The 109262-nt window shown below is 64.1% G+C and carries 114 protein-coding genes, 4 tRNA genes and 1 pseudogene; 49 read left to right on the top strand and 70 right to left on the bottom strand.

The window, feature by feature from the left end; genetic code table 11:
- Positions 1-229: 229 nt before the first annotated feature.
- The 6 genes from OH705_RS04045 to sctU are packed head-to-tail and all read left to right on the top strand — an operon-like array spanning position 230 to position 4456.
- The gene (locus OH705_RS04045) at positions 230-784 is read left to right on the top strand and encodes a type III secretion system needle length determinant (protein ID WP_052062220.1); all 555 of its coding nucleotides are present in this window, start codon (positions 230-232) and stop codon (positions 782-784) included.
- A complete protein-coding gene (sctQ, locus tag OH705_RS04040; protein ID WP_110604560.1) occupies positions 781-1704 on the top strand; it encodes a type III secretion system cytoplasmic ring protein SctQ in 924 nt (307 codons plus the stop codon). The genes OH705_RS04045 and sctQ overlap by 4 nt, the downstream gene beginning before the upstream one ends.
- Entirely contained in the window at positions 1701-2354 is a 654-nt protein-coding gene (sctR, locus tag OH705_RS04035) for a type III secretion system export apparatus subunit SctR (protein WP_160290575.1), read from the top strand. The genes sctQ and sctR overlap by 4 nt, the downstream gene beginning before the upstream one ends.
- Position 2355: 1 nt before the next feature.
- Positions 2356-2622, top strand: a complete 267-nt coding sequence (gene sctS / locus OH705_RS04030; RefSeq protein WP_023629663.1) for a type III secretion system export apparatus subunit SctS — start codon at positions 2356-2358, stop codon at positions 2620-2622.
- Complete coding sequence (sctT, locus tag OH705_RS04025; RefSeq protein WP_267301089.1) at positions 2619-3407, top strand: type III secretion system export apparatus subunit SctT; 789 nt, start codon at positions 2619-2621, stop codon at positions 3405-3407. The genes sctS and sctT overlap by 4 nt, the downstream gene beginning before the upstream one ends.
- The gene (gene sctU / locus OH705_RS04020; RefSeq protein WP_023629661.1) at positions 3404-4456 is read left to right on the top strand and encodes a type III secretion system export apparatus subunit SctU; all 1053 of its coding nucleotides are present in this window, start codon (positions 3404-3406) and stop codon (positions 4454-4456) included. The genes sctT and sctU overlap by 4 nt, the downstream gene beginning before the upstream one ends.
- Before the next feature lie 40 nt (positions 4457-4496).
- Here the strand turns inward: sctU and OH705_RS04015 are convergent, their stop codons facing one another.
- Genes OH705_RS04015 through OH705_RS03955 form a run of 13 tightly spaced genes read right to left on the bottom strand, consistent with a single transcriptional unit; the run spans position 4497 to position 11669 of the window.
- Positions 4497-4685 carry a hypothetical protein gene (locus tag OH705_RS04015; RefSeq protein WP_023629660.1) on the bottom strand — a complete coding sequence of 63 codons (189 nt, stop codon included), beginning with the start codon at positions 4683-4685 and terminating at the stop codon, positions 4497-4499.
- Complete coding sequence (locus OH705_RS04010; RefSeq protein ID WP_023629659.1) at positions 4682-5317, bottom strand: HrpE/YscL family type III secretion apparatus protein; 636 nt, start codon at positions 5315-5317, stop codon at positions 4682-4684. Before OH705_RS04010 ends, OH705_RS04015 begins: the two co-directional genes overlap by 4 nt.
- Positions 5296-5910 (bottom strand): SctK family type III secretion system sorting platform protein, encoded by a 615-nt coding sequence (locus tag OH705_RS04005; protein ID WP_267301088.1) that lies wholly within the window; start codon positions 5908-5910, stop codon positions 5296-5298. The genes OH705_RS04010 and OH705_RS04005 overlap by 22 nt, the downstream gene beginning before the upstream one ends.
- A complete protein-coding gene (gene sctJ, locus OH705_RS04000) occupies positions 5907-6641 on the bottom strand; it encodes a type III secretion system inner membrane ring lipoprotein SctJ (RefSeq protein WP_094011321.1) in 735 nt (244 codons plus the stop codon). The genes OH705_RS04005 and sctJ overlap by 4 nt, the downstream gene beginning before the upstream one ends.
- Positions 6642-6648: 7 nt before the next feature.
- The gene (gene sctI / locus OH705_RS03995; protein WP_023630367.1) at positions 6649-6987 is read right to left on the bottom strand and encodes a type III secretion system inner rod subunit SctI; all 339 of its coding nucleotides are present in this window, start codon (positions 6985-6987) and stop codon (positions 6649-6651) included.
- The gene (locus OH705_RS03990; protein WP_023630366.1) at positions 6984-7214 is read right to left on the bottom strand and encodes a hypothetical protein; all 231 of its coding nucleotides are present in this window, start codon (positions 7212-7214) and stop codon (positions 6984-6986) included. The genes sctI and OH705_RS03990 overlap by 4 nt, the downstream gene beginning before the upstream one ends.
- A complete protein-coding gene (locus tag OH705_RS03985; RefSeq protein ID WP_023630365.1) occupies positions 7211-7561 on the bottom strand; it encodes a YscG family type III secretion system chaperone in 351 nt (116 codons plus the stop codon). The genes OH705_RS03990 and OH705_RS03985 overlap by 4 nt, the downstream gene beginning before the upstream one ends.
- Positions 7562-7563: 2 nt before the next feature.
- Entirely contained in the window at positions 7564-7824 is a 261-nt protein-coding gene (locus tag OH705_RS03980) for an EscF/YscF/HrpA family type III secretion system needle major subunit (protein WP_023630364.1), read from the bottom strand.
- Between the two features lies 1 nt (position 7825).
- Positions 7826-8023 carry an EscE/YscE/SsaE family type III secretion system needle protein co-chaperone gene (locus tag OH705_RS03975; protein WP_267301086.1) on the bottom strand — a complete coding sequence of 66 codons (198 nt, stop codon included), beginning with the start codon at positions 8021-8023 and terminating at the stop codon, positions 7826-7828.
- Positions 8013-8921 (bottom strand): FHA domain-containing protein, encoded by a 909-nt coding sequence (locus OH705_RS03970; protein ID WP_263157873.1) that lies wholly within the window; start codon positions 8919-8921, stop codon positions 8013-8015. Before OH705_RS03970 ends, OH705_RS03975 begins: the two co-directional genes overlap by 11 nt.
- Position 8922: 1 nt before the next feature.
- Positions 8923-10488, bottom strand: a complete 1566-nt coding sequence (gene sctC, locus OH705_RS03965; RefSeq protein WP_323873485.1) for a type III secretion system outer membrane ring subunit SctC — start codon at positions 10486-10488, stop codon at positions 8923-8925.
- The gene (locus OH705_RS03960; protein ID WP_023630360.1) at positions 10476-10898 is read right to left on the bottom strand and encodes a CesT family type III secretion system chaperone; all 423 of its coding nucleotides are present in this window, start codon (positions 10896-10898) and stop codon (positions 10476-10478) included. Before OH705_RS03960 ends, sctC begins: the two co-directional genes overlap by 13 nt.
- A 39-nt stretch (positions 10899-10937) precedes the next feature.
- The gene (locus tag OH705_RS03955) at positions 10938-11669 is read right to left on the bottom strand and encodes a helix-turn-helix transcriptional regulator (protein WP_094011316.1); all 732 of its coding nucleotides are present in this window, start codon (positions 11667-11669) and stop codon (positions 10938-10940) included.
- Positions 11670-12078: 409 nt separating this feature from the next.
- Here OH705_RS03955 and OH705_RS03950 point away from each other — a divergent pair, with 409 nt between their 5' ends.
- Entirely contained in the window at positions 12079-12447 is a 369-nt protein-coding gene (locus OH705_RS03950) for a CesT family type III secretion system chaperone (protein ID WP_023630358.1), read from the top strand.
- Positions 12448-12454: 7 nt separating this feature from the next.
- Here the strand turns inward: OH705_RS03950 and OH705_RS03945 are convergent, their stop codons facing one another.
- The 6 genes from OH705_RS03945 to OH705_RS03920 form a co-directional block, all read right to left on the bottom strand.
- Positions 12455-13039 carry a DinB family protein gene (locus OH705_RS03945; protein WP_023630357.1) on the bottom strand — a complete coding sequence of 195 codons (585 nt, stop codon included), beginning with the start codon at positions 13037-13039 and terminating at the stop codon, positions 12455-12457.
- A gap of 11 nt (positions 13040-13050) precedes the next feature.
- Positions 13051-14151: a cell division protein ZapE gene (gene zapE / locus OH705_RS03940; RefSeq protein ID WP_267301084.1), complete on the bottom strand. Its 1101-nt coding sequence runs from the start codon at positions 14149-14151 to the stop codon at positions 13051-13053.
- A gap of 95 nt (positions 14152-14246) precedes the next feature.
- The gene (locus OH705_RS03935) at positions 14247-15395 is read right to left on the bottom strand and encodes a PQQ-dependent sugar dehydrogenase (RefSeq protein ID WP_267301083.1); all 1149 of its coding nucleotides are present in this window, start codon (positions 15393-15395) and stop codon (positions 14247-14249) included.
- A 21-nt stretch (positions 15396-15416) separates the two neighbouring features.
- A complete protein-coding gene (locus OH705_RS03930) occupies positions 15417-15737 on the bottom strand; it encodes a hypothetical protein (RefSeq protein ID WP_094011313.1) in 321 nt (106 codons plus the stop codon).
- Positions 15738-15868: 131 nt separating this feature from the next.
- Positions 15869-16834 (bottom strand): agmatinase, encoded by a 966-nt coding sequence (gene speB / locus OH705_RS03925; protein ID WP_094011312.1) that lies wholly within the window; start codon positions 16832-16834, stop codon positions 15869-15871.
- Between the two features lie 23 nt (positions 16835-16857).
- Positions 16858-17937 (bottom strand): extracellular solute-binding protein, encoded by a 1080-nt coding sequence (locus OH705_RS03920; protein WP_110604567.1) that lies wholly within the window; start codon positions 17935-17937, stop codon positions 16858-16860.
- A gap of 102 nt (positions 17938-18039) precedes the next feature.
- On the opposite strand from OH705_RS03920, the gene OH705_RS03915 reads away from it, so the two are divergent.
- Entirely contained in the window at positions 18040-18936 is an 897-nt protein-coding gene (locus tag OH705_RS03915) for a LysR family transcriptional regulator (protein WP_267301079.1), read from the top strand.
- Positions 18937-19022: 86 nt separating this feature from the next.
- Positions 19023-19493 carry an LEA type 2 family protein gene (locus tag OH705_RS03910; RefSeq protein ID WP_023630895.1) on the top strand — a complete coding sequence of 157 codons (471 nt, stop codon included), beginning with the start codon at positions 19023-19025 and terminating at the stop codon, positions 19491-19493.
- Between the two features lie 25 nt (positions 19494-19518).
- Here OH705_RS03910 and OH705_RS03905 read toward each other — a convergent pair whose 3' ends face one another.
- Together OH705_RS03905 and OH705_RS03900 are read right to left on the bottom strand one after the other, a co-directional pair.
- Positions 19519-20460, bottom strand: a complete 942-nt coding sequence (locus OH705_RS03905; protein ID WP_110604568.1) for a carbon-nitrogen hydrolase family protein — start codon at positions 20458-20460, stop codon at positions 19519-19521.
- Positions 20461-20527: 67 nt separating this feature from the next.
- Positions 20528-20791: a hypothetical protein gene (locus OH705_RS03900; RefSeq protein WP_023630897.1), complete on the bottom strand. Its 264-nt coding sequence runs from the start codon at positions 20789-20791 to the stop codon at positions 20528-20530.
- Between the two features lie 131 nt (positions 20792-20922).
- Between OH705_RS03900 and OH705_RS03895 the strand changes: the two genes are divergently transcribed.
- Positions 20923-21243, top strand: coding sequence for a DUF883 family protein (locus tag OH705_RS03895; RefSeq protein ID WP_031315252.1), 321 nt, complete (start codon positions 20923-20925; stop codon positions 21241-21243).
- Between the two features lies 1 nt (position 21244).
- On the opposite strand, the gene OH705_RS03890 is transcribed toward OH705_RS03895, so the two are convergent.
- Positions 21245-21862 carry a tRNA-(ms[2]io[6]A)-hydroxylase gene (locus OH705_RS03890; protein ID WP_267301078.1) on the bottom strand — a complete coding sequence of 206 codons (618 nt, stop codon included), beginning with the start codon at positions 21860-21862 and terminating at the stop codon, positions 21245-21247.
- Positions 21863-22019: 157 nt separating this feature from the next.
- Between OH705_RS03890 and OH705_RS03885 the strand changes: the two genes are divergently transcribed.
- Together OH705_RS03885 and OH705_RS03880 are read left to right on the top strand one after the other, a co-directional pair.
- Positions 22020-22883, top strand: a complete 864-nt coding sequence (locus OH705_RS03885) for a universal stress protein (protein ID WP_267301077.1) — start codon at positions 22020-22022, stop codon at positions 22881-22883.
- 81 nt (positions 22884-22964) lie between these two features.
- Positions 22965-23831: a LysR family transcriptional regulator gene (locus OH705_RS03880; RefSeq protein WP_267301076.1), complete on the top strand. Its 867-nt coding sequence runs from the start codon at positions 22965-22967 to the stop codon at positions 23829-23831.
- Here OH705_RS03880 and OH705_RS03875 read toward each other — a convergent pair.
- The 5 genes from OH705_RS03875 to OH705_RS03855 form a co-directional block, all read right to left on the bottom strand.
- Positions 23805-24962 (bottom strand): HPP family protein, encoded by a 1158-nt coding sequence (locus OH705_RS03875; RefSeq protein ID WP_267301075.1) that lies wholly within the window; start codon positions 24960-24962, stop codon positions 23805-23807. The two genes, OH705_RS03880 and OH705_RS03875, sit on opposite strands and share 27 nt — an antisense overlap.
- A gap of 239 nt (positions 24963-25201) precedes the next feature.
- Complete coding sequence (locus OH705_RS03870) at positions 25202-26521, bottom strand: sensor histidine kinase (RefSeq protein WP_094011303.1); 1320 nt, start codon at positions 26519-26521, stop codon at positions 25202-25204.
- Entirely contained in the window at positions 26518-27186 is a 669-nt protein-coding gene (locus OH705_RS03865) for a response regulator transcription factor (protein WP_023632693.1), read from the bottom strand. The genes OH705_RS03870 and OH705_RS03865 overlap by 4 nt, the downstream gene beginning before the upstream one ends.
- On the bottom strand, positions 27187-27501 hold the full coding sequence (locus OH705_RS03860; protein WP_023632694.1) for a PepSY domain-containing protein: 315 nt from the start codon (positions 27499-27501) through the stop codon (positions 27187-27189).
- Positions 27501-27809 (bottom strand): PepSY domain-containing protein, encoded by a 309-nt coding sequence (locus OH705_RS03855; RefSeq protein ID WP_023632695.1) that lies wholly within the window; start codon positions 27807-27809, stop codon positions 27501-27503. Before OH705_RS03855 ends, OH705_RS03860 begins: the two co-directional genes overlap by 1 nt.
- 194 nt (positions 27810-28003) lie before the next feature.
- On the opposite strand from OH705_RS03855, the gene OH705_RS03850 reads away from it, so the two are divergent.
- Positions 28004-29083, top strand: a complete 1080-nt coding sequence (locus OH705_RS03850; RefSeq protein ID WP_094011301.1) for a patatin-like phospholipase family protein — start codon at positions 28004-28006, stop codon at positions 29081-29083.
- A 53-nt stretch (positions 29084-29136) separates the two neighbouring features.
- On the top strand, positions 29137-29493 hold the full coding sequence (queD, locus tag OH705_RS03845; protein ID WP_023630589.1) for a 6-carboxytetrahydropterin synthase QueD: 357 nt from the start codon (positions 29137-29139) through the stop codon (positions 29491-29493).
- 8 nt (positions 29494-29501) lie between these two features.
- Here the strand turns inward: queD and OH705_RS03840 are convergent, their stop codons facing one another.
- Both OH705_RS03840 and OH705_RS03835 read right to left on the bottom strand, forming a co-directional pair.
- Positions 29502-30107, bottom strand: coding sequence for a hypothetical protein (locus OH705_RS03840; protein WP_031315091.1), 606 nt, complete (start codon positions 30105-30107; stop codon positions 29502-29504).
- Between the two features lie 71 nt (positions 30108-30178).
- The gene (locus OH705_RS03835) at positions 30179-30646 is read right to left on the bottom strand and encodes a DUF1289 domain-containing protein (protein WP_023630591.1); all 468 of its coding nucleotides are present in this window, start codon (positions 30644-30646) and stop codon (positions 30179-30181) included.
- Positions 30647-31053: 407 nt separating this feature from the next.
- On the opposite strand from OH705_RS03835, the gene acnB reads away from it, so the two are divergent.
- Positions 31054-33663: a bifunctional aconitate hydratase 2/2-methylisocitrate dehydratase gene (gene acnB, locus OH705_RS03830; RefSeq protein WP_267301240.1), complete on the top strand. Its 2610-nt coding sequence runs from the start codon at positions 31054-31056 to the stop codon at positions 33661-33663.
- Positions 33664-33785: 122 nt separating this feature from the next.
- Here the strand turns inward: acnB and prpD are convergent, their stop codons facing one another.
- From prpD to OH705_RS03800, 6 genes are all read right to left on the bottom strand, one after another.
- Positions 33786-35270 carry a 2-methylcitrate dehydratase gene (prpD, locus tag OH705_RS03825; protein WP_267301073.1) on the bottom strand — a complete coding sequence of 495 codons (1485 nt, stop codon included), beginning with the start codon at positions 35268-35270 and terminating at the stop codon, positions 33786-33788.
- A gap of 68 nt (positions 35271-35338) precedes the next feature.
- On the bottom strand, positions 35339-36529 hold the full coding sequence (gene prpF, locus OH705_RS03820; protein WP_023630594.1) for a 2-methylaconitate cis-trans isomerase PrpF: 1191 nt from the start codon (positions 36527-36529) through the stop codon (positions 35339-35341).
- A gap of 107 nt (positions 36530-36636) precedes the next feature.
- Positions 36637-39225, bottom strand: coding sequence for a Fe/S-dependent 2-methylisocitrate dehydratase AcnD (gene acnD / locus OH705_RS03815; protein WP_104445119.1), 2589 nt, complete (start codon positions 39223-39225; stop codon positions 36637-36639).
- A gap of 156 nt (positions 39226-39381) precedes the next feature.
- On the bottom strand, positions 39382-40509 hold the full coding sequence (prpC, locus tag OH705_RS03810) for a bifunctional 2-methylcitrate synthase/citrate synthase (RefSeq protein WP_038706440.1): 1128 nt from the start codon (positions 40507-40509) through the stop codon (positions 39382-39384).
- 95 nt (positions 40510-40604) lie between these two features.
- The gene (gene prpB, locus OH705_RS03805; protein WP_038706441.1) at positions 40605-41495 is read right to left on the bottom strand and encodes a methylisocitrate lyase; all 891 of its coding nucleotides are present in this window, start codon (positions 41493-41495) and stop codon (positions 40605-40607) included.
- Positions 41492-42208 (bottom strand): GntR family transcriptional regulator, encoded by a 717-nt coding sequence (locus OH705_RS03800; RefSeq protein WP_023629917.1) that lies wholly within the window; start codon positions 42206-42208, stop codon positions 41492-41494. The genes prpB and OH705_RS03800 overlap by 4 nt, the downstream gene beginning before the upstream one ends.
- Positions 42209-42493: 285 nt before the next feature.
- Between OH705_RS03800 and OH705_RS03795 the strand changes: the two genes are divergently transcribed.
- The 5 genes from OH705_RS03795 to OH705_RS03775 all read left to right on the top strand — a co-directional run bounded on the left by OH705_RS03795 (position 42494) and on the right by OH705_RS03775 (position 47977).
- Positions 42494-43030, top strand: a complete 537-nt coding sequence (locus tag OH705_RS03795) for an ATP-dependent zinc protease (RefSeq protein WP_023629916.1) — start codon at positions 42494-42496, stop codon at positions 43028-43030.
- A gap of 5 nt (positions 43031-43035) precedes the next feature.
- Entirely contained in the window at positions 43036-44571 is a 1536-nt protein-coding gene (locus tag OH705_RS03790) for an inactive transglutaminase family protein (protein ID WP_046854910.1), read from the top strand.
- A complete protein-coding gene (locus OH705_RS03785) occupies positions 44571-45551 on the top strand; it encodes an alpha-L-glutamate ligase-like protein (protein WP_038706442.1) in 981 nt (326 codons plus the stop codon). The genes OH705_RS03790 and OH705_RS03785 overlap by 1 nt, the downstream gene beginning before the upstream one ends.
- 234 nt (positions 45552-45785) lie before the next feature.
- Complete coding sequence (pabB, locus tag OH705_RS03780; protein WP_267301065.1) at positions 45786-47129, top strand: aminodeoxychorismate synthase component I; 1344 nt, start codon at positions 45786-45788, stop codon at positions 47127-47129.
- A 113-nt stretch (positions 47130-47242) separates the two neighbouring features.
- Positions 47243-47977: a phosphoadenylyl-sulfate reductase gene (locus OH705_RS03775; protein ID WP_023630446.1), complete on the top strand. Its 735-nt coding sequence runs from the start codon at positions 47243-47245 to the stop codon at positions 47975-47977.
- A gap of 37 nt (positions 47978-48014) precedes the next feature.
- Here OH705_RS03775 and cysB read toward each other — a convergent pair whose 3' ends face one another.
- The 3 genes from cysB to OH705_RS03760 form a co-directional block, all read right to left on the bottom strand.
- Positions 48015-48989, bottom strand: a complete 975-nt coding sequence (gene cysB, locus OH705_RS03770; RefSeq protein ID WP_038706444.1) for an HTH-type transcriptional regulator CysB — start codon at positions 48987-48989, stop codon at positions 48015-48017.
- Between the two features lie 127 nt (positions 48990-49116).
- Entirely contained in the window at positions 49117-49614 is a 498-nt protein-coding gene (locus tag OH705_RS03765) for a universal stress protein (RefSeq protein WP_023630447.1), read from the bottom strand.
- 95 nt (positions 49615-49709) lie between these two features.
- Positions 49710-50672: a putative 2-dehydropantoate 2-reductase gene (locus tag OH705_RS03760; protein WP_267301061.1), complete on the bottom strand. Its 963-nt coding sequence runs from the start codon at positions 50670-50672 to the stop codon at positions 49710-49712.
- A 259-nt stretch (positions 50673-50931) separates the two neighbouring features.
- Here OH705_RS03760 and OH705_RS03755 point away from each other — a divergent pair, with 259 nt between their 5' ends.
- Entirely contained in the window at positions 50932-52008 is a 1077-nt protein-coding gene (locus OH705_RS03755) for a 3-deoxy-7-phosphoheptulonate synthase (protein WP_031315035.1), read from the top strand.
- Positions 52009-52069: 61 nt separating this feature from the next.
- Here the strand turns inward: OH705_RS03755 and OH705_RS03750 are convergent, their stop codons facing one another.
- Positions 52070-52351 carry a GNAT family N-acetyltransferase gene (locus OH705_RS03750; protein ID WP_031315036.1) on the bottom strand — a complete coding sequence of 94 codons (282 nt, stop codon included), beginning with the start codon at positions 52349-52351 and terminating at the stop codon, positions 52070-52072.
- 663 nt (positions 52352-53014) lie between these two features.
- Between OH705_RS03750 and oprI the strand changes: the two genes are divergently transcribed.
- Entirely contained in the window at positions 53015-53266 is a 252-nt protein-coding gene (gene oprI, locus OH705_RS03745) for an outer membrane lipoprotei OprI (RefSeq protein WP_003259780.1), read from the top strand.
- A gap of 234 nt (positions 53267-53500) precedes the next feature.
- On the opposite strand, the gene OH705_RS03740 is transcribed toward oprI, so the two are convergent.
- The 3 genes from OH705_RS03740 to OH705_RS03730 all read right to left on the bottom strand — a co-directional run bounded on the left by OH705_RS03740 (position 53501) and on the right by OH705_RS03730 (position 55516).
- Positions 53501-54475, bottom strand: coding sequence for a L,D-transpeptidase family protein (locus tag OH705_RS03740; RefSeq protein ID WP_046854905.1), 975 nt, complete (start codon positions 54473-54475; stop codon positions 53501-53503).
- 95 nt (positions 54476-54570) lie between these two features.
- Positions 54571-54852, bottom strand: a complete 282-nt coding sequence (locus OH705_RS03735; protein ID WP_023630452.1) for a hypothetical protein — start codon at positions 54850-54852, stop codon at positions 54571-54573.
- A 58-nt stretch (positions 54853-54910) separates the two neighbouring features.
- Entirely contained in the window at positions 54911-55516 is a 606-nt protein-coding gene (locus tag OH705_RS03730) for an arylesterase (RefSeq protein ID WP_177182908.1), read from the bottom strand.
- A gap of 10 nt (positions 55517-55526) precedes the next feature.
- Between OH705_RS03730 and OH705_RS03725 the strand changes: the two genes are divergently transcribed.
- Together OH705_RS03725 and OH705_RS03720 are read left to right on the top strand one after the other, a co-directional pair.
- Entirely contained in the window at positions 55527-56210 is a 684-nt protein-coding gene (locus OH705_RS03725; protein WP_038706445.1) for an ABC transporter ATP-binding protein, read from the top strand.
- The gene (locus OH705_RS03720; RefSeq protein ID WP_267301056.1) at positions 56210-58717 is read left to right on the top strand and encodes an ABC transporter permease; all 2508 of its coding nucleotides are present in this window, start codon (positions 56210-56212) and stop codon (positions 58715-58717) included. The genes OH705_RS03725 and OH705_RS03720 overlap by 1 nt, the downstream gene beginning before the upstream one ends.
- 24 nt (positions 58718-58741) lie before the next feature.
- On the opposite strand, the gene greB is transcribed toward OH705_RS03720, so the two are convergent.
- The 4 genes from greB to OH705_RS03700 all read right to left on the bottom strand — a co-directional run bounded on the left by greB (position 58742) and on the right by OH705_RS03700 (position 61792).
- Positions 58742-59215 carry a transcription elongation factor GreB gene (gene greB, locus OH705_RS03715; protein WP_023631683.1) on the bottom strand — a complete coding sequence of 158 codons (474 nt, stop codon included), beginning with the start codon at positions 59213-59215 and terminating at the stop codon, positions 58742-58744.
- A gap of 89 nt (positions 59216-59304) precedes the next feature.
- Entirely contained in the window at positions 59305-59613 is a 309-nt protein-coding gene (locus tag OH705_RS03710) for a hypothetical protein (protein ID WP_023631682.1), read from the bottom strand.
- Positions 59614-59840: 227 nt separating this feature from the next.
- A complete protein-coding gene (locus OH705_RS03705; RefSeq protein ID WP_023631681.1) occupies positions 59841-60275 on the bottom strand; it encodes a DoxX family protein in 435 nt (144 codons plus the stop codon).
- A 110-nt stretch (positions 60276-60385) separates the two neighbouring features.
- Complete coding sequence (locus OH705_RS03700) at positions 60386-61792, bottom strand: transglycosylase SLT domain-containing protein (RefSeq protein ID WP_038707578.1); 1407 nt, start codon at positions 61790-61792, stop codon at positions 60386-60388.
- Positions 61793-61950: 158 nt separating this feature from the next.
- Between OH705_RS03700 and OH705_RS03695 the strand changes: the two genes are divergently transcribed.
- From OH705_RS03695 to OH705_RS03685, 3 genes are all read left to right on the top strand, one after another.
- Positions 61951-62757: a TatD family hydrolase gene (locus tag OH705_RS03695; RefSeq protein ID WP_023632969.1), complete on the top strand. Its 807-nt coding sequence runs from the start codon at positions 61951-61953 to the stop codon at positions 62755-62757.
- A gap of 86 nt (positions 62758-62843) precedes the next feature.
- Positions 62844-64322: a methyl-accepting chemotaxis protein gene (locus OH705_RS03690; RefSeq protein ID WP_038706447.1), complete on the top strand. Its 1479-nt coding sequence runs from the start codon at positions 62844-62846 to the stop codon at positions 64320-64322.
- Between the two features lie 91 nt (positions 64323-64413).
- A complete protein-coding gene (locus OH705_RS03685; RefSeq protein ID WP_023629735.1) occupies positions 64414-64782 on the top strand; it encodes an Mpo1-like protein in 369 nt (122 codons plus the stop codon).
- A gap of 85 nt (positions 64783-64867) precedes the next feature.
- On the opposite strand, the gene OH705_RS03680 is transcribed toward OH705_RS03685, so the two are convergent.
- From OH705_RS03680 to OH705_RS03670, 3 genes are all read right to left on the bottom strand, one after another.
- On the bottom strand, positions 64868-65665 hold the full coding sequence (locus OH705_RS03680; RefSeq protein WP_094011288.1) for an acyl-CoA thioesterase: 798 nt from the start codon (positions 65663-65665) through the stop codon (positions 64868-64870).
- Between the two features lie 83 nt (positions 65666-65748).
- A complete protein-coding gene (locus tag OH705_RS03675; RefSeq protein WP_094011287.1) occupies positions 65749-66516 on the bottom strand; it encodes a CHAD domain-containing protein in 768 nt (255 codons plus the stop codon).
- A 14-nt stretch (positions 66517-66530) separates the two neighbouring features.
- The gene (locus OH705_RS03670; RefSeq protein WP_046854892.1) at positions 66531-66809 is read right to left on the bottom strand and encodes a hypothetical protein; all 279 of its coding nucleotides are present in this window, start codon (positions 66807-66809) and stop codon (positions 66531-66533) included.
- Positions 66810-66967: 158 nt separating this feature from the next.
- Between OH705_RS03670 and OH705_RS03665 the strand changes: the two genes are divergently transcribed.
- Positions 66968-68011: a patatin-like phospholipase family protein gene (locus OH705_RS03665; RefSeq protein ID WP_046854891.1), complete on the top strand. Its 1044-nt coding sequence runs from the start codon at positions 66968-66970 to the stop codon at positions 68009-68011.
- A gap of 78 nt (positions 68012-68089) precedes the next feature.
- On the opposite strand, the gene OH705_RS03660 is transcribed toward OH705_RS03665, so the two are convergent.
- From OH705_RS03660 to OH705_RS03610, 11 genes are all read right to left on the bottom strand, one after another.
- A complete protein-coding gene (locus tag OH705_RS03660) occupies positions 68090-69949 on the bottom strand; it encodes a SurA N-terminal domain-containing protein (RefSeq protein ID WP_094011286.1) in 1860 nt (619 codons plus the stop codon).
- A gap of 180 nt (positions 69950-70129) precedes the next feature.
- Positions 70130-70402 (bottom strand): HU family DNA-binding protein, encoded by a 273-nt coding sequence (locus OH705_RS03655; protein WP_094011285.1) that lies wholly within the window; start codon positions 70400-70402, stop codon positions 70130-70132.
- A 153-nt stretch (positions 70403-70555) separates the two neighbouring features.
- Complete coding sequence (gene lon, locus OH705_RS03650; protein WP_046854889.1) at positions 70556-72952, bottom strand: endopeptidase La; 2397 nt, start codon at positions 72950-72952, stop codon at positions 70556-70558.
- A 153-nt stretch (positions 72953-73105) separates the two neighbouring features.
- Positions 73106-74389, bottom strand: a complete 1284-nt coding sequence (gene clpX, locus OH705_RS03645; RefSeq protein ID WP_031314790.1) for an ATP-dependent Clp protease ATP-binding subunit ClpX — start codon at positions 74387-74389, stop codon at positions 73106-73108.
- 108 nt (positions 74390-74497) lie between these two features.
- A complete protein-coding gene (gene clpP, locus OH705_RS03640; RefSeq protein WP_023629742.1) occupies positions 74498-75139 on the bottom strand; it encodes an ATP-dependent Clp endopeptidase proteolytic subunit ClpP in 642 nt (213 codons plus the stop codon).
- A 91-nt stretch (positions 75140-75230) separates the two neighbouring features.
- Entirely contained in the window at positions 75231-76544 is a 1314-nt protein-coding gene (gene tig / locus OH705_RS03635; protein WP_094011284.1) for a trigger factor, read from the bottom strand.
- A 248-nt stretch (positions 76545-76792) separates the two neighbouring features.
- A complete protein-coding gene (locus OH705_RS03630) occupies positions 76793-77092 on the bottom strand; it encodes a DUF6388 family protein (protein ID WP_267301048.1) in 300 nt (99 codons plus the stop codon).
- Positions 77093-77243: 151 nt separating this feature from the next.
- Positions 77244-77319: transfer RNA gene (locus OH705_RS03625), tRNA-His, on the bottom strand.
- 36 nt (positions 77320-77355) lie between these two features.
- A tRNA-Leu gene (locus OH705_RS03620) sits at positions 77356-77440 on the bottom strand.
- A 57-nt stretch (positions 77441-77497) separates the two neighbouring features.
- Positions 77498-77573, bottom strand: a tRNA-His gene (locus tag OH705_RS03615).
- A 34-nt stretch (positions 77574-77607) separates the two neighbouring features.
- Positions 77608-77684: transfer RNA gene (locus tag OH705_RS03610), tRNA-Arg, on the bottom strand.
- 255 nt (positions 77685-77939) lie between these two features.
- Here OH705_RS03610 and folD point away from each other — a divergent pair.
- The 8 genes from folD to OH705_RS03570 all read left to right on the top strand — a co-directional run bounded on the left by folD (position 77940) and on the right by OH705_RS03570 (position 84871).
- Positions 77940-78794 carry a bifunctional methylenetetrahydrofolate dehydrogenase/methenyltetrahydrofolate cyclohydrolase FolD gene (gene folD / locus OH705_RS03605; RefSeq protein ID WP_160290970.1) on the top strand — a complete coding sequence of 285 codons (855 nt, stop codon included), beginning with the start codon at positions 77940-77942 and terminating at the stop codon, positions 78792-78794.
- A gap of 204 nt (positions 78795-78998) precedes the next feature.
- A complete protein-coding gene (ctlX, locus tag OH705_RS03600) occupies positions 78999-79916 on the top strand; it encodes a citrulline utilization hydrolase CtlX (RefSeq protein ID WP_031314792.1) in 918 nt (305 codons plus the stop codon).
- A gap of 19 nt (positions 79917-79935) precedes the next feature.
- Positions 79936-80982, top strand: a complete 1047-nt coding sequence (locus OH705_RS03595; protein ID WP_094011283.1) for an ornithine cyclodeaminase — start codon at positions 79936-79938, stop codon at positions 80980-80982.
- Positions 80983-81231: 249 nt separating this feature from the next.
- On the top strand, positions 81232-82014 hold the full coding sequence (locus OH705_RS03590) for an ABC transporter substrate-binding protein (RefSeq protein WP_038706451.1): 783 nt from the start codon (positions 81232-81234) through the stop codon (positions 82012-82014).
- A gap of 111 nt (positions 82015-82125) precedes the next feature.
- Positions 82126-82833, top strand: coding sequence for an ABC transporter permease (locus OH705_RS03585; protein WP_267301043.1), 708 nt, complete (start codon positions 82126-82128; stop codon positions 82831-82833).
- Positions 82830-83543, top strand: a complete 714-nt coding sequence (locus tag OH705_RS03580; protein WP_023629748.1) for an ABC transporter permease — start codon at positions 82830-82832, stop codon at positions 83541-83543. The genes OH705_RS03585 and OH705_RS03580 overlap by 4 nt, the downstream gene beginning before the upstream one ends.
- A 4-nt stretch (positions 83544-83547) precedes the next feature.
- Positions 83548-84366: an ABC transporter ATP-binding protein gene (locus tag OH705_RS03575; protein ID WP_244891319.1), complete on the top strand. Its 819-nt coding sequence runs from the start codon at positions 83548-83550 to the stop codon at positions 84364-84366.
- Between the two features lie 13 nt (positions 84367-84379).
- Complete coding sequence (locus OH705_RS03570) at positions 84380-84871, top strand: Lrp/AsnC family transcriptional regulator (RefSeq protein ID WP_267301040.1); 492 nt, start codon at positions 84380-84382, stop codon at positions 84869-84871.
- A 282-nt stretch (positions 84872-85153) separates the two neighbouring features.
- Here OH705_RS03570 and OH705_RS03565 read toward each other — a convergent pair whose 3' ends face one another.
- The 3 genes and pseudogenes from OH705_RS03565 to OH705_RS29195 form a co-directional block, all read right to left on the bottom strand.
- Entirely contained in the window at positions 85154-86845 is a 1692-nt protein-coding gene (locus tag OH705_RS03565; protein ID WP_094011280.1) for a putative bifunctional diguanylate cyclase/phosphodiesterase, read from the bottom strand.
- A gap of 12 nt (positions 86846-86857) precedes the next feature.
- Positions 86858-87967 (bottom strand): methyl-accepting chemotaxis protein, encoded by a 1110-nt coding sequence (locus OH705_RS03560; protein ID WP_416383566.1) that lies wholly within the window; start codon positions 87965-87967, stop codon positions 86858-86860.
- A 126-nt stretch (positions 87968-88093) separates the two neighbouring features.
- Positions 88094-88405: pseudogene (locus OH705_RS29195) on the bottom strand (PAS domain-containing protein); the annotation flags it as partial.
- 294 nt (positions 88406-88699) lie between these two features.
- On the opposite strand from OH705_RS29195, the gene OH705_RS03555 reads away from it, so the two are divergent.
- The 4 genes from OH705_RS03555 (at position 88700) to OH705_RS03540 (ending at position 92015) form a co-directional block, all read left to right on the top strand.
- Entirely contained in the window at positions 88700-89014 is a 315-nt protein-coding gene (locus OH705_RS03555) for a helix-turn-helix domain-containing protein (protein ID WP_023631149.1), read from the top strand.
- Between the two features lie 209 nt (positions 89015-89223).
- Positions 89224-90534, top strand: a complete 1311-nt coding sequence (locus tag OH705_RS03550) for a C4-dicarboxylate transporter DctA (protein WP_023631150.1) — start codon at positions 89224-89226, stop codon at positions 90532-90534.
- A gap of 70 nt (positions 90535-90604) precedes the next feature.
- Positions 90605-91306, top strand: coding sequence for a FadR/GntR family transcriptional regulator (locus OH705_RS03545; protein ID WP_023631151.1), 702 nt, complete (start codon positions 90605-90607; stop codon positions 91304-91306).
- Positions 91307-91325: 19 nt separating this feature from the next.
- On the top strand, positions 91326-92015 hold the full coding sequence (locus tag OH705_RS03540) for a GntR family transcriptional regulator (RefSeq protein WP_094011277.1): 690 nt from the start codon (positions 91326-91328) through the stop codon (positions 92013-92015).
- A gap of 1 nt (position 92016) precedes the next feature.
- Here the strand turns inward: OH705_RS03540 and OH705_RS03535 are convergent, their stop codons facing one another.
- Complete coding sequence (locus OH705_RS03535) at positions 92017-92568, bottom strand: isochorismatase family protein (RefSeq protein WP_267301031.1); 552 nt, start codon at positions 92566-92568, stop codon at positions 92017-92019.
- 87 nt (positions 92569-92655) lie between these two features.
- On the opposite strand from OH705_RS03535, the gene OH705_RS03530 reads away from it, so the two are divergent.
- Positions 92656-93099: a GNAT family N-acetyltransferase gene (locus OH705_RS03530; protein WP_267301029.1), complete on the top strand. Its 444-nt coding sequence runs from the start codon at positions 92656-92658 to the stop codon at positions 93097-93099.
- Positions 93100-93209: 110 nt separating this feature from the next.
- Positions 93210-94214, top strand: coding sequence for a hypothetical protein (locus tag OH705_RS03525; RefSeq protein WP_267301238.1), 1005 nt, complete (start codon positions 93210-93212; stop codon positions 94212-94214).
- A gap of 19 nt (positions 94215-94233) precedes the next feature.
- Here the strand turns inward: OH705_RS03525 and OH705_RS03520 are convergent, their stop codons facing one another.
- On the bottom strand, positions 94234-94662 hold the full coding sequence (locus OH705_RS03520) for a PACE efflux transporter (protein WP_110605812.1): 429 nt from the start codon (positions 94660-94662) through the stop codon (positions 94234-94236).
- A 100-nt stretch (positions 94663-94762) separates the two neighbouring features.
- Between OH705_RS03520 and OH705_RS03515 the strand changes: the two genes are divergently transcribed.
- Complete coding sequence (locus OH705_RS03515) at positions 94763-95641, top strand: LysR family transcriptional regulator (RefSeq protein ID WP_267301026.1); 879 nt, start codon at positions 94763-94765, stop codon at positions 95639-95641.
- Positions 95642-95791: 150 nt separating this feature from the next.
- On the top strand, positions 95792-97678 hold the full coding sequence (mcpA, locus tag OH705_RS03510) for a methyl-accepting chemotaxis protein McpA (protein WP_038706459.1): 1887 nt from the start codon (positions 95792-95794) through the stop codon (positions 97676-97678).
- Positions 97679-97776: 98 nt separating this feature from the next.
- Here the strand turns inward: mcpA and OH705_RS03505 are convergent, their stop codons facing one another.
- Entirely contained in the window at positions 97777-98151 is a 375-nt protein-coding gene (locus OH705_RS03505; RefSeq protein WP_023630743.1) for a RidA family protein, read from the bottom strand.
- A gap of 209 nt (positions 98152-98360) precedes the next feature.
- Between OH705_RS03505 and OH705_RS03500 the strand changes: the two genes are divergently transcribed.
- Entirely contained in the window at positions 98361-99146 is a 786-nt protein-coding gene (locus OH705_RS03500) for a sulfite exporter TauE/SafE family protein (protein WP_023630744.1), read from the top strand.
- Between the two features lie 105 nt (positions 99147-99251).
- On the opposite strand, the gene OH705_RS03495 is transcribed toward OH705_RS03500, so the two are convergent.
- Positions 99252-100304 carry a DUF1176 domain-containing protein gene (locus tag OH705_RS03495; RefSeq protein ID WP_267301021.1) on the bottom strand — a complete coding sequence of 351 codons (1053 nt, stop codon included), beginning with the start codon at positions 100302-100304 and terminating at the stop codon, positions 99252-99254.
- 30 nt (positions 100305-100334) lie between these two features.
- On the bottom strand, positions 100335-101375 hold the full coding sequence (locus OH705_RS03490) for a DUF1176 domain-containing protein (protein WP_267301019.1): 1041 nt from the start codon (positions 101373-101375) through the stop codon (positions 100335-100337).
- A gap of 150 nt (positions 101376-101525) precedes the next feature.
- Here OH705_RS03490 and OH705_RS03485 point away from each other — a divergent pair, with 150 nt between their 5' ends.
- Positions 101526-102098, top strand: coding sequence for a biliverdin-producing heme oxygenase (locus OH705_RS03485; RefSeq protein ID WP_094011268.1), 573 nt, complete (start codon positions 101526-101528; stop codon positions 102096-102098).
- A gap of 6 nt (positions 102099-102104) precedes the next feature.
- On the opposite strand, the gene OH705_RS03480 is transcribed toward OH705_RS03485, so the two are convergent.
- Positions 102105-102476 (bottom strand): hypothetical protein, encoded by a 372-nt coding sequence (locus OH705_RS03480; RefSeq protein ID WP_094011267.1) that lies wholly within the window; start codon positions 102474-102476, stop codon positions 102105-102107.
- A gap of 295 nt (positions 102477-102771) precedes the next feature.
- Here OH705_RS03480 and OH705_RS03475 point away from each other — a divergent pair, with 295 nt between their 5' ends.
- Both OH705_RS03475 and OH705_RS03470 read left to right on the top strand, forming a co-directional pair.
- Positions 102772-103221 (top strand): GNAT family N-acetyltransferase, encoded by a 450-nt coding sequence (locus OH705_RS03475; protein ID WP_110605807.1) that lies wholly within the window; start codon positions 102772-102774, stop codon positions 103219-103221.
- Between the two features lie 502 nt (positions 103222-103723).
- Positions 103724-105664 carry a methyl-accepting chemotaxis protein gene (locus OH705_RS03470; protein WP_267301012.1) on the top strand — a complete coding sequence of 647 codons (1941 nt, stop codon included), beginning with the start codon at positions 103724-103726 and terminating at the stop codon, positions 105662-105664.
- Positions 105665-105756: 92 nt separating this feature from the next.
- On the opposite strand, the gene OH705_RS03465 is transcribed toward OH705_RS03470, so the two are convergent.
- The gene (locus tag OH705_RS03465) at positions 105757-107646 is read right to left on the bottom strand and encodes a propionyl-CoA synthetase (RefSeq protein ID WP_267301010.1); all 1890 of its coding nucleotides are present in this window, start codon (positions 107644-107646) and stop codon (positions 105757-105759) included.
- A gap of 153 nt (positions 107647-107799) precedes the next feature.
- Between OH705_RS03465 and OH705_RS03460 the strand changes: the two genes are divergently transcribed.
- Positions 107800-109095 carry a leucine-rich repeat-containing protein kinase family protein gene (locus OH705_RS03460; protein ID WP_267301008.1) on the top strand — a complete coding sequence of 432 codons (1296 nt, stop codon included), beginning with the start codon at positions 107800-107802 and terminating at the stop codon, positions 109093-109095.
- The last annotated feature ends 167 nt before the right edge of the window (positions 109096-109262 follow it).

Below are 109262 nucleotides of genomic sequence, written 5' to 3'. Positions count from 1 at the left end.
GACCCTGCCCGTGCCTGCCTTACCAATCCCGCCGAATGACACGCCTCGCTTGCCTCCCCTGAACAGCCAGCGGCTGTTGTTCGAACAGCTGCTAGCACCACCGGAAAGGCAGGGCATGCCTCGAGAGGCTGGCCATCTGCGCCTCGGCTACCCTTTGGCGCCCGCCATGCGCAGGACGGAGCACTATCCACCTGTGCCTGCCCCACCGACGCTAACCGAGGATGTTGTCATGCATCCCTTCACCGCGACGGCGCCCGAAGAACTCGAGGCGCCCGGGTCGACGGTCCAGAGCGTACCCGAGACCGTTCAGCGAGACATTCGCGATCACGCCGACACCCTGCCCAGTCGCCTGCTACCCCAGGAAAGCGCCATACCGGCCCCGGTTCATGCCCTGACCTGTGAACGTGCAGTGGTCGACAGGGTACTGCCCTGCCCGGGCGTCACCTTCAATGAAGACCTGCAGATACTGGTGGATCGCCTGCACCTGCAAGTGCTCGGTTGCAAGGCCGACAAGCGCGAACTGACCCTGCTGCGTGCTCGGTTGCCGCAGTTGGGAGCTGTCGAGGTGCACATGCGCCATGGAGGCGCAGGTTTGCAGGTGGAGATCCAGGCCGCGCCAGCGAGTCTGCGGCAATTGCAGGTGGCTTGCGCAGACCTGCTCGAACGCCTGCAACGGCTTGATCCAGCGCAGCCGGTCAGCCTCGGCTTTTCCGCAAACGGCGACGGCGAGCAAGGTTCACGCAACCGGCGCCACGTGCTCGACGAGTGGTGGCCCGAACCATGAGCCCAGCGAGCTTCCCATCCGCTAACGAACAGGAGCTGCGCCTGCAGCGACTGCTGAGCCATCGCCAACGTAGCTATGTCGATGCCGAGCGCCAGGCCTTGCTGGACATCGTCGCTTGCGAGGGGGACACCGACCTGGTCGTGCTGGTCGATTGGCAAGGCGTGCCGGCGCGCCTGCTGTGCCGTCGGCAGCATCTGGCGCAATGGTTGGCGCCACATTTGCAGGAAGCCGACTTCGCCAGCCTGCCGGCACCGTTGCAAATGGCGTTGCTGCAACGGGACAGCCCTTGGCTTCCTGGCCTGCAATGCCTGGGTATCGAACCGGCAGGTGTCTGCCAGCGCACGGCGTGCCTGCAAGTATCGCTGAAGCATGCCACACGCGCGCTGACCTGCTGGGTGCAAGGCGATTGCGAGCGCCTGCTCGCCAGCTTGCCGCGACGCCCGCTGCGTGAACGCCTGAACATCGCGCTGAACCTCTCACTGCAATGGCCCCCCCACGACCTGTCGCTGCACGAGCTGCGTGAACTCGGCATGGGCGACATCCTGCTGCTGCCCGCCGCCACGCCAATGCCACCCCGGTTACTCGGTGTGCTCGACGGCCATCCCTGGGCAGAACTGCTGCTCAACGACACACACCTGGAGCTAGTCCGCATGCACGAATCATTACCGCCGCCCGATACCGCGCTGGGGGAACTGGAGCAATTGCCGATCGCGGTCAGTTTCGAGGTCGGTCGCCAGACCCTTGACCTGCACACGCTGTCGACCCTGGGGCCAGGCGCCCTGATAGAGCTGCACAGCCCGCTGGCGGCCGAGGTGCGCATTCTTGCCAATCAGCGCTATATTGGCAGCGGCTTGCTGGTGCGCATCGACGGTCGCCTCGGGGTGCGGGTGACGCGGCTGCTGGAAAACGACCCGACATGATCCAGTTGCCTGACGAACTGAGCCTGATCCTTGGCCTGGCGCTGCTGTCGATGGCCCCTTTCATTGCGGTCATGGCCACCTCGTTCCTGAAGATGACCGTGGTCTTCTCGCTGCTGCGCAACGCCCTGGGAGTACAGCAGATCCCACCCAACATGGCCCTGTATGGCCTGGCGATCATCCTCAGCATCTACGTCATGGCGCCGGTGGGCATGGCCACCTACGACTACCTGAATACCCATGAGACAGTCCTCGGTGATGCTCACTCGATCGAACATTTTCTCGCCGAAGGCCTGGAACCGTTTCGCACGTTCCTCGACAAACAGGTCAACGAACGCGAGCGCGCCTTCTTCCTCGACAGCACGCGCCAGTTGTGGCCCAGCCACTATGCCGAACAGGTCGACGGTAACAGCCTGCTCGTCCTGCTGCCCGCGTTCACCATCAGCGAACTGACCCGGGCCTTCGAGATCGGCTTCCTGATCTACCTGCCATTCATCGCCATCGACCTGATCATCTCCAACATCCTGCTGGCCATGGGGATGATGATGGTGTCGCCAGTGACCATCTCGCTACCCTTCAAGCTGTTGCTGTTCGTCCTGCTCGATGGCTGGGGGCGCCTCTCCCATGGCCTGGTGCTGAGCTACGGGGGCTGAGATGAGCAGTACCGAAGTCCTGCACTTCGCCAGCCAGGCGCTGTGGTTGATACTGATCCTGTCACTGCCGACGGTGCTGATGGCCGCGCTGGTGGGTACGCTGGTGTCGCTGGTCCAGGCGCTGACCCAGGTGCAGGAACAGACCCTGGGCTTCGTCGCCAAGCTGGTCGCGGTGGTCGTTACCCTGTTCGTCACGGCCGACTGGATGGGCAGCGAGCTCTACCGCTACACCGATCTGGTGCTCGAGCGTGTCCTGTGGGTGCGATGACTGTCCATGCGCTTGAACAGGCCCTGCTGAACTTCAGCCTGATCCTGCCCAGGCTGTTCAGTTGCTTCATCGTGCTGCCGATCCTCGGCAAGCAGGTACTGGGCGGCGCGCTGGTACGCAATGGCGTGGCGTGCTCGGTGGCGCTGTTCATCTACCCCAGCGTGGCGGGCACCGTGCCGCCAGGCCTGGATGGGCTGCAACTGGGGCTGCTGATCGGCAAGGAAGTGCTGCTCGGCTTGCTGCTCGGGTCCATCGCGTGCATCCCGTTCTGGGCGCTGGAGGCCTGCGGCTTTCTCATCGACAACCAGCGCGGAGCGACCCTGGCGTCCACCCTCAACCCGTTGCTGGGCAGCCAGGCCAGCCCCACCGGAGCGCTGCTGCTGCAGACCCTGGTCACCCTGTTCTTCACCGGTGGCGCCTTCCTGGGACTGCTTGGCGCCTTGCTGGGCAGCTACGCCAGCTGGCCCGTGGCCAGCTATTACCCACAGATCAGCGACCAGTGGAGCGTGTTCTTCCTGGCCCAGTTCGACTACCTGATGACCCTGTGCCTACTGTTCGCCGCGCCCCTGCTGATCGCCATGTTCCTCGCCGAGTTCGGCCTGGCACTCATCAGCCGTTCCGCCCCGACGCTGAACGTATTCATCCTGTCCATGCCGATCAAGAGCCTGGTCTGCAGCGCGTTGCTGGTGCCCTATCTGTACCTGTTGATGGCGCAGGCCCAGGATCAGGTGTTCAGCGCGCTGCACGCGGTGCGCCTGCTCGGCCCCTTGCTGGAGCAGCCATGAGCACGGAAAAGACCGAGTATCCTACTCGGGCCAAATTGCGCGATGCACGACGTAACGGCCAGGTGGTCAAGAGCAAGGAACTGGTATCCAGCGTGCTGATCCTGAGCCTCGCCACGTTGCCCCTGGGCTTTCCCGACTACTTCCTCGGACACCTGCGAGCGCTGATGCTGCTTCCCGAGCCCCTGCTCCACCTGCCTTTTCGCCAGGCATTGGAGCTGATGCTGCAACAGTTGCTGCACGAACTGCTGTGGCTCACCCTGCCGTTCCTGCTGACCACGTTGATTGCCGCCAGCGCGGGCAACCTGCTGCAAACCGGCTTGCTATTCAACACGCAGTCGCTCTCACCCGACCTCAAGAAGGTCAGTCCCGTGGAGGGGATGAAACGAATCTTCTCGCTCAGGAACCTGCTCGACTTTCTCAAATCCTTGCTCAAGGTGCTGCTGCTCGGCGCATTGGTGCTCGGTCTGCTCAGCGATAACCTGCCCGCGTTGCTGCGGGTTCCACTGTGCGGCATCGGCTGCATCCTGCCTGTTCTGGGCAACCTGCTGGGCCAGCTGATCGGCGTCTGCGCCGTTGGTTTCATGGCGATTTCAGCGGCCGACTACGGCCTGGAGCGCAGGCAGCATCACCAGCAGTTGCGCATGAGCAAAGATGAGGTCAAGCGTGAGCGCAAGGAGCAGGAAGGCGCGCCGGAGCTCAAGCGCGAGCGCCGCAAACGCCACCGTGAACTGCAGCACGGGACGTTGCGTGCAGACGTCAGGCGTTCGTCGGTCATCGTCACCAACCCGACCCACATCGCAGTCGGCCTGCGCTACGAGGCCGGGGAAACCCCGTTGCCGCTGGTCACCCTGAAGTACACCGACGAGCAGGCCCTGCGGGTACGCCGAATCGCCGAGGAAGAAGGCGTGCCGGTGCTGGAGCGCATACCCCTGGCACGGGCGCTGTTCGCGGACAGCCTGGAGGAACAATACATCCCCGGCGAGTTGATCCAGCCGGTGGCCGAGGTGATTCGCTGGTTGCAGGCGCAAGAGAAGACGCCGCCGGTCTGAGCAGGTTGCGCCCGTTCCTCAATGGCTGAGCGGCCAGTTGCTATACCACGATACCGCGCTGCGGCAATGGCCGGCGCACGGGCAAGATATCCTGCCGCACAGGCGGTCGAACAGGCTGACGAAGCTGCGCCCAAAATACCTGGAGCAACCCATCGCGCTCCTGGTCATCGCGGATGGCTCGCGCCGCGGCGGCCAGCACCGCCTCATGGCCATGTTCGAGCGGGCTCATGGCGATCCAGCCTCGTTATCAGCAACCCCTTGCACCAACACTCGCTGCAAGGCGCTCAACTGCCCTTCGATGCTGGCGTCGATGACGCAGCCCGCGGTTTCCAGTCGACAACCGCCGCGTGCGAGCCGAGCATCACCACAGATTTCCAGGGGGCCCGTGTCGGGAAACTGCTCGAGAATTGCATCGATACGCAGGCGGACCTCGCGCACCTGTTCGGGGCACACGTGCAGAACCAACGCCTCGCATGGCTGGACCTGCGCCAACGCTTGGCGCGTGGCGGCCAGCGTCAGCTCGATGTCCGGGTAGGCCCCCAGCACCTTGCCCACCGCCTGGTACACCACCTCACTCAGTTGCCGGTCTGCCTGGCGATAGAGCTCTGCACAGCGCAAACGCACGCTGTGCAGCATCGCCGCCTGCTCGATCGCGGCCATTTCCAGCCCGACCTCGTGCCCAAGCCGATGCTGCGCCTCAAGTACCGCATCGGCCTGGGCATCGAGTTCGCTTGCACGCTGACGAGCGCTTTCGATCAAGGCACCGGCCTCGAGAAAGCGCTGGTAATCGGCGCTGCGCAACACGGTACAACCTGGTTCGACCATCGGCCGGCAATCATTCAGTTCAATAAATGGCAACATTCCAGGCTCCTGTCTCGGGCCACTTTCAGGCAAAGGATACGCGCCAGGGCGCGCTGATCGTCGCTCAACGGCCAGGTCGGCAACGCACCGGCGCCAGGCAGGCGCAGGGCCAGGCGCCGGGCAAAACCGGGATCGGTACAACCACAGGCCTGCAGCCAGAACGACAGCCCCTGCAAGGGCAGGTCCACCTCCAGCGCGCCGCTTGGCAGCGCCCGCTGCCAACCTGGTGGCCATGGACCGATGATCAGCCGCCATTTCTCCAGGCAATAGCGCAGGCCCTGATCGCCAAGGGCGTGGCGCAAGCGCGTCTGGTCGGCTCGGGCGAGCAGTCGCATGATGGCCTGGCCATGCAACAAGCCGCCCACAGTGGCCAGAACACGTTCGAATGCTGGCTGCGGATAGAGGGCCAGCCCACCCAGCCGTTCTGGTATTTCAAAGGGTTCGGCCAGGTCCAGCGCCGACAGCAACCAACCATTGATCGCGCTGTCCCGACGCCAATTCGGCAAGGCCTGAACTACCTGCAGCAACGGCTCAGGACATTGAGCCTGGTGCAAGTAACTCGCAGGGCAATAGCGAAGCTGAAACGGGGTCATGCTCGCTGGCGCCACCACAGGTACTGTGCAAGATTGCTTAGTAACAGCATCCCCAACAATGCCCCGACCAGCGCAAGCAGACGCAGGCGCGAACCCTCCATCACCTGAATCGACAGCAGCGTCGCATGCCGCGCCCCTGGCCGCAGCTGACGAGCCTGGGTGGAAGGCACCAGCACCACACTGATGCGTTCGTAGTCCAGGCCTTCGATGCTGTTGCTCAACAGCTGTTTCATCTGCCCGATGTACAGGTCCAGCGGCGCGTCCGCCGCATGCTTGATGAAGATCGACGCCGAAGCCGCACGGGCCGGCGCGCGCAGGGCGTCACGCGGCTCAGGCAAGACCACATGCACCCGCGCCACCAGCACGCCATCGATTTCCGACAGGGTGCGCGACAGTTCCTGGGACTTCACATAGGTCAGCCGCGCGTGCTCCTCCAGTGGCGACGAGATCAGGCTGTCCCGGGGGAATACATCACTCACCGTGGAGAACATCTCTCGTGGATAGCCCTGGCGCTTGAGCGCGGCTACCGCATGGCCGATGTCGGCCTCGCCGATCAGGATCTTCACCTTGCCGTCCTTGTCTTGCGCCTTCACCGCCTCGATGCCCTCGGCATCCAGCACCGCGAGCATTTCGTTGGCTTCGCGCTGGCCGAGGCCCAGGTACAACTCGACCTTGCAACCGCCCATTACCATTACCGTCAAAAGCAGCAAGCACTGCCATGGTCTCTTCACAGGGCACCTACTGGGCTTTCATGAGGGTTTCGATATTCTGCGTGGTACGTCCCACACCCTTGGCAATCAGCTCGACCTGCAGGTTGGTGCGCATCAGGGCCCAGTGGGCATCCATCAATGCCACCGGATCGCCCACGCCTGAAACCAGGCTGGCATGCGCGCCCTGCCTGGCTTCGGCATGTTGCTGGCCGAGCTGTGCGATTTTGTGCAGCACTCCCTCTTCAAGGCTGCCGGCACTATTGGATAGCGCCTGCTCGAACTCGGCCACCTGGCGCAAGTCGACGTCCGGTGCCGCCAGGGACTGCAGGTCTGTGACCACACGTGCCACCTCGGCAATGCCACTCATGTGTCGCTCTCCACTGTGAAGGAGTCGTTGAGCAAGTCCATCGCCATGGCGAGCACTTGCAGACGCTGTTGCTCTGCCACTGCCGGCCTCCGCCACTGCTCGGGGGCGCCTGGGGCCTGCTCGATCAGGCATGCCTGAAATGCAGCAGCGTCCCGATCCGCAGGAGCGAGCCGCGGAATCGAAGCTGTTTGCGCACTCGTCAACAGCGACATGGTCAACCCGTTCATGCCACCACCTGCGCACGCATCCCCTCGGCAAACCGGATCAGATCGCAATCCTCGCTTTGCGCCATGCGTTCGAGCCGCCGTTCCAGCGCCGCCATGTAGCCAAGCTGGCGCTCGCACAGTGCCAGCCACGGGCCAAGGGATGGCCAGGGCGCCTGGTCGCCTTCTGCCAGGGCCTCCTCGCAGCGTCCCGCCCCCATCAGGGCGGCGATGCGTATCGCACAGGCGGCTTCCATGGTTTGCGGCTGCCGGGCAAGCCAACGCGCAATCGCCATCGCTTCGTCATGGTGACGGTGTTCGACACCCAGCAAGCCCAGGCGCGCCATCAAATTATTCACCGAGTACTCCATGCTCAGAACTTCTGCAGGATGCTACTGATGGTGTTCTTGAAGGTCTGGCCCAAGGTCGCATCGACCTGGAACACGTTGGACCAGATGTTCGAGCGGTGGCGCATGTCGGCCAACAACGCGGGGTCGTCGCTTTTCTCGTTGAGCTTGCTGAGCGATTCGAGGACAGCCTTGTTGGCCTCTCGCGCCTGCCTGACCATGCCCTCGTGGACCATGTCCATTGTGTTGCTGGTGCCGTCGTGGAATCCGCTGCTGATGCCTGTCATTTCAATGTTCCTTCAGTTTTTCCAGGATATACAAGGCCGCTTCAAGGGCCGTTCGCTCATCGCGCAACGCCTGGAATGCCGTGGGCGGCAAGGGGCGTGACATTTGCTCGGCGAGGGCCTGCCGCGTATGCTCCAGCGCACCGTACATCCGGGCGCGCATGTGTGGGTCGCGTGCTTCCTGCAATAGCTCATCCATCATCGATAGGGCGCTCCTTGAGATTGATCGAGTAATCCTGCCCGCCCTTGCGCAATGTGATCGCCTGGCCATCGATCGCCAGGATGCGGATACCAGAAGGCAGCAGCGCGCCTACCGGATAACGACGGTTGTCATTCAGCGTCACGTAGGGCACGCGCCCCAGTGACACCGCGCGCAGCGGGAAATCGAGTTTCCCGGGCACAGGTGCCCTGCCCTCAGCGACCAGCTTCAACAGCGGATGCTCGCCGAATGCCTCGCGGAACTGGTGCTGCAACTTCAGGAAGTCCTGCTGCTGGCCGCCCTGCAGAGTCCCACGCAGCACCAAGGTGTCACCGCGGTCCTCCAGGCTCAGGGCATCTTCCAGGCGCCATTCGCGCAGGAGTTGCGCCAGGCGCGTCCGGGCCTGTGGAACGGGCAGGCTGTGTGAGACGACGCCGGGATCGCCTGTGTCCCCTTTGCGCTGGGCTTCAGCCTCTGGAATCAGCAGTCGCGAGAGCAGCGCCAGCAACAGCAGCAAACCGCCCCCCGGTACCATGAACCAGCCAGCCCGCAATCGGGGTCGGGGTCCAGAGAGCGTTTCGGGAAGCCGCTCGGCAAAAACCTCGCCCTCTATACAGAATGCCCAGCACAACGGGCCACAACGCTGAATGGCCAGTGCCTGCAACTCGACACCTGCCACCACCGTCGCCCCGTCCTGTGTAGGCGGCTCGATGGTTCCCCACTCCAACAGGCGTACTCCGCCAGGCTCTACCATCAGCACCAGGTGAACGGCGGCGATTCCCGCGTCCACCAGCACCAGATCGGCTTGCGCCGGATCGGCGCCGATGACTACCCGGCCGGGCGCCAGGGACACTTCGGCCCCCGCATTCAGGCCACTGTAGACCCGCAGCTGGTAACTCATTTCAAGAGCGCTCATCACCGGCAGGGACTGCGTCCGAACCATTACCGACACTTGCAAGCCCGGAATCGATCAGCTTCGGCTCGATCAGGAACAGTCGAACCGATCGGCGCGTGCTGCTGGACTGATAGCGAAACAACGCCCCCAGGAACGGAATGTCTCCCAATAGCGGGACCTTGCGCAGGCTTACACTCGTCTCGTCGCGGTGGATACCACCGATCATCAGGCTCTGCCCCAGGTCGACCCGGGCCAGCGTGTCGATGACCGTGCGACTGATCGTGGGTATGCCATCGGGGCCCGTGCTGTTGGACTTCTGGCTACCGTCCTCGATATGCAGGCTCAGGCTGATTTCCGGCCGGTCCGCACTGCGGATCAGGCGTGGAGTCATTTTCAACAGGGTGCCGTAGGTGATCGCCTTGAGCTCGGCGACGCGTTCGCCCAGCACCCGGACATAATAGGTTTCGCTGTGGTCCAGCACCGCCAGGGTGTTTTCCTGGGTCAGCAAGGTCGGCCGCGACACAACCTGGGCGCGGCCTTCTCCCTGCATGAGCATCACCTTGGCCAGCAGCCGGTTCACCCCCCGGCCGTCGACCAGGCTGCCGGCCAGAGTTCCCTGCGCCTGGCCTGCGCTGGTGCGGATGTCGATCAGCTGGTGTTTGCCAGTGCCAATGCCGACCTGCCACTCCACCCCGAGCTCAGCCAGATGCTCGGCGTTGATGTCCAGGATCGTCAGCCCAACCTCGATGCGTGCCGCCGGCCGGTCCAGCGCCGCTACCAGGCGCCGGTACATGGGCATGCGCTCTGGATGGTCACGCACGATGATGGCATTGAGCGACGCTTCGGCCTGGACAACGGCTTGACCGCTGCGTACAGGCGCCCCCTTCGCCACCGCCTGACCTTCGACCACCCGCACATCGGCGTTCGTCAACACTCGAGAGAGGAGCGTGGCCACACCGGGTACCGCAATCTTCTGGTCGCGGTAATCAATTTCACGGTCTTCAGCTACCGCGTGCCTGAGCGCGATCACCTCGACACTCAGGCTGCCACCGAATTCGTCCTGCAATACCGCCTGTTGCTCCAGCGCCTTTACGGTCTGCTCGACACGGTCGAGGTAACGCGGTGGGCCCGAGGCATACACCAGCCGCCCATCCGCCGCAGCGCGCCAGGCGAAGCGCGACGTCCAGCCGCCACCCTCCTGCAGGGCAGTGCGAACTTGTGGCTCGCGCACGTTTTCCAGGTGGACAAGGCGTGTCTGCATTTCGCTGGACTTGTCGACATGGAGCACTGCGCCGTCGTAGTACCAGACCAGGTTGAACAGCACGGCGACCTGTTCGAGAAACGCCTCCGGGTCCGGCTGCTCGAACGTGGCGCTGACCTGGTCCCTGACCTTGTCGCTGACCACGACCGCCCCCTGGTAGTTGGCGGCGAAATTGCCCAGCAGGTCACGCAGGCTCTCGCCCTGGGCAACGTAGTGGAACGGCTCCTGGGGCCAATCCAGTGGCTCAGCCTGGACCGCAACGCTGGCCAGCAACGCAGTCAAACCGGCGGCGAGCGATTTCAAGGCAGCCATATCCGAGCTCCTCCGTGGGTCACAGGTGCTTGATCCGCAGGTTGCCCGCACAGAAGATCGATAAGGTCGACCTGAGCACCCAGCACATGATCGACGATGTCGAGATCGCCCTGCGCCAGGTCTACCTGCGCTTCAAGCAGCGGCTCTCCCGCAGGTGTCAGCGCCAGTCGCTGCGGACAATGCTGAGCCCACACCGTCAGCATGCCCATCATGCGGCGCAAGGCTTGCGGGTCGAGGCTGGCGCCTTGGCCGGCCAGCGACGACAGTGAACTGCGAATCAGCAGTCGCGTGCCTTGCGGCTCGAGCGACAGGGGATGCCCCTCGATGCACAGCTGGTAGTCACCGCGCTCACTGGCCAACCAGGGCGCCATGCCCAAGCGTCGGGCCATTTGCTGCAAAAGTGTGTTCATACACGCATCATCCGGGCAACGGAGGGAACAGAAGAGTTGTCAGCCACGGCGAGCATCGCTGGGGGTGCGGCCGAACCGCCGGCGGTAGCTCTGGCTGAAATACGACTGGCTGGAAAAGCCGCTTTCCATGGCGATGTCGACAATGCTCATGCGCGTGTTAAGCAGCAAATGGTGCGCATGGACGATCCTGCGCTCGGTGATCCAGGCTCGGGGCGGGCATTTGTAGAAGCTGGCGAACAAACACTTGAAGGCCGTCAGGCCCAGGCCGAAAGCCTCGGCATACTGGTCCAGTCGCCACTCGCGCAGGTAGTGTTGCTCCATGAAGGCATGCAGGCGATCGACATGGCGATTGCCCTGTTGCCGCAAAGCCGCCAGCAACGTCCGCCCCTGCGGACCGAAGACCAACAGCAACAGCAACTCCTCCAGGCGCAGCATCGCCAGCATTGAAGCTGCCCCTTCGCCACCAAGTGCCGCCAGTCTGGCCACGCATTCCTGCGCCATTGCGCAAGGCTGGAGCCGGAGGGTGTTCACGCACGCCTCCTCGTGACGTTCAAGCCGGGCGAGGTCAGTGCCATGCCTTTGCACAAAGGCTTGCACGAAGTTCACGTCCAGCGGCAGCCAAAGCACCTGACAGCCCTGCGCCTGGGTCGCAACCAGATAAGTGCCGCGTTTGACGAACAGCAGCTCACCAGCCCGTAGATGAATGATGTCGTCCTTTTCGCGCAGGGCCAACTCACCCGCCAGGATGGCGTAAAAACCTTCCTGCCCCAAGGACGTGAACCCCGCCCCGACAACATCCAACTGCCGCCCCTGCACACACCAGCCCTCAACTGGAGAAATCCCTCTCACACCAGGCCTTGCTTCCCGTAGACCTTTTGAACACCGAACGAATCGCAACGCCTACAGAACTGGAGCAGCCTCTGTGGACTTGACCGTATCGATGAAGACGAGGCGGTAGACTAAGGCGTGCCCGCTGAAATGAATGCAGGGATAGTTCGCAGGAGCAAGTGGCATTTCGCCACTTTCTGTAGGAAATAGATGGTCTGGCGAAGAATGAATGTGGCAGTCCCCACAACGCCTCTGCTGACAGCCAACAACTAAAAATTGGCGACAGCGACCGGTATCCACCAGGGCGTGCCCACACTACCGTGACGGCCCCCTTCATTATCGAGAACTCGCCATGTCAGGCACGAACTACGATTATGCATTGACCCAGCTGTATGCTGCCCTGAAGCTGGATCCACCCTTGACCTTCGACCCGGTGATCAGCCTGCAGGTGGGTTCTTTTGTGTGCAACGTCAGCGAGCACCCGGCGGATCACTTGCTGATGTTCATCGAACTGCCCGCAATCGACGACGTACGCTGGGGCGAGCAGAACCTGTTCTGTCAGGACACCTGCAAGCCTGTGATCGGTGTCGACCCACTCACCGGCATGCAAATACTGTGGAATCGCCAGGCCCTGGCGCAATTGGACCGTGCCATGGTGCATCACCAGCTGGAGCAGCTGGTGCAGGCCGCCCACGATCTGACAGGTGCCGAAACAGCCTGAGCGTCCCTTAGGGTTGCTCCCAGACCTGCGCCTCGCTCCAACCCAGCGCGGCAAAATCCCCGGAGCGCAGTGAGGCCTCTTCTTCGCAGAAGAATTCGTCCAACTGCGGTGGCCTGATCGCCGTGTCGCTGAGCATCGCGTGTACCTGGCCACGATGATGGATCTGATGCTCGAACAGGTGCGACAGCAGGCGCAAACGTTGCTCCTGTTGCACCCGGTCCGGTCGCACGATGCTCACGTAGCGCCGCAACTGGTCGTCGCGCAATTGCCGGCAATAGGCGATCAGCCGCTGGTCGGCCTGGGCCTGCTGGGCCTGCAGGTCGGTGCAGGTGGCGAAGGGCTGCTCGGGCTGGAAGAAGCGCTCGCCATCCGGGTCCGGCGTTTGGCCGCGCTGCTCGCACTCCAGCGCATCCAGGTAGAACCAGTCGACCGTCAACAGGTGGTTGAGGGTGGCCTTGATCGACGGGAAGAAACTGCAGCGGGGGGCGACGAACTCGTCCTGGGTCAGTTGCAGACAAGCCTTGTACAGGCGGTGGTTGGCCCAGCCATTGTTGTAGGCCTGGGTCAGCAGATGATGCGACAGCGGCTCCATGGTCGGCTCCTTCAGGCGAAGCGTTGCAGTTGCATCTCCCGTAGCCGGCTCAGGGTCCGTTGGTACGGGAACGCCAGATACCCTTGAGTGTAGAGCGCTTCCAGCGGCACCTCGGCCTCCAGGTACAACAACACCCGACGGTCGTAGCATTCGTCCACCAGGGCGATGAAGCGCCGCACGCTGTCATCCTTCGGCGCCAGCGTCGGCAACTGGCGATCCCCGGCCTCGACGCGGGCGGCCCCGTCCTCGGTGCCGCGGGCAATGCGCCCGGCCTGCTGGACGCCACCCAGGGCCGGAATAGCGCTGATCAGGATCGCCGGAAAGCGGTCGCACAATGCCATGAAGTCCATGGCGGCCAGGGGCTGCTCGCACAAGTCGGCGAAGCGGCACCAGATGGCGTGCGTGCTGCGGCGCAGCACGCCGATACGCCGGGAGCCGAGCTGCAACGGCTGATCACTGCCTGGATCGTTCGGGCTCAGCCGCTGGAACACCGCCTCGAGCGCGCTCGGCCACCCTGGCTTGCCGACCCAATAGCGTTGCTGTTGCACGCCGGGACGCAGTCGGTGGTCCTGCTCCCCCGCCACCGCCAGCACGCGCATGTGCTGCTCGATGGCGGCGATGGCCGGCAGGAACCGCTCGCGGTTGAAGCCATCGCGGTACAGCTGGTCAGGCGGCTGGTTGGAGGTGGCGACGATCACCACACCGTGATCGAACAACACCTGGAACAGACGGCCAAGGATGATCGCATCGCCGATATCGCTGACGAACAGCTCGTCGAAACACAACACCCGTATCTCTTCGGCCAGCGCCCGGGCCAGGGCCGCGAGCGGGTCGGCGGTACCATTGAGCTGGAACAGGCGCTGGTGGACCCAGGCCATGAAGTGGTGGAAATGCTGGCGCCGTGCCGGAAGTTCCAAGCTGCGATGGAACAGGTCCATCAACCAGGTCTTGCCCCGGCCGACCGGGCCCCAGAGATACAGGCCTTGCGTCGGCTGGCCCTGAAGCAGGGAGTCGAAGCAGGCCTGCAAGGCCGCCACAGCGGCTGCCTGGGCGGCATCGGGAACGTAACCGCGCTCGGCCAGCGCCTTGTGATAAAGGGATTCGGGAGTCATGCCGCGCATGGTACGCCATCGCGGGGCAAGCCCGCTCCCACAACATTGCCCCAGGGCAACTGCAATAGCTTGCACCAGGGCTTACGCCGGGACGATCAGCCCTCTGTCAGCCCCACCTTCAACAAGGCGCCATCCTTGGCATCGGTCAGCACGTACAGATAGCCATCCGGCCCTACCCGCACGTCACGAATCCTGGCTTTCAGGTCAGCCAACAGCCGCTCTTCATGCACGACCTTGTCGCCATCGAGTTTCAGCCGGATCAACTCCTGTGTCGCCAGCGCGCCGATGAACAGGTTGTGGTCCCAGGCCTTGAACGTGGGGCTGTCGTAGAACGCCATGCCGCTGATGCCCGGCGACTTTTCCCATACATGATGGGGGTCGACCATGCCGTCGACGTGCTTGCCCTTGGCCTCGGGGATCGGCAGCAACGAGTAGTTGATGCCGTGGGTGGCGATCGGCCAGCCATAGTTCTTGCCCGCCTTGGGGATGTTGATCTCGTCGCCGCCACGCGGGCCGTGCTCGTGGGTCCAGAGCATGCCGGTCCAGGGGTTGAGCGCCGCGCCCTGCTGGTTGCGGTGGCCGAACGACCAGATCTCCGGGCGTACGTTGTCGCGGCCGACGAAGGGGTTGTCCTTGGGTACCTCGCCGTCGGGCAGGATGCGCACGATCTTGCCCTGCAGCTTGTCCAGGTCCTGCGACGTGGCACGCTGGTTGTTCTCGCCCAAGGCGATGAACAGGTAGCCGTCACGGTCGAACACCAGCCGCGAGCCGAAGTGATTGCCTTCGGACAACTTGGGCTGCTGGCGGAAGATCACCGTGAAGTTCTCCAGGCGCGACTGGTCCTGGGTCAGCTGGCCACGACCGACGGCGGTACCCGCCTTGCCATCGCTGCCCTCTTCGGCATAGGACAGATAAACGGTTCGGTCCTTGGCAAACTCAGGCGAGAGCACCACGTCAAGCAGCCCACCCTGCCCTTCGGCCCACACCTTGGGCACGCCGGACAGCGGCGGCCCTACCTTGCCCTCAGCATTGACTATACGCAGATTGCCTGGACGTTCGGTGACCAACATGTCCTTTCCGCCGGGCAGGAAGGCCAGCGCCCAGGGATTGCGCAGACCATCGGCGACAGTGCTGACGGTTAGCGGGCCCGCCTCGCTGAAGTACTGCTGCTCAGCGGCGGCCTGCGCCAACAAGGGGAACAGGCTGGCTGCTGCCAGGGTGGTCAACCAGATGCGTGGCGTCATGCTCGCTTCCTTCGCAAGGGCTCACGGCGCGCGTGGTGAATCGCGTGGTGGCCGGGTGGGTTCCAGGTTCGGGGTCTGCTGCTCGCGGCGCAGGTTTTCACCGTTGCCGATACCGCGGTTGTCGAGGGTGGGGGGGCGCGGATTGGGTTGCGTGGACGGGCCGCGCACGGGCGGCATTGCCGGCACGCTGCCCTGCCGGCTGTTGGGGTTGGCGCGCATGATCGGGCTGTTGTAGGGATTGTTGCTGTCGTTGGCGGCAAGCAGTGGCGGCGCCAAGGACGCAGCCTGCAGTGGCAACGCCAGCACCAGGCCGAGGCCCAGGATTGGCAGTGTGGGATTCATGCTTCACCTCCGCTACGAAAAGGCGCGCTCGAAGGTTGGATAGCCTAAGGCGCGCAGGGTTCGACGCAAAAGAATGAATTTGGGTCCTGATGTTTCAGTATGTGCCCCTTGGGCTACCTTCAGCCCTGGTGTCAACCGACTGTATCTACCTTGTGCCGCGCGGCATACAGGCACAGCATCTCCATCGCCAGGGTCGCGCCGGCCAGCGCGGTGATATCGGCATGGTCATAGGCCGGCGCCACTTCCACCAGGTCCATCCCCACCAGGTTGATCCCGCGCAACCCGCCGAGGATCTCCAGCGCCTGCACCGTGCTCAGGCCGCCGCATACCGGCGTGCCGGTGCCGGGGGCGAAGGCTGGGTCCAGGCAGTCGATATCGAAGGTCAGGTACACCGGCCGGTCGCCCACCCGCTGGCGGATGGCAGTGACGATCGCCTCGGTGCCCTGGCGATGCACCTGGCGGGCGTCGAGAATGGCGAAGCCCTGGCTGTCGTCGTTGGTGGTGCGCAGGCCGATCTGCACCGAGCGCGCCGGGTCCACCAGCCCTTCCCGCGCCGCGTGCCAGAACATCGTGCCATGGTCGATGCGCTGGCCCTCCTCGTCCGGCCAGGTGTCGCTGTGCGCATCGAAGTGCACCAGCGCCAGCGGGCCATGCCGACGGGCATGGGCCTTGAGCAGCGGATAGCTGATGAAATGGTCTCCGCCCAAGGTGAGCATGGCGCAGCCGGCCTCAAGAATGTGCTCGGCATGCGCCTCGATGCTCTGCGGCACCGACTGCGGCGTACCGCTATCGAAGGCACAATCGCCGTAGTCGATCACCGCCAGGTGGTCGAACGGATCGAACGCCCAGGGCCAGTGCCGGGCCCAGGCCTGTTGCACCGAGGCGGCGCGGATCGCCCGCGGACCGAAGCGCGCGCCGGGACGATTGCTGGTGGCGGTGTCGAACGGCACGCCGCTTACCACCACGTCGACACCCCGCAGGTCGCGGCTGTAGCGGCGCCGTGAAAAGCTGGTGATGCCGGCATAGGTACTTTCGGCAGCGGTGCCATAGAGGCTGTCACGGGTGATGGCCTGGTCGTTGTTCTGGGCGAGGTCCACGGTGTGTCTCCTGTCGTTGTCGTTCACTGGCGGCTGCGGAAGGCGGTCCACAGGCGGTTGCGCTGGCGCAGGTCGGCCAGCGCCATGCTGCGGTCGGCGAACAGGCGCTGGCGCACCTCGGCCGACGGGTAGATGTCCGGATCGTTGCGGATCGCCGCGTCCACCAGCGGGGTGGCGGCCTGGTTGGCGTTGGCGAAGAACAGCGTGTTGGTCAGTGCCGCCACCGAGTCGGGGCGCAGCATGAAAGCGATGAAAGCGCGGGCCGCCTCGGGATGCGGTGCGTCCTTGGGGATCACCAGGTTGTCCTGCCACACCAGCGTGCCCTCGCGGGGGATGCGGTAGATCAGCTCGAAGGGCTTGCCAGCGCGACGCGCCTGGTCGGCGGCCATGGCGGCATCGCCGTTGTAGGTGAGCGCCAGGCACACGCTGCCGTTGGCCAGGTCGTTGATCTGGCGGCCATTGGCCACGTAGCTCATCGACGGTTGCAGTTGCTGCAACAGCGCCTGCGCCGCGTCCAGGTCAGCCTTGTCCTGGCTGTACGGGTCCTTGCCCAGGTAGTTGAGGGTCACGCCGATCACTTCCTGCGGTGAGTCGGGCATGGCGATGCCGCAGTCCTTCAAGCGGCTGGCGTACTCAGGCTTGAACAGCAGGTCGAGGCTGTCCAGGGGCACATCGCCCAGGCGCTGGCGTACGGCCTCGACGTTCACCCCCAGCCCCAGGGTGCCCCAGGTGTAAGGCACGGCATGGCGATTGCCAGGGTCGGCCTCGGCCAGCTTGGCCAGCAGGTCCGGGTCGAGGTTGGCATAGCCGGGCATCGCCTGCGCCTCGAGCGGCTGCAGGGCGCCGGCCTTGAGGGCCCGGGCCAGCACCGTGGCCGAAGGCACCACCACGTCGTAGCCGCTACCACCGGTGAGCAGCTTGGTCTCCAGCACCTCGGTGGTGTCGAAGGTGTCGTAGCGGACCTTGTAGCCGGTCTCCTTTTCGAAACGTTCCAGGGTCTGCGGGGCGACATAGTCGGCCCAGCTGTACAGGTTGACGACCTTCTCTTCGGCCTGCAGCGGCAGGGCGATCAGCAATGAAAGCAGGCACAACGTCGAACGCATGGCGGACACCTCGGCATAAGGGTGGATGCCGCCAGCATGCCTGCCGGGTTACATTGCAAAAATGGCAACTTTGCGAAGCTGACATTCACCAGGAGCAATGTGATGCTCGGACAATTGCACGACCCGGACCTGCACCTGCTGCGGCTGTTCGTCACTGTAGTCGAGGCCGGCGGCTTCAGCGCCGCCCAGGGTGTGCTCGGGCTAAGCCAGCCCAGCATCAGCCAACAGATGGCGAAACTGGAGACCCGCCTGGGTTATCGCCTGTGCAGCCGGGGCAAGGGCGGCTTCCGGCTGACCGAGAAAGGCGAGTTGCTGTTGCAGGCGACCCGCGGCCTGCTGCTGCAGATCGAGCAGTTCCGCCAACAGGCCAACGGTGTTGCCGGGCGCTTGCTGGGCAGCGTGCGCATAGGCCTGGCCGAGAACCAGGACCGTGACGTCAGCCTGCGCCTGGCCCAAGCCATCGCGCGGTTTCGCCAGCGTGACGAGAGCGTGCGCCTGGAACTGACCAGCGCGCCACCGGCCGAACTCGAACGCTTGCTGCTGGAGCAGCGCCTGGACTGCGCCATCAGCTACTTCTCCGGCAACCAGGCGGCGTTCGACTACCTGCCGCTGTTCGAGGAGCGCCAGAGGCTTTACTGCGGCAAGGGACACGTGTTGTTCAGCCAGGCCCAGGTAACCCGCGAGCAGTTGCTCGAGTCCGATCAGGTAAGCCACCCCTATCGTTTTCTCAAACAGGGCGAGCCGTTCCAGAGCCGCCACAGCATGGCGGTGGCAGAGCAGATCGACAGCGCGCTGACATTCATCCTGTCAGGACGACACATCGGCTTTCTGCCGTGTCACTGCGCCGCGCCCTGGGAAGCCCAGGGCCTGTTGCGGGCGCTGGATACCGCGCTGGATTTCGTGGTGCCGTTCACCCTGGCCAGGCATCGCGGGCAAACACCCGGTGAGGCGCAGCAAGCGTTCATGGAAGACCTGCGCATGACATTCGGCTCGCGTTAGGCCCGCAACGTCGGCATGCCCGGCTTTCATCGCCGCCACGCATTTGCGACACTGCCGACTCGCCCGTGCCACAAGGCCAGATACCCATGTATGCCCGCATCTGCCTGATCCTGCTGCTGACCCTTGGCCTGAACGCCTGCGCCCTGTTCCAGGGGCGCGATCCGCTGAACATCAGCGTGATCGGCATCGATCCTTTGCCAGGCCAGGATCTGGAACTGCGCATGGCGGTGAAGATCCGCGTGCAGAACCCGAACGAAACCCCGGTGGATTTCAACGGCATCGCCCTCAACCTGGAAGTCAACGACCAGCCCCTGGCGGCCGGGGTGAGCGACCAGCGCGGGCATATCGGCCGCTACGACGAAGCAGTGCTGGTGGTGCCGGTGAGCGTCACCGCCTTCGCCTTCCTGCGCCAGGCCTACGGCCTGAGCCAGGTGGACTCGCTGCAGGGCCTGCCCTATGTGTTGCGCGGCAAGCTGGCAGGAGGGCCACTCGGTACCGTGCGTTTTACCGACAAAGGCAAGCTCGACCTGCCAACGGCCGCAGGCCCCGCCTGGTAATCAGCTTTACCGGCAGGTTGGCAGATCACTCGCCTGCGCTGGATGAACCGACGAAACGGACTCCTGGCCGCGGACGCTCGTCCACGCTGAGTTCGAACACATCCGGCCGCGCATAATGGCCAACCACGTCGAAGTCGTAGCGCGCACGCACCAGTTCATCGGTATCGACTTCGGCGCAAAGCAGGCCGCGCTCGCCCACCAGCGGCCCGGCCAGCACCTCGCCGAGTGGGCCGACGATCACGCTGCCGCCGTTGATCAATGGTCGTTCGGCCGGCCAGTTGGCCACCTCCAGGCCCAGTGCGGCGGGCGAGTCCTGCACCTGGCAGGCGCTGATGACAAAGCAGCGCCCCTCGGCGGCGATATGGCGCATGCTCACCTGCCACAGCTCGCGCTCGTCCACCGTCGGCGCGCACCACAACTGCACCCCCTTGGCGTACATCGCGGTGCGCAGCAGCGGCATGTAGTTCTCCCAGCACACCGCCGCGCCGATGCGCCCGGCACGGCTTTCGATTACCGGCAGTGTGGAGCCGTCGCCCTTGCCCCAGATCAGCCGCTCGGTGCCGGTGGGCATGAGCTTGCGGTGCCTGGCCACCAGGCCGGAGTGCGGTTCGAAGAACAGCACCGTGCAATACAAGGTATTGCCGCTGCGCTCGATCACGCCGATCACCAGGCTCGCTCCGGTACGCGCCGACAAGCCGGCCAAGGTATCGGTCTCGGGCCCTGGCACATCGATGGCATTGGCGAAATAGCGGGCGAAGGCTTCACGTCCCTCAGGCAGGCGATAGCCGAGCTGGGTGCCGAACCCTTCGCCTTTCGGATAGCCACCGAGCAAGGCCTCGGGCATCACCACCAGGCTGGCACCGGCGTCGCGGATGGCCTGCTCGTAGTCGAGGATCTGCGCCAGGGTGGCGGCCTTGCCACCAGGCAGCGAACCGATCTGCAGGGCGGCGACGATGGACTTGGGCATCGAGGGAACTCCAGTCAGGAAGGTCTGTTGGATTCTCCAGCGCAGGCGTTCGGGGTGTTCGCCTGGCTCAGCGGTTGGCGCTGGCGGCGGCCATCATCTTGTTCACTTCGCTGCGCACCAGCTGGTTGAACTCCGGCGGCGACATGCCGTCGAGTTCGGCACGCACCCACTCGGCCCACTTGCCCTTGCGCCGTGGCTTCTCAGCAATCAGGCGCGCCGCCTCGCCCTTGGCCTTGCCCAGGTTGTTCTGCCAGTAGTCGAACAAGCGGGCCTTTTCTGCCTCGATCTGCGCCCGTTCCTGGAAGCTCATGTTGGCCAGATTGAAACTCATCGGGTATTACCTGCCGCTGGAAAATGGGCGCTATCTTACACTGCGACGACGCGCCACCGGTACGCCGCTGCAACTTTCCCGGCAGCGTGGCATCCATTGTTCAACGCCCAACCCTTCACGAGGATGTGTACATGGCCAGGAAAACCGCTGCGCAAGGCAACAACGACCAGATCAAGGATCAGGTGTTCAGCGAACTGCAGGCATTGATCGAGGAATCCGAGAAGCTGCTCAGCGACAGCGCGTCGCTGGTCGGCGAGGAAGCCGAAGGCATGCGCGCGCAGTTGGGGCTCAAGTTGCGCCAGGCGCGCGATGCCACCAGCCGCCTGGGCCAGAAGGCGCAGCCGGTGGTCGAGGCTACCCAGGAGTACATCGGTGGCCACCCTTGGCAGACCGTGGCGATTTCCGCGGGCTTCGGCCTGGTGGTCGGGTTGCTGCTCGGTCGCCGGCAATAACTCAGGCGGCTTGTGCCTGGGGAATACCGCTGTGGAAGCGCAGCTCCTGGTCGGGCGAGGTGATCAGCCCGGCCTCCGCTTCGCGCACCTGCTCCACGACCCGGGCAATGTCCGCTTCATCGCCGTACTGGTGGGCCAGTTTCAAGTAGCCTTGATAGTGCCGTGCCTCGCTCTTGAGCAGGCCGTGGTAGAAGGTGCCCAGTTCCTCGTCCAGGTGCGGCACCAGGGCGGCGAAACGCTCGCAGCTGCGCGCCTCGATAAAGGCCCCCACCACCAGGGTATCCACCAGTTTCACCGGCTCATGCGCCCGCACCAGCCGCCGCAGGCCCGAGGCATAGCGCCCGGCCGACACCGGCCGTAGCGGCACGCCGCGACGCTTCATCAGGCGCAGCACCTGCTCGTGGTGCACCAGCTCCTCGCGGGCCAGGCGCGACATCATGTTGATCAGGTCGAGGTGGGTGTTGTACTTGGCGATCAGGCTCAGCGCCGTGCTGGCGGCCTTGAACTCGCAATTCTTGTGATCGATCAGCAGGGTTTCCTGGTCGGCCAGTGCCGCCTCGATCCAGGCGTCAGGGGTGCGGCAACCCAGGAAGGCATCGATTTCAGGAATCAGGGACATGGTACTCACAATCGCAGCGGACATCGGCGGGACCGGCGATTATACCGGCGGCGCTGACGAGCGCCAGTGACTATGCTTGACTCAAGTCAACCGGTGGGAGCCGCCGCGCCGTCTATAGTCAGGCATTGGTCGCCATCCGCGAAAGGAGTTCACGCCCATGCAAGCCGTGCGCAGCATCCTCGTCGTCCTCGACCCCGAGCACGCCCATAGCCGGGCCCTGACCCGGGCCAAACTGATTGCCGGGGTGACCGGTGCGCGCCTGCACCTGCTGATGTGCGACAAGAAGCAGGACCACAGCGCGCTGTTGAGCCTGCTGAGCAGCCAGTTGCATGACGATGGCTACGACAATGTCACCCATGAACAGAAGTGGAAGGACAGCCTGCACCAGTCGATCATCCATGTGCAGCAAGCGGAAGGCTGTGAACTGGTGATCAAGGAGCACCGCCCGGACAATCCCTTGCGCAAGGCACTGCTGACCCCCAGTGACTGGAAGCTGCTGCGCGAGTGCCCCTGCGCGGTGCTGATGGTCAAGAGCGAATGCCCCTGGACCGGCGGCGTGATCCTGGCGGCGGTGGATGTGGGCAACCAGGACGAGGCCCATCGCCTGTTGCATGCCAGCATCATCGACCACGGCTACGACATCGCCAGCCTGGCCAAAGGCCAACTGCACGTGATCAGCGCCCATCCCTCGCCGATGCTGTCGGCTTCCGACCCGGTCTACCAGCTCACGGAGACCATCGAGAAACGCTATCGCGAGGCGTGCACGGCGTTCCAGGCCGAATTCGATATCACCGATGACAGGCTGCATATCGCCGAAGGGCCGGCCGACGTACTGATTCCCTATACCGAGAAAAAACTCGACGCGGTGGTGACCATCGTCGGTACCGTGGGCCGCACCGGTATCTCCGGGGCGTTGATCGGCAACACGGCGGAAGTGGTCCTGGATGCGCTGGAAGGTGATGTGCTGGTGCTCAAGAGCGAAGAGGCCACGGCACATCTGGCTGAGCTGGCGCGTGGCTGAACTGGCACGTGGCTGAACCAGCGCCCCAAACAGGTGCAATGGCTCTAGAATAGGCGCCTCTCCAGCCACAGAAGCAGCACCATGGACATCGATCAGGCCCGCACCTTCCTGGAAATCGTCCGCTGCGGCAGCCTGGTCGCCGCCGCCGAACGCCTGTTCGTCTCACAGACGGCGATTAGTGCCCGCGTGCAGCGCCTGGAGCAGCAACTGGGCTGCCAGCTGTTCGTGCGCAGCCGCAACGGCGCCAGCCTGACCACCGATGGCGAGGCGTTCGTCAGCTATGCCAACCAGCTGGTGCAGACCTGGGAAGCGGCGCGCCGTGACCTGCCGCTGCCCCAGGGCTGCCAGCAAGTGCTGCATGTGGGCGCCGAGGTGAGCCTGGGCAACCCGATGCTGCTCGATTGGGTCAGCGCCCTGCACCAGGAACTGCCCAGCCACGCCATCCGCAGCGAGGTCAGCGATGGCGAAGCGCTGCTGCGCAAGGTGGAGATGGGCTTGCTCGACGCCGCGCTGGTCTACCAGCCGACCTATGGCCCCGGCCTGCAGGTCGAACAGTTGATGGAAGAGAAGCTGATCCGCGTGCGCCGGGTCGATGCGCCCGATCCGTACATCTACATAGACTGGGGCGAAGCGTTCCGCCGCCAGCATGACGCCGCCCTGCCCGACCTGTCGCGCCCGGCCCTGAGCTTCAATCTCGGGCCCCTGGCCCTGCAGTTCATTCTCGAACACGGCGGCAGCGGCTATTTCCGCACCCGGGTGGTCCAGGCCTACCTGCAAAGCGCGGTGTTCGAGCGCGTGCCCCAGGCGCCGGAGTTCACCTACCCGACCTTCCTGGTGCATGCCCGCGAACGCGACAGCGACGCGTTGCAGCAGGCCTTCAGCGTGTTGCGCCGGCTGGTGACCGCAGGCGAAAGCGACTGGTCACAGCGCTGGGACCCGGTGATCTGAGCCCTGCGCCGCGGCAGTCAGCAGGTGCCGCTTGAGGCCGGCGATCAGGTCGGTCTGGGTGATCACCCCCACCAGCTTTTCGTCGTCGAGCACCGGCAGGCAGTGCAGCCCCTGTTCACTGAGCAACGGCAACAGGCGCTCCAGCGGATGCTGGCTGCCGACACTGACCACCCGCCGACTCATCACCTGCTCCAGGCGCACCACCTTGCGCCGGAGCAGGCCACGCCAGCTGAAACGCCCACGTTCCATGGCCGGTCCGACCAGATCGCTGAGGCTGACGATCCCCACCAGGCGTCCCTCTTCCAGCACCGGCAGGGTCTTGAGGTGATGGCCGGACAACAGCTTCCAAGCCTGCTCGAGGGTGGTGCGCGGCGTTGCCCATTGCACGTCGCGGGACATCACCGAGCTGGCGGTGATGCCGCCCAGGCTGCGGTGCAGGGCGTGCTGCTCGGTGGCCAGGATGATCCGCTCCAGCTCGTCACGGGTGACATCGACGAACTCGCCGATCTCCTCCAGGGCCTGGTCCAGGTCCCCCGCGCTGATGCCGACCCGCTCGCCCGGCAGCGGGTCGTGGGTGTGGTGCAGGTCGCGTCGCGGGATCGCGCCCTTGGGATAGCGCACGCCGGTCAGACGGTTGTAGAGCACGGCCACGCCGACCAGGATCAGCGCATTGAGCAATACCGGCTCGAGCAGGTGGTCACCCATGGCCACCAGCCCCGGATCGGCCAGCACCGCGCTGGCCGCCACGCCGCCACCGGGCGGGTGCAGGCAGCGCAGCAGGCACATTGCCAGGATGGCGATGCCCAACGCCGCCGCCGCGACCCACAACCCATCGCCGAAGGCGTGGCGCATGGCCAGGCCTACGACAGCCGCCAGCGCGTAGCTGCCCAGCACGGGCCAGGGTTGGGCCAACGGACCGGAGTGCACGGCGAACACCAGCACCGCCGAGGCTGCGAGCGGGCCCAGCAGATGCAGGGCGATCGATGGCCCATAGGCCAGGCTGCAAAGATAGCCGGCGAGAAACAGGCCGAGCAGCGCGCCAAGACCTGCACGCAACCATTCTCGGGGAGGGATGTTCAGCGGCGCCGGGAGCAGGCGCTGCAAGCGGGATTCGGGACGCGAGGCAGACATCGAGGTGACTTGATCGTGTTCTTCTGATGGTAAAAAGAAAGCCCAGCGCGACCGGCCTGGGCCCTGTGTTGCGCAATGCAGTGGCGCAAGGGGGCTCCGTCCTTGGAGAGATGGAAACCGCAAGGTTTCGTGGCCGGCATTGTGCCGGGCGCAGGTGGCGCTGGGCCAATTCAAAAAACTGCGGCTGTACTGCAATTTTTTTGCACGGTTGATCTGCCCCGCGATTGGGCCGGCTCCGATCAACGCCCCTTGCGCGGCAGTTCGATACTGACCCTTAGCCCGCCCAGCGGGCTTTCCAGCAGCGCGATGCGCCCACCCCAGGCCTCGACGATATCGCGCACGATGCCCAGCCCCAGGCCATGGCCATCGACCTGCTCGTCCAGCCGCGAACCACGCTCGAGCACTTGCAGGCGTTGCCCCTCAGGGATGCCCGGGCCATCGTCATCGACCCACAGCTGGTAACCCTCGGTGGTTGGCGCGATGCCCAGGCGCACCTCGCTGTCGGCCCATTTGCAGGCGTTGTCCAGCAGGTTGCCGAGCAGCTCCAGCAAATCCTCGCGGTCCCAAGGCAGCAACAAGCCTGGAGCCACGTCGCGCTCGAGCAGCAGGCCTTCGCCATGGATCATCCCCAACGTCGCCAGCAGCCCGGGCAGTTCGCCATCGCAGTCGAACTGCGCACCGGGCAAGGCATCGCCGGCCAGGCGCGCGCGGTTGAGTTCGCGGGCCAGGCGTTGCTGGATCTGCTCCAGTTGCTCACGCATCTGCGCGCGCACCTCGGGCAGCGCCTGCAGGCGTTCGCTGGCAGCCAGGCTGACAAGCACCGCCAGCGGCGTCTTCAAGGCATGACCGAGGTTGCCCAGGGCATTGCGCGAACGGCGCAGGCTGTCTTCGGTATGGGTCAGCAGATGGTTGATCTGGTCCACCAGCGGCTGCAGCTCGCTGGGCACCTCGGCATCCAGTTGCGAGCGCTGGCCCTGCTGCAACTGGGCGATCTGCTGGCGCGCCCGCTCCAGCGGGCGCAACGAGCGGGTCACGGTGAGGCGTTGCAGCACCAGGACCAATATCAACGCCACCAGCCCCAGGCCCAGGCCGATCTGTTGCATGCGCCGGAAGCCCTCACGCACCGGTGAATAGTCCTGGGCCACGCTGATCGAGATGTCCTGGCCCAGGCGCCGGTAGTCCCCACGATAGGCCAGCAGTTGCTGGCCCTCGGGGCCGAGTTCGTGACCGTCGTCCAGGCCGGGCTTGCCGGGCTTGGGCATGTCCATGTCCCATAACGAACGGGAGCGCCAGGTACCCTGGTCGAAATCAATGCGGAAGTAGTAGCCCGAGAACGGCTGCTGGTAGGCTGCCGACAGGCGTCGCTCGTCCAACTGCAGGCCGGACGGGCCACGCACCAGCGCCACCAGCAGGTTTTCGCTTTCCTTGCGCAGGCCAGCTTCCAGGTAACGCTGCAGGCCCGCCTCGAACAGCCACAAGGTCAACTGCGCCAGGACCAGCCCAACCACTACCAGTACCGCCACCAGGCCCAGGCTCAGGCGCGCCTGGATCGACTTCACGCAGCACTCCCGGCGTACACGTAGCCCTGGCCGCGGCGAGTCTCGATCACGCTACGCCCCAGTTTGCGCCGCAGGTGGTTGACGTGCACTTCCAGCACATTGGAATCACGCTCGGTTTCGCCGTCGTAAAGGTGCTCGGCCAGGTGGCTCTTGGACAGCACCTGCCCCGGATGCAGCATGAAATAGCGCAACAGGCGAAACTCTGCGGCAGTGAGCTGGACATCGACACCCTCACGACTCACGCACTGGCGCGACTCGTCCAGATGCAGGCCGGCCGCTTCCAGTTTCGGCTGGTTGGCCAGCCCCTTGGCCCGGCGCAACAGGGCCTGGATGCGCAGTTGCAGCTCCTCGGGGTGGAAGGGCTTGCTCAGATAGTCGTCAGCCCCGGCCTTGAGTCCCTCGATACGCTCGGCCCAGGAGCCACGGGCGGTGAGGATCAGCACCGGGGTGGGCAGGCCGCTCGCGCGCCATTGCCCCAGCACTTCGAGCCCCGGCAGCCCGGGCAGGCCCAGGTCGAGGATGATCAGGTCGTAGGGTTCGCTCTGGCCCTGGTACACCGCATCGCGGCCATCGGCCAGCCAGTCCACGGCGTAACCCTGGCGCTGCAGGGTGGCGGTCAGTTCATCGGCCAGGGGAACATTGTCCTCGACAAGCAGCAGGCGCATTCAGTCGTCTTCCTCGTCTTTGAGCAGCGCGCCGGTGCGGGCGTCGAGCTTGATCTCGCGCACCACGCCCGCCGGGGTCAGCAGTTCGACCTCGTACTCGTAGCGCTCGTGCTTCTCTTCCAGTTCCGCCTCCAGCAGCCGTGCCCCGGGGTAACGCCCCAGGGCGGCTTCGAGCAATTGCTCCAGCGGCAGGATGATGCCCTTTTGCCGAAGCTCCAGGGCTTCATCCTGGTCCAGGTCGCGCGCGGCGGCCAGCGAACAGACGGTCAACAGGGCCAAGGCCAGGTAGCGTGCCGTTCGCGGTAGTGCAGGCATCAGTTGTCTCGCTCGTCCTTCAGGACTTCACCGGTCTTGGCATCCAGGTCCACGTCCCATTCGACGTTCTGGGCATCACGCAGGTCGACCTTGTAGATATAACGGCCGTACTCGTTCTCGAGCTCCGAGTCGGTCACGGTGGCGCCGGGATGCTTGGCCACAGCGGCGGCCTTCAGTTCATCCAGCGACTTGATGGTCTTGGCGTTCACCAGCTTGACCACTTCATCGGGCTGAACATCCTTGGCGAAGGCGGCATTGGCACCGAAAGCAAGGGCGGTGGCGGTGAACAGGGCAGTCAAAGTTTTCATGAGGTTCTCTCCAGCGAGATGTGCAATTTGTCTACGGGGTTAAGATTAACCACCGGTCCTTAACTCAACCTGAAAACAGCTGGCCGCATGATAGCGCAGCTTGCGGCCTTGTCGCGGCCACGTGGGGCGGTGATGGCATCGCCGCCTCGCAATAAAGCCCTATACTGCCCGCCTGCCCTGCCCGAGACCCCGCCATGAGCGCCATCCACATCAAGTACCCCGCCCTGACCTTCAAGGCCGGTCAGCGCGCCTTGCGGCAGATCCGCGAGCGCGGCCTGCTGGCCGCCGATGTCGGCGTGCTGCCGGGCGCCGCCGGTGGCCCCAAGCCCTTGGGAATCCAGGGCCTGGACCTGGCGCTGTTCGGTGAATGGCTGCCGACGGCACCACGGCAACGGGCATTGATCGGCGCCTCGATCGGCTCCTGGCGTTTCGCCAGTGCCTGCCTCGACGACCCGGTGGCCGGCATCCGCCGCCTGGGCGAGCTGTATACCGAGCAGGATTTCGCCAAGGGCGTGACCCCCAGGGAAATCAGCCAGAGCTGCCAACGCATGCTCGACGACCTGCTGCAGGGCCACGATGGGCAGATCCTCGCCAACCCGCACTATCGCCTGAACATCCTGGTGGTGAAGAGCCACGGCCAGCTCGCCCACGATCACCGCGGCCGCCTGGGCGTGGGGCTGGGCTCGGTGATCGCCAGCAACCTGCTGGGCCGCTCGCGCCTGGCCCGGCACTTCGAGCGCGTGATCCTGCACGATCAACGTGCCGCGCCACCGCTGGAGGCGCTCACCGACTTCCCTTCGCGCAGCCTGCCACTGGACCTGGCCAACCTGCGCCACGCCCTGCTCGCCTCGGGTTCGATCCCGATGGTCATGGAGGGTGTACGCGACATCCCCGGCGCGGGTGCCGGCACCTACCGCGACGGCGGCTTGCTCGACTACCATCTGGACCTGCCCTACCGCGGCGACGACCTGGTGCTCTATCCGCACTTCACCGACAAGGTGGTGCCCGGCTGGTTCGACAAGGCCCTGCCCTGGCGCAAAGGCGATGCCACGCGCCTGCAGAACGTGCTGCTGATGACCCCGTCGCCGCAGTACCTGGCCGCCCTGCCCTACGGCAAGCTGCCGGATCGCAACGACTTCAAGCGTTTCATGGGCGATGCGCCGAGCCGCAAGCGTTACTGGTACAAGGCCATCGCCGAAAGCCGGCGCCTGGGCGACGAACTGCTGGAGCTGATCGCCACCGGGCGGTTGCAGGATCGGTTGCAAGCCTTGTAGCGGGCATGCTGGTAGACTGCGCGCATTGTTGATTCACACAGAGTTATGCCAGCGTGGAAATTTTCAAAGAGTTCACATTCGAATCGGCTCACCGCCTGCCCAACGTCCCTGCCGGGCACAAGTGCGGCCGCCTGCATGGCCATTCGTTCAAGGTCGCCCTGCACCTGACCGGCCCGCTCGATCCGCACACCGGCTGGATCCGCGACTTCTCCGAGATCAAGGCGATCTTCAAGCCGATCTACGAGCAGCTGGACCACAACTACCTGAACGACATTCCGGGCCTGGAAAACCCTACCAGCGAAGTGATCGCCAAGTGGATCTGGGATCAGGTCAAGCCGCTGCTGCCGGAACTGTCGAAAGTGCGCATCCACGAGACCTGCACCAGCGGTTGCGAGTACACCGGGGACTGAACAGCCGCTCAGGTTTTCGGCCTAGGGTGTGGCGGCACGGGCACTTCGTGCACCTCCAGGCTTACCATTCCCCTGACCCCTTTCCAATCATCGAGGTACGACCGGGTCAAATCGCTGATGCGCCGCACGGCCTTGCCTTTTGGGCTGTACCACTGCAGATTGCAGCGCCGTGCGCCAGGCGCCAAGCTTGCAGGGTCGAGGCCTTCCAGCTGCCAAAGCGGCGCCGTAGGCTCATACCACCGGTAGGGCTCGGTCGGCACGTCGTACATGCCCAGGTAGCCATCGATGTTGGTATCAAGCACCCTCTCCAGCCTTGGCCAGAGCTCCAACGTAGCTCCCGAGTAAGCCGGCCGGATGTCGTAGGCGTACTGCTCGCCGAGCGCGTACACGCCGAACCAGAACGTATTGCACAATATTTTATCGGACTGGCGCGGCGGCTCGGGCTCGCATCGTACCCACCCATCATCACGGTCGCCGCTGTCGAACGTGACCCAGACAGGCATTGCCTCGGAGGCGGCCGGCGGCCAGTGGCGACAATCCAGGCGCTTGTCCTTATGCTGCCACCAGCAGCGTGCGTTGAAACACAACATGGGTTGGAACTGGTAGTAACTCAAGATGACTCTCCCGACCGTGAGTAGAGAGTCATCCTCGCCAGACCTGCCCACACAAGGCAGAGGGAAACAGGTTACTCACCGATCTGCTGCAGAAACGCCGGCGCGATGTAGCGCTGGTAGTGCGCCTCGGAGAGCAAAAAGAATTCCCGGTCGATGGCGTCGCGCAGCTGTGGCAGCTCCCAGTCGCGGAACTCCGGCAGCAAGGCCATCCCGTAGGCCTCCAGGTCGCGAATCATCCGCGCCCCGCGGGCGATCAACTGGTAGGCCCAGCAATATTCCGACTGCTGTGCCACATAGCGGATCGAGCGCTGTTCGAGCTGCTCGCGCAAGCGCGCTTTGTCGAACACTTCCAACTTGGCCATCATCACCTGCACCAGCAGTTGCTCCAGGCGCAGCCACACGGCGCGCTTCTGCTCGTCGTCGTAGCCGTTCCAGTGGATCACTTCGTGGTGAAAGCGCTTGCAGCCGCGGCAAACCAGGTCTCCGTAGACGGTGGAGCAGAGGCCGACGCAAGGCGTCTTGATGGATTGGTTGGACATGTAAAAACAACGGCTTGGCGGGGGAACACGGCCCCATGTTAGCCCTTTGTCTAACCAGGGTCACCCGTTAAAGTCTTCTTCGCCGCCTTACTTTCGGCTAATTTTTGCCGTAGAATCACTCCGCCTTTTCAAGGCAACCATGTCCGTTGGAAGCTGTTTTCAAAGCGTCACGAGCACAGTTCATCCGGTAGAACGGCGTTGGCCCTGTCCATGCGAGCGCATGGCCACGGCCAACCCCTCATCAGCCTTCCGTTCTACAGGCGTAAAACTTTGAAAACAGCTTCTGTAAGGATTCTCTGCGACCCTGGCTTGCCGGCTCAAAAAGCCGTCTTCAGCGCATGGGTGCAGGAGAATGCTGGATGAGCGTCCCGGACTCCCTTTAGGGACCACTGATGAGGGTAATAACTGTGCTTGAAGCCTACCGCAAACATATCGAAGAGCGTGCCGCTCTGGGTATCGTGCCCCAGCCGCTGAACGCCGAACAAACTGCAGGCCTGGTCGAGCTGCTGAAAAACCCGCCGGCCGGCGAAGAAGCCTTCCTCGTAGACCTGATCACCAACCGCGTTCCGCCAGGAGTGGACGAAGCCGCCTACGTCAAGGCCGCTTTCCTCTCCGCTGTCGCCAAGGGTGAAGCCAAGTCGCCGCTGATCGACCGCAAGCACGCCACCGAGCTGCTGGGTACCATGCAGGGCGGCTACAACATCGAAACGCTGGTCGCGCTGCTGGACGACGCCGAACTGGGCGCCGTCGCGGCCGAACAGCTCAAGCACACCCTGCTGATGTTCGATGCCTTCCACGACGTGGCCGAAAAAGCCAAGGCGGGCAATGCCCACGCCAAGGCCGTGCTGGAATCCTGGGCTGCCGGCGAGTGGTTCACCTCGCGTCCAGCCATCGCCGAAAAATACACCCTGACCGTGTTCAAGGTGCCTGGCGAAACCAACACCGACGACCTGTCCCCTGCTCCGGACGCCTGGTCGCGCCCTGACATCCCGCTGCACGCCCTGGCCATGCTGAAGATGGCCCGCGACGGCATCGAGCCTTCGCAGCCTGGTTCGGTCGGCCCGCTGGCGCAGATCGAAGCGGTCAAGGCCAAGGGCTTCCCGGTCGCCTACGTCGGTGACGTGGTCGGTACCGGTTCCTCGCGTAAATCGGCCACCAACTCGGTGCTGTGGTTCTTCGGCGACGACATCCCGTATGTACCGAACAAGCGCGCCGGTGGTTTCTGCTTCGGCACCAAGATCGCCCCGATCTTCTACAACACCATGGAAGACGCCGGCGCCCTGCCGATCGAGTTCGACTGCACCAACCTCGCCATGGGCGACGTCATCGACGTCTACCCGTTCAAAGGTGAAGTGCGCCGCCACGACAGCGACGAACTGGTCACCAGCTTCGAGCTGAAGACCGAAGTGCTGCTGGACGAAGTCCGCGCTGGCGGTCGTATCCCGCTGATCGTCGGCCGTGGCCTGACCGAGAAAGCCCGTGCCGAGCTGGGCCAGGCCCCATCGGACCTGTTCAAGAAGCCAGAGCAACCTGCCGCTTCGACCAAGGGCTTCACCCTGGCGCAGAAGATGGTCGGCCGCGCCTGCGGTCTGCCGGAAGGCCAGGGCGTGCGCCCAGGTACCTACTGCGAGCCGAAGATGACCACCGTCGGCTCCCAGGACACCACTGGCCCGATGACCCGCGACGAGCTGAAAGACCTGGCGTGCCTGGGCTTCTCCGCCGACCTGGTAATGCAGTCGTTCTGCCACACCGCGGCCTATCCGAAGCCGATCGACGTCACCACCCACCACACCCTGCCAGACTTCATCCGCACCCGTGGCGGCGTGTCGCTGCGCCCGGGCGACGGCATCATCCACAGCTGGCTGAACCGCATGCTGATGCCTGACACCGTCGGCACCGGTGGCGACTCGCACACCCGCTTCCCGATCGGCATCTCGTTCCCGGCAGGTTCGGGCCTGGTGGCCTTCGCCGCCGCCACCGGCGTCATGCCGCTGGACATGCCGGAGTCGATCCTGGTGCGTTTCAAGGGCAAGCTGCAGCCTGGTATCACCCTGCGTGACCTGGTCCATGCCATCCCTTACTACGCCATCCAGAAAGGCCTGCTGACCGTCGAGAAGAAAGGCAAGAAGAACGCCTTCTCCGGACGCATCCTGGAGATCGAAGGCCTCAACGACCTTACCGTCGAGCAAGCCTTCGAGCTGTCCGACGCCTCGGCCGAACGCTCCGCCGCCGGTTGCACCATCAAGCTGCCGGAGAGGGCCATCGCCGAGTACCTGCAGTCCAACATCACCCTGCTGCGCTGGATGATCGGCGAAGGCTACGGCGATGCCCGCACCCTGGAGCGCCGCGCCCAGGCCATGGAAGCCTGGCTGGCCAAGCCTGAGCTGCTGTCGGCCGACGCCGATGCCGAGTACGCCGAAATCATCGAAATCGACCTGGCCGACGTCAAGGAGCCTGTGCTCTGCGCGCCGAACGACCCGGACGACGCCCGCCTGCTGTCTTCGGTACAGGGCGAGAAGATCGACGAAGTGTTCATCGGTTCGTGCATGACCAACATTGGTCACTTCCGCGCTGCCGGCAAGCTGCTGGACAAGGTCAAGGGCGGTATCCCGACCCGTCTGTGGCTGGCCCCGCCAACCAAGATGGACGCCCACCAGCTGACCGAAGAAGGCTACTACGGCATCTACGGCAAGGCTGGCGCGCGCATGGAAATGCCAGGCTGCTCGCTGTGCATGGGTAACCAGGCACGTGTACAGACCGGTTCGACCGTGGTCTCCACCTCGACCCGTAACTTCCCGAACCGTCTGGGCGATGCCACCAACGTGTACCTGGCCTCGGCCGAGCTGGCTGCTGTCGCTTCGATCATCGGCAAGCTGCCGACCGTTGAAGAGTACATGCAGTACGCCAAGGACATCGACAGCATGGCTGCCGACGTCTACCGCTACCTGAGCTTCGACCAGATCGCCGAGTTCCGCGAAGCCGCGGCCAACGCCAAGATCCCGGTGGTTCAGGCGTAAGCAGCTGCAAGTGGTAAGTTAAAAGCGGTAAGAAGAAGCCCCGGTAGAGATACCGGGGCTTTTTTGTTAGAGCCGCCGGCCTCATCGCTGGCTTGCCAGCGATGAGGCCGCAACAGACAACATCAAATCACGAACAGATCGACAAACCTGTGCACGGGCATTGCCTCCAGTCTCTCCTGGTCCTTGCACAACGCCACGATCTCCTCACAGCGCTGCCGCGCAAATCGCGTCGCCAGGTTCTCCCTGAACTTCGCCTCCAGCAATGGCATCCCCTCCTCCCGCCGGCGTCGATGCCCGAGCGGGTACTCCACCACCACTTGCGGCGTGTGCGAGCCATCCTTGAAGAACACCTGCACGCCATTGGCAATGGAACGCTTGTCGGCCTCCAGGTACTCGCGACTGAAGCGCGGATCCTCGACGATCACCATCTTCTCGCGCAAGCGGTCGATGCTCGGATGAGCGGCATGGAAGGCATCTTCGTAGTGCTCGGCCACCAGGTCACCGAATATCAACGGCACCGCCGTCATGTATTGCAGGCAGTGGTCGCGGTCCGCAGCGTTGGCCAGCGGCCCTTCCTTGGAAATGATGCGGATCGCCGACTCGTGGGTGGTGATGACGATGCGGTCTATCTCGTGCAGGCGGTTGCGCACCTGCGGGTGCAGGATCACCGCGGCTTCGCAGGCCGTCTGGGCATGAAATTCGGCGGGGAAGCTGATCTTGAACAGCACGTTTTCCATCACATAGCTGCCCAGCGGCTGCGGCAGGCGCAGCTCACGCTGCGCCTCGGGCTTGAGCGCCAGGTCCTTGTTGGAGTGGCTGAACGACACGTCATAGAACCCCCACTGCCTGGCGGTCAGCGCACCGGGCACACCCATCTCGCCTCGCAGCGCGATATCGGCCAGCCGCACGCCACGACTGGAGGCATCCCCCGCCGCCCACGACTTGCGCGACCCGGCATTGGGCGCATGACGGTAGGTGCGCAGGGCCTGGCCATCGACGAAGGCGTGAGAGAGTGCTGACAGCAATTGTTCGCGGCTGGCGCCCATGAGCTTGGCACACACTGCTGTCGAGGCGACCTTGACCAACAGCACATGGTCCAGGCCAACCCGGTTGAAGGAGTTCTCCAGTGCCAGCACGCCCTGGATCTCATGGGCCATGACCATGGCATCGAGCACCTCGCGCATGGCCAGGGGCGCCTCGCCATTGGCCACGCGCTTTTGCGACAGGTGATCGGTGACCGCCAGGATGCCACCGAGGTTGTCCGAGGGATGACCCCACTCCGCCGCCAGCCAGGTGTCGTTGTAGTCCAGCCAGCGGACGATGCAGCCGATGTCCCAGGCCGCCTTGACCGGGTCAAGGCGGTAGCTGGTGCCCGGCACGCGGGCGCCATGGGGGACGATCGTGCCTTCGACCAACGGGCCAAGATGCTTGGTGCATTCGGGGAAGCGCAGGGCCAGCAGGCCGCAGCCCAGAGTGTCCATCAGGCAGTGGCGGGCGGTGTTCAGCGCCTCGGAGGATGTGACGCGGTAGCCGAGCACATAGTCGGCGAGGGTCTGCAGCACCTGATCGTAGTCGGGGCGGGTGTTGAGGTCTACGTTTGCGCTCATTCGTGGCTCCTTGATAACAGGGGCCGCAAAGCGGCCCCGCTCAACGAATGCCGAGCACTACTGATGCCTTAGAAACTATCACCGGGCACGCGTACCCAGCCCTCCATCAGCACCCGAGCGCTTCGGCTCATGATTGCCTTGGTCACGGTCCATTGCCCGTCCACCTGACGCGCCTCGGCCCCGACCCGCAGTGTCCCGGACGGATGGCCGAAACGCACGGCACTTCGTTCCCCGCCACCGGCAGCCAGGTTGACCAGCGTCCCGGGAATCGCCGCGGCAGTACCGATGGCCACCGCTGCGGTGCCCATCATCGCGTGGTGCAGCTTGCCCATCGACAGCGCACGCACCAGCAAGTCGATCTCTTCGGCAGGCACGGCTTTGCCACTGGAGGCAGTGTAGGTGCTCGGCGCCGCGACGAAGGCCACTTTCGGCGTGTGCTGGCGCCCGGCGGCCTGATCGATATGTTCGATCAGCCCCATGCGCACGGCGCCATGGGCACGGATGGTCTCGAAACGCTGCAATGCGGCGGTATCGCCGTTGATGGCGTCCTGCAACTCGCTACCGGTATAGCCGATATCAGCGGCATTGACGAAAATGGTCGGGATACCGGCATTGATCAGGGTGGCCTTGAAGGTACCGACGCCCGGCACCTCGAGGTCGTCGACCAGGTTACCGGTGGGGAACATCGCCCCGCCCCCGCCATCCTCGTCGGCAGCCGGGTCGAGGAACTCCAGCTGCACCTCGGCGGCCGGGAAGGTCACGCCGTCAAGTTCGAAATCGCCGGTTTCCTGCACCTCGCCCTCGGTGACCGGCACATGGGCGATGATGGTCTTGCCAATGTTGGCCTGCCAGATCCGCACGGTAGCGAGGCCATTGCGTGGAATGCGGCTCGCATCGACCAGCCCGCCGCTGATGGCGAACGAGCCGACTGCGGCGGACAGGTTGCCGCAGTTGCCGCTCCAGTCGACGAAGGCCTTGTCGATCGAGACCTGGCCGAACAGGTAGTCGACGTCGTGGTCGGGCTTGATGCTTTTCGACAGGATCACCGTCTTGCTGGTGCTGGAGGTGGCGCCACCCATGCCGTCGATCTGCTTGCCGTATGGGTCGGGGCTGCCGATCACCCGCAGCAGCAGGGCGTCACGGGCCGGGCCTGGAACCTGCGCGCGCTCGGGCAAGTCTTGCAGGCGGAAGAACACGCCTTTGCTGGTACCGCCACGGATGTAGGTGGCGGGGATTTTTACCTGTGGTGCATGTGCCATGGTTAATGTTCCTTATCCGTCCGTGGGAGCGGGCTTGCCCCGCGATGGCGATGTCTTGGCCATCGCGGGGCAAGCCCGCTCCCATGGACCGCTATGCATCATCTGCGTTATGCCGTGCCTTCCAGGAAGTCCTGGGCAAAGCGCTGCAACACCCCACCCGCCTCATAGATCGACACCTCTTCGGCGGTATCCAGGCGGCAGGTCACCGGCACCTCGACACGCTCGCCGTTGCGCCGCGTGACCACCAGGGTCAGCGTCGCCCGCGGCTTGCGCTCGCCCAGCACGTCATAGGTCTCGCTGCCGTCCAGGCCCAGGGTGTTGCGGTCGGTGCCTGCCTTGAACTCCAGCGGCAGCACGCCCATGCCCACCAGGTTGGTCCGGTGGATGCGCTCGAAGCCCTCGGCGACGATCGCCTCGACGCCCGCCAGACGCACACCCTTGGCCGCCCAGTCACGGGACGACCCCTGGCCGTAGTCGGCACCGGCGACGATGATCAGCGGCTGCTTGCGCTGCATGTAGGTCTCGATGGCCTCCCACATGCGGGTCACCTTGCCTTCCGGCTCGATACGCGCCAGCGAACCCTGCTTCACGCTGCCGTCGTCCTTGCGCACCATCTCGTTGAACAGCTTGGGGTTGGCGAAGGTGGCGCGCTGCGCGGTCAGGTGGTCGCCACGGTGGGTGGCGTAGGAGTTGAAGTCTTCCTCCGGCAGGCCCATCTTCGCCAGGTATTCACCGGCGGCGCTATCCAGCAGGATGGCGTTGGACGGCGACAGGTGGTCGGTGGTGATGTTGTCCGGCAGCACCGCCAGAGGGCGCATGCCGCGCAGGGTACGCTCACCGGCCAGGGCGCCTTCCCAGTACGGCGGGCGGCGAATGTAGGTGCTCATCGGACGCCAGTCGTACAGCGGCGCGACCTTCGGCCCCTTGTCTTCCTCGATGGCGAACATCGGGATGTACACCTGGCGGAACTGCTCGGGCTTGACCGAGGCACGCACCACGGCGTCGATCTCTTCATCGCTCGGCCAGATGTCCTTGAGGCGGATCTCCTTGCCGTCGACCACGCCCAGCACGTCCTTCTCGATGTCGAAACGGATGGTACCGGCAATGGCGTAGGCCACCACCAGCGGCGGCGACGCGAGGAACGCCTGCTTGGCGTAGGGGTGGATACGCCCGTCGAAGTTGCGGTTGCCCGACAGCACCGCGGTGGCGTACAGGTCGCGATCGATGATCTCCTGCTGGATCACCGGGTCGAGCGCGCCGGACATGCCATTACAGGTGGTGCAGGCGAAGGCGACGATGCCGAAGCCCAATTGCTCCAGCTCCTGTTCCAGGCCTGCTTCCTTCAAGTACAGCTGCACCGCCTTGGAGCCCGGCGCCAGCGACGACTTGACCCACGGCTTGCGCACCAGGCCAAGCTTGTTGGCGTTGCGGGCGATAAGGCCAGCGGCGATCACGTTGCGCGGGTTGCTGGTGTTGGTGCAGCTGGTGATGGCGGCGATGATCACCGCGCCATCCGGCATCTGCCCCGGCACTTCTTGCCATTGCCCGGCAATGCCCTTGGCCGCCAGGTCGCTGGTGGCCACGCGCGCGTGCGGGTTGGACGGGCCTGCCATGTTACGCACCACGCTCGACAGGTCGAAGCTCAGGGTGCGCTCATACTCGGCCTTGGCCAGACTGTCGGCCCACAGGCCGGCGACCTTGGCGTAGGTTTCCACCAACTGCACCTGCTGGTCATCGCGGCCGGTCAGCTTGAGGTAGTCGATGGTCTGCTGGTCGATGGCGAACATCGCCGCGGTGGCGCCGTACTCCGGGGCCATGTTGGAGATGGTGGCGCGGTCGCCCAGGGTCAGCGCGCTGGCGCCGGCACCGTGGAATTCGAGGTAGGCGCCGACCACCTTCTGCTTGCGCAGGAACTCGGTCAGGGCCAGTACCAGGTCGGTAGCGGTGATGTTCGGCGCCAGGCGCCCGGTCAGCTCGACGCCGACGATCTCCGGCAGGCGCATCCACGAGGCGCGGCCGAGCATGACGTTTTCGGCCTCCAGGCCACCGACACCGATGGCGATCACGCCCAGGGCGTCGACATGCGGCGTATGGCTGTCGGTGCCGACGCAAGTGTCAGGGTAGGCCACGCCGCGGTCGTTGTGGATCACCGGCGACATCTTCTCCAGGTTGATCTGGTGCATGATGCCGTTGCCCGGCTGGATCACGTCGACGTTCTTGAACGCCTGCTTGGTCCAGTTGATGAAGTGGAAGCGGTCTTCGTTGCGGCGGTCTTCAATGGCGCGGTTCTTGTCGAACGCCTGCGGATCGAAGCCACCGCATTCCACGGCCAGCGAATGGTCGACGATCAGTTGCACCGGCACCACCGGATTTACCGCGGCCGGGTCGCCGCCTTTGTCGGCGATGGCGTCACGCAGCCCGGCGAGGTCGACCAGGGCGGTCTGGCCAAGGATGTCGTGGCACACCACGCGGGCCGGGAACCAGGGGAAGTCGAGGTCGCGCTTGCGCTCGATCAGTTGCTCGAGCGATGCATCGAGGGTGGCCGGATCGCAGCGACGCACCAGGTTTTCCGCCAGCACGCGGGAGGTATACGGCAGGCCGTCGTAAGCGCCGGGCTTGATCGCCTCGACCGCGGCACGGGCGTCGAAGTAGTCCAGGGCGGTCCCTGGCAGGTTCTTGCGGAATGCGGTGTTCATATCGTTATCGGGCTCACGGTATTCGGTTTGCAGGTCAGGCCTTTGGGGGCGCTGCGCCCCCATCGCCGGCAAGCCGGCTCCCACAGCAACGCATGGACATTGTGGGAGCCGGCTTGCCGGCGAAAGGGCTGCATGGCAGCCCCAGCGGTCGTTGCCTCAGCGCTGCTCGATCGGCACGAACTGGCGCTGCTCGACGCCGACGTACTCGGCGCTCGGGCGGATGATGCGGTTGTTGGCGCGCTGCTCGAACACGTGCGCGGCCCAGCCGGTCAGGCGCGAGCAGACGAAGATCGGGGTGAACAGCTTGGTCGGGATGCCCATGAAGTGGTACGCCGAGGCGTGGTAGAAGTCGGCGTTGGGGAACAGGCGCTTCTGCTCCCACATGGTCTTGTCGATGGCTTCGGAGACCGGGTACAGGACCTTGTCGCCCACTTCGTCGGCCAACTGCTTGGCCCAGCCCTTGATCACCTCGTTGCGCGGGTCGGACTCTTTGTAGATGGCATGACCGAAGCCCATGATCTTGTCCTTGCGCTCGAGCATGCGCAGCAGCTCGGCAGTGGCTTCCTGCGGGCTCTGGAAGCGCTCGATCAGCTCCATGGCCGCCTCGTTGGCACCACCGTGCAGCGGACCGCGCAGCGAGCCGATGGCGGCGGTCACGCAGGAGTACAAATCGGACAGGGTCGAGGCGCAGACCCGGGCAGTGAAGGTCGAGGCGTTGAATTCGTGCTCGGCGTAAAGGATCAGCGAGACGTTCATCACCTTGACGTGCAGCTCGCTGGGCTTCTTGCCGTGCAGCAGGTGCAGGAAGTGGCCGCCCAGGGTGTCTTCGTCGCTGCTGCAGTCGATACGCACGCCGTGGTGGGTGTAGCGGTACCAGTAGCACATCACCGCCGGGAACAGCGCCAGCAGGCGGTCGGTCTTGTCGCGCTGGGTGTCGAAGGTCAGCTCGGGCTCCAGGGTACCGAGCACCGAGCACCCGGTACGCATCACGTCCATCGGGTGTGCATCGCGCGGGATGCGCTCGAGCACTTCCTTCAGCGCTTGCGGCAGGTCGCGCAGCCCCTTGAGCTTGCGCTTGTAGTCGACAAGCTCGGCCTTGCTCGGCAGCTCGCCGTAGAGCAGCAGGTAGGCCACTTCCTCGAACTCGGCGCCTGCGGCCAGGTCGCGCACGTCATAGCCGCGGTAGGTCAGGCCGGCGCCGGCCTGGCCGACGGTCGACAGCGCGGTCTGGCCGGCCACCTGGCCACGCAGGCCCGCCCCACTGAGTACTTTTGCTTCGGCCATGGTGTTTCTCCTTTCTTGAATTTGTTATCGAAGTCTTGCTGGCTAATCCTGGTGATTCGTACCGGCCCTGTCGCAGGGCCGGTACAGGCATTCGCTTACCCTTTCTTCTGCGCGAACAATGCATCGAGGCTCTGCTCGAAGGCGTGGTAGCCGATGGCATCGTAGAGCTCCATGCGGGTCTGCATGGTGTCGATCACGTTCTTCTGGGTACCGTCGCGGCGCAGCGCGGTGTAGACGTTCTCGGCCGCCTTGTTCATGGCGCGGAAGGCCGACAGCGGGTAGAGCACCAGCGACACGTCGACCGAGGCCAGTTCCTCGGTGGTGTACAGCGGCGTGGCGCCGAACTCGGTGATATTGGCCAGGATCGGCGCCTTCACCCGGTCGGCGAAGGTCTTGTACATGTGCAACTCGGTGATCGCCTCGGGGAAGATCATGTCGGCGCCGGCCTCGATGCAGGCGGCGGCGCGGTCCAGCGCGGCATTGAGGCCTTCCACCGCCAGGGCGTCGGTGCGCGCCATGATCACGAAGCTGTCGTCGCTGCGGGCATCCACGGCCGCCTTGATGCGGTCGACCATCTCCTGCTGCGAGACGATCTCCTTGTTCGGGCGGTGACCGCAGCGCTTGGCGCCGACCTGGTCCTCGATATGGATGGCGGCGGCGCCGAACTTGCTCATCGACTTGACGGTGCGGGCGACGTTGAAGGCCGAGGCGCCGAAGCCGGTGTCGACATCCACCAGCAGCGGCAGGTCGCACACGTCGGTGATGCGGCGCACATCGGTGAGCACGTCGTCCAGGCCGCTGATGCCCAGGTCCGGCAAGCCCAGGGAGCCGGCGGCGACACCGCCGCCGGAGAGGTAGATGGCCTTGAAACCGGCGCGCTTGGCCAGCAGGGCGTGATTGGCGTTGATGGTCCCGACCACCTGCAGCGGATGTTCGGCGGCGACCGCGTCGCGGAAACGCTGGCCGGGCGTGCTCTTCACTGTCATGACTCACCTCGTGGGCTATTGTTGTCGGCACCCTGGTAGTGGCGCTCGATATTGCGTTTGGACGCGCCGATGTGGCGGCGCATCAGGAGTTCTGCAAGCTCACCGTCGCGGGCTTCGATGGCATCGAGGATACGGTGGTGCTCGGCGAAGGCCTGGCGCGGGCGGTTGGGCGTGGAGGAGAACTGGATGCGGTACATCCGCACCAGTTGGTACAGCTCGCCGCAGAGCATCTTGTACAAGGTCTGGTTGCCGCTGCCCTGGATGATCCGGTAGTGGAAGTCGTAATCGCCTTCCTGCTGGTAGTAGCCCTGCCCGGCCTGGAACGCGGCATCGCGCTCATGGGTATCGAGCACATGGCGCAGTTCGTCGATGGCGGCCTGGCTCATGCGCTCGGCGGCCAGGCGGCAGGCCATGCCTTCGAGCGACTCACGGATTTCGTACAGTTCGATCAGCTCGGCGTGGCTCAGCGATACCACCCGGGCGCCGACATGCGGCACGCGCACCAGCAGGCGCTGGCCTTCGAGACGGTGGATGGCCTCGCGCAGCGGGCCGCGGCTGATGCCGTAGGTGCGCGCAAGTTCAGGCTCGGAAATCTTGCTGCCGGGGGCGATCTCGCCCTTGACGATGGCGGCCTGGATACGCCGAAAGACATGCTCAGAGAGGGTCTCGGTCTCGTCCTGCGGCACTGCCACGGCCTGGGATACATCCAGCATGATTGTCGACACCTTTAAAATCAATGACGGCAAAACTAGCTAAATAGACAGCCGCAGTCAAAGACAAAAAGAACATTGTCGACAATCGTCTAATAACGAACTAACCAAGCCTAGCCGCGGTCAGATCGCGGGCGCGCTGGCGTCAAGGCACCGGCGTGATAGAATGCCGCGCTCCTTCGGGAGCATGGATAGTGTGTCTGTCATCATTTCATGCCCATGACAGATCAATGAGGACGCTTGGCCAGTCGCCTTGCCCTGAACTTTGCACAGCACCGCGCCAGGATTATGAGACTCAAACCCGCTTCATTGCTGCTCTGCCTGACCCTGCTGCCGGCACTCGCGCCCGCGGCCGAAAAGACCGTGTACGGTCTCAACGAATACGCCCGCTTGGGCGACCTTGACCTGGAAGTGGCAGCCAAGCTCGATACCGGCGCCAAGACCGCCTCGCTCAGTGCCCGCGACATCAAGCGCTTCAAGCGCAACGGCGAGAGCTGGGTGCGCTTCTACCTGGCCATCGACGCCGCGCACAAGCACCCCATCGAACGCCCCCTGGCCCGCGTCAGCAAGATCAAGCGCCGCGCTGGGGACTATGACGCCGACTCGGGCAAGGCCTACACTGCGCGTCCAGTCATCGAACTCGACATCTGCATGGGCCAGACGCGACGCACCATCGAGGTCAACCTCACCGACCGCAGCGCCTTCCAGTTCCCGCTGCTGATCGGCTCCGAGGCCCTCAAGCACTTCGGTGCGCTGGTCGACCCAAGCCTTAAATACGCGGCCGGCAAACCTGCCTGTGCCACCGAAGCTCCCAAAGCAGAGTAATTCCGATGCGCTCTCTTACCCTCCACTTGAAAGTCCTGATCACCGTCCTGGTGGTGCTGGGCATCGCGATCACGGCCTACCAGATCTTCGCCCTCGGCATCCCGGTGACCGAGGACGAGACCGATGACCTGTGGAACATCGACGCCAAGGTCGAGTTCGTTGCCAGCGCCAAGGACCCGGTCAAGGTGCAGATGTTCGTGCCCCCGCTGAACCGTGACTACGTGAGCCTCAACGAGAGCTTCATCTCCAACAACTACGGGGTCAGCGTCAACCGCGCCGACGGAAACCGCAAGGTGACCTGGTCGGCCCGTCGCGCCAGCGGCAACCAGACTCTTTACTACCGCCTGGTGCTGACCAAGCGCTACAGCACCGAGAAGGCCAAGATCAAGGGCCCGACCTTCCGCGACAGCCTGGCGGTCGAAGGCCCGGAGAAGATCGCCGCCGAAGCACTGATGGCACCGATCCGCCAGCACTCGGCCGACGTCGAGACCTTCGTCAGCGAGACCATCAAGCGGGTCAACAACGCCAACGACGACAACGCCAAGCTGCTGCTGGCCGGCGACAACTCGCCGCTGAAGAAAGCCCAGGTCATCGACTTGCTGCTGTCCATCGCCCACGTTCCGCTGGAGAAGGTCCACACCATCCGCCTGGTGGCAGACACCCCACAGAGTCCCGAACTGTGGCTGCGCAGCTTCAACGGCAACGACTGGCTGTACTTCAACCCGGAAACCGGCGAGCAAGGCCTGCCCAGCGACCGCCTGCTGTGGTGGACCGGCGACGACAACCTGATCACCGTCGATGGCGGCAAGAAGGCCACCGTCACCTTCAGCATGAACAACAGCGAGATGAACGCCATCCGCCTGGCCAAGCTGACCGACGAGAACACCGACGCCGACTTCCTCGAATACTCGCTCTACGGCCTGCCGCTGCAGACCCAGCAGACCTTCATGATCATGGTGATGATCCCGATCGGCGTGCTGGTGATCCTGGTGCTGCGCAACCTGATCGGCATCCAGACCCTGGGCACCTTCACCCCGGTGTTGATCGCCCTGGCCTTCCGCGAGACGCAACTGGGCTTCGGCATCATTCTGTTCACGGTGATCACCGCCCTGGGCCTGTCGCTGCGCTCTTACCTGGAACACCTCAAGCTGCAGATGCTGCCCCGCCTGTCGGTGGTGTTGACCTTCGTCGTGGTGCTGATCGCCGCCATCAGCCTGTTCAGCCACAAGCTGGGCCTGGAACGCGGCTTGTCGGTGGCGCTGTTCCCGATGGTGATCCTGACCATGACCATCGAACGCCTGTCGATCACCTGGGAAGAACGTGGCGGCGGCCATGCCATGAAAGTGGCCGTCGGCACCCTGTTCGCCGCCTCCATCGCGCACCTGCTGATGACCGTGCCGGAAGCCGTGTACTTCGTCTTCACCTTCCCGGCGGTGCTGCTGATCCTGGTGGGCTTCATGCTGGCGATGGGTCGCTACCGCGGCTACCGCTTGACCGAGCTCGTGCGCTTCAAGGCATTCCTGAAGAAGGCTGACGCCTGATGTTCGGCCTGATCAAGACGTGGAAAGCCCTGGAGGCCCGGGGCATCATGGGCATCAACCGGCGCAACGCTGACTACGTGTTGAAGTACAACAAGCGCCACCTGTACCCGATCGTCGACGACAAGATCATTACCAAGGAGCGCGCCCTGGCGGCCGGCATCCATGTGCCGGAGATGTACGGCATCATCGAGACCGAGAAGCAGATCGAGAAGCTCGACGAGATCATCGGCGGGCGCAGCGACTTCGTCATCAAGCCGGCCCAGGGCGCCGGCGGTGACGGCATCCTGGTGATCGCCGACCGCTTCGAGGACCGCTACCGCACGGTTTCGGGCAAGATCATCAGCCACGAGGAGATCGAGCACCAGATCTCCAGCATCCTTACCGGCCTGTATTCGCTGGGCGGGCACCGCGACCGCGCGCTGATCGAGTACCGGGTCACCCCGGACCAGATCTTCAAGAGCATCAGCTATGAGGGCGTGCCCGACATCCGCATCATCGTGCTGATGGGCTACCCGGTGATGGCCATGCTGCGCTTGCCGACCCGCCAGTCCGGCGGCAAGGCCAACCTGCACCAGGGCGCCATCGGCGTCGGCGTGGACCTGGCCACCGGCCTGACGCTGCGCGGCACCTGGCTGAACAAGATCATCAGCAAGCACCCCGACACCACCAACGCGGTCGACGGCGTGCAGCTGCCGAACTGGGACGGCTTCATGAAGCTTGCCGCCAGCTGCTACGAGCTGTGCGGCCTGGGCTACATCGGTGTGGACATGGTGCTGGACCAGGACAAGGGCCCGCTGATCCTCGAGCTCAACGCCCGCCCCGGCTTGAACATCCAGATCGCCAACGACTGCGGGCTCACGCAACGCACCCACGCCATCGAGGCGCACCTGGAGATGCTGGCCAAGGAAGGTCGCAGCGAGGATGCCGAGCAACGCGTGAAGGTTTCGCAAGGCCTGTTCGGACACGTTCATCCGCAGTGATGCTCGGGGGCTGCTCTGCAGCCCTTTGCGGTTCGTCGCTACTACAAGCCAGTTCCCACAAGGATCACACAACACCTGTGGGAGCCGGCTTGTCGTGACGACGAACCGCGGCGAAAGGGTCGCATAGCGACCCCGAGGCGAGACACAACATGCGAATGTCGCTGCCGACGCTAGGCGCATCCCCCCCACAGGTCTACAATCGCCCTCCTCGCTTTTTCATCGCCGTCCACTCTGATGCCGACCTGTACGCTGCACCCCCTGCCCTACCAGCCCGACCCCGCCTTCTACTTCGAACGCCTGCGCCGCGCGCCCGGCGCGATCCTGCTCGACAGCGCCCGTCCGGGTGCCGAACGCGGTCGCTACGACCTGCTCAGCGCCTGGCCCCTGCAACAGCTGCAGGCACGCAGCGATGAAGACGGCCAGGTTTACCTGCAGCGCCTGCGCCAGGCACTGGCGGACCTTGGGGAAGCCCGACTGCCCGAGGGCATAGAGCTGCCCTTCGCCGGCGGCCTGATCGGCTACCTGAGCTACGACTTTGGCCGGCGCCTGGAGCAATTGCCGACGCACGCTGTCGACGACCTCGGCCTGCCCGACGCCCGGCTGGGGCTGTATGCCTGGGCACTGGTGTCCGACCATCGGCTGTGCAGCAGCCAGCTGGTGTTCCACCCGCGCCTGCCCGAGGACGAACGGCAACGGCTCATCGCGTTGTTCGAGGCCAGCACCCCGGGCGATAGCGGTGACTTCCACCTGCTGGCCCCCATGACCGGCGACCTTCGCCCCGAGCAGTACCGGGGGGCGTTCGATCAGGTGCAGCGCTACATCCAGGCCGGCGACTGCTACCAGATCAACCTCACCCAGCGCTTCCGCGCACCCTGCCAGGGCGACCCATGGCGCGCCTACCAGGCCCTGCGCGCCGCCTGCCCGACGCCGTTTTCCGGCTACCAGCAGCTGGATGAAGGCACAGCCCTGCTGAGCTTCTCGCCCGAACGCTTCATCCACGTCAGCCAAGGCGAGGTCGAGACCCGGCCGATCAAAGGTACCCGCCCGCGCTCTGCCGACCCCGCCGAGGACGCCCGCAACGCTGCCGAGTTGCTAGCCAGCCCCAAGGACCGCTCGGAAAACCTGATGATCGTCGACCTGCTGCGCAATGACATCGGCCGCACCTGCCAGATCGGCTCGGTGAAGGTGCCGGAGCTGTTCAGCCTGGAGAGCTACCCCAACGTCCACCACCTGGTCAGCAGCGTGGTCGGCCACCTGGCCGCCGACAAGGATGCCCTGGATCTGATTGCAGGCAGCTTCCCCGGCGGCTCGATCACCGGCGCTCCAAAAATCCGCGCCATGCAGATCATCGATGAGCTGGAACCGACACGCAGAACCCTGTACTGCGGCTCGCTGCTATACCTCGACGTGCGCGGCGAGATGGACAGTTCGATCGCCATCCGCAGCCTGCTGGTCAAGGACGGTCAGGTCAGTTGCTGGGGCGGTGGCGCGGTGGTGGCTGATTCGGATTGGCAGGCCGAATACGAAGAGTCGATCGCCAAGGTGCGCGTGCTGCTGGAAACGCTGCAAGCCTTGTAGAACTCCGTGGGAGCAGGCTTGCCCGGCGATCGCCATGGGTCTGCCCCGCCATTTTTTGTTACCATCTGACCACTACGAGCGCACAGCGCCACTCACCCGATGGAAACCGCCTGATGAGCCAACCCTTCGACGTCGCCGCCCTGGCCGCGACCTACGCCAGCAAGTCCCCGCAGGAGATCCTCAAGCTCGCCTTCGAGCACTTCGGCGACGACCTGTGGATCTCCTTCAGCGGTGCCGAGGATGTGGTGCTGGTGGACATGGCCTGGAAGCTGAACAAACAGGTCAAGGTGTTCAGCCTAGATACCGGTCGCCTGCACCCGGAAACCTACCGCTTCATCGACCAGGTGCGCGAGCAGTACAACCTGCCGATCGAAATCCTCAGCCCGAACCGCGATAAGCTCGACCCGTTCGTCAAGGAAAAGGGCCTGTTCAGCTTCTACAAGGACGGCCATGGCGAGTGCTGCGGCATCCGCAAGATCGAGCCGCTGCGCCGCAAGCTGGCCACCGTGAGCGCCTGGGCCACCGGCCAACGTCGCGACCAGAGCCCCGGCACCCGCAGCCAGGTGGCGGCCCTGGAAATCGACAGCGCCTTTTCAACTCCCGAACGCCCCCTGTACAAGTTCAACCCGTTGGCGCAGATGACCAGCGAGGAAGTCTGGGGCTATATCCGCATGCTCGAACTGCCCTACAACAGCCTGCACGAGCGCGGCTTCATCAGCATCGGCTGCGAGCCGTGCACTCGCCCGGTGCTGCCGAACCAGCATGAGCGGGAAGGACGCTGGTGGTGGGAGGAGTCGACCCAGAAGGAATGCGGGTTGCACGCGGGCAACCTGATCAGCAAGGCATAAACGACTGGGGCCGCAAAGCGGCCCCAGTTATTTCAGGTCAGTGCACCGGCAGCTCGACACCCTCGAACAGCTCTTCGAGCTCCTGCTTGTTGTGGCACTGGATCGCCTTGGCCATCACCTCGCGAGTCAGGTGCGGCGCGAACTTCTCGATGAAGTCGCACATGAAACCACGCAGGAAAGTGCCGCGACGGAAGCCGATCTTGGTGATGCTGGCCTCGAACAACTCGCTGGCATCCAGGCACACCAGGTCGCTGTCGAGTTTCGGGTCCACCGCCATCTTGGCCACGATACCCACGCCCAGGCCCAGGCGCACATAAGTCTTGATCACGTCGGCGTCGGCGGCGGTGAACACCACCTTCGGCGTCAGGCCACGGTGGTTGAACGCCTCGTCGAGCTTGGAACGGCCAGTGAAGCCGAATACATAGGTGACGATCGGATACTCGGCCACTGCCTCCAGGGTCAGCTTCGGCAGCTTGGTCAGTGGGTGCCCCTGAGGCACTACCACGCAACGGTTCCACTTGTAGCACGGCATCATGATCAGATCGCCGAACAACTCAAGGGCTTCGGTGGCAATGGCGAAGTCGACGGTACCGTCGGCCGCCATCTCGGCGATCTGCATCGGCGAGCCCTGGTGCATGTGCAGGGCGACTTCCGGGTATTGCTTGATGAAGTTGCTGATCACCGGCGGCAGCGCATAGCGCGCCTGGGTATGGGTGGTGGCGATCGACAATGTGCCTTTCTTCTCGTTGGAGAATTCCTGGGCGATCTGCTTGATGCTCTCGACCTTGCGCAGAATCTCGCCGGCGGTACTGATGATGCGCTCGCCCGCTGGGGTGACGCGAGTCAGATGCTTGCCACTGCGGGCGAAGACTTCGACGCCCAGCTCATCCTCGAGCAGGCGAATCTGCTTGCTGATGCCAGGCTGGGAGGTGTAGAGGCTCTGCGCCGTCGCGGAAACGTTGAGGTCATGGTGCGCTACTTCCCAGATGTAGCGCAGTTGCTGAAGCTTCATAGATATCCCTCAAAGGCGGTAGGTCACCGGCGCGCCGGCAGCGACGAGTTATAACTATATTAGTGGCTTGAGAAATAAATCTAGAACTATTTTGTTACGTCCGTAGGAAAACGCCCTACCGCCAGGCTCACACTTTCCTACGTCCAAGATGCTGGGCCAACGGCACCATGTACACCGGCACCGGCGACAGTTGCAGCAGCCGCACGGCCGTGCGACCGATCGGCACATCCACTCCCGCCCCTGCACTGTGGCTGCCGAAAATCAGCAGATCGACCGCCAGGCGCTGGGCCTGTTCGAGGATCACCTGGGCAGGGTCCCCCTGACGCACCCGTACTGCACGGATCAGCGCCAGGTCGGCGACCTCACCCAGCTCTTCGCGAAAGTTCTCCAGCACCCGCTGCTCGATATTGGCCATGACGGTATTGACGCCCTCACTGTGCAACGTGTCGAGGGTTTGTTCGTCCAGGTAACTTTGCAGCAAGGATTCAGCGAACTGCCCCATAGGCTCCACGGCATGAATCACATACAGCTCTGCGTTGAAGGTCCGCGCCAGGGCCAGAGCGTGCTGCATGATGAAGGGCGCATACACACCGAGGTCCGTGGCGAACAGCATGGAACGGATCATTCGACCTCCTCGACTGCCGCGACGGCAGAGCAAGCTTGAGCTTAGCAGCGCCATGGACAGCCGCCTGGCCGTCCGGCGCAGGGCCACCGCGACCTTCAGGCCGAGCGGTTGCGCCGGTCGATAAACATAAGGGCCTGATATAGCGCCTGCATGCGCGGCAGCTCGCAACCAACCGCACGGGCACGGGCCAAGGGTTCGGCGTAGATTGCCTGCAGTTCCAACGGCCGCTGCAAGGCATGATCGTGGTACATGCTTGGCCAGTAGTCCGGCATCTTCTCGGTGACGCGGAACAGGTGCTCGGCGTAACCCGCCGGCAGCTCACGGCCACAGGCCTTGGCGCCCGCCACCACTTCGGCCATCAACGCCTGGATCAGCGCACGGCTGTCGGCATCGCTCATCAAAGGTGTGGTGCTGGCCTGCAGCAGCACCGAAAGGCCGTTGTAGGGCACGTTCCACACCAGCTTCTGCCACCGCGCCTGGTCGAGGTCGGCCATGGCCTGGGAATCGATGCCCGCAGCCCGGAACAGCGCCGCTCCCTCCTCCACCACGACCGCTGCATCATCTGGTGCGGGCCCACTGTGATAGCCAAGGTTCACCGCGCCCAGCGACTGGTGACGAATCACCCCGGGGCGCTCGCGGTTGACACAGATGAAGCACAACCCGCCCAGCAGGTGCATGTCCGGGCGCAAGGCCGGGCGCAGTTGCTCCTCGACCCCAAGGCCGTTCTGTAGCAATACCACCCTGGCCTGCGGTGCTGCGGCTTGTACGATCAAGGGCGCCAGTTCGGCATTGCTGGTGGCTTTGGCCCCTACCAGTAGCCAGTCGCAAGGCGGCATGTCGGCGGCAGAGGCGTAGGCCTGCACGGACATGCGCACCTGACCATGCACGGCGCTGTCTAGCTGCAGCCCCTGCTCACGCACGACCTGATATTCACTGCGCAGCAGAAAGTGTACGTCGAAACCGGCTCGGGCCAGCATCACGCCATAGAAGCCACCGATTGCGCCGCTGCCGATGATGCCGATGCGGGGATTGCCCACCTGAGGGTCGAGGGATGCCATGCAGTGCTCCTGGTCAAGAGTCATTGTTATTGGTCAGCCACTATACCCAGGTGTCGCTGCCACGGCGAAATCATCCCGCAGGGCAGCGAGCTCGCGCCCAAATGCCGCTTGCCAGGCAAAAACCCCGTATCGACGGGCCCAGCCCATTGTCGCGCCCCCGCTAACGCGCTAAGGTTCGGCCTCCCCGCTGCGAACAATCTGCTGCTGGGCCGCACGGGGATTGCTGGCGGCCGGCACCCGTGACCTGACGAGTAACACGATGGCTGATTTACCGATCGATGACCTTAACGTTGCCTCCAACGAGACCTTGATCACCCCTGATCAGCTCAAGAAGGAAATTCCCCTCAGCACCAAGGCCCTGCAGACCGTGACTGCCGGCCGTGAAGTGGTGCGCAATATCCTCGACGGCAAGGACCATCGCCTGTTCGTGGTGGTCGGCCCCTGCTCGATCCATGACATCAAGGCCGCCCACGAGTATGCCGAGCGCCTGAAGGTACTGGCTGAGGAGGTTTCCGACACTCTGTATCTGGTCATGCGCGTGTACTTTGAGAAGCCACGCACCACTGTCGGCTGGAAGGGCCTGATCAACGACCCGTACCTGGATGACTCATTCAAGATCCAGGACGGCCTGCACATTGGCCGCCAGTTGCTGCTGGATCTGGCCGAGATGGGCCTGCCCACCGCCACCGAAGCACTCGACCCGATCTCCCCGCAGTACCTGCAGGACCTGATCAGCTGGTCGGCCATTGGCGCACGCACCACAGAATCCCAGACCCACCGCGAAATGGCCTCCGGCTTGTCCTCGGCGGTCGGCTTCAAGAACGGTACCGATGGCGGCCTGACCGTGGCGATAAACGCCCTGCAGTCAGTCTCCAAGCCCCATCGTTTCCTGGGCATCAACCAGGAAGGTGGTGTCTCCATCGTCACCACCAAGGGCAACGCCTACGGCCACGTTGTGCTGCGCGGCGGCAACGGTAAACCCAACTATGACTCGGTGAGTGTCGCACTGTGCGAACAAGACCTGGTCAAGGCCAAGATCAAGCCAAACATCATGGTCGACTGCAGCCACGCCAATTCCAACAAGGACCCGGCCCTGCAGCCGCTGGTCATGGAGAACGTGGCCAACCAGATCCTCGAAGGCAACCAGTCGATTATCGGCCTGATGGTCGAAAGCCATCTGAACTGGGGCTGCCAGGCCATTCCGAAGAATCTCGACGAGTTGCAGTATGGGGTGTCGGTTACCGACGCCTGCATCGACTGGGCCGCTACCGAAAAGACCCTGCGCAGCATGCACGCCAAGCTCAAGGATGTGCTGCCCAAGCGCCAGCGCGGCTGAAAACTGCGCATAAATGAAAACGCCGGGCAATACCCGGCGTTTTCATATGCGTGCTGTCAGGTCAGGCCTTGCTTGAATGACGCTGCTGGCGCTCCATGTAGCGTTCGACGTAGGAGCACGAGGGGATGACCGTGTAGCCCATCTGCTCAGCGTACTCCAAGGCCTTTTCGGTCAACGCGGCGGCGATCCCGCGCCCTCGCAGGGCGTTGGGCACGAAAGTGCGATAGATATCCAGCGTCTGCTTGCCCAGATCCATGTAGGTCAGGTAAGCCCGGTGACCATCCACGGTGGTCTCGAACTGATGACCGGCCTGGTCATGGTGGATGGTCAGCGTTTCGCTCATCACTACTCCTCGCAGGTCTTGTCGGCAGACCCTTACCTTACCGATGTGGTTTATCCGGCGGAGGAACCTCTAGGCTTTGTGCTAAAAGTGCCTGCGCGACGATAATGCTGCGTTGAAAACAGGCTGGTGGCCAGCCCGGTCGGAATGCTCATTTGCAACCAGCAAAGTCGAGCGCGACTCCGACCGTCCCTCGCCTGTTTTCGCCTTGCCTGATAGCCGCTCGGCGACTTTTCGCGCAAAGCCTACGCCACCTGTTGCTCCTTGGACAGCAGCGCGACCTGGAACGTTCTGCGCCGATGGCACCCTCAAATAGTAGGCGGCGCCAGCAAGAATGCTCAAGCCACCCTGAATGAAAATGCTGACAGCAACGTCTGTATGGCCAGGTAACAGCAACCGGATGTTGTAGGGCTAAGACGTTCACGGACAGTTAAAGTCACCCTTAGTTCAACAAAAAAGTTCCGGTACTACAGTCGCTTGCGAACGCTGGTGCAGGTTTTCACAGTTTGTTTACAAAACCGCCGCTGCAGCCCTCGGCAGCATTTTTTTTGCAGTTCTTGCGCTCAGTCAGTTTACTTACTACAAGTAATGGGTACTATGTACGCCGGCCAGTTTCTCTTTTCCGAGAGATGGCTATTTTATAGAAAGTCCTTGAAGGGGAACACGATGAACAACGTTCTGAAATTCTCTGCTCTGGCTCTGGCCGCAGTTCTGGCTACCGGTTGCAGCAGCGTATCCAAAGAAACCGAAGCTCGCCTGACTGCTACCGAAGACGCAGCAGCTCGCGCCCAGGCTCGTGCAGACGAAGCCTACCGCAAAGCTGACGACGCTCTGGCAGCTGCTCAGAAGGCTCAGCAGACCGCTGACGAAGCCAATGAGCGCGCTCTGCGTATGCTGGACAAAGCCAGCCGCAAGTAATAATCCTCACGGATTGTTATGGAGCCGACCCACTTGTGGGTCGGCTTTTTTATTGCCTGATAGAAAACCTGTTGCTGCAAGACCAAGCAACAGAGACCGCCTCGCAGCCCATCCCGCTACACGCCCACTCCTACAGGACAGCGCACGCATGCCTTCAGAGGCGGGTTTGAACCGAGGTGGGCCGCATGGCGGCCCCTAAGAAAAGTGCCCTGCTAGTTACCGGCGGGCAACCGCTTACTGCAGTTCCGGCGGAATGCTCGACACCATCGGCGCGCTTGCACCGTTGGTGGGCACGGCGATCTCGACCGGCATGCCATCTTCGGCAGCGACCACATCGCGGACCATGTCCCAGTTCATACGCAAGTTGTTGGCCAGGTCTTCACGCTTGAGCAGCGCATTGATGACCGCGGTGTGCTTGTCGACCACCGACGGATTGCCGTGATCGTCCAGCGGTGTGTGGGCTTCCAGATACACTTTGCCAGCACTGATACCGAACTTGTAAGGCTCATTGATGATGCGTACCGGCGTGCCCACCGGGACCATCTTCGACAGCGTCAGCACATTGTTGTTGAGCATACGGAAGCAGCCGTGGCTGGTGCGCATGCCGATACCGAACTTCTTGTTCGACCCGTGAATCAGGTAGCCCGGCACTCCCAGGGTGAACTTGAACGGCCCCAGCGGGTTGTCCGGCCCGGCCGGTACCACCGTCGGCAGGATGTCGCCATCGGCGGCGTGCTCGGCACGGATCGAGGCCGGCGGGGTCCAGGTCGGATTAGGCGTCTTGGCGGTGATCTTTGTGTTCGCGATCGGCGACCCCCAGCCCTCGCGACCGATACCCAACGGGAAGGTATGCACCACGTTCTGCCCTTTCGGGTAGTAGTAGAGCCGGTACTCGGCCAGGTTGATGACGATGCCTTCACGCGGCCCCGGCGGCAGGATGTAACGGGTCGGCAGGATAATCTCGGTACCAGCGCCCGGCAGCCAGGGATCGACGCCCGGGTTGGCGGCGATCATCTCCAGGTAGCCAAGGTCGTTCGCGGTACCGATGTCGGCGAAGGTGTCTTCGTACTTGGCCTGGATGGTGTGAACCTGGCCAACTACGTCCTCCCCCGGGGGTGGCAACGGCAGTTCCAGCGCAACAGCAGGGCCTGTCGCCAGCAAGGCGGCCAGGGTCAGGCTACGAGTGACGGCGGGAAAGCGCGGCAACATCCGGTAAATCCTTCGAAAGGTCAGTCAAGGGATACGATTGTACACCCGCGTCGAAACAAGCGGGAGGCGCAAGCATTTCAGATGATGAAAGGCGCTCAGAGCTCCGGCCACACCGGGCGCATGCCTCGCCGTTGAGCATCCAAGATTGCCTTGCACAGCTTACACAGGCGCTCATCACGGTAGATGGCTCGCTCGACCCCTGACCAACGCGGCTGCGCGGGCAGCAGGCTGCCGCACAAGGTACGGTCGACGGGCACGCCGAGTTCGAGCTGGCGGGCCGCGAGGTGAATACGCACTTCCTGGCAGGCAAACAGGTCGAGCTGCTCATCGGGCTCGATCAGTTGATAGGCGTAAAGGGACCAGGCGGGGCGCGGCATTGGGGGCACTCGAAACGGGGGGCGCAACATTATCCGAAAGCGGCCCCCGATAAAAGCGTCACAGCAAGGGTTTTATCGCCGGCCAGGCATTTTCCAGCAGGCGCTGCTGGGCGGCCGCAGCCGGATGGATGCCATCGGCCTGCATCAGCTCCGCAACCCCGCCAACGCCCTCGAGGAAGAACGGCACCAGCGGCACCTTCTTATCGACCGCCAGTTGTTCATAGACCTGGGCGAACGCCGTGGTGTAGCGCACGCCGTAGTTCGGCGGCAGGCGCATGCCCAGCAGCACCACCTTGGCACCGGACTGGCGGGACTGGTCGATCATCGTGGCAAGATTCTGTTGCAATTGTTGCGGCGACTGTCCGCGCAGGCCGTCGTTGCCTCCAAGTTCCAGAACCACAAGATCCGGCTTGTGCGTCGCAAGCAGCGCAGGCAGCCGCGCCTGGCCGCCTGCACTGGTGTCGCCGCTAATCGAGGCATTGACCACCTGATCGTCGAAACCCTCCTTCTTCAATTGTTGTTGCAACAGGCTGACCCACCCCTGGCGGGTATCCAGGCCAAAACCAGCGCTGATACTATCCCCTACGACCAGCAATGTTCCCGCCGCCGCGCCCTGGGCCAGGCAACACAGGGCGAGGCCGGCACTCAACCACCACATTCGCATCGGATTCTCCATGGGCCCCAGCATTCTCGTTGCGCAGAACCTTAGCAAAGTGGTCCCCAGCGCGGAAGGCGACCTGACCATCCTCCACGCCCTCTCCCTTGACCTCGCCCGGGGCGACAGCCTGGCTATCGTAGGCGCCTCCGGTTCCGGCAAGTCGACGCTACTGGGCCTGCTCGCCGGGCTCGACCGCCCCAGCGCCGGCAAAGTCATCCTCGCCGGCCACGACCTCGGCCCCCTCGACGAGGACCAACGCGCCCGGGTGCGCGCCGAGCACGTCGGCTTCGTGTTCCAGTCGTTCCAGTTGCTCGACAGCCTCAACGCCCTTGAGAACGTCATGCTGCCGCTGGAGCTCGACGGACGGCGCGATGCCCGCGAGCATGCCCGCGACCTGCTCGAGCGGGTCGGCCTGGGTAAACGCCTGAGCCACACGCCGCGCCAGCTCTCCGGTGGCGAACAGCAGCGGGTGGCCATCGCCCGTGCCTTCGCCGCGCAGCCCGCAGTGCTGTTCGCCGACGAGCCCACCGGCAACCTCGACAGCCACACCGGCGAGCGCATCAGCGACCTGTTGTTCGAACTGAACCAGGAGCGCGGCACCACCCTGGTGCTGGTAACCCACGACGAACGCCTGGCCATGCGCTGCCGCCGCCTGATCCGCCTGGATGCCGGACGCCTGGTGGCGCCCCTGGAGCCCTGATGACCGGTCTATCATTCCCGCGAATGTGTGCCCTGGCACTGCGTCAGTTGCTGCGCGACACTCGCGCCAGCGAAGTTCGGGTGCTGTTCTTCGCATTGCTGGTGGCGGTAGCGGCCAGTACCGCCATCGGCTATTTCGGCGCCCGCCTCAACGGCTCCATGCAGTTGCGCGCCAGCGAGTTCCTCGGCGCCGACCTGGTCTTGCAAGGCAGCGCCCCGCCCAGCGCCCAGCAGATTGCCGATGGCACCGCGCTGGGCCTGGACCATGCGCGAGTGGTGGAATTCACCAGCGTCGTCGGTGGCGACAGCGGCATCCAGCTTTCCAGCATCAAGGCGGCCGACCCCGCCTACCCGCTGCGCGGCCAATTGCGCAGCGCCCCGGCTCCCTACGCCGAGGAAGCGCCCGGCGGTGGCCCGGCGCCGGGTGAAGCCTGGGTCGAACCGCGCCTGCTCGCGGCGCTTGGCCTGGCCATCGGCGACAGCATCGACGTGGGCATGAAGACCCTGCGCATGAGCCGCGTGCTGACCTATGAGCCTGACCGCGCCGGCAACTTCTACAGCCTTACGCCGCGAGTGCTGATGAACCTCGCCGATCTGGACGCCACCGGCGTGATCCAGCCTGGCAGCCGAGTCAGCTACCGCGATCTGTGGCGTGGTGATATCGATGCCTTGCAAAAGTACCGGCAGACGGCGGAGAAAAGCCTGGCCGCCAACCAGCGCCTGCTCGACACCCGCGATGGTAACCGGCAGATCGGCGGCGCACTGGGCAAGGCCGAGCGTTACCTGAACATGGCGAGCCTGGTGGCGGTGCTACTGGCCGGCATCGCCGTGGCCTTGTCGGCCAGCCGCTATGCCGCGCGGCGCCTGGATGCCAGTGCCCTGCTGCGCTGCCTGGGCTTGTCTCGGCACCAAGCCCTCGGCCTTTACAGCCTGCAACTGGCAATGCTCGGTGTCGCCGCCGCGGTCATCGGCGCGGTGCTCGGCTGGCTCGCCCAGTTGGGGTTGTTCCGCCTGCTGGAAGGCCTGCTGCCCAGCCAGGTGCCACCCGGTGGTCTCACCCCGGCGCTGGCCGGCATCGGCACTGGATTGGTTGCCCTGGCCGGCTTCGCCTTGCCGCCACTGGCAGCCCTGGGTCGCGTGCCGCCGCTGCGCGTGCTGCGCCGCGACCTGCTGCCACTGCCACCGAGCAGCTGGTTGGTTTACGGCGCCGCACTGCTTGCCCTGGGCCTGATCATGTGGCGCCTGAGCCTGGACTTGCTGCTGACCTTCGCCCTGCTCGGCGGGGGGCTGATCGCCGCCTTGCTGCTGGGTGGATTACTGTTGCTCGGCCTGCGCAGCCTGCGCCGGTTGCTGGCCGGCGCGCCGCTGGCCTGGCGGCTGGGGCTCGGGCAGTTGCTGCGCCACCCGCTGGCCGCCGCCGGTCAGGCCCTGGCCTTCGGCCTGATCCTCCTGGCAATGGGCCTGGTCGCCCTGCTGCGGGCGGAACTGCTCGACACCTGGCAGGCGCAGTTGCCCAAGGACGCACCCAATCATTTCGCCCTGAACATCCTGCCCGACGAGCGCCAGCCGTTCGCCGAGCGCCTGGCCCAGATCAACGCCACCGCCGCGCCGCTATACCCGGTAATTCCCGGCCGCCTGACCCATATCAACGAGCAGCCGGTGCGCCAGCTGGTCAGCAAGGAGTCCACCGGCGAACGCGCCATCCAGCGCGACCTCAGCCTGACCTGGGCCGCCGAGCTGCCCCAGGGCAACGCCCTGAGCGCCGGCCAATGGTGGCAGCAGGCACCCGCCAACGATGAAGCCCCCGGGGTTTCAGTGGAGGCGGAGCTGGCGCAGAGCCTGCACCTGCAACTGGGCGACCTGCTGACCTTCGACATCGGCGGCCAGCAACGCCAGGCTCGAGTCAGCAGCCTGCGCAGCGTGCACTGGGACAGTTTCCAGCCCAACTTCTACATGATCTTCCAGCCGGGCACCCTGCGAGACCTGCCCACCACCTACCTCACCAGCTTCTACCTGGCGCCGGGCCACGACCAGGAAATCGTCGCGCTGTCCCGGGCCTTCCCGGCAGTGACCGTGCTGCAGGTCGATGCACTGCTCGCCCAGCTGCGCAGCATCCTCGCCCAGGTCACCCTGGCAGTGGAGTACGTGCTGTTGTTCGTGCTGGCCGCGGGGCTGGCGGTACTGTTCGCTGGCCTGCAGGCAACCCTCGACGAACGCATTCGCCAAGGTGCCCTGCTGCGGGCGCTGGGGGCGGCACGCCCGCTGCTGGTCAAGGCAAGACGCATCGAGTTCGGTCTGCTCGGCGCCGCCAGCGGCCTGCTCGCGGCGCTGGGCTGCGAACTGATCAGTTGGGCGCTGTACCGCTATGCCTTCGATCTGCATTGGGCACCACACCCGTGGCTGTTGGCGCTGCCACTGGCCGGGGCGGTGCTGGTGGGCGGAGCTGGCGTGGTCGGCACCCGCCGCGCACTCAACGCCAGCCCGTTGGCAGTGCTGCGCGAGGGGTAAAGGCGCGCGCCCCGGCTCGTTGTGTCAAGGGTTGTAGCAAATCGAACAGACGTACCAGGTCGCTTCGCCCGTGGGCGTACGCACCACCACCTCGTCGCCCTCGGCTTTCTTGAGCAATGCCCGGGCCATGGGCGAATCGATGGAGATGTAGTCGTTGCGTCCGTGGATCTCGTCATAGCCAACGATGCGAAAGCGCAACTGTTCACCGTCGTCGTTCTCGATGTCCACCCAGGCGCCGAAGAACACCTTGCCCTCCTGCTGGGGTGAATACTCGACCACCTTGACGTCTTCCAGGCGCTTGCGCAGGTAACGCACGCGGCGGTCGATCTCGCGCAACAGCTTCTTGTTGTACTGGTAGTCGGCGTTCTCGCTGCGGTCGCCCAGCGAGGCAGCCCAGGTAACCTTCTGGGTGATTTCCGGACGATAGACCCGCCACAGGTGATCGAGCTCCTTTTTCAGAGCCGCGTGACCTTCGATGGTAATGATGTTGGTGCTCAACGACTGTCTCCTCAGCGCATCCACGGCAGGCGCAAGGCGCCCACCGAGAGACCGAGCTTAACGAAAAACGCCTGGCCGCGACACGCCGCTCAACGGCGGGTGATCAACCCCTGGCGGGCGATGCGGATGAGCTGGCCGATGACCTCGTCGGCATCCTGCGCCGCGGGAGCCTGGATCACGGCCAGGTCGAAGCGGTCGTTGCCGTACTGATCGAGCTGGTCACAGCTGTCGGAGAACTGGATGAGGAAGGCACAGGCCTGGCCCTTGCGCCGGGAGAAACCATCGAGATTGCGCAAAAGCGTGGGTTGATGCTGGCCGCCGAGCAGGATGCGCGGGGTACGGGAAGCCTGGTTATTGGCAAGGGGGGTCAAACAGACACTGGTACGTGGGCAACTCATGGAGTCTCTCTCCGCCTCGCTGATCCCGCTGGGCAGCGGTGGGAGGCGTCACCGAACCAGCGCTTTAGCGGTATTTCGGAAGACCCGTCGGGGCCCTTCCTGCGCCCCGCAAGTAGCTGTTTAAATCGGCGCAATCGGTATGCTAGAGGGACACGCCGCAAGTTACAAGCTGCAAGTCGATCGCTTTGACCACTCGCAGCTTGAGGCTTGAAGCTTGCAGCTTTGTTTCAGCGTGCGATCACACGGTCCAGCGACAGGCGGCCCGCGCCTTCGATCAGCACCGCCACGGTGCCGGCCAGCAGCGCCAGGGCGAACTCATAACCGTTGTTGGACATGAACAGCCCGTTGCCGATATGCACCGAAAATATCGCCACTACCAGGGTCACGCTCAGCGCCAGCGCAGCCGGGCGGGCCAAAAGGCCGACCACCAGCGCCAGGCCGCCAAAGAATTCGGCGCTACCGGACAGCAGGGCCATGAGGTAGCCCGGAGCCAGGCCGATGCTTTCCATCCACTGGCCGGTGCCTTCCAGGCCGTAGCCACCGAACAGGCCGAAGAGTTTCTGCGCGCCATGGGCCATGAAGATGACACCGACCAGGATGCGCACGACGCTCAGGCCGTAGCCGGCGCGAGTGGTGAAAAGGGCTTTCAGGGAGTTGTTCATGAGTGCTTCCTTGTTTGAGCAGGTGTGTGTTGGATGGGCGCCATCATAATCAAACCATCGAATAAGAAAATCGCAATAATCGCGTAAATCATATCGAATAATTAGATTAACTAGCGCTTGGCCACCCGCTCCAGGGAGGCACGCTCGCGGTTGAACGCAAGGTAGTACTTGTTGACGCTGTTGACGAAGTTCACCGGCCCCATGCCCACCTGCTCCATGGCGATGCGCTCGGTCTGGAAGAACCACTGGTTGCCATTGAGCCCCCGGCGCCGGGCTTCGGCGCGCATGGCCTGGACTCGCTCCGGCCCGAGGTTGTAGGCGGCCAGGATGAACGCCATGCGCTCGCGCTCGTTGAGCCGGGGGCTGGCGAAGAACTTGCGGCGGATCAGCGCCAGGTAGCGGGCGCTGGCCTGGACGTTGCCATCCACCGTGGCGGTGTTGCTCACGCCTACCCGCTGGGCCGCCGACGGCGTGATCTGCATCAGCCCGTGGGCACCGCCGGTGCCTCGCGCCTTGGGATCGAGGGTGGACTCCTTGAACGCCAGGGCAGCCAGGTTGAGCCAGTCGAACTGCTGGTCGCCGCCATGCTTCTGCAGCACCGGGCGCAACGCGGCCAGGCGTTGGCGGTCCTGACGGGCCAATGGGTTGTGCACCCGGTACTGGCGCCGGTAGATACGCTCGAACGCCGCGTCCTGGTTGTCGGGAGCGCGGTAGGTGGCCAGGAAGCGGTCCACCGCCGTGCGCAACATCGGCGCATCCTTGCGCAGATACCAGCGCATGGCCTGGGGCGGAGCCAGCTGCAGCTTGCTGTCGACCCGCAGGCGCGGCATCACCCGCGCCCAGCGCTGGGCGATGGGACGCTCCACCACGGTCAGCGGGTAGATGCCCGCCTGGACCATCTCCAGCACATCCTCCACCGCCAGCGTCGGGTCAACCCACTCCACCTTGATCGGTGCCCGCTTGCGCAGCGCCAACTGCCGGTTGATCGCCTCGATCGCCGGCCCCGCGGCACTGGCGGTGGTCAGGGCGATGGTGCGCCCGGACAGCTGTTCGGCACGGTTGTAGCCGCGCTCGCCCTTGCGCCCGACCAGTTGCAGGGGAACCTGGTCGAGCACCGGGGCGCTGGCCTCGACGCCGCGCACCACGCCAGGGTCGAGCAGTTCACCGGGCGCGGCAAGATCGCCCTCGCCGCGCTGCAGCGCACCGAGTAACTGCTCCTTGGCGCGGGGGATGATCTTCAGGGTGATTTCCTGGCCGTCGGCGACCCGGGCATTGAGGGCGTGCTCCAGGGCACGCAGGCGGTAATACTCGATCCCGACCGGTTCACCCTTTACCTCGCCGGAACTGTTGCGGCTCTGGTTGACCAGCACCCGCAGCACCTTGCTCGAGCGGATCTGCGCCAGGTCACGGGCCGGGCTGGCAGGCACATGCTGTTGCGGCCCCGCTTCGCCGGCAGCGACCGGCCCGGAGGCCAGCAACCCGAACAGCAACAGGCTGGTGAAAAGGGTTCGCACCATGGCGGTAAGGGTCCGAGGGCGGTTGGCAGGCACCATGCGCTGTGATCGATCCGTGATAAATGACCGCAACAGACCACGGCAAACGTTTGAAGTTCTTGGTTTTTTCGCGATATCGCGGTTTTTGCTATGCTGGCCGCCCCGCGGCAAGAGGTAGCACCATGCAACTGATCGATATCGGCGTCAACCTGACCAACAGCAGTTTCCGCGACCAGCAGGCCGCTATCGTCGAGCGTGCCGTGGAAGCCGGCGTGGCACAGATGGTCCTCACCGGCACCAGTCTGGATGTCAGCGCCGAAGCGCTGGAACTCTGCCAACGCCTGGACGAGCCTGGCCAGCGTCTGTTCAGTACTGCCGGCGTGCATCCCCACGATGCCAGCCACTGGAGCGCTAACAGCGAACGTCAGCTGCGCGAACTGCTCGCCCAACCGCGGGTCGTGGCCGTGGGCGAATGCGGCCTGGACTTCAACCGCGACTTCTCCCCACGCCCCGCCCAGGAAAAGGCCCTGGAGGCGCAGCTGGCGCTGGCGGTCGAGTTGCGCCTGCCGGTGTTCCTTCACGAGCGCGAGGCCAGCGAACGCCTGCTGGCGATCCTCAGGAGCTACCGCGACCACCTGAGCGCGGCGGTGGTGCACTGCTTCACCGGTGAACGCCAGGCACTGTTCGCCTACCTCGACCTGGACCTGCACATCGGCATCACCGGCTGGATCTGCGACGAGCGCCGTGGCACCCACCTGCACCCGTTGGTCGGCAACATCCCGGAAGGCCGCCTGATGCTGGAAAGCGACGCGCCCTACCTGCTGCCACGAAGCCTCAGGCCCAAGCCGAAGAACGGCCGCAACGAGCCCGCGTTCCTGCCCGAAGTGCTCCGCGAGGTGGCGCTGCACCGCGGCGAAACGGTGGAACACACCGCTGCCCACACCAGCGCCTGCGCCCGCGCGTTCTTTGGCCTGCCTGAGGTTTCTTGACGCATATCAACGAGGTCCCTGGCCTTGGCGGGCACAATGATGGCACCTTGCCAATAATGTTTCCGCCAACTCAGAGAAGACCTACCATGGGTGCCTGGCTTAGCAACGTTTCCCTCAAATACAAGTTCTGGGCCGTCAACGCAGTGGCCTTCGTCACCACGCTGATGCTGGTGCTCTATGCCGTGCACCTGGAGCAGCAGGCCCGCGCCGGCGGCGCCCAGGCGCAAGCGCAGGCCCAGGCCGAACTGCTCGCGGCCTGGCCCGCCGGGCAGGCGCTGCCAACGCAGGCCAACCTGATCACCTGGCGCAACGGCCAGACGCCGCAGTTTGCCGGCGAACCACTCGAGGCTCTGCGCGATGCCCAGGGCTGGGTCGAGCTGCCCAGTGCCTGGATCCTCGGCGACAACCCGCTGCGCGGCGCCCAGGTGCTGCGCCGGGACGAGCAGCACATCGCCGTGCTTGCCCAGTCCCCCAGCCTGCGCCAGGTCTATTTCGATCGCTTCAGCAACTATGCCGTGTGCGTACTGATCCTGATGCTGGCGATGCTGTGCGCCTCGCAGTTGCTGATCCGCTTCCTGCTCAGCCAGCTCAACACCCTCAAGGACGTGATGCTGCACGTGGAAAAAACCGGCGACCTGTCGGCCCGGGTACCGCTGGCCTGCGGCGACGAAGTCGGCCAGATGGCCGGTGCCTTCAACGCCATGCAGACCACTTACCACCGCGTGGTCAGCACCGTCGCGCGCACCGCCGCGCAGCTCGACTCGGGCGCCGCGCGCCTTGCCGGCAGCATGGACGAGGTGCGCCACGGCATGATCGGCCAACAGAGCGAGACTGACCAGGCGGCCACCGCGATCAACGAGATGACCGCCACGGTGCACCATATCGCCCAGCACGCCGGCGCCACCCGCGACCTGTCGCAGACCGCCGACACCCTGGCCGGCAGCGGCCAGGCGGTGGTCAGCCGCGTGCAGGACTCGATTGCCGGGCTGTCCAGCGGTGTGCAGCAGACTGCCGAGATGATCCGCCAGCTGGCTGACGACAGCCAGAAGATCAATGGCGTGGTGGGGGTCATCCACAGCATCGCCGAACAGACCAACCTGCTTGCCCTCAACGCCGCCATCGAGGCCGCCCGGGCCGGCGACCTGGGCCGGGGCTTCGCCGTGGTCGCCGACGAAGTGCGCAACCTGGCCAAGCGTGTGCAGACCTCCACCGACGAGATCACCACCATGGTCGCCGACCTGCAGGCCGGCACCCGCGACGCAGTGGATTTCATGCAGGAAAGCTCGTACAAGGCCGACGATTGCGTCAAGCAGGCGCGCGAGGCCGGCGAGGCCCTGGCCGAGATCACCAGCGCCGTGGCGCAGATGCGCGAAAGCAACACGCAGATCGCCGTGGCCGCCGAGCAGCAGAGCCAGGTGGCCGAGGAGATGAATCGCGCCGTCGTCAGTATCCGCGACGTGACCGAAGAGACCGTGCAGCAGACCGTGGGCTCGGCCACCACCAGCAGCGAATTGGCGACCCTCGCCGGCGAACTGAACAAGGCCATCGGCCAGCTCAAGCTCTGACCCTCACTGGCTATGGTCACCATAGTCAGCCTCGATTGGCCCCCATGCGGGGGCCGCACTAAGCTTTGCACAGGCCCCCGAGGATCTGTCCATGAGCAAACGACTGCCCAACCTGCCCGCCTGGCAATGGCGCGGCTACCACCACAATCATCGCCACCCCACCAACCTGGTGCTGCATCTGATCGCCGTGCCGCTGTTCATCCTGGGCGCGCTGCTGGTGTTGTCGGGGCTGTTCGGGCTGGACCTGTCGCAGATCGCCGTGGGTATCATCGCATTGGTAGCCGGCCTCGGCCTGCAACGCCAGGGGCACCGCCTGGAAGCCGAGCAGCCCGAGCCTTTCACCAATCGCCAGGATGCCGTGCAGCGGCTACTCACCGAGCAGTTCATCACCTTCCCGCGCTTCGTGCTGAGCGGCGCCTGGTGGCGGGCCTGGCGCGAGCGGCACAAGCATCGCCACTGACAGAAAACATCGCGGGGCAAGCCCGCAAGCGCCATTGAACGGCGTGGGAGCGGGCTTGCCCCGCGATTGACTTGATGAAGATGGCTCAGGCGAACACGGTCACCGTCTGCCGGCTCAACGCCAGCAACTCCCCTTCCGCCGTCCACAACGCAGCGGCCGCATGCCCATAGCCATCCCTGGCGTACTCGGTCTCGACCACATAGCGGCACCAGTCGAGGGTCGACAGCTGCGGCGTGGGCTGCACGAACTCGATCGTCCAGGTCAGCGTGCTGCCGGCGGCGGGCTGCTTGAGATATGGCAGCAGGCTGGGCGGCCAGGCATCGACCAGCGCCAGCAGGTGCGCCACCCCGACCGGCTCCTCGGCGACATCACGCAGGCGTACCCAACCGCCCATATGCCGTGAGTCATTGCCACTGAACGGCAGGCCGCCCAGCGCCCAGCGAAACGCCACGTGCTGCATGAACTCCGGTGTAATGCCCTTGATGAAAGGCAGCTCCGGTGCCGCCTCGTGCAGCGGCTTCATCGGCATCGCGGCTGGCGCGTCGACCGCCACCACGGAAGGACGACCGGCACCGAAACTACCCTGCACCAGGGTCACCACCTGGCCATCCTGTACGGCGCGTCCCAGCAAGGTGCTGACCGCCTTGCCCTCGCGCAGCACTTCCACCTCCAGGCTGATCGGTACATCCGGCGCCGCCGGGCCAACGAAGGTGATGGCCAGCGAACGCACCGGGCGGTTGTCGTCGAGCTTCTGGCGCATCGCTTCGAGCACCATCGCCGCCATCAGGCCGCCGAACACCGCCCGCCCCTGGGCCCAGCCAGCCGGCACGCTGACCGCCTCGGGGTGAGCGCGCGCGGCTGTCAGCAATTCTGTGAAGTTCATGTGCCAGGGCTCCTGCGCGAAAAGAACCGATAGTAACCAGCGATCACGCCAGCCACAGCCCGCATTTCGGTCATTTACCGGGACTAACGGCGCGCCAGGGCTTTTTGCAATGCCTCGAGAGTCAGATCAGAGCGCCCCTCGGCAGCATGCAGCTCATGCTCCCAGGCCACCTTGCAGCCCGCCAGGTCGCTGTGCTCACGCACCTGCAGCAACCACTGCACGCGGTCATGCCAGTCGCCAAGATCGCCTTGCGCCTTCTTCAACAGACGCTGCAGCTTCTTGCCGGCATGCTCGAGTTGCGGGTAGGCCTCGTCCCCATAGCGAACGCGCTTGATCAGCAGGCGCAGACGATGCCGATCATGGGCCGGATCATCCAGCGCCTTGGCCAGCTTGCGCCATTGTTTCTCCAGGCGCTTGTCGATGCGCCTACGCATGCCTTGCATCAAGCCTTCGCGGTCGGCAGCACGCAAGAACAGCGGGAAGGCGTCGAGGATCGCCAGTACCCGAGTAAGCTGGGCACTGGACGCGACGCCGGCAAAGGTCCGTGCCCTTCCCTCCTGGCGGCGCTCGCCGGCCCGCACATGACCGCGCCCGACCAGTTGCGCGGCCAGCACTTCGCGGTCACGCAACGGTGTGGTGAGCGTGCCCAGTGCCCCCGCCGCTTCCTCCAACTGCTCGACACCCGGCAAGCCACGCAAGGGCCGCAACAAGCTACGCAGCCGGCGCAGGGTGGTGCGCAGGTCGTGCAGCGCCTCGCTGTCGGTATCGGCAGCGAGACGCTCGCGGCAGGCCAGCATTCCCACCTGGAGGGCCAGGACCCTGGAAACCACATGGTCGATCATGCTCGGCATGTGACGCTCCTCACTCAACGCCCGGCGCGGGACTCACGAATGTAGAAACGCGCCTTCTCGGCCTTGCGGGTGCAACCTTCAAAGCCTTCGAACTGCTGCTGGGTCTTGGCGCCGGTCAGCAGCGACAACGCCTTGGAATAGCTCACGGTGCCGGCAAAGCCTTCGGCCTTGGCCAGATCCAGTTCCTTCCAGGCGGCATCGAGCTGGGTCGCGCAACTGTCGCGATAGGCCGTCTTGCCCGCGCAGCCGGCCAGGGCCAGGGCAATCAGAGGAAGGGTGATCCAGGCTTTCATCGGTAATACCTCGAGGGTGAAAAACTAAGGTGGCCGTTCGACGGCACAGCAAACGAAAAGTGCCCTGCTCAGCGTAGTTCAGCGCGGGCTACATTGAAGCACAGGTGCCATTAGGTGCATTGTTGGACCATGGTTGCACAGCTGCAGGGGGAATAGTCATGGGCAAACGCGTGGCATTGGTACTGGGCTCCGGTGGCGCCCGAGGGTATGCGCACATCGGCGTGATCGAGGAAATCGAACGGCGCGGCTACGAGATCGCCTGCATCGCCGGTTGCTCCATGGGCGCGGTGATCGGCGGCATCTACGCCGCCGGCAAGCTCGACGAGTACCGCAGCTGGATCGAGAGCCTGGACTACCTCGACGTGCTGCGCCTGGTCGATGTCAGCTTTCGTCTGGGCGCCATTCGTGGCGACAAGGTGTTCGGGCAGATCCGCAAGATCGTCGGCGAGATCAACATCGAACAGTTGCGCATTCCCTACACGGCAGTCGCCACCGACCTGACCAACCAGCAGGAAATATGGTTCCAGGAGGGCTGCCTGCACCAGGCCATGCGCGCCTCGGCGGCCATCCCCAGCCTGTTCACCCCGGTGGTGCAAGGCAATCGCATGCTGGTCGATGGCGGAATTCTCAATCCGCTGCCGATCGTCCCGGTGGTGTCCAGCCACTGCGACCTGATCATCGCCGTCAACCTCAACGCAACCAACCAGATGCAGTATCAGTTGCCGGTGATCGAGCGTCCGGCGGCGTTCAAGATGCGTTTCGACGCCTTGATCAGCTCGCTGGGGTCGCGCCTGCCGTTCCGGCGCAAGCCGGCCGAACAGCTGATCCGCCTGGAGCAGGAGATCGTCGCCGAAGGGCTCGCCGCATCCAACCCCTGGCTGGGCGAGAGCGCCGAACCGCAAGGCCAGCAGCCGGCAGCGGCGCCGCAGAGCGAAGGCGCGCCCAAGTCGGCCACCGGCTCGTTCATCGTCGACAACGTCGGCCCGGCGTCCCTGCTGGACCTGATCAACCAGAGTTTCGAAGTGATGCAGACGTCGTTGGCGCAGTACAAGATCGCCGGGTATCCGCCGGATGTGCTGATCAACGTTCCCAAGCGGGTATGCCGCTTCTTCGAGTTCTACAAGGCGCCGGAGCTGATCGCCCTGGGGCGGGAGATTGCCCGGGACACGCTGGACAATCATGAAGGGGTTCGGCGCTCCTGAGGCCATCGCGATGGCGCCATCAAGCACACAAACGAAACAGGCCGCATTAAGCGGCCTGTTTCGCGATCAGCACACGACTCAGTAGCGGGTGATGTCGGCACTGCCTTCCAGCAGCTTGCGATAGGCCGCGAAGTCCTGCGAACCGGCACGCGATGCGAGGTAGCGACGGATCTGCGCTTTCTCTTCATCGGTGGCGGCGGCACCTTCGTTGACGCCCTTCAACTGCAGGACCACCAGGCTGCCATCCCCCAGCACCACGCTGCCGTAGACCGGCTTGTCCTTGGCCGCTGGTTTGCCGAGGCGGAACACCGCCTGCAGCTCGGCCGGATCGATGCCGTCCTGGCCACGAGTGACCGCTTCATGGAGCTTCCAGCCCTGACCTTCGGCCTTGACCGAGCCATCGCGCAGGCCAGCGATCAGTTTGTCGGCCTTGGCCTTGAGTTCGGCAATCGCCTTCTCCTTGGCCAGGTGCTCGCTGATGTTCTTGGCCACGGCCTCCAACGGCAGCTGCTCGGGCTTGCGGTGCTCCTTGACGCGCACGACCACCACGGTTTCCGGGTCGAGTTCGATGGCGTTGCTGTTGGCGCCCTCTTCCAGCACCTGCTCGCTGAACGCGGCCTGGATCACCGCACGGTTGGCAGTGATGCCTTCGCCGCCCTCGCGACCGAAGGCAGCGGAGGTGTGTACCTTCAGGCCCAGATCCTGGGCCGGCTGGGCCAGGTCGGAAGCTTCGAAGGCGGTGTCTTCAAGCTGCTTGGTGGCCTCGACGAAGCGCTGCTCCACCTGCTGGGTCTTCAGCTCGTGGGTCAGTTTGTCCTTCAGGCTGGCGAAGCTCGGTACATCCGGCGCCTGCACGCCCAGCAGCTTGATCAGGTGGTAGCCGAACTCGGTGCGCACCGGTGCCGATACCTGGTCCTTGTTCAGCTTGTACAGCGCGTCCTCGAAGGCCGGGTCGTACACGCCAGGGCCGGCGAAGCCGAGGTCACCACCGGTGTTGGCCGAACCCGGGTCCTGGGAGAATTCCTTGGCCAGTTTGGCGAAGTCCTCACCCTTGTCCAGGCGCTGCTGGATCTCTTCGATGCGGGCCTTGGCCTTGGCATCGTCAGTCTTGTCGTTGACCTCGATCAGGATGTGCGCGGCATGGCGCTGCTCGCCCAGATTGGCGATTTCCTTCTCGTACAGGGCCTTGAGCTCGCCGTCGTCGACCTTGACCTGGTCGAAGAAGGCCGACTTCTTCAGCTCGAGGTAATCGATGACCACTTGATCCGGGGTCATGAATTCCTTGGCGTGCTGGTCGTAGTGCGCCTTGACCTCGTCATCGCTCACCTTGACCGCGGCCGGATCGGCCTTGAAGGTCTGCGAGGCGAAATCACGGGTCTGCTTCTCGAGGCGGGCGAAGGCCTCGACCTGCTTGTCGGTGACGAAGCTGCTGCCGGCAAGGCCGGTGCGCAGCTGGCCGATGAGCATTTCCTGGGCGAGCATCTCGCGGAACTGCATGCGGCCGTAGCCCATCTGGCGGATAACCGAATCGAAGCGCTCGGCGCTGAACTTGCCATCGACCTGGAATTCAGGCGTCTGCAGGATCAGCTGATCCAGCGCTGCCTCGGAAAAAGCGAACTTGGCGTCTTCGGCACCCTGCAACAGCAGCTTGCGATCGATCAGCCCCTTGAGCGCGGCCTCGCGCAGCATCTTCTCGTCCAACAGCGCAGGGTCGAAATCCTTGCCCAACTGTTGCATCAGCTGGCGGCGCTGCATGTCCACGGCCTGGCTCAGCTCGTTCTGGCTGATGGTCTGGCCGTTCACCTTGGCGGCGTCCTGGCTATGGCTGGCGGCCTGGAAAATGGCCTCGAAACCGGTCAACGCCATCAGTACGACGATGAGGCCGATGATGGTCTTGGCAATCCAACCTTGTGAATTGTCCCTGATATTCTGCAGCATGCGTCCCCCAGAAACGGCTGTACCACTGCGTCGACAACCGCGGAGCGTGGGTAGAATCCTGATAGAAGAAAGGCGCATCCAGTGGATGCGCCTTTTCGAAGCGAGCGTGCCAGCGGGAACGTTTGCGACCCGCCGTCACGCGGTCGGCCCTGGCGACGCCTGGGCCGGCTGAAAGACGACTTAGTTGACGGCGTCTTTCAGGCCCTTGCCAGCTTTGAAGCCAGGAACCTTGGCGGCAGCGATCTTGATGGCTGCGCCGCTTTGCGGGTTGCGGCCGGTGCGCTCAGCGCGCTCCTTGACCGAGAAAGTACCGAAACCTACCAGTACTACATCGTCACCTTGCTTAAGGGCGCCGGTGACGGATTCGATGACTGCGTCCAGCGCACGGCCGGCTACAGCTTTCGGGATGTCAGCGGATGCGGCGATAGCGTCAATCAGTTCCGACTTGTTCACTCTAAGTCCCCTTATTTCTCTATTGAGTTTGTTTCTAAGTATGTAATGAAAAGCTTATGAAACGAGCGCTGGGTGGCCTGTTGACACTGGCGTGCCGCTTTATAGCAAGGGGCCGAAAATGCTGTCAACCAAAGCCCCCCAGCGAAATACGTACTAGTGCGTGCTGATTCTTTCCTTAGCATCGCCGTCGCGCTTCTCATCTTTCGCGACAATCTCCGGAGCCACATCTGGCAAGGGCTCCGGGGCGTATTGCAGCGCAATTTGGAGGACTTCGTCAATCCATTTGACCGGTTTGATCTGAAGATCCTGTTTGATGTTTTCCGGAATCTCCTTCAAGTCCCGAACATTCTCTTCCGGAATGATCACCGTCTTGATGCCGCCACGGTGTGCCGCCAGGAGTTTTTCCTTGAGCCCGCCAATGGCCAGAACCTGGCCACGCAGGGTGATCTCACCGGTCATCGCCACATCGGCGCGAACCGGGATCTGGGTCAGGGCCGACACCAGCGCGGTGCACATGCCAATACCGGCGCTAGGGCCATCCTTGGGCGTGGCACCTTCGGGCATGTGTATGTGAACGTCGCGCTTCTCGTGGAAGTCTGCAGCGATCCCCAGGCTTTGAGCGCGGCTGCGCACCACCGTCTGCGCGGCAGTGATCGACTCGACCATGACGTCGCCGAGCGAACCGGTCTTGATCAATTGCCCCTTGCCGGGAATGACTACGGCCTCGATGGTCAGCAGTTCGCCACCGACCTGGGTCCAGGCAAGGCCGGTGACCTGGCCGATCTGGTCCTGCTGCTCGGCCAGGCCATAGCGGAACTTGCGCACGCCCAGCAACTGCTCCAGCTGCTCGCCGGTCACCTTGACCTTCACCTGTTTGGCGCCGGTGTGCTCCTTGACCACCTTGCGGCAGACCTTGGCGATCTGGCGCTCCAGACCACGCACGCCGGCCTCGCGGGTGTAGTAACGGATGATGTCGCGGATGGCCGAAACGTCGACCTCCAGCTCATCCTTCTTCAAACCATTGGCCTTGACCTGCTTGGGCACCAGGTACTTGACCGCGATGTTGATCTTCTCGTCCTCGGTGTAGCCCGGCAGCCGGATGACTTCCATGCGGTCAAGCAGCGCCGGCGGGATGTTCATCGAGTTCGAGGTGCACAGGAACATCACGTCCGAGAGGTCGTAGTCGACCTCCAGATAGTGGTCGTTGAAGTTGTGGTTCTGCTCGGGGTCGAGCACCTCAAGCAACGCCGAGGCCGGGTCGCCGCGCATGTCGCTGCCCATCTTGTCGATCTCGTCGAGCAGGAACAGCGGATTGCGTACACCGACCTTGGTCATTTTCTGAATCAGACGACCGGGCATCGAACCGATGTAGGTACGACGGTGACCACGGATCTCGGCTTCGTCACGCACGCCCCCCAGGGCCATGCGCACGAACTTGCGGTTGGTGGCGGCGGCGATCGACTCGGCCAGCGAGGTCTTGCCCACGCCAGGTGGACCGACCAGGCACAGCACCGGGCCACGGATCTTCTTCACCCGCTTCTGCACGGCGAGATACTCGAGGATGCGTTCCTTGACCTCTTCCAGGCCGTAGTGGTCCGCGTCGAGGATCTCCTCGGCCTTGGTCAGGTCCAGGCGCACCTTGCTCTGGGCCTTCCACGGCACCTGCACCAGCCAGTCGAGGTACGAGCGCACCACGGTGGCTTCGGCCGACATCGGCGACATCTGCTTGAGCTTGTTCAGCTCGGCCTGGGCCTTGGCCAGGGCATCCTTGGGCAGGCCTGCGGCGTCGATGCGCTTTTTCAGCTCCTCGACTTCGTTGTGACCTTCGTCGCCATCGCCGAGCTCCTTCTGAATGGCCTTCATCTGCTCATTCAGGTAGTACTCGCGCTGGCTGCGCTCCATCTGCTTCTTCACGCGACCACGGATGCGCTTCTCGACCTGCAGCAGGTCGATCTCCGCATCGAGCAGCGCCAGCACGTGCTCGACACGCGCCTGCAGCTCGACGATCTCGAGGATCTCCTGCTTCTGCTCGATCTTCAACGCCATGTGCGCGGCCATGGTATCGACCAGGCGGCCAGGCTCTTCGATGCTGTTGAGCGACGACAACACTTCGGCCGGGACTTTCTTGCCCAGTTGCACGTATTGCTCGAACTGCGACAGCAAGGTGCGCACGAAGACCTCGGACTCGCGCTCGGCGGTCTCGACTTCGTCGATCAGGCTGACTTCGGCACGGATATGGCCATCGACTTCGTTGAAGCGCTCGACAGCGCCACGCTGCTCACCCTCGACCAGCACCTTGACGGTGCCATCGGGCAGCTTGAGCAGTTGCAAGACGGTGGCGACGGTGCCCACGCGATACAGGGCGTCTTCGCCTGGATCGTCGTCGGCAGGATTCTTCTGGGCCAGCAGGAGGATCTGCTTCTCGCCCGTCATCGCGGCCTCGAGGGCCTCGATGGACTTCTCACGCCCCACGAACAGTGGGATGACCATGTGCGGATAGACGACAACGTCACGCAATGGCAAAAGAGGCAAGTCGAGGGTGGTCTTCATGATTTCGCCTCTACAGCGGCCATGTGGCCGGAAACCGTTGGAAATGGTGCTTGGGGCTAATGTGGGGGCAGCCCTGGGAAATTACAAGCGCCCAGGCCATGAAATGCAAAAAGGGGCCCAAAAGGCCCCTTCCTGTTGCTACCCCGTTCCCGATCAGGCGTCGGGAGCGGCCTTGGCTTGCGGCTCGCTGTTCTCGTAGATCAGCAGCGGCTGCGAAGAGCCTTCGATGACGCTCTCGTCGATCACCACCTTGCTGACATCCTTCTGCGAAGGGATCTCGTACATGGTGTCGAGCAGCACGCCCTCGAGGATCGAACGCAGGCCACGGGCGCCGGTCTTGCGCTCCAGGGCCTTGCGCGCGACGGCCTTGAGCGCATCACTGCGGAACTCGAGGTCGACGCTTTCCATCTCGAACAGCTTGGCGTATTGCTTGGTCAGCGCGTTCTTCGGCTCGGTGAGGATCTGCATCAGCGCAGCCTCGTCCAGCTCGTCCAGCGTCGCCAGAACCGGCAGACGGCCCACGAACTCCGGAATCAGGCCGAACTTGACCAGATCGTCCGGCTCGACCTCACGCAGCGACTCGCCGACCTTCTTGCCCTCTTCCTTGCTGCGCACTTCGGCACTGAAACCGATGCCGCCCTTGGTGGAGCGGTTCTGGATGACCTTTTCCAGGCCAGAGAACGCGCCACCGCAGATGAACAGGATGTTGCGGGTATCGACCTGCAGGAACTCCTGTTGCGGGTGCTTGCGACCGCCTTGCGGCGGTACCGAGGCAACGGTGCCCTCGATCAGCTTCAACAGCGCCTGCTGCACGCCCTCGCCCGAGACGTCACGGGTGATGGACGGGTTGTCCGACTTGCGCGAGATCTTGTCGATCTCGTCGATGTAGACAATGCCCATCTGGGCCTTTTCCACATCGTAGTCGCACTTCTGCAGCAGTTTCTGAATGATGTTCTCGACGTCCTCACCAACATAACCGGCTTCGGTCAAGGTGGTGGCATCGGCAATGGTGAACGGTACGTTCAGCAGGCGCGCGAGTGTCTCGGCCAGCAGCGTCTTGCCCGAGCCGGTCGGCCCGATCAGCAGGATGTTGCTCTTGCCCAGTTCGACTTCGTCGCCCTTCTTGTCACGCTGGTTCAGGCGCTTGTAGTGGTTGTACACCGCTACTGCCAGCACCTTTTTCGCGCGTTCCTGACCAATGACGTACTGGTCCAGGATACCGCTGATTTCTTTCGGCGAGGGTAGCTTGTGCGCGTTGCTCTCGGCCTGGGCTTCCTGCACCTCCTCACGGATGATGTCGTTGCACAGGTCGACGCACTCGTCGCAGATAAATACCGAGGGGCCGGCAATCAACTTGCGCACTTCGTGCTGGCTTTTGCCGCAGAAGGAGCAATAGAGCAATTTGCCGTTGTCCTCGCCGTTACGGGTGTCAGTCATTCGATCGATCCAATCCGGTAGGCTTGAAACACAAGATGAAGGCAATCGCTGGCTTTTTCAAGTCCGCGGGTAGGCGCATTCTGCACCCACCCGCCCTGGCGCATTGCTTCAGGATGCCAGTTGCCGCTTGTCGTAGACCGAGTCGATCAGGCCGTACTCGGCCGCGCGCGCAGCGCTCATGAAGTTGTCACGCTCGGTGTCGCGCTTGATGGTTTCCAGCGGCTGGCCGGTGTGATGGGCCAGCAGCTCGTTCAGGCGCGCCTTGATGTTGAGGATTTCCTGGGCGTGGATCTCGATATCGGTCGCCTGGCCCTGGAAGCCGCCCAGCGGCTGGTGAATCATCACCCGCGAGTTGGGCAGGCAGTGGCGCTTGCCGGCGGCACCTGCCGCGAGCAGGAAGGCGCCCATGCTGCAGGCCTGGCCAATGCAGATGGTCGAGACGTCCGGCTTGATGAACTGCATGGTGTCGTAGATCGACATGCCAGCGGTCACCGAGCCGCCTGGGGAGTTGATGTAAAGATGGATATCCTTGTCCGGGTTTTCCGCCTCAAGGAACAGCAGTTGCGCCACTACCAGGTTGGCCATGTAGTCCTCTACAGGGCCGACCAGGAAGATCACGCGCTCCTTCAGGAGGCGCGAATAGATGTCGTAGGCGCGTTCGCCACGGGCGGACTGCTCGATAACCATCGGGACCAGGCCGCCCGCGGCCTGGATGTCAGAGCTCTGCTGAATATAAGAATTGCGGGACATGTCCTGCGCTCACTCCCAAATAGTCATGGCTTGAATACGCACAAGCCAGCGCGAAGGCTGGCTTGTGGGGGTTTCCTACGAGAGTAGCCTGTTACTCAGCGTCGGCAGCTGCCTGGGCTGGTTTCACGGCTTCTTCGTACGAGACCGATTTGTCGGTCACAGTCGCTTTCTGCAGGACAGTATCTACAACTTGTTCTTCCAGTACAACCGAACGCACTTCGTTCAGCTGCTGGTCGTTCTTGTAGTACCAGGCGATGACCTGCTCAGGCTCCTGGTAGGCCGAGGCCATCTCTTCGATGACTTCGCGAACCTTGGCTTCGTCCGGCTTCAGGTCGAACTGCTTGACCACTTCGGCAACGATCAGGCCCAGGACCACGCGGCGCTTGGCCTGCTCTTCGAACATCTCGGCTGGCAGTTGCTCAGGCTTGATGTTGCCACCGAACTGCTGAACGGCCTGCACGCGCAGACGGTTGACTTCGTTTTCCACCAGGGCCTTCGGCACGTCGACCGGGTTGGCGGCGAGCAGACCGTCCATGACCTGGTTCTTGACCTTGGTCTTGATGGCCTGGCGCAGTTCACGCTCCATGTTCTTGCGAACTTCGGCGCGGAAGCCTTCCAGGGTCGACTCCTTGATGCCGAACTGGGCGAAGAAGGCTTCGTTCAGCTCTGGCAGCACAGGGGCAGAAACGCTGTTGACAGTAATGGTGAACTCAGCAGCCTTACCGGCCAGATCCAGGTTCTGGTAGTCCTCTGGGAAGGTCACGTTGACCACGCGCTCTTCGCCAGCCTTGGCGCCAACCAGACCTTCTTCGAAGCCTGGGATCATGCGGCCGGAGCCCAGCACCAGCTGGGTGCCCTTGGCCGAACCACCGGCGAAGGCTTCACCGTCGATCTTGCCGACGAAGTCGATGTTGACCTGGTCGTCGTTCTGCGCGGCGCGCTCGACGGCCTCGAAGCGGGTGTTCTGCTTGCGCAGGACTTCCAGCATGTTGTCCAGGTCGGCGTCAGCCACTTCGGCGCTCAGGCGCTCGACGGCGATCGAGTCGAAACCGGCAACGGTGAACTCAGGGAAGACTTCGAAGATGGCGACGAACTCGAGGTCCTTGCCTTTTTCGAACGACTTTGGCTCGACGGCAGGCGCGCCGGCCGGGTTCAGCTTCTGCTCGACGATGGCTTCGTAGAAGGACGCCTGGACCAGGTCACCGAAGGCTTCCTGACGGGCATCGGCCTCGAAACGCTGGCGAATCACGCTCATCGGCACCTTGCCCGGGCGGAAGCCCGCGATCTTGGCGCGCTTGGCAGTCTGCTGCAGACGCTTGTTGACTTCGTTCTCGACGCGCTCGGCCGGAACGGCGATGGTCATGCGGCGCTCGAGAGCGGAAGTGTTTTCAACAGAAACTTGCATGGATATTCCTCGTTGCACAGACGTTAGCCGGCGATAACCCGACTCCAGAATCAAGGGCGAACATTCTAGTGACTCGCGCACCAGAAGTCACCCCACCCGGATTGTCGGCGAAACACGCCGGTCGATTTCCCTGGAAGGCCCGCACGACGGGGCGTCGAGCCTATTCATATAACGACCGCGCGCCACCTCGAATGCCGCGCAGTTGTAAAACCTTGTCAAACAAACAACAGCCTGGGCGATCGCCAGTTTTATTGCGGCTCGATATCGTTGAACTGGCAGTATTCTTCCCAAGCCAGGCCCAACGCCTCGGCCACCTCGCGGTGCACTTCCAGGCGCATGGCCTGCAACTGCTCCGGCGACTCGGCGATCAACTGCAACGCGTACTCCCAGGGCTGGACACCCTGCTCCTGGGCTGCATCCTCGAACGCCCACTCGATCTGCTGGGCCTGCTCGCTGGCATCCAGCTCACGGATTTCTTCGAGCAACTGCGGATTGGCCTCGGCAAAACGCTGCAGCGCCAGGGCCTGGCGCGCCTCTTTTGCAATCATTTGCGCTACTCCTCTGGCAGCCTGTTCGGCCAAGCATTCAACCGGCTGAAATCTAACAGCTTTTATCGCCTGACCACCAGTAGCCACAGGCACCGGATGACAGAAACAAAAAAGGCGCCCGATCATTCGATCCGGGCGCCTTCTGAAAATATGGGGTGGACGATGGGAATCGAACCCACGACAACCGGAATCACAATCCGGCGCTCTACCAACTGAGCTACGCCCACCATAATGCAGTGTTGCGGTACAGCCTTACAGAAACATGGTGCGGACGAAGAGACTCGAACTCTTACAGCTTGCGCCGCTGGAACCTAAATCCAGTGTGTCTACCAATTTCACCACGTCCGCATGAAACGCTTAGAACAAGGGCGCCGGATCATTCAATCGAGGCGCCCCTGAAAAATCTGGGGTGGACGATGGGAATCGAACCCACGACAACCGGAATCACAATCCGGCGCTCTACCAACTGAGCTACGCCCACCATAACGCGTTACTGCTTACTTGCCCGAGCCTAATGGCGCACCCGGCAGGACTCGAACCTGCGACCATCCGCTTAGAAGGCGGATGCTCTATCCAGCTGAGCTACGGGCGCTTAAGCTTCCAGCCAAGCCGAACAAGTGAATCACTTATTCTGCCTGGCTTTGCCAACCCGTGCCAGGCAGTGCCCGACAAGTGCGGCGAATCTTATAGGCGACCCTGAGAGGCGTCAACACCTTTCGCAAAAAAATTTAAATTATTGAAGGGGTTAGGGGATTTGCCCGACCACCCGCCTTTGCCCTTGGGCCATGTCGTGCGAGAATGTGGGCTTCTTATATATGTTCCCTTCTCGATGGTTAATCACGCGTCTATGACTGCACACCTTATCGATGGCAAGGCGATCGCCGCCAACCTGCGCCAGCAGATCGCCCAACGTGTCGCCGAGCGCCGCCAGCAGGGCCTGCGCACGCCAGGCCTGGCGGTGATCCTGGTCGGCAGCGACCCGGCCTCCCAAGTCTATGTCTCGCACAAGCGCAAGGACTGTGAAGAGGTCGGCTTCATTTCCCAGGCGTTCGACCTGCCCAGCGATACCACGCAGCAAGCCCTGGCCGATCTGATCGACCGGCTCAACGACGACCCGGCAGTCGACGGTATTCTCCTGCAACTGCCGCTGCCGGAGCACCTGGACGCCTCGCTGCTGCTCGAGCGCATCCGCCCGGACAAGGACGTGGACGGTTTCCACCCCTACAACATCGGCCGCCTGGCCCAGCGCATCCCGCTGCTGCGCCCCTGCACCCCGAAAGGCATCATGACCCTGCTGCACAGCACCGGCCAGGACCTGTACGGCATGAACGCGGTGATCGTCGGCGCATCCAACATCGTCGGCCGGCCAATGGCCATGGAGCTGCTGCTGGCCGGCTGCACCGTCACCGTCTGCCACCGTTTCACCAAGGACCTGGCCGGCCACGTCGGCCGCGCCGACCTGGTGGTGGTCGCTGCCGGCAAGCCGGGGCTGGTCAAGGGTGAGTGGGTCAAGGAAGGCGCCATCGTCATCGACGTCGGCATCAACCGCCAGGAAGACGGCAAGCTGGTTGGCGACGTGGTCTACGAGACCGCCCTGCCCCGGGCCGGCTGGATCACCCCGGTGCCGGGCGGCGTGGGCCCGATGACCCGGGCATGCCTGCTGGAGAACACCCTGTATGCGGCTGAAGAGCTGCACAAGTAATACTGTGTTCCGGCAATAAAGAAAACGGCGCCCTTCGAGGCGCCGTTTCTCTTTGACTCCCCCACCATAGCTGCATACAGCCGATTCGGCTGCCATCCCATCCACTTCAGCTGTTTCTGGCTGCTCCCCACTCACGCTTCAGCCGGGATTTCTTCCCGATCCCCCCGACAATGGTCACACAGCCCACCCGTGGATGCGTGCCCAATGCAAACAACAAATACCGTCCTCATGATTCGCCCGGCGCGGTTCGCCTTCAACCCCGACACCGCCGCCAACAACCGCTTCCAGCAAGCGCCGCTGGACCCAGAGACCGCCAGCGCAAAGGCCCTGGAAGAGTTCGACGGCTACGTCGACTGCCTGCGCCAGCACGGCGTCGACGTACTGGTGGTACAGGACACCCCCGAACCTCATACCCCTGACTCGATCTTCCCCAACAACTGCTGGAGCAGCCATGCCGACGGCAGCCTGGTGCTCTACCCGATGGAGGGCAAGAACCGCCGCCTGGAACGCAGCAAGGGCGTACTGGGCGTGCTGAGCGAGCGCTTCGCCATCCAGCGCACCGTCGACCTGAGCCCGCTGGAACAGCAGAATCTGTTCCTCGAAGGCACCGGCAGCATGGTCCTGGACCGTGAGCACCGCATCAGCTACGCCTGTCACTCCGGGCGCACCCACGAACGCGCCCTGCGCCAGTTCGCCGAGCACCTGGACTACCGCCTGTGCCTGTTCCACGCGGTGGACCGCCAGCAGGCGCCGATCTACCACAGCAACGTGATGATGAATGTCGGCCGCCAGCTCGCCGTGGCCTGCCTCGATGCCCTGCCCCACCCAGACGAACGCCGCGCACTGGAACATTCGCTGCGCGACACCGACAAGCAGGTGCTGGCGCTGAACTTCGATCAGCTGGAGAACTTCGCCGGCAACATGCTCGAGGTCCACGATCGCGACGGCCGCTCGCTGCTGGTGATGTCTCGCAGCGCCTGGCGCTCGCTCGATGCGCAGCAGCGCCGCCAGGTCGAACGCCACAGCCATCCGCTGGTGGTGAACATCGACCATATCGAACGCATCGGCGGCGGCAGCGCCCGCTGCATGCTCGCCGAAATCCACCTGCCCTCGCGCCACTGACCCGTCAAGGAGAACCATCATGACCCGCTACATCGACGTAAATGACCTCGCCCGCCTGGTCAACCGCAAGGGCCTGCCCACCTGTCTGGCCGAGATGGCCGAATACATCCGCCAGGACTACCTGCGCTGGCACGACTTCGAGAAATGCGCGCGCCTGGCCAACCACTCGCCGGACGGTGTGATCGAACTGATGCCGGTGTCCGACGCCAGCCTGTACGCCTTCAAATACGTCAACGGCCACCCGAAGAACACCCACAACGGCCTGCTCACCGTGATGGCCTTCGGCGCCCTGGGCGATGTCGATACCGGCGCGCCGGTGCTGCTCAGCGAGATGACCCTGACCACCGCCATCCGTACCGCCGCCACTTCGGCCCTGGCCGCCCGCTACCTGGCGCGCCCGGACAGCAAGCGCATGGCGCTGATCGGCAACGGCTCGCAAAGCGAGTTCCAGGCCATCGCCTTCCATACCCTGCTGGGCATCGAGGAGATCCACCTGTTCGACATCGACCGCAAGGCTTCGGAGAAACTGGCAGCCAACCTGGCAGGCTACCCGCAACTGAAGCTGACCATCGCCGGCAACGTGGCCGAGGCAGTGCGCGGGGCCGACATCGTCACCACGGTTACCGCCGACAAGGCCTACGCCACCATCCTCACCCCGGAACTGATCGAACCGGGCATGCACCTCAATGCCGTGGGCGGCGACTGCCCGGGCAAGACCGAACTGCACCGCGACATCGTCGAGCGTGCCCGGGTGATCGTCGAGTACGAACCGCAGAGCCGGATCGAAGGCGAGATCCAGCAGATGCCCGCCAACTCACCGACCACCGAGTTCTGGCAGGTGGTCGAGGGCAGCGCCGCAGGCCGCGAGAACGTCGGGCAAGTCACGTTGTTCGACTCGGTCGGCTTCGCCCTGGAGGACTACTCGGCGCTGCGCTATGTACTCGACGTGGCCCGCGCCCTGGACATCGGGCACGACATTGCGCTGGTGCCTGAACTCGAGAACCCGAAGGACCTGTTTGCCTTGCTGCAGCCAAAAGGGCGTGAGCGCAAGGCCAGTGCTGCCTGACCTTACACGCGGGGCCGCTTGGCGGCCCCAATGACCGAAACGGCTGTCGCACATCCATAAATCTTTGTCGGAACAGCCGTTTCGGCTGCAAGTGGCCCACTAACAGCCGAATCCGGCCTCCCACGCGCTGGCAAACGACACAAAAAACCTGTCTATCTCGCGCATTCTGAGCGCGACCCATGAGTCAATGACGGACCTACAAGCTTCAACCGCCCTACTACCAATAACAACACCCAGGGACCCAAGACCATGTTCTCCATGCGAAAACGCCTCGGCGTGCTGCTGTTCTCGTTGTGTGCCACCAGCGTTGCCCAGGCCAAGGAGTGGACCGAGATCCGCTTCGGCGTCTTCCCCGAATACCCACCTTTCGAATCCGTCGCCGCCGATGGCAGCCTGCAAGGCTTCGACATCGACCTGGGCAATGCCATCTGCGCCAAGCTGCAGGTCAAGTGCACCTGGGTGCACAACGAGTTCGACGGCATGATCCCGGCCCTGCGCGCCCGCAAGTTCGACGCCATCATGTCGTCCATGGCCGTCACCCCGGCACGCCTGAAGCAGATCGACTTCACCAGCCGCCTGTTCCTCAGCCCCACCTCGGTGATCGTGCGCAAGTCGGCCGACTTCGGCGACACCACCGAATCGCTCAAGGGCAAGCAGGTCGGTGTGCTCCAGGGCTCGTTGCAGGAAGCCTACGCCCGCGCCGTGCTGGCGCCGCAGGGCGCGCAGGTCAAGGCCTACCAGAGCCAGGACCAGAACTACGCCGACCTGATCAATGGCCGCCTCGACGCCACCGTCACCGACAAGCTCGAAGCCCAGCTCAACTTCCTCTCCAAGCCCGAAGGCGCCGACTTCAAGAGCGGCCCGGCGATCAAGGACCCAACCTTGCCGCTGGACATCGCCATGGGCCTGCGCAAGAACGATCCCGAACTCAAGGCCCTGCTCGACAAGGGCATCGCCATGATCCATGCCGACGGCACCTACGCCGAGATCCAGAAGAAGTATGTCGGCGACGTGGATATCTACAACGAGTGACCTAATGCGCCGATCGCGGGGCAAACCCGCTCCCACGGGTTGACGACTGCGTGGGAGCGGCGATGCGGCGACCCGACTTGCCCCGCGACGGCCTCCCCGCGAGATCCTGTCATGAACGACCTCCTCTCTCACGGCCTGCAAGGCTTCGGCCCGCTGCTGGCCCAGGGCATCTGGATGACCCTCAAGCTGGCCCTGCTGTCACTGGCGCTCAGCCTCGCACTGGGTCTGATCGGCGCCAGCGCCAAGCTGTCGCGATCAAGGCTGCTGCGTCTTCCGGCCACCCTCTACACCACGCTGATCCGCAGCGTTCCCGACCTGGTGTTGATCCTGCTGATCTTCTACAGCATGCAGATCTGGCTCAACGACCTGACCGAGATGCTGGGCTGGAACTATGTCGAAATCGACCCGTTCAGCGCCGGCGTGGTCACCCTGGGCTTCATCTACGGCGCCTACTTCACCGAGAACTTGCGCGGCGCCATCCTCAGCGTACCCGCCGGGCAACTGGAGGCCGCCACCGCCTATGGCCTGAGCCGGGCACAGCGGTTTCGACTGGTGCTGTTCCCGCAGCTGATGCGCTTCGCCCTGCCGGGACTGGGCAACAACTGGCTGGTGTTGCTCAAGTCCACCGCGCTGGTGTCGATCATCGGCCTGGCCGACCTGGTCAAGGCCGCGCAGAACGCCGGCAAGACCACCAATGACATGCTGTTCTTCCTGTGCCTGGCGGGCCTGGTCTACCTGGTCATCACCACCTTGTCCAACCGCCTGCTCAAGCACCTCGAGCGGCGCTACAACACCGGCATCAAGGAGCTGGCGCGATGATCGAACTCCTTCAGGAATACGGGCTGGCCTATCTCTACAGCGATGGCACCGGCCTCTCGGGCCTGGCCATGACCCTCTGGCTGTTCCTGGCCAGCATGGTGCTGGGCTTCGCCTTGTCGCTACCCCTGGCCTTGGCGCGCACCTCGCGTCATGCCTGGCTGCGCCTGCCGGTACAACTGTACACCTTCGTGTTCCGCGGCACGCCGCTCTATATCCAGCTGCTGATCTGCTACACCGGGCTCTACAGCCTGCAGGTGGTGCGCGACCATGCCCTGCTCGACCAGTTTTTCCGCAACGCACTCAACTGCACCTTATTGGCGTTCGTGCTCAACACCTGTGCCTACACCGTGGAAATCTTCGCCGGGGCCATCCGCAACCTGCCCGCCGGCGAGCTGGAGGCGGCCCAGGCCTATGGCTTGCGCGGCTGGAGGCTCAACCTGTTCCTGGTGCTGCCCGCCGCCCTGCGCCGCTCGCTGCCGACCTACAGCAACGAGCTGATCCTGATGCTGCATGCCACTTCGCTGGCCTTCACCGCCACCGTCGCCGACATCCTCAAGGTGGCCCGTGACGCCAACGCCGCGACCTTCCTGACCTTCCAGGCCTTCGGCGTGGCCGCCCTGCTGTACATGCTGCTGTCCTTCGCCCTGGTCGGCCTGTTCCGCGTGGCCGAACGGCGCTGGATGCGCTTCCTTGACCCTGTACGAGGCTGAAAACATGACTGCTACCGCACTACCACTTTCCACCTTCGCCCAGGCTCCAAGGGCGCACGCCCATACTGGCGCGATCAAGCTCAGCGTCGAGGGCCTGCACAAGCACTACGGCGAGCACCAGGTGCTCAAGGGCGTCTCGCTGCAGGCGCGCAAGGGCGACGTGATCAGCCTGATCGGCGCCAGCGGCTCGGGCAAGAGCACCTTCCTGCGCTGCATCAACTTCCTCGAGCAGCCCAATGCCGGCAGCATCACCCTCGACGGCCAGACCCTGGAGATCCACCCCGGCACTCGCACCCCGCCACCGGCCCAGTTGCAGAACCTGCGCACGCGTCTGGCCATGGTGTTCCAGCACTTCAACCTGTGGAGCCACCTGACCGTGCTGGAAAACATTTGCCTGGCGCCACGCAAGGTGCTGGGGATCAGCGCCAGCGAAGCCGAGGCGCGGGCGCGCAAGTACCTGGACAAGGTCGGCCTGCCGGCCCGCGCCGCCGAGCAGTATCCGGCGTTTCTCTCCGGCGGCCAGCAACAGCGCGTGGCCATCGCCCGGGCGCTGGCCATGGAGCCGGAAATCATCCTGTTCGACGAGCCCACCTCGGCACTCGACCCGGAGCTGGTCGGCGAAGTGCTCAAGGTGATACAGACGCTCGCCGAGGAAGGACGTACCATGCTCATGGTCACCCATGAAATGGGGTTTGCCCGCCAGGTATCGAGCCAGGTGCTGTTCCTGCACCAGGGCCTGGTCGAGGAAAGCGGCAGCGCCGAGATCCTCGACCGGCCACAGAGCGAGCGCCTGCGGCAGTTCCTCTCCAACCGCCTCAAGTGAAGTCAAGCCGTATATGGATAGCAAGGCCATCAGCTCCACCGCGGCACCGCTGGATCGCATCGACGAAGCGATCATCGACGTGCTGCGCCACCACGGAAGGATCACCTACGAAAAGCTCTCCACCCTCGTGCACCTGACCCCCAGGCCCTGCCTGGAGCGTGTGCGCAAGCTGGAGCGGCGCGGAGTGATCCGCGGATATGGGGCAATCATCGACCTGCAGCAGGTCTCCCCGGGGTTGTCGCTGCTGGTGCTGGTGGCCTTGTCCAACCAGAGCGGGCGCTCGGCGCAGCGGGCCTTCGAAGCCACCGTGCGCACCTGCCCGCAGGTCTACGAGTGCCAGCTGATCAGCGGGCACTTCGACTACAGCCTGCGCATGCGCTGCCGCGACATGGAGCACTACCGGGTGCTGACCGAGACCTGGATGAACAACGACGAGCTGCATATCGACAAACTGGTGGCGCATCCGGAGCTGGCGGCGGTGAAGAGCACGGCGCCCATGACCTGAACGGGTGCTATCCATGTAGCCCCGGCCAGGCGCGCACCACCAGGCTCGCTATTCTTTTCATGCATGAAGCAGCAGCGATCCCTCGCTAACTGCTTCCCCCGCCTCGCCTGGGTGGCATTGCGTAAAGGTTCGACCTGAGCGCCGGACGCTTCAACCACCGCGTACCGGTCGCGCTCGAACGGGTTGACGGCGCCCTGCTGAAAGCACGGGTTCGCCAATGACCAATTTCACGAGAATCATCAAACCGCCTTCCGCCGCCGATAGACAGACCGGCGCCTTCGCTCAGGAGAACTCTTGCCACTGTACAGGTGGGCGGTAATCGGTCACCCACCTTGCCAACTCATCCGCCGGCATGGGGCGGGAAATGCCATACCCCTGAGCCAGCTCGCACCCCAGTTCCATCAGTATCCGGCCATGCTCGACACTCTCCACCCCTTCGGCGATCACCTCACGCCCGAACGCCCGCGCAAGCCCGATCACCGCGCCGGTCAGGGCCAGGTCGTCATGGTCATGCAGGATGTCGCGCACGAAGGACTTGTCGATCTTGATGGTCTGCGCCGGCAGGCGCTTGAGGTAGCTCAGCGAGGAGTAGCCGGTGCCGAAGTCATCCAGGGAAAATCGCACGCCCAATGCACGGCAGGCATCCAGGCAGCGGCCGACCCGCGGCAGGTTGTCGATCGCCACCGACTCGACGATCTCCAGGTCCAGGCGCGCTGGCGACACCCCGGGATGGCGCGCCAGCAAGCGCTCCAGGCGCTGGGCGAAGTCACCGCGCTGCAACTGGCGGGCGGCGATGTTGACGCTCAGTGACCAATCGCGTCCGGACAGCTGCCACTGCTGCAACTGGGTCAAAGCCTGGTCGATGACCCATTCGCCCAGCTCGACGATCAGGTCGGTCTGCTCCACAAAGGGCAGGAACTCCCCCGGCGGTACCGGCCCCTTGGAGGGGTGCATCCAGCGCAGCAAGGCTTCGAAACCGATCACTTGTCCACTGCGCATGTTCACCTTCGGCTGGTAGTGCAGGCACAGCTCGCCCTGGCGAAGGGCCTGGCGCACCCGCGCCACGGTCTGGTGGGTGGCCTTGAGCTCAAGTTCCTGGGACACGTCGAACAGGTGGTAGCGATTGCGTCCGCGCTGCTTGGCCACATACATGGCCTGGTCGGCGTGGCGCACGAGGGTGTCGGCATCCTCGTCGTCCTGCGGGAACAGGGTGACACCAATGCTCGCGCTCAGGCTCAACGGCTGCTCGCGTACCGTGTAGGGCGCGGCCAGCGCCTGGAGAATGCGCCGTAACGCGGCATCCAGCTGCTGCGGACCTTCGATATGCCGCAGGATCAGCACGAACTCGTCCCCTGACAGGCGCGCCACGGCATCACCGCCACGCAGGATGTGCTGCAGGCGTTGGGCGACCTCCACCAGCAGCAGGTCGCCAGTGGCATGGCCATAGCCATCGTTGACCGCCTTGAAACCATCGAGGTCGAGCATGCATACCGCCAGGGGAATGCTTTCGCGGCGAGAGAACGCCAGGGCTTGGTTGAGCAGGTCGGACAAATAGGCGCGGTTGGGTAGCCCGGTCAGCACGTCGTGCCCCACGCGCCACTGCAGGGTGTGCAACAATTGACGCTTCTCGGTGACGTCGAAGCGGATCGACACATACTTGCGCACCTTGCCGGTCTGCGGGTCGATCAGCGGTACCATGGTGCTGTCCACCCAGTACAGCGAGCCGTCCTTGGCCCGGTTGCAGATTTCGCCCTTCCATACCCGGCCAGCTGCCAAGGCGCGCCACATCTCGAGGAAGAAGGTCGGCTCGTGCAGCCCGGAATTGAGGATGCGATGGTTGGCACCCAGCAGCTCCTCGCGGCTATAGCCTGAGATGCTGCAGAACTGCTGGTTGACGTAGGTAATGCAACCGCGCAAATCGGTTTCGGAAAAGATCGCGGCCGCATCGACAGCCGCGCGGTAATTGTCGTCCATAAGCCTCGCAACCTAGCGGTTGAAGCGTTCCACCAGGGCGCGCAGCCCGGCGCACACCTGCTCGAGCTCCGCGCCGCGCACGGCGGCGGCATTGGCGCGGTGCGCGCTCTGCTGGACCGTGCCCGCCACCCCATTGATTTGCCGCGAGACATCCTCGGCAACGCTGGATTGCTCATGCGAAGCAGCGGCCATCTGCTGACTCATGTCACTGATGCGCTGCACGGCGTGGCGGATGCCCTGCAACGCTTCCTGAGTCAGGGCGACCTGGGTCACGCCCTGTTGCGCGCCCTCGATACCCTGGCTGGCGATGCTCACCGCCTGCTCGGCGCCACCGCGCAAACTGTCGATGATCGACTGGATATGCAGCGTGGATTGGCGGGTCTTGTCAGCCAGGGCCCGCACTTCGTCGGCGACCACCGCAAAGCCACGGCCCTGCTCCCCGGCGCGGGCAGCTTCAATGGCGGCGTTGAGCGCCAACAGGTTGGTCTGCTCAGCAATGGCGCGGATCATCCCGGCCGCCTCGGCGATGGCGCCGGTCTGACCGGCCAGATCGTTGACCGCCTGGTTGATCTGCCCGACCGTACCGGCCAGGCTCTGGATCGCAGCCCCCGTGGCGTCGGCCACCTGGCTGCCCTGCCCGGCCAGCAGGTGCGCGGTCTGCGCCTGCTCGGCGGTGAGTTGAACGTGGCCAGCAACCTCGCCGATCGAGGCCGCCATCTCAGTCATGGCGGTGGCGGTCAGGTCAGTCTCGGCACGCTGTTCCAGCAACGCCGATTCGGTGCTGCGTGAAAGCCGCCCGGCATCCTGGGCGGCGCCGGCCATCTGCGCGGCAAGGTCGCTCAAACGAGTCAGCGCGGTCTTCAGGCGCGCCTCCTCGCTGACCAGGATCAACTCCAACTGCCCGGCGGCGCCCGGCAGGTCACTGTAGGTCAAGGCCACAACCGGGTCGCTGAAGGCGTTGTCGGCCACCCGGACGATGCGCTGCAAGTGCAGCCCCATGCGGCCATGCGCCCACAGCCCGACGCCGGCGAACAACGCCAAGGTCAAGCCCTGTGCAGGTAGATCTGGGAGCAACTGGTGGCCGGCAATGGCCAGGGTCCCAGCCAACACTGGCAGCACCATGGCCCGGCCGAGCAATGCCACACGCCGGGCCGGCGACAGCGCTGCCTTGCCGTCGCGCAGCCGGGCATACAACGCCTCGGCACGGGCCACCTGCTCCCGGGTCGGGCGCACACGCACCGACTCGTAGCCGATCACCTGGCCATTCTCGAGCATCGGCGTGACGTAGGCGTTGACCCAATAGAAGTTGCCGTTGCGGCAACGGTTCTTGACGATGCCCATCCAGCTGTGGCCCGCCTTGAGGTACTGCCACATCCGTTCGAACACCGCCTCGGGCATGTCCGGATGGCGCACCAGGTTGTGCGGGCTGCCGATCAGCTCTTCCTGGCTAAAGCCGCTGATGGCGGCGAACTCGGCGTTGCAATAGGTAATCAGGCTGGCCGTGTCGGTGGCCGAAATGAGCCGCTGGTGCTCGGGAAAACTTTGCTCGACCGGATTCACCGGCAGGTTTTGACGCACGACAAGACTCCCTTCATACACCGCCCGACACGCGGCCTGACAGAAGGCCAGGGGCGCCGGAACCGTTCATCCTGGATCAGTTCCAATATCCGACACCGCTTGAACGCGGGCCGGTGGATGACCGGATCACCCTGGATGACTACTTGAATGACTGATCAATCAAAGTGGCGAATTCTACGAATTCCATCACATTTTGCAAATAAAGGTGATGAATCATGGCGTTGCGCTATATCGACATATATCGTTAAGTGCTTGATTCTAAATGGGAATTAAGCGATGACGAGAACAGGTCTAGGTCCTGCCCTGCGCCGCTACCGCAAACTGGCAGGCTTCACTCAGGCACAACTGGGCGAGCGAACCGGCTTCGACCCCAAGACCATCAGCCGTTTCGAAACCGGCACTTACACCCCCAGCATCGAGTCACTGATAAGTTTTGCCGAGGCGTTGGGGGTCAAGCCGAAAGTGTTCTTCAGCGACCCCGATGACGAAGATGAACAACGCGCCTATCTTTTCGGCGTCATCCACAGTGCCCCCCCGAAGGACCTCGGCAAGCTGATCGCAGCCGTCGATCAGGTGCTCGCCAAGCTGTGAAATCCCCCGCGCACCACCCTAGAGCAGATTGCCTATCACTGCACCATAACTGGTCAGACCGGTAAGGCCAAAAACCCTTGCATTATGCGGAAAATCGGCGTTTTATAGCCCACGCAGTGAACAAACCGGTAAGACCACAATAATTAAGTCCTGCACTCTTTCGCTCCGTGTGGCTTGGGGGGCAAGGACACCGACCAGAGACTCCTCCCATGCTCAAATGGTGTTCGCGTTCGATTTTCCTCCAGGTTGTGCTCGGCCTCGCCCTTGGCGTGATCTGCGGCCTGAGCTTCCCCGACCTGTCCCTGCAACTCAAACCCCTGGGTGATGGCTTCATCAAGCTGATCAAGATGCTCATCGGCCTGATCGTGTTCTGCGTTGTGGTCAGCGGCATTTCCGGCGCCGGCGACCTGAAGAAGGTCGGGCGCATCGGCCTGAAGTCGGTGATCTACTTCGAGGTGCTGACCACCCTGGCCTTGGTCATCGGCCTGGTGTTCGCCTTCTCCACCGGCATCGGCAGCGGCGCCAACATCCACCTCGACCAGCTGTCCAGCGCGGACGCCGGCGCCCTGGCCGACCGTGGCGCGCATATCCACAGCACCACCACCTTCCTCATGGACCTGATCCCCACTTCGGTGGTGGGCGCCTTCGCCGACAACAACATCCTCCAGGTGTTGCTGTTCTCGGTATTGTTCGGCAGCGCGCTGAACCTGGTCGGTGAGTCGGCCTCGGGCATTTCGCGGCTGATCAATGAGCTCAGCCATGTAATCTTCCGCATCATGGGCATGATCGTGCGCCTGGCCCCCATCGGCGTGTTCGGCGCCATCGCCTTCACCACCAGCAAATACGGCCTGAGCTCGCTGCAGCACCTGGGCGGCCTGGTGGCACTGTTCTACCTGACCTGCGCCGGCTTCGTGCTGATCATCCTCGGCACGGTAATGCGTCTGTCCGGGCTCAAGCTGCTGCCGTTCATCAAATACCTGCGCGAAGAACTGTCCATCGTCCTCGGCACTGCGTCCTCTGACGCTGTGCTGCCCCAGGTGATGCGCAAGCTCGAGCACCTCGGCATCGGCAGCTCCACCGTCGGCCTGGTGATCCCCACGGGCTACTCGTTCAACCTCGATGGTTTCTCGATCTACCTGACCCTGGCCATCGTGTTCATCGCCAACGCCACCGGCACGCCGCTGGCCATGACCGACCTGCTGACCATTCTTCTGGTGTCGCTGGTGACTTCCAAAGGCGCCCACGGCATCCCAGGTTCGGCCCTGGTGATCCTCGCCGCCACCCTGACCGCGGTCCCGGCGATCCCGGTGGTCGGCCTGGTGCTGGTGCTGGCAGTCGACTGGTTCATGGGTATCGGCCGGGCGCTGACCAACCTGATCGGCAACTGCGTCGCCACCGTGGCCATCGCCCGCTGGGAGAAGGACATCGACCTGGAACGCGCCAACAATGTGCTGGCCAACAAACCCGGCTTCGCCCCGGCCACCCGCAAGCAGGGCCAACCCCATCAACAGGAATTCTAAGCCCAAGGCCGCCGGCGCCCCGCGCCGGCCCGCCAAGGGCCAAGATGCAGCGTCAACCAAGGAGCGAACCGTGATCAGCTCTTCGACCGTAGTCAATTCAGTGGTGGAGAAACTCCGCCAGGCCCTGGCCCGTGGCCAGTGGCGCAGCGGTGACATGCTGCCCGGCCAGCGCGAGCTGGCCGAACAGCTGGGCATCAGCCGGCCCAGCCTGCGCGAGGCGGTGATCGTGCTGGAAACCCTGGGCCTGGTGCGCTCGATGCCGGGCAAGGGCGTGCTGGTGCTCGATGCCGACGCCAGCCAGGCGCAAGAGCCGGACAGCATCGCCGAGGCCAGCCTGGCCGACGTGCTCGAGCTGCGCTACACCCTTGAGCCTTTCATTGCCGGCCTGGTGGCGCAATCGGCCGGCAGCCAGGACATCGGCCAGTTGCGCCTGACCCTGATGGACATGCGCGAAGCCCTCGACGCCGGCGACAGCGAGGCCGGCATCAATGCCTATATCGCCTTCCACGAGGCGCTGTTCGCGCTGACCACCAATCCGATCTTCCAGAGTGTCGTGCAGCAGACCGGCAATGCCCTCAAGCAGAGTGCCGACATGCTGCGCAATTCGCCCGAGCACCTGGCCGCGCGCCTCAGCGAAAACGAGGCGGTGGTGCGTGCCATCCGTGAGCGCAACAGCGCCAAGGCCAGCCAGCAGATGCGCCAGCACATCCTCGCCGAGGGCCAGCGCATGGGCATCGCCCTGAATATCCCGGACGACCAACCAGGCAACTGAACAAAGAAGGAGAGCGACCATGACCGCCTGCGCCCAAGCCGCCCCCCGCCTGCCTGCCCTGCTCGGTGCCGGCGAGACCCGCCTGTCGGCGGAACAGATCTACCCCCGCCTGTTCGATGCCATCCTCGAACAACGCCTGCCACCCGGCAGCGCCCTGCCCGAGCAGGCGCTGGGCAATGCTTTCGGCGTCAGCCGCACAGTGATCCGCCGGGTGCTCGGGCGCCTGTCCGACCAGCAGGTGGTAGTGCAACGCCCCAGCCACACCGCGCACCTGGCCGCTCCCGACCCTGAGCAGGCGCGCCAGGTGCTCAGCGCCCGGCGCCTGGCAGAGACCACGCTGATCGGCCTGGCCACCCAGCGCGCGCGCCCGGCACAGATCCGCCAACTACGCCAACTGGTCGAACGCGAACGCCAGCACCATGAACGCGGCGAACGCTGCACGGCAATCCGCCTGGGCGGCGAGTTCCACATGAAGCTGGCGCAGATGGCCGCCAACGCGCCGCTGGCGCGTTTCCTCAATGGCCTGGTACCCATGACTTCGCTGATCATCGCCCGCTACGAAGCGCCCTGCTGCGAGCACTGCGCCTGGCAGGAACATGCGGCGATCATCGACGCGGTGGAAAACGGCGACGGCCAGGCAGCGCTGGGCCTGATGCATGAACATCTGGACCGCCTCGAGGCCAAACTCGATCTGGATCAGGCCGGCTGAATCAAGCGAACGCCACGGCCTCGACGCCGGGCAGGATCTGCACTTCGTCCCCCAGCGACCACTCCGCCGCCCGGGCTGCCAGGGCGGCGGGCACACCCGGCGAGCCGCCAGGGCCGGGGGGCACGTCGTAGGTGGCGTGGGCATCGTGGGGCAGCAACACATCGAAGCCCCTGTGCAGCGCGGCACGGGCAGTGGCAGCCAGGCACATTTCCGAGAGCACGCCACACAGGGCCAGGCGCCGGGCCCCGAGGTCGTTGAGCAGGGTTTGCAAAGCGGTTTCGAGAAAGCCATCGTCCTCGGTCTTGAACAGCACGTGCTCGCCCCGCGCAGGCGGAAAATACAACTGCCAGCCGGCACTGTGCGGGGCATCCGGGCTGCCCGGCGCACCGTCGTTCTGCAGGAAGATCACCGCCACCCCGGCCTGGCGGGCGCGGCCGAGCAAGCGGGCGATGCTCTGCTGCAGGGCCAGGTGGCCAGGCACCGCATCGGCGCCCTCCATGAAAGCGCACTGCACATCCACCAACAGCAAGGCATCGGCCTTGGCACCCTTCATCAGCAGCTCTCCTGTTCGCGGACGCAATGCCGAGCATAGCGCAATGCCGTACCCTGTCGCCGATGACCTAAATGCCTTGGAGGGCTTATGAACTTCACTATCGCGCCAGTCGGCGCGCAACACTACGATCGACTGGCCGATCTGTGGGAAGCCTCGGTGCGGGCGACCCACGACTTCCTGCCGGCGGGATACATCGAGCGCCTGCGCCCGCTGGTGCGCGAGCAGTACCTGGGTTTTGTCCAGCTGCGTGCCTGGTCGGACAGCGCAGGGTACATACAAGGGTTTGCCGGGGTGCATGAGGGCAAGCTGGAAATGCTCTTCGTCGACCCGGCCTGCCGTGGCCAGGGCATCGGCAAATCCTTGCTGGCCCATGTGATCGATGAGCTGGGCGTACGAGAAGTCGATGTCAACGAACAGAACCCACAGGCCGTGGGGTTCTACCTCAGACACGGCTTCGTCCAGGTCGGGCGCAGCGAGGTGGATGGACAAGGCGATCCATTCCCGTTGCTGCACCTGAAACGGGTGGGCTGACGCGCTGCCGCGGGCTTGCCCCGCGATGATGCCCTCAAGACAAACCTATACTTCGGTAAATCACCCAGCCTCTGGCCAAGGGGGCAATCCGCGTGAAATCGATCCTCGCGATGGTTCCGCTCTGCCTGCTGCTGGCCCTCGCCGGCTGCGCCGGCAAACGCCCACCCGCACCGCCCCCGCCGCAGAACCTGCCACCGGCCGTTTGGCAGCGTATCGACCAGGACATCATCGAGGCCTCGGTCGCCGCCGCAGGCTCGGCCAACGACTACGCCCGACGCTCCATGCGCGTGTGGAAGGAGCAAGTGCAGCAACGCACCGAAAACGACTTCATCCCTTGGTTCACCGGTTACTGGACTCAGCAGTGGCTCACGCTCAAGGTCGCCTGGTACAAGATGAACAGCGGCAATGGCCAGGAACCCGCGGAAAAGCGCCTGGGCCTGTATCTGCAGGAGCAGTACCGCGAACGGGTCATCGACCCGGTGGCCGAACAGATCAACCCCGAGGGTATCCGCGACCGCGCCAGCGAGCTGTACCTGCAGCTGCTCGGCCAGCAAATGCCGACCATCATCCAGCGCTACAACGCCCCGCCCGAACAGTTCAGCCAGCGCCTCGCCCGCATCCCGATCATCGCCCTGGGCCCGCCGGATGCACGCAATGCCTCGCTTTACCAACTGCTGCGGGCCAAGTCGCTGGACCAACAGCTGGCCTGGCAGTCCCTGCGCCAGCACCTGCACCAACAGGCCACCAAGGCCCCGGGGCAGACCGAGGCAGGGTTGTCGTCGGTGGCCACCCAGGCCAGCGAGAAACTCGGCGCCACACTGGCGCCACGCGGTGCCGCCAGTGCCATCGCGGCGGCGGTGGGCAAGGCGGCAGGGGCGTTGATCTCGGTGGCGGCAACCGGCTACGGCATCATCACCCACGACCGTGAACAGCCGCAGATGGTCGAGCAGCTGCGGGTGATCCTCAATGTGGCGCTGAACCAGGAATGGCAGGAGCTGATGGAGAATCGCCAGAGCGGCGCCATGGCCGGGGTGTATTACCTGTCGGGGCAGGTGGAGGACAGCTTGCTCGGAAGCCGCTCACAGGAACCGTTGCTGATTCGCCTGCCGCCATGACCCCGCGCAGGCAGCACGTTCAGGCGGTCGCCAGCGCCGAAGTCGGCAGCCCGAAGATGCGGTCGAACGCCCAGTTGTAGACGAAGGTGTAGCACGGCACCAGGATGATGAACGCCAGATCCACCATCAACGCCTCCACAAGGGTCATGTCCAGCCACCAGGCGATCAGCGGGATCAGGTACACCACCAGGGTCAGCTGGAAGCCGATGGCATGCGCCACCCGCCGCCCGAGGCTGCGCCCGCGGGTGGCCTGGCGGCTCTCCCAATACTCGAACAGACTGTTGTAGATGAGGTTCCAGGCCATGGCGATTGTGGTGATCATCACTGCCAGGGGGCCGGTGTGCGAAGCCTGGGTGTCGGACAGGTAGGCCAGGCCCAGGGTCGACATGCACAGGCCGATCAGTTCATAGAAGGTCACGTAGACCAGTTTGCGTTTGAGTCCTTGCACGGGATTACCTTGTTGCGGATATGACGAAGGCGCGCAGAATGCATCAACAGGCTTGACAGAAAAAGTCGGCAGCTTTCAGATTTCCTGAAAGGAGACTGCCATGAACTTTTCCAGCGATACCATCCTGCTGTTTCTCGCCGTGCTCGACCGCGGCTCATTCTCGGCTGCCGCGCGGGCGCTCGGGCGCGTGCCCTCGGCGGTGAGCATGGCCATCGGCAACCTCGAGGCGGAGCTTGGCTACACGCTGTTCGAGCGTGGGTCGCGGGAGGTACGCCCGACCGCCCAGGCCCAGGCCCTGGAGCCCCATGCCCGGTTGATCGCCGAACAGCTGGGGCTGTTGGAGGTGCATGCGCTGGAGCTGTCGCGAGGGCTGGAAAGCAGCCTTGCCATCGCCGTGGTGCCGGATATCGATCAGCGCCCGTTGCTCGGGGCCATCACCCGCCTGGGCGAGCGCTACCCGCTGCTGGACATCGAACTGCTCGCCGCCCCGCAGGAAGAGGCCCTGCAACTGCTCGACAGTGGTCGGGTGCGCCTGTGTCTGGCCTTCGCCGGGCTGCAGGTGGACCCGCGACGCAGCTTCCAGCACATCGCCCTGGAATCGCTGGTGGCCACCCTGTCGCCACATCACCCCGCACTACGCGAAGGGCGCATCCGCAACCTCGAAGACCTGGTCAACCTGCGCCAGATCCTGGTGTGCAGCCGCGACCTGCCGCTGAGCGATCCCCGCTCGCTGATCGGCACCTCGCACTGGCGTACCGACAGCCTGGACCTGGCCCTGCAGATGGTCGAGGCCGGCCTGGGCTGGGGCGACCTGCCGCTGGCGCGGGTGGCGCCGCTGCTGGCGGACGGGCGCCTGGTGCGCCTGCAGTTTCAGAACACCCGCAACGAACTGCAACTGCCAGTGAACGCCTTCTGGCTCAAGCAGCAACCCCTCGGCCAGGCGGCCAGGACGTTGGTGAGCCTGTTGGCATCGAAATGATTTGTCACGCTGTCAGGACAATTCGGCCAAGTGCTGCGACATTTAGTCTTTCAACATTTTTCAGAATCGGCCGATAGCGTTGCAACAGGCTCCGCCACTCGTGCCACAAGCACGCGGCGCCCTCCTTTCACTGGCTCAAGGTCTCGAAACATGAACCTGAAATTCCGCCACAAGATCCTGCTCAGTGCCTGCGCCGTCGTGGTACTGGCGTTTGCCCTGTTCACCCTGTACAACGACTACCTGCAACGCAACACCATCCGCCAGAACATCGAGTCTTCGGTGCGCCAGGCCGGTGCACAGACCGCCAGCAGCGTGCAGAACTGGATGAGCGGGCGCATCCTGGTCCTGGAAAACCTGGCCCAGGACATCGCCCAGCAAGGCGCCGGCAGCAACGTGCCGGGCCTGGTCGACCAGCCGTCGTACACCAGCAACTTCCAGTTCACCTATTTCGGCCAGAACACCGGCCTGTTCACCCAACGCCCCGATGCCAAGATGCCTGACGGCTACGACCCGCGTCAGCGCCCGTGGTACACCCAGGCCGTGGCCGCCAACCAGACGATGCTGACCCCGCCCTACATGGCTGCAGTGGGTGGCCTGGTGGTGACAATCGCCATGCCGGTCAAGGCCAAGTCCAGCGGCGAGCTGATCGGCGTTGTCGGCGGCGACCTGAGCCTGAACACCCTGGTGGACATCATCAATGCCGTGGACTTCGGCGGCCTTGGCCACGCCTTCCTGGTCGACCGCAATGGCCAGGTGATCGTCAGCCCGGACAAGGACCGGGTGATGAAGAACCTCAAGGACATCTACCCAGGCTCCCCGCTGCGTGTCGAGTCCGGCATCCAGGAAGTCAGCCTCGATGGCAAGGACCGCATCATCTCCTTCGCCCCGGTGGACGGCCTGCCGTCGGCGCAGTGGTACATCGGCCTGTCGATCGATAAAGAAAAAGCCTACGCCCCGCTGAGCCAGTTCCGTACCTCGGCCATCATCGCCATGCTCATCGCCGTGGCCGTCATCGCCGGCCTGCTCGGCCTGCTGATCCCGGTACTGATGCGCCCGCTGACCACCATGGGCCGCGCCATGCAGGACATCGCCGAAGGCGAAGGCGATCTGACCCGGCGCCTGACCGTCGAGCAGAAGGACGAGTTCGGCGAGCTGGCCACCTCGTTCAACCGTTTCGTCGAGCGTATCCACGCCTCGATCAGCGAAGTGTCCTCGGCCACGCGCCTGGTGCATGACCTGTCGGAAAAGGTCGTGGTCGCCTCCAATGCCTCGCTCACCGGCTCCGAAGAGCAGAGCATGCGCACCAACAGCGTCGCCGCGGCGATCAACGAGCTGGGCGCCGCCACTCAGGAAATCGCCCGCAACGCCGCCGACGCCTCGCAGCACGCCAGCGGCGCCAGCGAACAGGCCAACGGTGGCCGCCAGGTGGTGGAAGAGGCGATCAGCGCCATGACCGCCCTGTCCCAGCGCATCAGCGAGTCCTGCGAGCAGATCGAGACCCTCAACGCCAGCACCGACGAAATCGGCAAGATCCTCGACGTGATCAAGGGCATCTCCCAGCAGACCAACCTGCTGGCGCTCAACGCCGCCATCGAGGCCGCCCGTGCCGGTGAAGCCGGGCGTGGTTTCGCCGTGGTTGCCGACGAAGTGCGCAACCTGGCCCACCGCACCCAGGAATCGGCCGAAGAAATCCACCGCATGATCACCAGCCTGCAGGTCGGCTCGCGTGAGGCGGTACACACCATGAACACCAGCCAGGTCTCCAGCGAAGAGACCGTGCAGGTGGCCAACGAGGCCGGTGAGCGCCTGGCCAGTGTCACCCAGCGTATCGGCGAGATCGACGGCATGAACCAGTCGGTGGCCACCGCCACCGAAGAGCAGACCGCCGTGGTCGAAAGCCTGAACCTGGATATCACCCAGATCAACGCGCTGAACCAGCAAGGGGTGGAGAACCTCAACGACACCCTGCGCCACTGCGACGCCCTGAGCCAGCAGGCCGGGCGCCTGAAGCAACTGGTGGGCAGCTTCCGCATCTGACCTGCCGCCCGCTCCTGTACGTGTTGCAGGAGCGGGCTCCCTGCGCGATCACGCCTTCGATCACATCGGCGATTACGCAAGCATTCTGCAGCTACTCCTCACTCGCCGACGAACGCCTGCACCTCGATCTCCACATCGACCCCCAGCGCCAGCGCCGATGCCACCGTCGATCGCACCGGTAGCGCTGCGCCAAAGAACTCTTTGTAAACCTCGTTAAAGCCGGCGAAATGGCTCATGTCCGACAGCCAGACCGTGCATTTCACCACCTGGTCGAAACGCGCCCCACTCACTGCCAGGCTCTCGGCGATACGTTCGCAGGCCGCTCGTGTCTGTGTCTGGATATCACCGCGTACCACTTCGCCACTGACGCTCATGGGCACCTGGCCGGACAGGAACAGGAAGCCCCCGGCCTTCACTGCACGAGAAAATGGAAACGGCAGGCTGCTGGGAAAACGCTGGATGTCATTGCTCATGGAACGCTCCTTTCATGGTTGGCCGAATCGTGCCCGGGACATTCGAGCGGGCTAGCTCCCGGTAAACCCACTCTGGTTGACCGTGGGTTTACAGGAGCGTGCCGCCACAGGGTGGTTATAACCTAATAACGAACAAGTCTATTTGGCTATAAAAAAATCTATATGCTGGCACTCATCCGATCACGGGCAAGCTGGGCGTCGAGTAGCGTATGGATGTAGGTTCTTTCGGTTTTACCATTGCGGGCCTGGTTGTGGGCTTCATCGTCGGCATGACCGGCGTCGGCGGCGGTTCGCTGATGACCCCGATCCTGCTGTGGTTCGGCATCAACCCGGCCACTGCCGTGGGCACCGACCTGCTCTACGCCGCCATCACCAAAGCCAGCGGCGTCTGGGTGCATGGCCGCAACAAGAACATCGACTGGAAGATCACCGGCTGGCTGAGCCTGGGCAGCGTCCCGGCCGCCGCGCTGACCCTGTGGTTCCTCAGCACACTGCACACCGACACCTCGGCGCTCAACGCCATCATCAAGCAGGGCCTGGCGGTGGTGCTGATCCTCACCGCCCTGGCGATCCTGTTCAAGTCGCGCCTGCAGGCCTTCGCCAGCAAGCATGCGGGCGATCACTACCACCTCAGCGACCGTACCCTGAACATCCTCACCGTGATCACCGGCGTGGTGCTGGGCGTGATGGTCACCCTCACCTCCATCGGCGCTGGTGCGCTGGGCACCGTGGCGCTGTTCCTGCTCTACCCGTTCCTGGTCACCCGCCGCCTGGTCGGTACCGAGATCGCCCACGCCGTGCCGCTGACCCTGGTGGCCGGCCTGGGTCATGCCGGCATGGGCAACATGGACTGGTCGCTGCTGGGCTACCTGCTGCTGGGTTCGCTGCCGGGGATCTACCTGGGCAGCCACCTGACCGGGCGCATCTCCGACCGCGTGCTGCGACCTTGCCTGGCGACCATGCTGCTATTGATCGGCTACAAGCTGGCGTTCTGAGCCACACCTCACTGACAGAGAGCGCTACGCGCCCATCGCCGGCAAGCCGGCAAGCCGGCGATGCGGCGCGTCAGCGGCGCCTATGGGCACTCGGCTCGCCTCGACCTACTCCCGCACACGCCATAGCACCGGCCAGAATTGCGGTTTCACATACCCGCAGCGATCAAGCCGCGCCACGCGCTCAAGGCGCATGCGCTCACCGTCGTAACGCCATTGCTGGATCACCCCGCAACCACGCTCTACCTGGCTTTTGTCAGCGGCAAACAATTGACCGCTCTGCGCATCGAACGCTACATAGCCACTCAGACGCGGCGCCAGCAGCGGCGTCGGCGCCTCGAAGGCCATTTCGCTGATCTGGTAGGGCGCGGCGCGGGACACCCGATACAGGAAATTGGCGCAGAACTCGCCACTGCACCCCACGTTGAGAATGACCAGGACATTGGCAGCGTCCAGCGGGTGCACCTCGTAATGGCTGTTGCTCATCCCCAGCACATCGCCTTCGACATTCGCCTGGCGTTTTACCATCCTGCCGATTTCATGGGCCTGCTCGTCGTTCATGCGCGGCGCGGCGACGAACTGTGGCAGCACCACGGTATCGGGAGCGCCAGGCACATCGGCAGCGGGCGCATCTCCCACTCTGACCAGAGCATCGGCATGCCCGACCCGGCCCTGCACGGCATCGATGGCCAACAGCGCACCACTGAGCCCCAGCAAGGACGCGACCAGCTCGCCATCCTCGGTCAATGAACTCAGGCGTGCACCGTTGCGCAACCGACGTATGAGCGCCAGCGCCTCATCGTCTTCCAACAGCAGGTCGAAGTCGTATTCAAGCTGGATGCGCTGCCAGTTGGCCGACAGTACCTGCCCATCGAGCAGCACCTGTTCCGCAAACGCCGGGCCCACGCGCAGGGTCAGCTCAAGCGCGCCCTGTGGCCCCGCCTCGCGCCTGATGATGGTCTGCAGCCCGGCCATCAGGTCGTCGTCGATCGCCATTACCGCCGTGCAGGCACGGGTGTTGTCGCAGCCAACCGCCCAGTCCTTGATCTGCCGGTACATCGGCACTGCTTCGAGCGGTGCCTGGGCGTTCTCGGCCTGCACGACCGATGGCGTCATGAGCGTCAGCAGCAATGCCGCACGCGGGTGTTTCATCCATTGCATGGCGTTATCCCTGAAGTCCGTTTCACGCGTTCAGCCTTGACTGCGCCAGAGTACCGGCCAACTGTCGGTGCCCACTTCGGCACAGCGGTCCATCCGTGACAGCCTGAGCAAGCGCATGCGCATGCCATCGTAGCGCCAGCTTTCCTCCACCCCGCAACTGCCGGGATAGTCGTCCTTGGCATAGCTGTGGAGCTCGCCTTTGCCAGGGTAGAACTCGATGGCGTCGCGCATCCGGCTGATCACCACCGGGCTCGATGGCGCCTCGAACTCCAGCGGCCCAAGGGTGTAAGGCGCTTCACGCGACACCTTGTACAGTGCGTAGAGGCAATGGAAGTCGTTGCAGTTGTAGCTGAGCAATGCCAGCGCATGCTGGTCGTCCAGGGCATGCAGCTCGAGCTTGGGAGCGACATCGTATTCGTTGATCAACTGGTTCTCGGCGGCCGCCTTGGCCATCACCACCTGGGTGATGCCCGCTTGCTCCTGCGCGCCAAGGGCCGTAGCTGCCACAAAGGCCGGCACCTGTGGCTTGGCCGGAGTCGGCAACTGCGCATCGGCAACGCTGTCGCCAGGGCGCACCAGAGCACTGTAGTGGCCGACCCGGCCCTGCACCGCATCCATCAGCAGCAAGGCGGCGCTCAGCCCCTGCAGCGAACTCACCCGCTCCCCTGGCCGGGTGTCGTCCACCAGGCGCTGGCCATTGCGCAATTGCCGCAACACGGCATAGGCATCGGCGCCCTCCAGTTCCAGGGTGGTCTCGACACCGCGGGTCATGCGCCAGGGGGCGACCAGCAGCTGGCCGTCGAGCATGGGCTCGCCCGACCAGTCGGTGCTCCCCACCAGGGTCAGGTGCAGGTTGCCCCAGGCGCCCGCCTCACGCTGCACCAGCATGCCCACTCGCATCCGCTCCGGGTGATCGGCCAGGACCGCGGTGCAGAAACGCGTGTTGTCGCAGCCTACAATCCAGTCCTTGATCTCCCGGTATACCGGTACCGGCTCTGGTTCCGCCGCGGTGGCCAGGCCCGGCAGCAACGCCAGCCCCAGGGCCAGCCAGTTCCATGTTGTTGCGCGCATCGTGCTGCATTCCTGTCTTGGCTGTGAAAGCCTCGTTCCAGAGGCGGCGCAATGATTCCACAGTTCACGGGCCAGGTGCGCAAAATCGGCAGTGGTGATTGCGCCGCCTGATCTGGCAGTATCGAATGCCCTAACGCCAGAGCCACCATCATGTCCGCTACCGTCAGCCCGTTGCTGCTTGCCCTGCGCGAAGGTACCCGCGCCTGCCACCAGAGGCTGGAAGCGCGGCTGCCTTTCTTCAGCGAGGGCTTCGACCGCGCGGCCTACGCCGATCTGCTCGGGGCCTACCATGGCTTTCATGCCCCGCTGGATTTACTGCTGGGCGCCTACCAGAGCGCCGAACGCCACAAGACACCCACCCTGTCACGCGACCTGGGCGCCCTGGCCATCGACATCGAAGCGCTGCCCCGGTGCCACGCCCTGCCTCGCATCGATGACGAAGCCAGCGCGCTTGGGGTGATGTATGTACTGGAAGGCTCCACGCTCGGTGGCCAGGTGCTCAAGCGGGCCATGGCCGAACGTCTGGGTATCGACGCCGACAACGGTGGCGCGTTCCTCGACGTCTACGGCCCGCTGACCGGCGCACGCTGGCGCAGTTTCCTCGAACGGCTGGCTGCCGCCGCTCCGGAGCCTGCCGCCCAGGCCCGGACGGTAGAAGCCGCTGTCGACACCTTCACCTGCTTCGAGAGGTGGCTCGAAAAACGACGGGTGCTGGCCTGCTGAACTCCTTCACCGACGGCACTGGTGCAACAGCGACGTTACCAGTGGCGTCATCGCGATGGCCACCGCGCACAAGCCACCGCACAACAGCGCAAAGCCCAGCGCCCGCAACGGGTGCAAGGTATTGAAGAACGCCAGTACCAGCAGCACCAGCACCAGCGCCAGCCAGTAGCGAACTGCCGCCCTTGGAATGGCCACCATCAACAGGTTGAAGAGCACGAAGGCGTAGAACACCAGCATCGTCGCCAAGCCGACGCTGACACCTCGCGCCATCGGCTGGCCGACATGCTGCCGGTAGAGATCGAAGCCAAGGCTCAAGATAAAGGGAAAAGCCACACACACCAGTGCGTGCAGCAGGAAGCGGGAAAGCAGCGGCAACATTCGTCCTTGATCCTGGAGTCGGCCAAAGGTTGCGCATGGCCGTGAGTGAGGAAAGCGGATGCTAATGCCCTGAATAGACGCCAGCAAGCCGCAGCCCCATTGGTCGGCAAACACTCGTGACAAAGACCTGATTTTCCGGCTTTGCGGCACACAGGAAACAAGGCCGCCGCACACCTTCGGAAGCCGCACGTACGCCGCTGCATATGGCATCTGTACGAGCGGATGTGTTTCATGAAATCCTGCAGGACTGCCCCCATAGCAAGGGCGCTGGACAGCCTGATAGCGAGCCCACGACATGAACGTCATTGCCTGTGACCTGCACTACCTGGACGCCGCCGCGGACCTCTTCAACCAGTACCGGATGTTCTACCAGGAGGCGGATGACCTCCCCGCTTCCCGTGCATTCCTCAAGGCCAACCTCGAAACCGGCAACTCGCGGATCTACCTGCTGCTGGACGACGAGAGTCAGGCCATCGCCTTTGCCCAGCTGTACCCGGCCACCTGCTCGCTGGCAATGAAGCGCTTCTACTGGCTGTATGACCTGTTCGTCATCCCCCACGCCCGCAGGGGCGGTCATGCCCGTTACCTGATGCAGCAACTGATCGGGATCTTCCAGGCCGAGGGCGCGCAGCGGTTGAGCCTGGACACCGCCAGGAGCAACCTTGCCGCCCAGGCGCTGTATGAATCGCTGGGGTATGAGGCCGAGCAGGAATTCGTGACCTATCACAAGGTGCTCGATCGCTGAAGCTAGCCATGGGAGCTTTCGATATCCGCTTTCGCTCAGCGCGAGGGAGGCAGCTATACGCGGGTGTGCAAGACCGTGGAGTAGGAACCCGGCTGGCCCGAAGGCCTCCCACGTATAGCCGCCATTGAGCGACCTGGACCACATCCTCGGGCTTGCACACCCGGTCATTGAATTGGCAACGACAGGTCCAGACTAAGGAATGCGGCTGGCCAGAACAACAGCTGAAAGGCCGTGAAAGCATGATTGGGAAACGTCCTACATGAAATAGGGAGCGTCTTAGTAATCCGCTTGAAACAACAGTTCTCACCTCATCGCGGGGCAAGCCCGCTCCCACGCCTCAGCTGCGCTTTGCCCGCAAGTCAGGACAATTTCTGAATTTCCTGTACACGAAATATCTACTAAAGGTTTATATTCCGCCCGCCGAAACAGAAAAGGTAGCAAGTGGCCACCACCCTAGCGAAGCGGCCATGTACACCCTTCACACTCACGGATGGGCGTCACGATGAAAATAAAAAACAAACTGATCCTGGCCTTTGTACTGGTGGCCTTTATCCCGGTCGCCCTGGTTGGCGGCATCTCGGTGCTGAACATCCGCAGCGAGGCGGTCGATCAGTTCCTCGACGGCAGCACCCGGGAAATTCGCCAGATCGACGGCAACATGCGCCAGTTCTTTGATGGCACGCTGCAGAACGTCGATCAGATGGCCAAGGATCCTGTATACACCTCGGTCACCTCGCTCAAGGACTACACCGGCGCCGATGCCGCCAGCCAGCCGATGCCCGAGGCTGCGCAGCGGGTCATCGACGCCTTCGCACGCTACGGCACCACGCATCCGGCAGCGGCGATCCTTTCAATCGGCCTGGAAGACGGCAGCTACGCGAAATGGCCGGATGACCCACAGCTGGCCAAGTACGACCCGCGCACCCGCCCCTGGTACAAGGCCGCCATGGCCAGCCCGGACAAGACGGTGCGCACCGCCGCGTACTACTACGACAAGGACGACGTGGCCCTGGTCGGCACCGCCCGCGCGCTGCTCGACGCGGCCGGCAAGGCCAAGGGCGTGTTCGTGGTCAGCGTGTCGCTGAAGAACCTCACCGAGCTGGTCAAGAGCATCAGGCTGGGCGACAGCGGCTACGTGATGCTGATCGAGGACGGCACCGTGCTGGTCGACCCGCGCAACGCCGGGCACAGCTTCAAGCAGCTCAAGGACCTCGGCGCGCCGTACGCGGCGTTGGCCGCCACCGAGCAAGGCGCCACCGAGGTGGTGATCGATGGCGTGCGCTACATGGCCAATGTATGGACCTCTCCAGGCCTGGGCTGGCGCTTCGTCGGGCTTATCGAGTACGACGAGGTCATGGCCGCAGCCACACGCATGACCTATGTCACGGCAGTGATCGTGGTGCTGCTGGCGCTGATCTTCGCCGGGGTGGCGGCAGCGTTCTCGCGGGTGATCGTCAAACCCATCGGCCAGGTGAGCACCGGCCTGCAGTCGATCGCCGAGGGTGAAGGCGACCTGCGCCGCGACCTGCAGGTCCAGGGCAAGGACGAGACCGCCGAGCTGGCCGGCTGGTTCAACAAGTTCCTCGCCGCCATCCGCCAACTGATCCAGCGCATCGGCGCGGCCTCGACCAACCTGCACGAAGCCTCGCGTAGCAACAGCGAGATGGCCGGCAACATGAACGAGGCCGCCGGGCGCCAGCGCGAGGCGGTGGAGCTGGTGTCCACCGCCTTCAACGAGATGGTCGCCACCGCCAACGAAGTGGCGCGTTCGTGCAGTAGCGCCGCCGACGCCGCCGAACAGGGCCACCGTCGCGTGGCCGAGGGCAAGCAGCAGATCGAAGCGACCACCGACAACGTCAATCGCCTGGGCCGACGCCTGAGCGAGTCATCCCAGGCCATGGTCGAACTGGAGGAAGGCAGCCGCAGCATCAACCAGATCCTCGGCACCATCCGCGCCATCGCCGAGCAGACCAACCTGCTGGCGCTCAACGCCGCCATCGAGGCCGCCCGGGCCGGCGACCAGGGCCGTGGTTTTGCCGTGGTGGCCGACGAGGTACGGGCGCTGGCCAAACGCACCGCCGACTCCACCGGCGAGATCGACCAGTTGCTCAATACCCTTGGTGGCAAGACCCATGAAGTTTCGCAGAAGATGGAAAGCTGCCTGGACCTGTCGCGGGCCAGCGTGTCGTCGATCGAGAATGCCCGCGACAGCTTCGAAGGCATCCAGCTCTCGGTGAACGAGATCCGCGACCAGAACCTGCAGATTTCAGCGGCCGCCGAGGAGCAGCACAGCGTGGCCGAGGAGATCAATCGGCATATCCAGCAGATCTACGACGAGGCAAGACTGGTGGAGACGCTGGCCAGCTCTGCACAGGCCGACTCTGGCAGGCTGGCACAGCTGTCGGATGAGCTGAACGGGTTGGTGGGACGCTTCAAGTCGTAAGGCATCCAGCCTAGGGCCGCCAGGCGGCCCTTTTGCCTCGGCTCGTCGGCACGACAAGCCGATTCCCACAGGCAATGCTGCTCGCGATGACGTCAGCCCGCTCTGGGCAAATCGGCCAACACCCCTTCGATCTCCCCTAGCACCGCCGGATCATCCAGCGTCGATGGCGCCGTGTAGTCCTGGCCATCGGCGATCTTGCGCAGCACCGCCCGCAGGATCTTGCCAGAGCGGGTCTTGGGCAGGCGCTTGACCAGGCGCACGCGGTTGAAGCAGGCCAGTGCGCCGATCTGTTCGCGCACATCCGCCACCAATTCGCCCTGCAGTTGCGCCTCGCCAATGCCCTGCCCGTCCTTGAGCACCACCAGCGCCAATGGCACCTGACCCTTGATCTCGTCGTGCACACCGATCACCGCGCACTCGGCCACCGCCGGATGACGCGCCACCAGGTCCTCCATTTCACCGGTCGACAAGCGATGCCCGGAGACATTGATCACGTCATCGGTGCGCCCCATGATGTAGACGAAGCCGTCTTCATCCAGGTAGCCGCCGTCGCCGGTGTGGTAGTAACCGGGGTAACTCTGCAGGTAGGCCTGCAGGTAACGTTGGTGATCGCCCCAGAGCGTCTGGCTGCAACCCGGTGGCAATGGCAGGGCGATCACGATGGCACCCTGCTGATTGGGCCCCAACGGCTTGCCTTCGTCATCCAGCACCTGCACGTTGTACCCCGGCACCGCCCGGTTGCTCGAGCCCGGCCGCGCCGCGCTGCCTTCGAGCCCGACACAGGGCGCAGTCACCGGCCAGCCGGTTTCGGTCTGCCACCAATGGTCGTGCACCGGCTTGCCGCTGACTCGCTCAAGCCATTCATGGGTACTGGAGTCGAGTTTCTCCCCGGCCAGGAACAGCTGGCGCAACGAATCGAGATTGTGACGGCGGATCAGCGCGCCTTCCGGGTCTTCCTTGCGGATGGCGCGCATGGCGGTGGGTGCGCAGAACAAGCCATTGACCTGGTATTGTTCCACCACCCGCCAGTAGGCCGAGGCGTCCGGCGTGCGGATCGGCTTGCCCTCGTAGAACACCGTGGTGCACCCGTTCATCAGTGGCCCGTACACGATCAGCGAGTGGCCTACTACCCAGCCGACGTCCGAGATCCCCCACCACACATCCCCTGCCCGCATGCCGTAGACATGACGCATGGCATAACACAACGCCACTGCGTTGCCGCCGTTTTCGCGGACGATACCCTTGGGTTTGCCGGTGGTGCCGGAGGTGTACATGATGTACAGCGGATCGCCCGCATCCAGTTCAACGGGGGCGACCGGCGCCGCCCCGAGCAAGGCCTGCTGCCAGTCCAGATCACGCCCGGGCTGCAGTTCGGCGCTTACCAGCGGGCGCTGCAACACCAGCACATGCCGCGGCTGGTGGCGGGCCAGCTGCAGGGCGCGATCGACCAGCGGCTTGTACTCGATCACGCGGTCGAACTCCAGGCCGCAGGAAGCCGTCAGCAACAAGGTCGGCCGCGCATCGTCGATGCGCAAGGCCAGCTCGTTCGCGGCGAAGCCACCGAACACTACGGAATGCACCGCACCAATGCGGGCACAGGCGAGCATGGCCATGGCGGCCTGGGGCACCATCGGCATGTAGATGATCACGCCGTCACCCTTGCGCACACCCAACGAACGCAACAGCCCCGCCAAACGGGCCACTTCATCTCGCAGTTGGTGATAGGTGAACGTCTGTTGCACGCCAGTCACTGGCGAGTCGTAGATCAGCGCCAGTTGTTCACCACGCCCCTGCTCGATCTGATGGTCAAGGGCCAGGTAGCAACTGTTGAGACGGCCATCGGCGAACCAACGGTGGGTACCATCGGCATTCTGCTGCAAGGTGACGGTCGGCTTGCGCTGCCAGGCGAGCTGTTCGGCCTGGGCCTGCCAGAAGCTGACGGGTTCGGAAATGGAATGGGCGTAGCTGTGCTCATAGGTCATTGGTTCGCAACCCGGTACTTGTTGTTATAGAAGGGCGAATCTTGAGTATGGACCGGGGCCGGCCAGCCGCCATCGGACTTAAGTCGCAACCCATATGCAGATTTGCCGCACCCAAGCACCTACAATGGCCGGTCACGTTAAGCGAACAATCCCATGCATACCCTCGAAGACCTGCGCACCGGTCGCCTGCACGGCATCACGCGACTGAATCTCTGCCAGAACCTGACCCATTTTCCCCAGGAGATCTTCACACTTGGCGACAGCCTCGAAGTGCTGGACCTGAGCGGCAACAGGCTGAGCGAACTGCCCGAGGACCTGCACCGCCTGAACCGGCTCAAGGTGCTGTTCTGCTCCAACAATCAGTTCACCCACCTGCCCCACGCCATCGGCAGCTGCCAGGCCCTGGAAACCGTAGGCTTCAGAAGCAACCGCATCAGCCGGGTCGATGCCCAGGCCCTGCCACCTTCGCTACGCTCACTGGTGCTCACCGACAACGTATTGGAGCAACTGCCCGAGGCACTGGGGGACTGCGCACACCTGCAAAAGCTCATGCTTGCCGGCAATCGCCTCACCGACCTGCCCGCAAGCCTGGCGCGCTGCCACCGCCTGGAACTGCTGCGCATCGCCAGCAACCGCCTGGGCGCCCTACCTGATTGGTTGCTGCTCATGCCACGCCTAGCCTGGCTGGCCTATGCGGACAATCCATTACCCCATGGCTTTGTCGCACCTGCCACGGACGACCATTGCCCTACCCTTCACTGGCAGGATATCCACCTAGAAGAAGAACTCGGCCGTGGCGCCTCAGGGGTGATTCACCGTGCCCACTGGCGTGGTCAGGAAGCGCCGGTTGCGGTCAAGCTGTACAAGGGTGCGATCACCAGCGATGGTTCGCCGTTGGCGGAGATGAGCGCCTGTATCGCTGCCGGCCACCATCCACAGCTGATGCGCCTGGCTGGGCGCATTGACGATCATCCAGATCAGCTACCCGCCTTGGTGATGCAACTGATCGACGCGCATTGGTCGAACCTGGGCGGCCCGCCTAGCCTCGACAGTTGCACCCGCGACCGCTACCCGGCGGACCGGCAGTTGACCAAGTCGGCCCTAAGTCGCCTTATAAGAGGTATTGCCTCGGTCTGTGCCCACCTGCATGGGCGTGGCTTGAGCCATGGTGATCTGTACGCCCACAACATCCTGTTCGACGAAGATGGCCAGTGCCTGCTGGGCGACTTCGGTGCCGCCTCGTTCCACCCTCAGGAGCAAAGTCTTGCGGCATCGGCCCTCGAACGACTGGAAGCGAGGGCATTTGGCATTCTTGTGGAGGAATTGCTGGCGTGCTGCGACGAGCAGGACACAACACTGAAGCGACTGGCTGAACGCTGCCAGCAGACCGACGTATTGGCCCGTCCTGCCTTCAATGAGCTGGTGGCGCTGCTTGGAGATCGTCACTGACAAGGCGATGAAACCCGGCCTGAATATTCGTGGGAGCGGCGTTCCAACAAGCTCGTTCCCACAACGGAGGAGGTTGACTTGCCAAACGCGCAAAGACAAAACCCCTACCTGCTCGCGCAGATAGGGGTTTTGCGAAATGAATCTTGACGATGACCTACTCTCACATG

This window comes from Pseudomonas sp. BJa3 (assembly GCF_026343815.1).
Classification (GTDB): domain Bacteria; phylum Pseudomonadota; class Gammaproteobacteria; order Pseudomonadales; family Pseudomonadaceae; genus Aquipseudomonas; species Aquipseudomonas soli.
The sequence above is the reverse complement of the archived record's forward strand: the minus strand, read 5'-3'. Positions and strand labels throughout refer to the sequence as shown.

Excerpts from the sequence above, each read along its gene's own strand:
- OH705_RS03725 (WP_038706445.1), top strand. The coding sequence starts at position 55,527 with ATGGGCCCCAGCATTCTCGTTGCGCAGAACCTTAGCAAAGTGGTCCCC.
- OH705_RS03530 (WP_267301029.1), top strand. The coding sequence starts at position 92,656 with ATGAACTTCACTATCGCGCCAGTCGGCGCGCAACACTACGATCGACTG.
- OH705_RS03885 (WP_267301077.1), top strand. The coding sequence starts at position 22,020 with ATGCAAGCCGTGCGCAGCATCCTCGTCGTCCTCGACCCCGAGCACGCC.
- folD (WP_160290970.1), top strand. The coding sequence starts at position 77,940 with ATGACTGCACACCTTATCGATGGCAAGGCGATCGCCGCCAACCTGCGC.
- OH705_RS03485 (WP_094011268.1), top strand. The coding sequence starts at position 101,526 with ATGTCCGCTACCGTCAGCCCGTTGCTGCTTGCCCTGCGCGAAGGTACC.
- OH705_RS03970 (WP_263157873.1), bottom strand. The coding sequence starts at position 8,921 with ATGAGTTACCAGCTGCGGGTCTACAGTGGCCTGAATGCGGGGGCCGAA.
- OH705_RS03580 (WP_023629748.1), top strand. The coding sequence starts at position 82,830 with ATGATCGAACTCCTTCAGGAATACGGGCTGGCCTATCTCTACAGCGAT.
- OH705_RS04005 (WP_267301088.1), bottom strand. The coding sequence starts at position 5,910 with ATGACCCCGTTTCAGCTTCGCTATTGCCCTGCGAGTTACTTGCACCAG.
- OH705_RS03740 (WP_046854905.1), bottom strand. The coding sequence starts at position 54,475 with ATGTTGCCGCGCTTTCCCGCCGTCACTCGTAGCCTGACCCTGGCCGCC.
- mcpA (WP_038706459.1), top strand. The coding sequence starts at position 95,792 with ATGAACCTGAAATTCCGCCACAAGATCCTGCTCAGTGCCTGCGCCGTC.
- clpP (WP_023629742.1), bottom strand. The coding sequence starts at position 75,139 with ATGTCCCGCAATTCTTATATTCAGCAGAGCTCTGACATCCAGGCCGCG.
- OH705_RS03765 (WP_023630447.1), bottom strand. The coding sequence starts at position 49,614 with ATGATCCGTTCCATGCTGTTCGCCACGGACCTCGGTGTGTATGCGCCC.
- OH705_RS03990 (WP_023630366.1), bottom strand. The coding sequence starts at position 7,214 with ATGAACGGGTTGACCATGTCGCTGTTGACGAGTGCGCAAACAGCTTCG.
- sctQ (WP_110604560.1), top strand. The coding sequence starts at position 781 with ATGAGCCCAGCGAGCTTCCCATCCGCTAACGAACAGGAGCTGCGCCTG.
- OH705_RS03490 (WP_267301019.1), bottom strand. The coding sequence starts at position 101,375 with ATGCGCGCAACAACATGGAACTGGCTGGCCCTGGGGCTGGCGTTGCTG.
- OH705_RS03515 (WP_267301026.1), top strand. The coding sequence starts at position 94,763 with ATGAACTTTTCCAGCGATACCATCCTGCTGTTTCTCGCCGTGCTCGAC.
- pabB (WP_267301065.1), top strand. The coding sequence starts at position 45,786 with ATGCCGACCTGTACGCTGCACCCCCTGCCCTACCAGCCCGACCCCGCC.
- OH705_RS03860 (WP_023632694.1), bottom strand. The coding sequence starts at position 27,501 with ATGCCTGCACTACCGCGAACGGCACGCTACCTGGCCTTGGCCCTGTTG.
- tig (WP_094011284.1), bottom strand. The coding sequence starts at position 76,544 with ATGCAAGTTTCTGTTGAAAACACTTCCGCTCTCGAGCGCCGCATGACC.
- OH705_RS03505 (WP_023630743.1), bottom strand. The coding sequence starts at position 98,151 with ATGAGCAATGACATCCAGCGTTTTCCCAGCAGCCTGCCGTTTCCATTT.
- cysB (WP_038706444.1), bottom strand. The coding sequence starts at position 48,989 with ATGAAGCTTCAGCAACTGCGCTACATCTGGGAAGTAGCGCACCATGAC.
- OH705_RS03980 (WP_023630364.1), bottom strand. The coding sequence starts at position 7,824 with ATGACAGGCATCAGCAGCGGATTCCACGACGGCACCAGCAACACAATG.
- sctI (WP_023630367.1), bottom strand. The coding sequence starts at position 6,987 with ATGAGTGGCATTGCCGAGGTGGCACGTGTGGTCACAGACCTGCAGTCC.
- OH705_RS03790 (WP_046854910.1), top strand. The coding sequence starts at position 43,036 with ATGCGCTCTCTTACCCTCCACTTGAAAGTCCTGATCACCGTCCTGGTG.
- OH705_RS03900 (WP_023630897.1), bottom strand. The coding sequence starts at position 20,791 with ATGAGTTTCAATCTGGCCAACATGAGCTTCCAGGAACGGGCGCAGATC.
- OH705_RS03500 (WP_023630744.1), top strand. The coding sequence starts at position 98,361 with ATGGATGTAGGTTCTTTCGGTTTTACCATTGCGGGCCTGGTTGTGGGC.
- OH705_RS03785 (WP_038706442.1), top strand. The coding sequence starts at position 44,571 with ATGTTCGGCCTGATCAAGACGTGGAAAGCCCTGGAGGCCCGGGGCATC.
- OH705_RS03460 (WP_267301008.1), top strand. The coding sequence starts at position 107,800 with ATGCATACCCTCGAAGACCTGCGCACCGGTCGCCTGCACGGCATCACG.
- sctR (WP_160290575.1), top strand. The coding sequence starts at position 1,701 with ATGATCCAGTTGCCTGACGAACTGAGCCTGATCCTTGGCCTGGCGCTG.
- OH705_RS03685 (WP_023629735.1), top strand. The coding sequence starts at position 64,414 with ATGAGCAAACGACTGCCCAACCTGCCCGCCTGGCAATGGCGCGGCTAC.
- acnD (WP_104445119.1), bottom strand. The coding sequence starts at position 39,225 with ATGAACACCGCATTCCGCAAGAACCTGCCAGGGACCGCCCTGGACTAC.
- OH705_RS03915 (WP_267301079.1), top strand. The coding sequence starts at position 18,040 with ATGCTCGGACAATTGCACGACCCGGACCTGCACCTGCTGCGGCTGTTC.
- OH705_RS03670 (WP_046854892.1), bottom strand. The coding sequence starts at position 66,809 with ATGAAAGCCTGGATCACCCTTCCTCTGATTGCCCTGGCCCTGGCCGGC.
- OH705_RS03880 (WP_267301076.1), top strand. The coding sequence starts at position 22,965 with ATGGACATCGATCAGGCCCGCACCTTCCTGGAAATCGTCCGCTGCGGC.
- OH705_RS03920 (WP_110604567.1), bottom strand. The coding sequence starts at position 17,937 with ATGCGTTCGACGTTGTGCCTGCTTTCATTGCTGATCGCCCTGCCGCTG.
- OH705_RS03680 (WP_094011288.1), bottom strand. The coding sequence starts at position 65,665 with ATGAACTTCACAGAATTGCTGACAGCCGCGCGCGCTCACCCCGAGGCG.
- OH705_RS03495 (WP_267301021.1), bottom strand. The coding sequence starts at position 100,304 with ATGCAATGGATGAAACACCCGCGTGCGGCATTGCTGCTGACGCTCATG.
- OH705_RS03975 (WP_267301086.1), bottom strand. The coding sequence starts at position 8,023 with ATGATGGATGAGCTATTGCAGGAAGCACGCGACCCACACATGCGCGCC.
- OH705_RS04015 (WP_023629660.1), bottom strand. The coding sequence starts at position 4,685 with ATGAGCCCGCTCGAACATGGCCATGAGGCGGTGCTGGCCGCCGCGGCG.
- OH705_RS03960 (WP_023630360.1), bottom strand. The coding sequence starts at position 10,898 with ATGAACACACTTTTGCAGCAAATGGCCCGACGCTTGGGCATGGCGCCC.
- sctT (WP_267301089.1), top strand. The coding sequence starts at position 2,619 with ATGACTGTCCATGCGCTTGAACAGGCCCTGCTGAACTTCAGCCTGATC.
- OH705_RS03675 (WP_094011287.1), bottom strand. The coding sequence starts at position 66,516 with ATGCCGAGCATGATCGACCATGTGGTTTCCAGGGTCCTGGCCCTCCAG.
- sctS (WP_023629663.1), top strand. The coding sequence starts at position 2,356 with ATGAGCAGTACCGAAGTCCTGCACTTCGCCAGCCAGGCGCTGTGGTTG.
- OH705_RS03590 (WP_038706451.1), top strand. The coding sequence starts at position 81,232 with ATGTTCTCCATGCGAAAACGCCTCGGCGTGCTGCTGTTCTCGTTGTGT.
- OH705_RS03690 (WP_038706447.1), top strand. The coding sequence starts at position 62,844 with ATGGGTGCCTGGCTTAGCAACGTTTCCCTCAAATACAAGTTCTGGGCC.
- OH705_RS03835 (WP_023630591.1), bottom strand. The coding sequence starts at position 30,646 with ATGTCCAACCAATCCATCAAGACGCCTTGCGTCGGCCTCTGCTCCACC.
- OH705_RS03665 (WP_046854891.1), top strand. The coding sequence starts at position 66,968 with ATGGGCAAACGCGTGGCATTGGTACTGGGCTCCGGTGGCGCCCGAGGG.
- OH705_RS03735 (WP_023630452.1), bottom strand. The coding sequence starts at position 54,852 with ATGCCGCGCCCCGCCTGGTCCCTTTACGCCTATCAACTGATCGAGCCC.
- OH705_RS03480 (WP_094011267.1), bottom strand. The coding sequence starts at position 102,476 with ATGTTGCCGCTGCTTTCCCGCTTCCTGCTGCACGCACTGGTGTGTGTG.
- OH705_RS03760 (WP_267301061.1), bottom strand. The coding sequence starts at position 50,672 with ATGGCATCCCTCGACCCTCAGGTGGGCAATCCCCGCATCGGCATCATC.
- OH705_RS03525 (WP_267301238.1), top strand. The coding sequence starts at position 93,210 with ATGGTTCCGCTCTGCCTGCTGCTGGCCCTCGCCGGCTGCGCCGGCAAA.
- OH705_RS03910 (WP_023630895.1), top strand. The coding sequence starts at position 19,023 with ATGTATGCCCGCATCTGCCTGATCCTGCTGCTGACCCTTGGCCTGAAC.
- OH705_RS03795 (WP_023629916.1), top strand. The coding sequence starts at position 42,494 with ATGAGACTCAAACCCGCTTCATTGCTGCTCTGCCTGACCCTGCTGCCG.
- OH705_RS03775 (WP_023630446.1), top strand. The coding sequence starts at position 47,243 with ATGAGCCAACCCTTCGACGTCGCCGCCCTGGCCGCGACCTACGCCAGC.
- OH705_RS04045 (WP_052062220.1), top strand. The coding sequence starts at position 230 with ATGCATCCCTTCACCGCGACGGCGCCCGAAGAACTCGAGGCGCCCGGG.
- OH705_RS03890 (WP_267301078.1), bottom strand. The coding sequence starts at position 21,862 with ATGTCCCTGATTCCTGAAATCGATGCCTTCCTGGGTTGCCGCACCCCT.
- OH705_RS03865 (WP_023632693.1), bottom strand. The coding sequence starts at position 27,186 with ATGCGCCTGCTGCTTGTCGAGGACAATGTTCCCCTGGCCGATGAACTG.
- oprI (WP_003259780.1), top strand. The coding sequence starts at position 53,015 with ATGAACAACGTTCTGAAATTCTCTGCTCTGGCTCTGGCCGCAGTTCTG.
- OH705_RS03470 (WP_267301012.1), top strand. The coding sequence starts at position 103,724 with ATGAAAATAAAAAACAAACTGATCCTGGCCTTTGTACTGGTGGCCTTT.
- OH705_RS03710 (WP_023631682.1), bottom strand. The coding sequence starts at position 59,613 with ATGAGTTGCCCACGTACCAGTGTCTGTTTGACCCCCCTTGCCAATAAC.
- prpF (WP_023630594.1), bottom strand. The coding sequence starts at position 36,529 with ATGGCACATGCACCACAGGTAAAAATCCCCGCCACCTACATCCGTGGC.
- OH705_RS03465 (WP_267301010.1), bottom strand. The coding sequence starts at position 107,646 with ATGACCTATGAGCACAGCTACGCCCATTCCATTTCCGAACCCGTCAGC.
- OH705_RS03930 (WP_094011313.1), bottom strand. The coding sequence starts at position 15,737 with ATGAATCCCACACTGCCAATCCTGGGCCTCGGCCTGGTGCTGGCGTTG.
- OH705_RS03730 (WP_177182908.1), bottom strand. The coding sequence starts at position 55,516 with ATGCGAATGTGGTGGTTGAGTGCCGGCCTCGCCCTGTGTTGCCTGGCC.
- OH705_RS03585 (WP_267301043.1), top strand. The coding sequence starts at position 82,126 with ATGAACGACCTCCTCTCTCACGGCCTGCAAGGCTTCGGCCCGCTGCTG.
- OH705_RS03705 (WP_023631681.1), bottom strand. The coding sequence starts at position 60,275 with ATGAACAACTCCCTGAAAGCCCTTTTCACCACTCGCGCCGGCTACGGC.
- prpB (WP_038706441.1), bottom strand. The coding sequence starts at position 41,495 with ATGACAGTGAAGAGCACGCCCGGCCAGCGTTTCCGCGACGCGGTCGCC.
- OH705_RS03475 (WP_110605807.1), top strand. The coding sequence starts at position 102,772 with ATGAACGTCATTGCCTGTGACCTGCACTACCTGGACGCCGCCGCGGAC.
- OH705_RS03755 (WP_031315035.1), top strand. The coding sequence starts at position 50,932 with ATGGCTGATTTACCGATCGATGACCTTAACGTTGCCTCCAACGAGACC.
- OH705_RS03570 (WP_267301040.1), top strand. The coding sequence starts at position 84,380 with ATGGATAGCAAGGCCATCAGCTCCACCGCGGCACCGCTGGATCGCATC.
- OH705_RS03550 (WP_023631150.1), top strand. The coding sequence starts at position 89,224 with ATGCTCAAATGGTGTTCGCGTTCGATTTTCCTCCAGGTTGTGCTCGGC.
- OH705_RS03555 (WP_023631149.1), top strand. The coding sequence starts at position 88,700 with ATGACGAGAACAGGTCTAGGTCCTGCCCTGCGCCGCTACCGCAAACTG.
- OH705_RS03850 (WP_094011301.1), top strand. The coding sequence starts at position 28,004 with ATGAGCGCCATCCACATCAAGTACCCCGCCCTGACCTTCAAGGCCGGT.
- OH705_RS03935 (WP_267301083.1), bottom strand. The coding sequence starts at position 15,395 with ATGACGCCACGCATCTGGTTGACCACCCTGGCAGCAGCCAGCCTGTTC.
- OH705_RS03565 (WP_094011280.1), bottom strand. The coding sequence starts at position 86,845 with ATGGACGACAATTACCGCGCGGCTGTCGATGCGGCCGCGATCTTTTCC.
- OH705_RS03750 (WP_031315036.1), bottom strand. The coding sequence starts at position 52,351 with ATGAGCGAAACGCTGACCATCCACCATGACCAGGCCGGTCATCAGTTC.
- lon (WP_046854889.1), bottom strand. The coding sequence starts at position 72,952 with ATGAAGACCACCCTCGACTTGCCTCTTTTGCCATTGCGTGACGTTGTC.
- OH705_RS03855 (WP_023632695.1), bottom strand. The coding sequence starts at position 27,809 with ATGAAAACTTTGACTGCCCTGTTCACCGCCACCGCCCTTGCTTTCGGT.
- OH705_RS03660 (WP_094011286.1), bottom strand. The coding sequence starts at position 69,949 with ATGCTGCAGAATATCAGGGACAATTCACAAGGTTGGATTGCCAAGACC.
- clpX (WP_031314790.1), bottom strand. The coding sequence starts at position 74,389 with ATGACTGACACCCGTAACGGCGAGGACAACGGCAAATTGCTCTATTGC.
- OH705_RS03950 (WP_023630358.1), top strand. The coding sequence starts at position 12,079 with ATGTCAGGCACGAACTACGATTATGCATTGACCCAGCTGTATGCTGCC.
- OH705_RS03895 (WP_031315252.1), top strand. The coding sequence starts at position 20,923 with ATGGCCAGGAAAACCGCTGCGCAAGGCAACAACGACCAGATCAAGGAT.
- ctlX (WP_031314792.1), top strand. The coding sequence starts at position 78,999 with ATGCAAACAACAAATACCGTCCTCATGATTCGCCCGGCGCGGTTCGCC.
- OH705_RS03630 (WP_267301048.1), bottom strand. The coding sequence starts at position 77,092 with ATGATTGCAAAAGAGGCGCGCCAGGCCCTGGCGCTGCAGCGTTTTGCC.
- OH705_RS03560 (WP_416383566.1), bottom strand. The coding sequence starts at position 87,967 with ATGGTGCTGCCAGTGTTGGCTGGGACCCTGGCCATTGCCGGCCACCAG.
- OH705_RS03700 (WP_038707578.1), bottom strand. The coding sequence starts at position 61,792 with ATGGTGCGAACCCTTTTCACCAGCCTGTTGCTGTTCGGGTTGCTGGCC.
- OH705_RS03905 (WP_110604568.1), bottom strand. The coding sequence starts at position 20,460 with ATGCCCAAGTCCATCGTCGCCGCCCTGCAGATCGGTTCGCTGCCTGGT.
- prpC (WP_038706440.1), bottom strand. The coding sequence starts at position 40,509 with ATGGCCGAAGCAAAAGTACTCAGTGGGGCGGGCCTGCGTGGCCAGGTG.
- OH705_RS03535 (WP_267301031.1), bottom strand. The coding sequence starts at position 92,568 with ATGAAGGGTGCCAAGGCCGATGCCTTGCTGTTGGTGGATGTGCAGTGC.
- OH705_RS03695 (WP_023632969.1), top strand. The coding sequence starts at position 61,951 with ATGCAACTGATCGATATCGGCGTCAACCTGACCAACAGCAGTTTCCGC.
- sctC (WP_323873485.1), bottom strand. The coding sequence starts at position 10,488 with ATGGCTGCCTTGAAATCGCTCGCCGCCGGTTTGACTGCGTTGCTGGCC.
- OH705_RS03985 (WP_023630365.1), bottom strand. The coding sequence starts at position 7,561 with ATGGAGTACTCGGTGAATAATTTGATGGCGCGCCTGGGCTTGCTGGGT.
- OH705_RS03540 (WP_094011277.1), top strand. The coding sequence starts at position 91,326 with ATGACCGCCTGCGCCCAAGCCGCCCCCCGCCTGCCTGCCCTGCTCGGT.
- OH705_RS03595 (WP_094011283.1), top strand. The coding sequence starts at position 79,936 with ATGACCCGCTACATCGACGTAAATGACCTCGCCCGCCTGGTCAACCGC.
- OH705_RS03875 (WP_267301075.1), bottom strand. The coding sequence starts at position 24,962 with ATGTCTGCCTCGCGTCCCGAATCCCGCTTGCAGCGCCTGCTCCCGGCG.
- OH705_RS04010 (WP_023629659.1), bottom strand. The coding sequence starts at position 5,317 with ATGTTGCCATTTATTGAACTGAATGATTGCCGGCCGATGGTCGAACCA.
- OH705_RS03800 (WP_023629917.1), bottom strand. The coding sequence starts at position 42,208 with ATGCTGGATGTATCCCAGGCCGTGGCAGTGCCGCAGGACGAGACCGAG.
- OH705_RS03720 (WP_267301056.1), top strand. The coding sequence starts at position 56,210 with ATGACCGGTCTATCATTCCCGCGAATGTGTGCCCTGGCACTGCGTCAG.
- OH705_RS03945 (WP_023630357.1), bottom strand. The coding sequence starts at position 13,039 with ATGGAGCCGCTGTCGCATCATCTGCTGACCCAGGCCTACAACAATGGC.
- zapE (WP_267301084.1), bottom strand. The coding sequence starts at position 14,151 with ATGACTCCCGAATCCCTTTATCACAAGGCGCTGGCCGAGCGCGGTTAC.
- OH705_RS03575 (WP_244891319.1), top strand. The coding sequence starts at position 83,548 with ATGACTGCTACCGCACTACCACTTTCCACCTTCGCCCAGGCTCCAAGG.
- prpD (WP_267301073.1), bottom strand. The coding sequence starts at position 35,270 with ATGAGCGCAAACGTAGACCTCAACACCCGCCCCGACTACGATCAGGTG.
- sctU (WP_023629661.1), top strand. The coding sequence starts at position 3,404 with ATGAGCACGGAAAAGACCGAGTATCCTACTCGGGCCAAATTGCGCGAT.